This is a genomic window from Pseudomonas sp. GW823-FHT01D03 (assembly GCF_058798255.1).
The window spans coordinates 56,231-171,573 of record NZ_JBXAKK010000001.1; the positions used below are offsets into that span (position 1 = coordinate 56,231).

Below are 115,343 nucleotides of genomic sequence, written 5' to 3' on the forward strand. Positions count from 1 at the left end.
TCTTACCCTTAACTGGATAAAAGAAAATCGACTCAATTTTTGGATCTGACCCAGCCACATCGTATTTATCGACAAGACTTCTATTCTTTTTATTGTCGACCCCAACAACATCCAGAACCAGAGAAACAGGAAATTCCTCGCTCGTCGTCTGCAGGAATGATAATTCACCGCCATTTACGACGTCAGTTCTAAACGGTCCTTGGATTACCGTTCCCTGAAGATAGTCTACATCTTGCGCACTGCTGGAGTTTGCCAGAAGGAAAACAAAAGCAAACATAAATACACGGAGCATAGCAGAACGACCTCTTAGTTAATGTTCATAAGTGCAGCGAGTGCTTGAAACCTACTGTTCCTGTCCGCATATCCATTTTGGCCGCTATTCATTATTTGGGGAAATTGGGAAATTGGGGACAGACCACGTTTTTCGGATACTACTAAAAGGTGGTCTGGCCCTATTTCACTCCAATGGAAATGGGCTCACTTGATTTGGCGTACTTCACAAAACCACCGGACCATTTGCTGGCTTCGTCATAGTAGGTACGGAGTTCGAACTTTACCGGGCTCGATTGGGATAGTTCGAAGCAAAGTGATTCGGTGGTGACTGCGCTTTGAGCGCCTAAAGGAAATAGCGCAAAAACGAGAAAGAAAAGTTTATGCATGCACATCCAAGTCGTCGCTTTCGCGCGAATGCTCTGGCTTGTCCGTTTCAACGTCTGCTCTTGTCCGGTGCCAAAGCCAATTGGCGAGCACGCTCTATCGTCGCGCGAATTAGGCAGGCATCGGACCACTCACCGAAAACAGATTTATGCGATTTCGGGTCGGCCTGGCACTCCGCATCTCGAAATTTCATCCAGGCTCTTTGAGTTTCCCTCAGTGCTTTCTGACCGCTTTCGTCCAGCCGACTCATACGATCCCGATATACAGAGTTCAACAATGCATCCGCGTCAGGAACCATCAGATCAAGAACACCATTTCCCGAGGGAAACCACTCAACGTCCGCCAATGCCTGTTCGCTTTCATTGTTCCAATTATAGAGGCCGTTTTCTTCGATCTTCAGTGTGGCGGATCGCTGATGGTGATTCGTCGGATCACTCTCGCTGACCTCCGAGCGATAAACAATTTCCAAATAGATAGGGTCGGTTGTTCGCTGAGGATCATTCAATAGCGTTTGCCGAACAATGGCCCGTTGCTTTTTGCTCTCAGTGATCTCTATCGAAAAGCACGGATCCGGCCCAGGACGTTCTGCGGACGCCTTCCTCTCCAGGCATTGATTACGAACCGCCATGGAAGGGCTATCCGAACCGCCACCTACATCAACGACTCTGACAAGCAACCGGACTTCCGGATCCTTGGAAAAGTCGGCCTGAAGGATGGTGGCAATCATCGTGCCCTCAGCCATGACCACAGGCGACAGTATTGAAAGTAAAATAATGAGACTGAATCTGAAAATCTGCATTCCTTGGCGTCCGTAAAAAAGTCAGTGACCCGTTCAATTCTGAACGGGTTTGCGACAGAAAATAGAGTCAGAGCCGACAAACGGGCCAGATCTATTTAAGTTCTCAACCAAATTCAAAGCGGTCGAGCACAAAAAATAAATCCGGCTCCTTTACCAGAACAGATCCATTAAAGCCCCGTAGCAAACGTCCCATCAAACAATATAGTTTCCAAGGCCTAGTCATGACCCGTGAGCCTTAACAGAAGGAGAGTAGTCTGCAACTTCTTCTATTACTGCGTTGTAGCACGCTGCCTAACCCGATCAGGAACCTTGGCTTGCTTGCCATTCTCGCTCATGAGATCGGTGTATACCTTATAGTTCTTTCCTGCGGATGCTTTATCACCCGCCTCCCAATAAGCATCTGCGAGATTAAGATAGGCAACTGTCCGCTTCGGATTTTCTGAAATAACTTTTTTCAAGAGCCAAATTGCGTCGGTATTGAAGCCTGCTTGCTGCCAAAAAAATGCTACGTCATTGAAAACTTGTTGGCTGGCAGAAGAGTAACCATACTCACCAATGTAGCGTTCAATAAAATCACGTTTCGGAAAGCCAGAAAATCTTGCTTTATCCTTATAAAGGCGCGACGTGGCGTTTTTGAACTCGACCAAAAGTTCTTCTTTTATATTTTTCTCAACACCAGAGACCATTTCTATCTTACTCAGACATTCACCGCTTTCACATTTCTGCGCTTCATCATGTTCAAGCACTGAATAGCAATATGGTTGTGGTTGCCCCGCAGAGCCAGGACCTTTCTGTAGATACACCAGACTTTCACCACTTGCATTAATTGGTTGGCAATAAGGAACCACACCGAAAGCGTCAGGTACTCCGGATTTATTCTTGATAATATCCACGCCACTTACGATCTTGCTCGCATCAAGTATTTGCACTTTTCCGTCAGCACTCAAAATCCAGAAGGTGTTTTCCTGAGAGCTACAGTCACATTCACAGCTCAATATATAACTCTGGCTCCTGATATCAAACTTCGCCTTTGGAACGCCATCAGAACCACAGAAGTTCTCAGAAATAGCCACTGAGCAAATATTGGTATCAGGATCGCATGCCAGCTTTTTCCCTTCGCTCCACGCTGGAGACGAAAAAAAAATCAAAATAATAAACCAGCGAAATTTAAAGCTCACAGATGTCGCCCTCTACGATTATTCCGTAATTGCCATTTTCTCGCGTGGCAGTATTGCCACTCATTGTAGCGGTATACTTTTGCCCCTGAATGATTCCCATCCGGCGACTGAAGGCATCGGCCCTATACGCCTCTGAGGCTTTTTCCGCTCGTTTTTTACAGACAAAAATCAGTAGCTCTTTTTGGGTAGTAATATTAGCACTAGGGAACTCGGTTCTAATAAGCTGCTCCGCCTTCGCGAGATGATTTTGCTGAACACACAAGTCGTATAGCGCACAGTAAGTACGCAGTTGAATTTTCACCATCAGATTCGGTGCCAATTCGCGCATCAACTTGATACAAGACATCACATTCTCATTATATTTCGCCGCATGATTCAGCTGAATTTTTTGAAACGCTTCGACCTCGCCAAGCTTCTTGAAAGCCGATTTCCATCCTGCATTGTTGCTGGCGATTACTCCCGTCGCCCAACTCATTTGGGCGGCGGTATTCGCAGAGTTCAACGAATTTATCAGTGTCTGGAAATTCATGTTGGCACCAAAACATCCGTCAAACGTGGCTTGATCTGCTCCACGCATCTCCAGCAGAACTGGCCCTAACGTGCCCTGCCCGAAGTTCCACTGAATAACACCGAAAGACATACCTTGACCATCGAAATTACCGGCCAGTGCCTCATAATCCAACTTGCTCTTTCCTTCGTATCCGGAGGAAACCAATAGTGCGATTTCTTTGGCCTTGTTGAGTGGAATGCAAACGGCCGACAGCGCATTCGCTACAAAGGCAATCGAATGGAAATGCCATATCAAGTCGGTACTGATAGCAGCCTTTTCTTTCAGTTCATCCCAAAACACATAGCTGCTGATCCTTTCTTTCTCATGCTTCAGTGTCTTCGGGGCGTGCTCAAGCTCAGTATCAAGCCGGCTCCATTTTGGAGCATCTGCTTTCGCTTTCCACTCCGTCGGATGATGTGCAACCAGCTTGGACCATTGCGACCGCGTATCAGGGTTTTTCAACGCCTCGGCCAACTCGGCCGGATCCACGTCGCCGCTCTGGTCTTTATCGACCTTCGTGAACAGATCCTGAAAGAACGCAGGCATGTCCTTCGGATCGAGAAACCCGTCCGCTGTCGCATTGGTTTCTTCGACGATCTGAAACCCCAGCTTTTCCCAATCATGCTGAGTGATAATTTGTGCGCCCACTTTCTTGACTAAACCATTGACGGCCTGAGCATTGTCAGTAACGGTCACATCGTAGTAATCGTCGGTACCCACCTTGATGACCGGCGTCTTGTTCAAATCAACTGCATGTTCCTTTTTCAGCACCGTACTGTCTGTCGCAGGTGCTTTTTTCTTCAGATCGCTTCCGGCTGGCAAGTACAGGTATTGCTTGCCGATCTTCAGACCAGCCGTATTCTTGAGGAAGTCTTTTACGTCTGCTTCAGCAGTGAATATCTCGACGTGCACTTGATACTTACTCGCTACACCGCCATCTTCGCCGGTCAGGTTTTCAGTCAATCCCAGGTAGCCAATCGGATCTCCAGCCTTGATTCCAATGCTTGCGGACTCCACAGAGTCAAAGCTGCTCGGGATTACATCCCAAGCAACAAAGTCGTTTTCCACAATTGCCCAGAAGCTGGGAGGAAGGTTTCCACCCCCAGCCAAGCTACCGCTGCTCGTACATTTCGCCATTCGACGAATTGTCCCTGCAACATTGAGGTTCAGTACCTCTTTGCTTTCAAATTCCACCGAACTTTGAGGGTTAAGTTGCAGCGAGCCAATCTTATCACCGGCATTCTGCCCATTTTGGGCAGAGATAGGACCCTGATAAAGATCCAATCTTGTCAACGCGGTTCCTTTCACCTTACCTTGCCAATATTTTGGCTTTAAACGCTCCGGGATCGGGTCTGCCAGCCATATACGTGCGGGTTTGGAGTTTTTGTAGGGTTCTCCGTCTTTCAAGTATGCGAACCAAACCTCTTTGCCAGTCTCGCGAACTTTGTGGCCGCTTTTTTTCACGCTACCTGACAGGATTTTCCCTTTCGCATAGGTAACGATGCCTAGGGCCTTTTGATCCAGTATTTCAAGTTTGGTCCCCGCAACGAGCTTGCCAACGTTCTGAACGCTACTGGATTCAGGGAAATCGTCGTAAGCGTTGAAGTCACTTACCTTCATGGTCACTTGAGGCTTCGGAGTTTCTTCCTCAGTCAGCGGATAACGCTTGAAGGGCAGAAGGTGCATGTACAAGCTGTAGAAATTCAGCTTGTTTTGCTTGCCTTTATTCGGTCCTTCTTCTGGGTTTGGCGCAGATTTGTACTCATGTCGCACCAAACAAAACGAGTTGGAATACTGCAGTTTTTTCTCATTTTCGCCGAACGTAGATTCTAGATAGTCTTCGTTAAGCCGATAGGCCACAACCTCGCCGTCAGCCATGCAGCGGATCGGTTCGTTCAAGATGCATTGAGGGGCACTGGCATTGCTAATGTGAATACCACCATGCCAGAACTTATTACTGCCCAAGAGATAGTGGCCCGATGTTTCTTTTTCTAGTGCTTTATATATTTCGTCGGCGCTCTCGAATTGCTTCCCGTCCGCCTTTCTGAACGGGTATTGAAAACTCATGAGCGGTGATCCTGCCGGAGCCGGGGTCGCTGCAGGCGCCGGAGCAGGAGCAGGCGTCGGTTGCGCACCGGTCCTGTACTCCGCCTTCGGCCGGAGGTACTTGTTCGGCATCGGCCAGTAGCCGCTACCCGCACCGTACTTTGCGGACTTTGGCCCGGTCGAACTCTGCGAGCCGAAAAAATTCCCCTTGACCCGGTTAGCGTCCATGTCCTCAATCACGCCGGTATGGTGCATTCCTGTCCATAGCGCGATATCACCCGGCTGAACGCTGTCGAGGGCAATGAACTCGAAATGCGTGGTGTCTGTCGCAAGTTGACTTGTAGTGCGGTAAGGGATGTCATACCCCGCATCACGGAGCATTAGATTTAGTAAGTGGGAACAATCAATTTCCTTCCGACCATTACCGTCTTCGTCCGCAGATCCGCCCTTACCATAGCCGTATTCGTATCCGCTGTAAGGGTATTTGGCGCGCTGTTCAAGTAGACCCGTGCTCATTGATAGCATCCTGCTTTAAAGGCAATGAATTGAATTATTTGCGGTAATGCCTTGGGTGCTTAGTCGTTCGACGCCTCTAGCACCTGCCTCATTGCCTTTCTTGTCGGCCTCCCGATAACACGCCATCGCCCGAGCCAAATCACTAGGGATGATTGCGCCGGCTTCATAGGCGCCGCCTAGTTGAATCAATGCACTCGGGGAACCGAGCCGGGCAGAGCTTACAAGAGCCCCCAATGACTTTTCTGGATTTACACAGGCTCGCTTCTCTTCGTAATTGCCTTCATCGCAATAGAAGTCAGCAAGGGCAATCCCTGCTTCAGGTACGCTCTTGGCAGCTGACTCCAGTAGTTGAAGGATCTTTACGTTTTCCAACCGTGGAGCTTGACCTGAAAGGCTGATCCCCGCCGCTGCAAAGGCAGCCTCTGCGGAGCCTTGGTCTGCCCCATGTAAATAACTATTCAGAGCAGAAATGTACAATTGACTGGAAGAAGAGGACTCGGTATCGATACCCAGCTGGTTATACATCGCCCCTCTTTTTAGTGCGCGCTCACCCGGTGAAGCCTTTAAGTTCGGGTATTGAGCATCAAGTACAGCCTCAAGCGACCAGTCTTCAGCACGGGTCAATACCCAACAGTCGTTATGTTTGAAAGTGAAGATATTCAGCACTTCACCATTGTGATCGCGAACAACTAAATGGTTCGGCAGTTGGACTTGTATGCTTAACCCGGACTTCGCGATGTTATCGGGAGCAAGCATCACCAACGATTGAAGGTCCAACAACCTCGAATTTCGCCCCACCACTCGCGGCTTTGACTCGGTGGAGACTACCTTTTGCTCGATCACGGGCGAGGCGATAAACGCTTGCTGGACCTCAGGCTTGGACGAGAACTCTTTTACGAAATCTGCGAAGTTGTCACTCGGGCATTGCACGGTGCTCGATTGCGCCGCAAAGGCTCCTGAACACAACCCGAACGCTAGCAGCGCCAGACATTGCAGCTTGAATTGACGCACTCGATTGTTCTTTGTCATCACGAACTCATCACTCAGAAAACACAAAAAAAGCCTTCGGCTTAACCTTCTCAGGCGGCGCATTCAACAACGCCTGATCCATCAAACTCCCCGCCTTATCCTTATCCGCAGCCCCCGGCAGCACCGGCGGTTTAATCCCGATCCCGGTGCCATTCCCCGGCGAGCCCCCGGCGTTGATCTTCACCACCGGCCCAACCACGGTCACACCACCGCCATCGAGCTTGATGAAACTGCCGCCGCCGAGAATCGTCAGCTCCGTCCCCGCCTCGATAACAATCTTGTCCCCAGCCTTAAGGTGAATCTCTTTCCCCACGCTGGTCAGCTGCGCCGTGCCCAGCTTCACATGCTGGTTCTGCCCAACCGTGAGGTGATCATCCAGCTTCGCTTCAACCTTGCGGTCGGAAATAGTCGTGCGGTGTTCTTCAGCCTTGAGTTCGGTGTAAGTGTTCTTCACCACCGTGTCATGACGTTCATTACCGACGCGAATCTTCTGGTCGTGCTCGATGTTTTCGTCCCAATCACGCTGGGCGTGGATGTAGATCTGCTCCGCACCTTTCTTGTCTTCAATGCGCAGTTCGTTATAACCGCCGCCCGGGGAGCTGAGGGTTTTGAAGACGCTGCGGGTTTTGTTGGCCGGCAGTGCGTAAGGCACCGGGTTTTCCTTGTGGTACAGGCAGCCGGTGACGAGGGGTTGGTCGGGGTCGCCTTCGAGGAAGGTGACGAGGACTTCCATGCCGATGCGCGGAATGCTGATCGCACCGTAGCGGTCGCCGGCCCAGGAGCTGGAGACGCGCAGCCAGCAGCTGGTTTTGTCATCGGCCAGGCCTTCGCGGTCCCAGTGGAACTGGACTTTGATGCGGCCGTATTGGTCGCAGTGGATTTCTTCGCCTTTGGGGCCGGTGACCATGGCGGTCTGGCTGCCGAGCACGCGCGGTTTCGGGTGTTCGAGGGCCGGGCGGTAGAACACGTCCCACGGGGTGGCGAGGAAGGTGTTGCGGTAGCCCTGGTGGAAGTCGTCCTTGTTGTCGGTGGTGTCGCTGGTCACGCCTTCTTCGAGGACTTGCGGCTGTTTGCCTTCGTGGAAGATTTCGGTGAGCAGCCACAGGTCGTTCCATTCGCTGCGCGGGTGGTCGGACATGGCCATGAAGTGGCCGCTGACCAGTTTGGTCTGGTCGCCGCGACCTTCGGCCTGGCGGTAGTCGGCGCGATGGCGTTCGAGGGCGCGCTGGCTGAGGAACTTGCCGCGCGCACGGTCGATGAAGCGGCCCGGGTAGTCGTAGTCTTCCAGATCCGGTTCAGTGCTCTCGCCATCCGGTTTGTACGCCGCTTCCATTTGCAGGCGCGGTTTTTCGAAGTCGTAATCGCGGCGCGTGGTGCGGCTGGTGCGGGTTTCCAGGCGCAGTTTGAAACCTTTGATCACCGGTTCTTCGGCGACCATGCCGCTGCCCTGTATGTAGGCGGTCGGCTGGCCGAGGTCGGGGAACACGGTCTGGTCGTCGCCGAACACCAACAGGTGGCCCTTGTCGCTGTGCTGGAAGTGGTAGTGAATACCCTCCTCTTCGCACAGGCGCTGGACGAAGTGCAGATCGGTTTCGTCGTACTGCACGCAGTAGTCGCGATCCGGGCACGGCTGGCTCAGTTGGAAGCTGTAAGCGTTGCCCTTGATCCCGTGTTCGTCGAGGATCAGCGCGATGATTTTCGGCGCCGACATCTGCTGGTAGATGCGTTGGTTGGTGCGGTGATGCAGGTATTGCAGTTGCGGCACCAGCGAGACCTTGTAGCGGGTCAGGCGCTTGCCGGCATCACCCTGGGCGACGCGGTAGATCTGCCCGTGAATGCCTGAGCCCTGTGGATCGAATGCGAGAAACGCCTGCTTGTGCAGGAGTTTTTCCAGGTCCAGATCGGGGTTTTCGCTGACCAGTTCGAGGTCGAAGCGATACGGCTGGCTGATGCCTTCGGTACCGGTGAACGACAGCACTTGCAGGTCGCCCACGTAGTCTTCGACCTTGAGGCTGAAGTGGGTTTCGTTAGCTGGGTTGAACATAAAGCGCTCCCTGTTCGAATGTCGTCCGTTACGCCCGAAGTCGCAACCGTTGCAGCCAGGACGAAGTGGCGCCCAAGGCGTCACGCAATTGGTCGGCAGTGATGGTGCGTTCTGCCGCGTTGAAGCTCAGCGCGGTTCGCAGCGCTGGCCAGCCGTGTTTCGGTAAGTTCGCCGGGGCTCGCAGCTCGCGCTCCAGGTGCTCGTCGCGGGCCTGGGTCGAGGGCAAGCGGCGGAACGGGTGTTTGCCGCTCGCCAGTTCATAGATCACGCAGGCCACGCCGTACACGTCCGCGCTGGCCGACAACGGTTGGCCCTCAAGCAGTTCGGGGGCGGCGTAGCCCGGGGTCCAGGCGTTGAAACGCTCGCGACTCAGGTGCGGCAGGCCGGGCAACACGCCCTCGTCTGCCTGACCGAGACCGAAGTCGAACAGGCGCAGGCCGTCTTCGCTGAGCATGACATTGCTCGGTTTCATGTCACCGTGCAGCACGCCGCGACGGTGGGCGTAGGCCAGCGTATCGAGCAGCGGCAGCGCGATGTCACGCGTTTCTTTCCACGGCAGGCCGAGGGGCCGCTCGCAGAGCAATTTGTCCAGGGTCAGGCCACGCATGTATTCCATGGTGATGAAGGCCCGCTGGCAATCGGTGTCGACTTCAAAGGTGTGTGCACGCACGACGTTGTCGTGGCGCAGGCGTCGGGTCAGGGCGAACTCGCTGTAGAGCAAGGCACTGGCGTCCGGCGATTCGGCAAATTCTTCGCTGAGGATTTTCAGCGCAATGTAAGGGTCGGGATCGCCGAACTGCTCGTGCAGCAGATCTCGCGCCCGGTAGACCGCACCCATGCCGCCCGCCCCGAGCAGACGCTCGAGGTGGTAGCGGCCGGCGAGTACGTCCGGGAGTGCACCGATGCTGGCCTTGGTCGGCGCCAGCAACGGCTCGGCGTTGTTTGCCTTGGCGAAGGCGAAGTAGGTCAGGTTGCTGGCCTGCTCTTCGCTCATCAGCAAGTCATCGACTGAGGATGCGATTTCAGTCATTGGCGGATCACCACGGCAGTCAGGTTGTCCCGGGCGGCGCCACGCAGGGCGCCGTCGAACAGACGTTCCAGCGCCACATGTGGCGCGCTGAGGCTGAGGGCGTTGCCGAGGGCATCGCTGCTCAGTCCTTGGTACAAACCATCGCTGCACAGCAAAAACGCATCGCCCGGATAGACCTCGAGTTCGAGGACATCCAGGGTCAGTGTTTCGGCGGCGCCGACGGCTCGGGTCAACGCCTGAGCCGCCGGGTGCGCTGCCGCCTGTTCGACGCTCATCTGTTGCTCATCGATCAGTTGCTGTTGCAGCGAATGATCCTTGGACAGCTGATACAGCCGCTGCCCGCGCCACATGTAACAACGGCTGTCGCCGGCCCAGATGCAGGCCGCGCGATTGCCCTCCACCAGCAGCGCCACGACGGTGCTGCCCATGATGCTGTCGTGACGCCCGGCGGTGACCGTCAACTCCTGCCCCAAACGCCGATTCAGCCAGTGCAGGCACTGGCGGATGGCTTTGAGGCGCTCGTCGAAGTCCTCGTGTTGCGGCAGTTCAGCCAGGCTGGCGACGATCAACTGGCTGGCGATGTCGCCACCCTGATGACCGCCCATGCCGTCCGCGACCACCCACAGCCCCTGCTGTGGCGAGTCGAGGAAGGCATCTTCGTTGCGCGCCCGCACCTTGCCCGGGTCGGTACGCGCCGCGCTGCGCCAGGGACTGGCCACCAGCATCAGAGCTGCACCGGCATACGGAAGGTGCGCAGCACGCCCATGTCGAACGGGTTCGGCGTGCGCTGGCTGGTCAGCAGGTAGTTGGCGCGCAGGCCACCCACGTCGGCTTTCAGCACCAGCACGTCGCGACCGGTGAGGTACTCGGTCTGCATCAGGTCGAACAGACGGAACAGCGACCATGGGCCGGAGTTCTTCTCGATACCGATCGGGCGCCCGGCCATCTTGTCCATCACCAGGCTGGTGCGACCGTCTTCAGCATCGGTCGGCCACTTGAACGTCATCGGCAGGATCGGACCGTGGCGATATTCCATGGTCTTGTCGCCGAACTTGAACTCGGAACGGCTGACGGCCGGATCGAGGGTGTACGGCTCCAGTTTGAACTGCACGGTCGGCTCGGCCGGGTTGATCGAGAAGAAGCTCTGGCGAATGGTCAGGGCTGCTGCCATCTGGTCGAGATACATCTTCGATACCGGCAGGCTGTGACCGTCGACGCTGCGCATCCGGTAGTTGCCCGGATCACCGCTGACGAACGGACGCATGTAGCTGTCGAAGAAGCGGTCGACGGTACCTTGAGCCCGGAAGAACTCGCGGAAATCGCTGATCGCCACGTCGCTGGTGCTGCTGGCGCTGAACGGATAACGCTTGCTGATGGTCTTGCCATACACGCTGTACAGCTCGTTCTGATAACGGCCGTTCAGGTATTGGTAAGCGTCGTTGAGCACCAGGCGCCACGAGTCTTCGGCCAGCACGTTGAACCACACGCTCAGCGGACGCGGTAGGCGACCCGAGGCCGCACGCAGATTGGTCAGCGCATCACGCTGGCCGCTCATGCGGGTTTTCGCCATTTCGAACGCGGCTTGTTCCGGCGTACTGGAACGGGCCAGACCGGACAGTTGCAGTTGCAGGTCGTTGAGCGCGCTGATGGCCGGGGTCAGGTCAGCGGCCGGGCCGTTGTTGTCATCCAGCAAACGGTGCAGCGGCTCGAAGCGGCGTTGCAGCGACTTCTTCGCGGTGTCCGGCAGGCTTTTCGCCACGGCCATCGCCGAAGCCTTGTCCGCCACGGCAGACGCCAGTTTGCCGACCTTGCCCAGTTTGCCCTTCTGCCCAGCCAGTGCATCGGCGGCGTCACCGGCTTCATCCACCGGATCGGCAGCAGCCGGGAAGCGTGTGTTCTCGCGCACTTCAGTGAGCAATGCCAGCACTGGCGAGTTGGCCGAAGTCAGGCCCGCCAGTTGCTCGGCGCCTTCACCGGCGTCGCTGATCGGCGGCAAGGCCACCTGGCCAACAGCCTCGCTCCAGTAGTTGGCGTAGTCGCGGAAGTACAGTTGCTCCAGCTCGACCATCAGGCGACGCAAGTCCATGTCGCTGATGCCCGCACCTTCGCCCAGCACCCAGTTGTCACGCAGGATGTCAGTGACCAGCGCCGAACCCTGCACCGAGAAATACTGCTGATAACCCTGCTGGGTATAGAACCCCGGGATCACGTATTCGGTGCCGATGAACAGCGAGCCTTGCGGGCCGAGGTGTTGGCTGAAACGGTATTCCGGCAGGTTGCGCGCCTGCTCGCGGAGCATGCGGTAGACCACGGTGGCCAGCGATTCGGCGCGCAGCACCTGACGTGCCTGAGTCACCAGTTGATCGTTCAGCGGGTAGATGAACGGCTGCTTCAGCAGGCGCTCAAGGTGCGTGTTCAGACCGTTCTGCACTGCGGTGTTGCCGGTGTAGCGCTGCGACCAGTCAGTGGCGACCCAGTCCTTGAGCCACGCCGCGTCACGACGGTCTTTCATGTTCAGCATCAGGTACGCACGCAGGCTGTTGAGCAGCTTGTCGCGGTCCTTCATGTTGGCGCGAATCTGCCCTTCGAGCATCGTCGCGACCCGTGGCAGCAACTGCGCTTCGAGCTCATGCTCGTAGGCTTGCTTGACCACCGGGTTGACGTCTTCGCCCTGATACAGACCGCCACGCTCGTGGTACGAGACGTCGCCCTTCTTCGGGAACACCTGAGTCGCGGCGTGGCTTGTATCGAGGGTTTTCAGCACGCCCATCGCATCATCGCGCGGGGTCAGCGCCGAACGCTGCTGAGTCCAGTTCTGCGCCAGTGTGCGCAGGTTTTCCAGACGCTCATAGTTGGCCGAGAAACCACCGGCCCAGAGCATGCCGAACAGCGCCAGTGCCGCCAGTGCGCCAACGTACAGCGCACGCTGGCCCCAATGGATGCGGCTGCGCTCGCGTTTGTCGAGGCCGGCCAGATCCGACTCGGGGAAAATCACCCGACTGAACAGATGATGGATGAAGCGCGAACGGCCACTGCGCAGGGTCGGCAGCACACCGGCATTCATGCCGAGGTTGGCGCCGATTCCGGCGGTGGTTGCGTCCATTTCCTGCGTCAGGTGCGGAGCACTGGTCAGGTAGAAACCACGCAGCAGCGACGCGCGCTGGTAGCGGTTGCCGGTGAACGCCATGTCGACGAACAGACACAGACGCTCGCCGATCTGCCCCAGTTGATGTGGGAAGTCGAGGATGCGGCCACGGCGCTGGGTATCGCGCTCGGAGTGCATGCGCATGATCACCTGATTGTTCAGGCGCCGCAGCAGCTCTTCGAATTCGCCGCGCAGGACTGCGACGTCGGTGCCGACCTGATCCTTGCGGAAACTGGTACCCAGCACCTGATCGCTTTCTTCGCGGGTCAGTTGATCGAAGAACTCGTCGAAACCGAGCAGCTTGTCCGCCTTGCTCAGCACCAGATACACCGGCACGTCGACGTGCAGTTTCTGATAGACGTCTTGCAGGCGACCGCGCACCTGGCGCGCCAGGGTGTCGATGTCCTGCTCGCTGCCACCGATCAGGGATTCCACCGGAATGGTCACCAGCACACCGTTCAACGGACGCCCGCGACGACGCTTGCGCAGCAGTTCGAGCAAGGTGGTCCAGGCACTGCCGTCGACTTCTGCGTCCGGCTGGGTGGTGTAGCGCCCGGCGGTGTCGATCAGCACACCGTGATCGGCGAAGTACCAGTCGCAATGACGGGTGCCGAGGGTGTCACGGGTCAGCTTGCGGTCGATCTTGTTGATCGGGAATTCCAGCCCGGAGAAGTCCAGCAGACTGGTCTTGCCGGAAGCCTGCGGACCGATCAGCAGGTACCACGGCAAGTCGTTGCGCCAGCGTTCGCTGCGGCCGCGATACAGGCTCGAAGTCTTCAGGGTTTTCAGCGCGTCCTTGAAGCGCGCCTTCAACTCTTTCTGCTCTTCTTCGATCAGTTCGTCGCGACGGATGCGATCCTGACCGTCCTCGGTTTCTTCGATGGCTTTCTTGCGGATGCCCGCGCGCCAGCTGACGAAGACCATGGTCAGGCCCCAGATCAGGAACAGCACGCTGATGGTCAGCAGACGCGAGGTCGCGCTTTCCCAGAACTTGTAGTCATCCACCGCCAACAACGGGCCGACGAACCACACCAGCAATGCCACGAACAGCACCAGCAGCAGGGTCCAGACCCAGGTCTGGCGCAGGAAGGCGCCGACTTTCTTGAAAAAATTTTTCATCACACGTCCCTGTTACGGCTGCGACTGCGGTTGAACCGCGGCCGGATCAAGCGGCTGATAAGGTTGCAGAACGGTGTCGCGCTGTTCGCCCAGGACCCAGGCGAAGCCCGAATACATCACCACCAGGCAGACCAACGTGAACAGCACCACCATCCACGCCGGCACGATGCGCACCAGGTTGCGGCGCTGATCGTTGAGGCCTTCCCAGTGCGGCGACAACTCGCGCGGCACGTCGCCACGCAACTGACGGATCTGCCGGTACAGGGCGTCGCGGATGCCTTCGAGTTCGAGCATGCCGCGTGCTTGTACGCGGTACTTGCCCTCGAAGCCGAGGGACAGGCACAGGTACATCAGCTCAAGCATCGGCAGGTGCTTGACCGGGTTCTTCGACAACCGATCAAGCAGCTGGAAGAACTTCTCGCCACCGAAGGTTTCGTTGTGGAAGCTGCTGAGCAGGCTCATCTGCGACCACTCGCTTTCGTTGCCCCACGGCGTGGTCACCACAGCTTCGTCGACCACGGTGCAGAGCACGTAACGGGCAGCCATCACCTGGCTGCTTTCGGCGCCGTTGTGCAACGCGCGCACTTCAAACAGCTTGAGCCCGGCGGTCAGGCGCTCGTTGAGCGCGTAGAGGTCTTCGCGGGTTTCGCTGTGCTTGAGGCGCACCACTTCCGAGAGCAGTTCGGACGACGCCGCCACCAGCGAATTCAGGCTGATGTTGAACGCTTCCGCAGGACGCAGGCGCGCGGCGTAGATCATCCGCTCTTCCAGTTGCTCGAAACGCGGCGGCGCGGCGAAGTCGGTCAGCGGACTGGCTGCCGGTCCGTGGCCCTGACGATCGAGCAGGACGGTTTTGTCGTCCTGGTTGTAATCCGTTTCCTTGATCATGGCGGTCAGTTCCTGATGGCCCAGAATTTCAGTTCAAGCTCGGCGAATTCGCCGGACACGTGGAACGCGAAGCCGCCGGAGCGCTCGAGTTGCGCCAGGTCTTCGGAACTGAGTTCGAGGATGAAGTAGGTTTTGTTCGAGTGGAACGCGATCTGCCGCGGGGCCACCGGCAACGGTTTGACCTTGATCCCCGGCAGGTGCAGGTTGACCAGTTGGCGGATGCGTTCCACCGGGCCGACCTTGAGGTGCGCCGGCAAGCGGTGGCGCAGTTCTTCGGAGTCGCAGTTGGCACTTGCCGCCAGCACGAACGACGCCGAGCCGAGCAGTTTGTGGTCGTGCAACGGCGACACGATGATGCCGTACTGACGCGCTTGCAGGATCAGCTCGATGGCGTGCTGTTCGAGCACCATCGACAGCACCTGACGAATCGCTTCCATCAGTTTGCGGAAGCTCGCGCCCTGATCGGCGTGGGAATAGCGGCTGTCCAGACGCGGGCGCTTGCTGTCGCTGGAGAAGGTCGCCAGATCGCCGAGCATGGTCAGCAGCGTGCGGTACAACTCTTCCGGGTGCACCTGCTCCAGACCGAGGTAGTGGCGCAGCAGCAGTTCGGTACGGTTGATCAGTTGCAGCATCATGAAGTCGCCGACTTCCGCACCGCCGACCTTGCCGTTGGAGCGAATCCGCTCGGCAATCGTGTCGCCACGGTGGTTGAGCATGCTGATGACTTCTTTGAGGCACGACAGCAGATAGCTGGACGCATGGGCCTGGATGTAGGTCGGCACGAAATCCGGGTCGAGGCTGATCACGCCGTCCGGCGTGGTGTCGAGCACGTCGCAGATCTTCAACTTCACGTAGGCCTGATCGCTCTGCTGCTCGCCGAGCAACAGTTTGAAATCCGGGCGACCACAGCTGACCTGACTGGCGGAATCGTCGCCGGCGTTGGAGTCGGCCACTTCGGCGTCGTACGCGGTGTAACGCGCGAGCACGTCGGACTGCTCCGGGCGGCGCGCTTCGATGTGGTTACCGGTGACCAACGGCAGCGCCAGGTAAATCGGCGTGTTACCGGTGTTCGGCGGCACGTCCAGCGCCAGCGGCTCGGTGTTGCCACCGAGTTCGAACAGGCTGCCGTCCGGCAGGATCCCCGAGGCGGCACTGATCACCAGTTTGCCCATGTTGAGGAACTGCAGGTCGATCTCCAGATTGAGGAAACCCCAGGTGTAGCCACCCAGCAACTGGGTGCGGGTTTTCATCTGGTGATCGTAGTAGCGATCGTTGTGCTGGAAGTGCTGCGGCCGCAGCAACATGCCTTCCTGCCAAATGACTTTATGGGTATTCATGTTCAGTCATCCGCCTTGGCGAGCGCTTCATGGGTGTTGCGGATCCCGGCCTGATCGAGGGTCAGATCGGCCTCGGTCAGCTCCAGCGGGGTGACCTGAACGGTGTAGCGCCACTTGGTTTCCGGCAGATCGCGGTACGCAGCGAGGACGCCGACGTAGCGGCTGCCCTCCTCCACGCTGAGTTTCATTTCCACGGTTTCACCCGGGCGCAGTTCGAGTTCTTCGCTGGCCACCAGATCCGGGTTGAGGGATTCCTTGGCGCGCTCGTAGAGGCTGAAGAAATCAGCGTTCTCGAAGGTCACCGGGTGCTTGAGTTCGAACAGGCGCACCACGATCGGCGAAGGACGGCCGTTGAGGTCCGGGTTGAGCTGATCGCTGCCGGTCAGCTTCAGGTTGATCTTGGTCACTTTCGAGTACGGCGACAGCGACGAGCAACCGGCGAGCAGCACCAGCACGGTGAGCGCAGTCAGCGTCTTGAAAAAAGCGGTCGAGCGGCGAGACATGCGCATCATCCTTGGTGGTCGGTGTGGAGGGTGGAGATCAGGCGGATCTGTTCTTCGTAGGCCTGGGCGAAATCGCGGGCCAGCAGACGCTCGCTCCAGTCATCGTCCTGACGCAGGGCCTGGTGGTAGCGGCCGAACGCTCTCCAGCGCCCGCCCGAGGTGGCGATCAACGGCTTGTTGTCGCGCTCGAAACGCAGGGTCAGTTGTTCCGGCGAGAAGTGCTCCAGGGTGCCGCGAACGGCGGCGCGGCTGGCGGTCAGCAAAGCCACCTGATGCGCCTGCAGATCGCGGAACGCTCGGGAAATCGCCTGCTCGGCCGGGAGATGACCGGGCTTGTGCGGCTGCAACAGAATCTCCAGCGCTTCGCTCGGATCGACGGCGAATTTCAGCGGGTTCTTGTTGGTGCCTTGCACGGTGGTCTGGGCCAGACGCAGTTCGTTCTTCAGCTCCGAACGGGTGCGCAGGCTCTGCTGCAAACCGCCGATGCTCTGCCGCAACAGGCGTGCGGCATTCAGCGCCAAGGCTTCGCGGGCGTCGTGATCCAGACCTTTGACATCCACGCCCAGCGCCGCGCCGAAATGCTCCCAGAAACCCTCGCTCTGACGCTCGACGACCTTCGGGGCCGGAGCAGGCTCGGGCTCAACCGGGGCAATCAGCTCCGGCACCATCAGGCTTTCCATGTCGATACGCGCATAGTCGGCGCGCTGACGGGAATCCTCGGGCTTGGCGGTCGGGGCCAACAGTTCGTCGATTTCCGAATAGACGCGCTCTTGCTGTTCGATCGCATTCAACGGATCGAGGTCGAGGAAGGCGTCGTCCGGAATGATGCTGCCGGCGGCACGCGGACGGCCGACTTCACCGTCGAAGGTCGCCGGGTCACGCACCAGCCGCGCACGAATCTCGAAGTCACCGAGCACGTAGGTGCTGCCGTGCTCGATACGCACCGGTTCGCCCTTGTGCAGGCGTGCGCCGCTGTCGCCGTCCTGGACCCCGTTGCTGCTGGTGTCGGTGAGGAAAAACGTGCCTTCGCGGTAGCTGACAATCGCGTGGTGATTGGACAGATGCCGCTTGCGGTCAGGAATGATCCAGTCGCAGTCCTCGCCCCGCCCGATTACGCCGCCGGCCTGTTTGAAGGTCTTCTGGCACAACTCGGTGGGCACGAACTGCTTGGTGTTCAGCATTTCGAAAACCAGTTCCATGTTTGATGCTCCTTGCGGTCACTTGCCGCGATTGACCGCTTGCGGGTCACCCAACGGGCGATAGTCGTTGTCGTTGAATTTGTAATTGCCGCTACAGCCGCCAAGGCCGCATAGAACGACGAGGGTCAGCAGGACAGCGTTCCAGTGACGAACAGACATCAGAGGGTCTCCAGGGGTAGACAAAGCACAAAGCGCCGACCCTTGCGGGCGGCGCTGAAATTAATTCTTTGGGTAGTCTCGAAGGCTCTACATCGGGGCCTTCGAGCCATCACAAGGGATATACCGATCCTCTGTGGCGAGGGAGCTTGCTCCCGCCGGGCTGCGAAGCGGCCCCGAAACCAGACGCTGCGCTGCATCAGGGAAACCGGGCTCTGCGGGTTGCGACTGCTGCGCAGCCGAGCGGGAGCAAGCTCCCTCGCCACTGGTAATCTGCAAGCCCCAAGCAAATCATTGGCCACAGGAATACGGCTCGACGCAGCGATCAATTTCAGGTCAGCCATCGAAGTCACCCAAATTGATATTCAACCGCCCGAGGCGGTACAGCAGCGTGCGGCGCGGCAGACCCAGTTCGCGGGCGGCTAGGGTCTGGTTGCCGTCGTTCTTGCGCAGGCAGTCGAGCAACAACGTGCGTTCGACTTTTTCCAGGCGTTCGCGCAGATTCAGGCCGGTGTGGTCTTCGGGCATCGGTTCCATGCGCAGGGAGAAATGCTCGGCCAGCAATTCGCCGCCCTCGCACAACAGCACCGCGCGTTCGACCAGTGCCTTGAGTTCGCGCACGTTGCCGGGGAAGGTGTAACCGGACAGGTGTTCCAGCGCCGCGCTCGACCAGCGCACCGGATCACGCTGCAAATACGCGCAGGTCTTCTCGGCAAAGTGCTGAGCCAGTTCGAGGATGTCGCCTTCGCGCTGACGCAGGGCCGGCAGCTCGATCGGGAACTGCGCGAGGCGGTAATACAAGTCCTCGCGGAATTTGCCTTCGCTGACCAGCGTCGACAGATCGCGGTGCGTCGCGGCGATGATGCGCACATCGATCTTGTGCGTGTCGTTGGAGCCCAGCGGACGAATCTCGCCCTCCTGCAACACCCGCAGAATCTTCGCTTGCAGCGACAGCGGCATGTCGCCGATCTCGTCGAGCAACAGCGTGCCGCCGTTGGCCGCATCGAACAGTCCCGCGCGGTCACGGTCAGCGCCGGTGAACGCGCCTTTGCGATAGCCGAACAGCTCGCTTTCCAGCAGGTTTTCCGGGACGGCCGCGCAGTTCTGCACGATGAACGCCTGAGAGCGGCGCGGGCCGCAATCGTGAATCGCCCGGGCCACAACTTCCTTGCCGGTGCCGGTCTCGCCGCGAAGCAGCACGGTGTACGGGCTGTGCAGGACTTTACTGATCAACGAGTGGGTCTGGCGCATGGCGGCGCTTTTGCCGATCAGGCCATAGCCGTTAATGCTCGGCACACTGCGCGCCACCGTAGCCGATTCGGCCGGCGGCTGGCGCAGACGCTGCAGCAAGTGCAACTGACCGAGCACGAACGAGCCGAGCTGGCCGAGCGAATCGGCAAAACCCTGCAGATCGACGTGACGGCGACTGGCGCACAGCAGCAGGCCTTCAACCGCTTTCTGCTGATTGACCAGTGGCACGCACAGCAGCGATTGCCAGGCACCGGTGGTGGCCGGCAGAAAGCTGGTTTCGTGCAGGCTGGCACCCAGATCGTCGAGGCACACCACGCGGTTCTGGCACAGGGCAAACTGCAGCAGCTGCTCACCGTTGTAGTCCGCCGGCAGGCTGGTGGCGGCGCGCGGTTGCAGCGCGCCGTCGAGGCATTCGGCGTTCATCCCCAGGCAAGTGTGGGTGGCGTCGAGCAGGTACAGCTGCGTCAGTTCGCAACCGCTCAGTTCGGCCAGTCCACGCACGAAGTCACCCAGCAGCGCAGCACCGTCCGCCGCGCGCGACAGGCTGGCGAACTGCGCCAGCAAGGCTTCGGCATAGACCAGTGGCTGCGGCACTTGAGTGAACATCACACCCACCTCAGGCGAACTCGCACGTCACGCTGGCGTTGCCGTCGAGCGTGGCATGCACACGTTTGAGGCTTTCACCGGTGGCCATCGCATCGAGCAAGCGGTCGGCCACCAGCGGCAGCACGTGCTGATCGAGCAAATGGTCGATCAGGCGCGCGCCGCTTTCGCTTTGCGTGCAGCGCTCGGACAGATGATCGACGAGGTTCTGGCACCAGCTGAAATCCAGCTGACGACGGTTGAGACGCTCGCCCAGACGACCAAGTTTGATCTCGATCAGCTCGCGCAGCACCGGGCCGCCCACCGGGTAGTACGGCACCACTTTCATCCGCGCCAGCAGCGCCGGTTTGAAGTGTTTGCTCAGCACCGGGCGAATGGTCTCTTCGAGCAGCTCGGCGGTCGGGCGGGCGCCGTCTTCGCAGAGGTCGCTGATCTTGTCGCTACCGAGGTTCGAGGTCATCAGGATCAAGGTGTTGCGGAAGTCGATCTCGCGACCTTCGCCGTCGTTGGCCACGCCCTTGTCGAAGATCTGGTAGAACAGGTTAAGCACGTCCGGATCAGCCTTTTCGACTTCATCGAGCAGCACCACCGAGTACGGCTTCTGGCGCACCGCTTCGGTGAGCATGCCGCCCTCGCCATAACCGACGTAGCCCGGTGGCGCACCGATCAGACGCGAGACGGTGTGCTTCTCCTGGAATTCGGACATGTTGATGGTGGTGATGAAACGGTCGCCGCCGTACAGCAGGTCAGCCAGAGCCAGTGCGGTTTCGGTCTTGCCGACGCCGCTCGGGCCGACCAGCAGGAACACGCCGACCGGTGCGTCAGGCTTGTTCAGGCCGGCGGCAGTGGCGCGCATCGAGCGATCCAGTGCGTGCACGGCTTGTTCCTGACCACGGATGCGCGTGCGCAGATCGGTGGCGAAACTGGCGACCTTGGCGTTGTGCTCGCGGGCCAGTTGCGCCAGCGGCACGCCGGTCCAGGCGCTGATCACTTCGGCCACCAGACGCGGGCAGACTTCGAAGCTGACCAGACGCTCTTTGACTTGAGCAGCGGTCAGAGCGCTGTGGGTCTGGTGCAGTTCGGCTTCCAGCGCTTCAACGCTCTGGCCTTCCTCGACCTCGGCGGCGATGGTTTCGATCACCGTGCCTTCGGCGTCTTCTTCAACGCTGACGGTCGGCTCTACGGCAGCAGCTTCACGGGCCTTGGCCAGTTGCTGACGCAGTTCCAGCAGGCGCTCGGCCAACTGCTTCTGTTCGGTCCACAGACTTTCCAGCGCGACCATTTCGCTTTCGGCTTCGTCGAGCCGCGCTTCCAGCGCATCCAGCGCTTCGTGGTCGATCAGCAGACCGGCTTCGGCATCGCGGCGCAGAGCCTGACGTTGACGGCCACCTTCGGCCAGTTCGCCACGCAGGCGTTCGAGGCTTTCCGGGGCAGCGGCGAGGCTGATGCGCACGCGGGCACATGCAGTGTCGAGGACGTCGACGGCTTTGTCCGGCAACTGGCGACCGGCCAGATAGCGCGCGGACAATTCCGCCGCCGAGACCACCGCGTCATCCCGCAGGTAGATGCCGTGGCTCTTCTCGTAGACCTGCGCCAGACCACGGAGAATTGTCACCGCTTCGCTGACCGTCGGTTCGTGCAACTGTACCGGTTGGAAACGACGGGCCAGCGCCGGGTCTTTCTCGAAGTATTTCTTGTACTCAGCCCAAGTGGTCGCAGCGATGGTGCGCAGTTCACCGCGAGCCAGCGCCGGTTTCAGCAGGTTGGCCGCGTCGGAACCGCCGGCGTTGCCGCCCGCGCCGATCAGGGTGTGGGCTTCGTCGATGAACAGGATGATCGGTTTCGGCGAGGCTTTGACTTCGTCGATCACACCTTTGAGGCGACGCTCGAATTCACCTTTGACGCTGGCGCCAGCCTGCAGCAGGCCCATGTCCAGCGACAGCAGCTCGACGCCCTTGAGCACCTGCGGCACTTCACCGGCAGCGATGCGCGAGGCCAGACCTTCAACGATGGCGGTCTTACCCACGCCAGCCTCGCCGACCACGATCGGGTTGTTCTTGCGGCGACGGGCGAGGATGTCGACCATCTGCCGAATCGCGCCATCGCGGCACAGCACCGGGTCGAGTTTGCCGTCGCGGGCCTGCTGGGTCAGGTTGTGAGTGAAGCGCTGCAGCAGCGATTCGCCTTGAGCGGCCGGCTTGCCGTTAGCGGCCGGTTGCTCCTGTTGCGACAGGGCAAATTCTTTCAGGCGATCGATGTTCAATTTGGCGAGCAGCGGCTGGTAACGGCTGCCGGCATAGCGCATCGGGTTGCGCAGCAGCGCAAGGATCAGCGCGGCATCTTCGACCTGGGTCTGGCCCAGTTCGAGGTTGGCCACCAGCAGCGCGTCTTGCAGCCACTGCACCAGTTCCGGGGCGAACACCGGGTTGCGCGAGGCGCTGTGTTCAACGCGAGATTGCAGTGCGGCGCTCAGTTCACCGGCGTCGACATCCGCATCCTGCAGCGCGCGCGACAGCAAGCCGTTCGGACGCTCCAGCAGACCCAGCAGCAGGTCTTCAACAAGGATCTTGCTGCCGCCACGGGCCACGCAACGTTCGGCCGAACGTTCCAGGTCACGACGGGTTTCGGCGTCCAGCGCCTGGATGAGTTGTTGCAGGTCTACGTTGATCATGGCTCACGTCCTTAATGAATTTTGCTGCCCAGGGTGACCACGCCGTCTGCTTTTTCGCAGCCCAGCCAACTGGTCCACCCCAGGCGACAGTCGTTCTTCTCACCAATGCGCAGTTCGCGGATTTCTTCCGGGCGCAGCACCAGGCGAATGTCGTAATCGAGCGGGTCACGCAAGGTGAACCGCACCAGCGCGCACAGCGGCTGGTAACCGAAACCGATCGGCAGGAATTCGTGGAATCGCTCCCAGTCGAGTTCGGTGATGTGAATGCGGAATTTGCCGCTGCGGTCGCGCACCCGCTCGCCCAGCACCAGGTCTTCACCGAGCAGGCTGTTGGCGCGACCGAGGCGGTTGCGCTGCTCGTCGAGAATCTCCACGCGACGCTCGATGCACTGCTCGATGACCAGGTCTTCGTGCTTGAAGTAGTAACGCAGCACGGCTTCGATCAGCGCCGCCGAGTGCGCGCGCAAGCTGAGCAAACCGAGGTATGGCAGCAGGCGTTTCCAGTTCAGTTCCTTGGCCTTGCGGATCTCGTCGCCACCCAGACCGATCAGCGCGAACAGCTGCGAGGAGAACGGGTCGATCGCGCCGCTCTGGAAACTGGCGCGATAACGGTACTTGCGCCAGATCGGCAGCATCAGCCGTTGCAAGCGATGGTGGAACAGGTCGAGGAAGTTGCGCGTCGGGTTGCCGTCCTCGCTGTCGCCCAGCGCTTGTTCGCCATAGAACGCCGGCAGCGGCGAACCGGAGCCGACCAGCCCGATCAGGTTGAAACGCATGCGCGCGCGCATCTGCCCGTGCTCTTCGAAAAACTCCACGCGATCAACGTCGCTGCGCGGAAAGCCCAGGCTCGGGTTGGCCTGAAACTCCACCTGATCGTACAGATCGTCTTCGCTCAGGTACGGGTGCGCCTCGCGCAGCCGGTCGATCACCAGCAGCACGGCCTGAAACAGCGAGTACTCGCGTATTACCTTGGTCAGCCCGCTTAAAGCAGGGGCTGCAGGCCCATACGTGGTGTCCATTGGTACACCTCTCCCTGTGTGCTTTTTACCCGCAGCTCGTGGTACGAATTGAGACTGGCGTAAAGCGCGAAAAACTCGTTAAGAACCGAGGCGAAAACGAACAGGTCGCCTTCGCCGATATACCCTTCCGGGTCGATGGTCAGTTCGGTGCGCAGACCGCGCACCGGCAAGCCACGGTGCAGCCGGTCGACGTGGTGGTGCTTGATGTGCTTGAGGCCGCCGAGCAGGCGTTTGCTGACCTTCTCCGCGTGCTGGTCGTAGTAGCGCGGCAGGTCGTAGGTTTCGAGAATCACCTTCAACGCGTTGACGTCGGCCAGCGACAGATAGTTGAGCGACATGTTGCTGATCAGCTTCCACAGGAAGTCACGGTTCAGCGGCGGCGCAAAGCTCGACGTGGCCGGGGTGATGTTGCGGAAACTGAGGAACTCCGGGGTCTCTTCACAGGCCATGCAGATGTCGCCGAGCTTGAGCTTGCGCGGCAGGTTCTGGTTGGTGCAGATCAGCTCGATCGACAGGGTTTCGTGGGCTTCGGTGTGGCGGATGCCGAAGCTCAGGTAGGTGTCGAGGCCGTCATGCAGCAACGACGAACGCTGGCGGATGCTGTAATGCGGACGGCTGTTGGGCACGTCGAAACTCGGGTCGTGCTCGAACGATTCGAACGGCACGTACTCCTGATAACCGAGGCCGCCGGGCTTCCAGCCGGTGACGGTTTCCACCGAGAACACGCCGCAGTTTTCCAGATCGTATTCCGCCGGCAGCAGCAGGTATTCGTCCTGTTTGCCGTCGAGGCGGATCGGCAGGGCGTCGTGCGCGAACAGGTTGGCAATCGGCGTGCAGAACAGCTTCACGTTATCCAGGGTCGGACGCATGCGCATGATCCCGCTCTTGCGGATATCGAAACGCAACTCCAGACCGCGCATCTGCTTGAGGGTGTCTTCCGGCAGCGCCTTGAGGATGTCCAGACCGTTGACGTCGACGAACAGGAACTTGTCCTGAAAGGCGAAGTACTCCTGCAGGTAGCGATAGCCGCGGAAGGTGTTCAGCGGATATGGGATCAACGCTTCTTCTTCGGCAAAGCCCACTGGCTTGACCCGGTCACCCGGAATCTTGAACGCCATCGGCTTGCCCGCCACGCCATCGATCGGCTTGCCGGCACCGTCGAGCGGGATCAGTTCGATGCCTTCCAGGTTGCGCAGCAGGCTCAGATACAGCATCTGGCTGATGTAGCGCTCGCCGGCAAAGTGCAGGCGCAGCTTGCTCAGTTCCAGCTCACCGAGGTGACCGTCGGCGCTCATCTCCAAACGCAGACTGAGCAGCGAACCGTCGCCCTTCACCGAGTAGTTCAGCGCCGCCAGATCCAGCGGCAAGACTTCAGTCGGATAGCAGGTGCGGAAGCGGCAACGCACGTCTTCGATCGGTTTGCTTTCGATCGGCGTATCGCGCTCGACCACCAGCGCCGGCCCGGAACGCTTCAGTGGATCAAACTGCAAAATGCTGAACGCCGGCAACGGACGCATGTAGTTCGGCCACAGCAGTTGCATCAGCGAATGGCTGAGCTCCGGCAGCTCGTCATCGAGCTTCTGCCGCAGCCGCCCGGTGAGGAACGCAAAACCTTCCAGCAACCGCTCCACATCCGGATCCCGCCCAGCCTGGCCCAGAAACGGCGCCAACGCCGGACTACGCTCGGCGAAACGGCGACCGAGTTGGCGCAGTGCGGTGAGTTCGCTTTGGTAGTAGTGGTTAAAGGACACGGGTTACCTGCCTGGTAGTGGAACTCATGGAATAACTGTCCTGCGGATTACGCTTGATGTCCGACCTGATCATTGGATTGCACCTGCAGGCTGGCTTGGCTGAATGCGACCTGCGATGTTTCGCAAAGCCCAACGCAACTCGATGACTTGAGTGGTGAGGATCGCCAGCAACGTGACGCTGCCTTGAGCTACGCCGTAAAACAGGGCTCTTAACGGGTTGTCGGGTAGCATCCAAAGCAGGATGAAGCCCACCATCAGAAAAAGGATGGCCAGCTTGGCGACCAGACCTGGAATCAGCGCAACGATCAGGTTGACGCCCAGAAAAATGTAAAACAGTGCGTAAGTCGCAATGCCGATGGCGACACCACGGCTGGTGAATCCGCCGTTAAAAAGCCTGTAAGCATGCACAACCGCGTCATTCAAAAATGCATAAGCCACGCATCCAAGGGCGTGGATTAATAAGCATAGGGCGAGACGAACGTAGCTGTTCATACTGCTATCAATTTTCCAGAATTTCGTAGGGTGTATTACTGATGAAAATATTCAGCCAATTTTCTTCCCATTGCGGCATGGAGATTATAAAAGCCTTATCTTTCTTTTCGAAGGCAATCCAAGTAATTCCAACCTCAGCATCATCTTCGAATGTGCGCATATCCAATGACTGTGTATCATACAACGGAGTTCGATATACCTTTCCTGGCTCTTTTGAGTCGATAACTCTTAAATACGCCATACCGCCAAGCATAAAGATCCTGCCAACACGCACATTCTCAATTGTGTAGCGGCCCGAGGGGCTAGCTGTAGTTGTACTTGCAGGATACCCGAGCATTGCATTTACGCAATAAACGAGCAATGCAATCAATACCAAGAGCAAACTGATAGGCACCAGCCATTTCTTTTTAAGCGTAGTCATTTTTTCGCCACACCCACTTCGACAGCGATTGTATATGAGCAAAAAATGCGCATCATTTATTCCAAACATTAATAACTGTCACGGGGACATTCTGATATTGGATATCGGACAAAACCTGGAAATCACCGCCTTTTTTAAATTCCGTTCGATATTTTACAAAATGAGAATTCGTAATATAGAAATAACGCGAGTTTTCTATTTCCCGAAACATCGCCTGAGAATCTTCTGCACTGATATAGGGGTTTGAAGCGATGTCTGACTTCATCTGCGCCGCACCGGCATTTGCAGTGGCCGCATAGGCCGGGTTGGCTATACCATCGAAGTTCCAGAACCCCAATGGCTGACTGAAATTGTCATCCGGTGCGTCATTGAAGTCATAGGCGTCCTCAGCGTAAAACCCAATTCGCTCTACAAACAGTTGAATGCTGTCTACGGAAATAACCAGCCTCCCTTCTGGAAATACGCGGACGTTAAAGTTTGCCAGTGCAGCTCGCAATTCATCAGTCTTCTCTATCAGACCAAATTTAACTGCTCGATTATTACTGTATCCAAACTCCTCAACCTTCCTGGCGCTCGCAAACTTAAAGGGATAGACACCCGGCGCCGAGCCAAGATACTTATCTTTAATCTTCTTTCTTATATTATTGCGGCCTGCAGGATTATCCCAAGCGGACTTAAGCTCCTCAATGACAGCTTTCGCAGGCTCAAACTTTTCCAACCAGGCCATTTTTACGATGGTGTCATTAACGTAGGCGATGTCAGCAAGAGCAATATGGTCTTTGACCTCTTTACTCATCGCACCATCGGCAGTTGGCCATGGCTTGCCATCAAACCAATGGCGCATCAGCTTCGCAGCAACTGGCCACTTCATCTTATCCATCGCATCAGGTATATCTGTGATTTTGAATTGACGGACAGCTGCAGACTTACCAGTTTGGTTACTGGCCGGCGTCAGACTTGATGCTATTTTCGTATCCGCCATAACAAAATCCTTTTATCCAATTACGACTTCAGATTGCTGTTCAATAATCAACTCATAGGACTCCGCTACAGAGGACGAAATTTTTTGCGTCTTCCCGTCGGCTCCCGTGACGCCACTGATAACTTTCCCCGAGGCTGTTTTGAAACTGTATGCCACTCCCGCCAGTGGCTTCCCGGAGTCCTGACAATTGATGACGTAGTGCTCATTAAACGGCCATTTGATCTCCACCGGTAACGGCGGCACAAACGGCGCCGGGGAATGCGAGTTGCCGATAATCACCGTGCCAGAACCGGCGGTGACCTTATTGCCATGAGAACCAACCGAATCAACCGTGGCGGCAGGTTTGCCATTGATCAAAACCGTGGTCGCCAGATCGCCAACCAACGCACCACCACACGCCGAGGCATCGCCTTGGCGGGCGGCCGCGAGGCCGTCGAAGAACACGTCGCCGGAACCGGCGGCGATCGGGTTGGTACCGTGGCCAGGAAGTGGGCAAGCGGTGGGGTCGGATACGCGTGCTGCGGGTTTGCCAGACATCGGGAATCTCCTTAGGTGACCTTCACTTGACCGCTGCCATCCAGGCGCGCGGAAAAACTGACCTGACGCTTGAAACCCTCGACTTCCAGCAGGCCTTCGATGCTGAAGGCCAGCCGTAGCTGGTCGTGGTCACGCGGCAGGGAAATGACACGCACGTTGCTCAGGCGCGGCTCGTAGGCTTCGATGAAGTTTTCGATGGCCAGACGGGCCTGACTCAGGGAGTCGTGCAGGCTCAGACGCATGTCATTGAGATCGGGCAACCCGTAGTCGGCCAGCGTTTGCACGCTGCCGGCCCGGGTGCTTAGCATTTTGGCCAGATGGGCAGCCACTGACGCCATGGCACAAGCCTCGAGGCTGTTGCCCTTGCGTAGTTGCGCGTCGCCGTTGAGGCGCTCGAACAGGCTGCCGTATCCGTCCATGAGTCGCTCTTACTCTTTGTCCAGCTTGCCAACCAGCGACAGGGTGAAATCGGCACCCATGTACTTGAAGTGTGGACGCACGTTCAAGCTCACGCGGTACCAGCCCGGCTCGCCTTCAACGTCGCTGACGATCACTTGCGCAGCGCGCAGCGGACGACGGCCACGCACTTCGGCGCTCGGGTTTTCCTGGTCGGCCACGTACTGGCGGATCCACTTGTTCAGTTCCAGCTCGAGGTCGGTACGCTCTTTCCACGAACCGAGTTGCTCGCGCTGCAGCACTTTCAGGTAGTGAGCCAGGCGGTTGACGATCATCATGTACGGCAGTTGGGTGCCGAGCTTGTAGTTCAGCTCTGCAGCCTTGCCTTCTGCGCTGATGCCGAAGAACTTCGGCTTCTGCACCGAGCTGGCGGAGAAGAACGCCGCGTTGTCGGAGCCTTTGCGCATGGTCAGGGAGATGAAGCCTTCCTCTGCCAGTTCGTATTCACGACGGTCGGAAACCAGAACCTCGGTCGGGATCTTGGTTTCGATTTCGCCCATGCTTTCGAAGTGGTGCAGCGGCAGATCTTCAACCGCGCCACCGCTCTGTGGGCCGATGATGTTCGGGCACCAGCGGAATTTGGCGAAGCTGTCGGTCAGCTTGGTGCCGAACGCGAACGCGGTGTTGCCCCACAGGTAGTGCTCGTGGCTGTTGGCAACGGTTTCCTTGTACACGAACGATTTGACCGGGTTTTCTTCCGGATCGTACGGGTTACGCAGCAGGAAACGCGGCACGGTCAGGCCGACGTAGCGGGAGTCTTCCGAAGTACGGAAGCTCTGCCATTTGGCGAATTGCGGGCCTTCGAAGTGGTCTTTCAGATCCTTCAGATCCGGCAGGCCGGTGAAGCTTTCCAGACCGAAGAATTTCGGGCCGGCGGCGGCGATGAACGGCGCGTGGGACATGCAGGAAACGCTGGCCACGTACTGCATCAGTTTCACGTCCGGCGAGCTCGGGGACATGAAGTAGTTGGCGATGATCGCGCCCACCGGCTGACCACCGAACTGGCCGTATTCAGCGGTGTAGATGTGCTTGTACAGGCCCGACTGCATGACTTCCGGCGAATCTTCGAAATCGTCCAGCAGGTCTTCTTTGGAGACGTTGAGGATTTCGATCTTGATGTTTTCGCGGAAGTTGGTGCGGTCGACCAGCAACTGCAGGCCACGCCACGACGATTCCAGAGCCTGGAAGTCCGGGTGGTGCAGGATCTCGTCCATCTGACGGCTGAGCTTGGCATCGATCTCGGCGATCATGCGGTCAACCATGGCTTTCTTGACCGGTTCACCGTTGTTCTGCGGCTTGAGCAGTTCTTCGATGAACGCCGACACGCCACGCTTGGCGATGTCATAGGCTTCGTCGTCCGGAGTCAGACGGGTTTCGGCGATGATGCTGTCGAGAATGCTGTACTCGCCGCTTTCGGCGCTCTTCTCTTGTGCTGCGCTAGTGCTCATTGTGTTGGCTTCCTTGGCTGGAGTCTCAGGCGTCCGGGGCTGCGGCGTTCAGGCCCAGCTCACCGAGTACGCGACCGCGGGATTCGTCGTCGGCGAGCACGCCTTCGATCGCTTTACGGAACGCAGGTGCGTTACCCAGCGGGCCTTTGAGGGCCACCAGCGCATCGCGCAGTTCCATCAGTTTTTTCAGCTCAGGCACTTGCTCGACCAGGCTGGCCGGGTTGAAGTCCTTCATCGAATTGACGCGCAGTTGCACAGCCAGCTCGTCGGCCTCGCCATCTTCCTGCAGACGGTTCGGCACGCTCAGCGTCAGACCCAGCTCTTGCTTGGCCAACACTTCGTCGAAGGTCATCTTGTCGATGCTGATCGGCTTGCGATCTTCGATTTTGCGATCGTCCTTGCGGTGGGTGTAGTCACCGATTGCCAGCAGCTTCAGCGGCAGTTCAATCTCTTCCTGAGCACCGCCGGTGGCGGGTTTGAAGGTGACGTTGATGCGTTCCTTGGGGGCTACCGAGCCTTCTTTGGCCATGGCTTTTCTCCTTGCGGTTGTGGCCCTGGGGCCTATTCGAGTACCACTTCGAGGTCGAGGTGGCACAGCCTGCGATAAATCTCTTCCTTGCGTTCACGTACGGCATGGTTCTGCGGCAACAGCTCGCAGCAGCTATGCAGTAAATGCAGCACTTCCAATGCAAGATCGGGCTCCCAGGCGTGCAGGCCTGAGTCCTGTAATGTCTGATCGAGGGTTTCGAGCTGGTTCTTGGCCAGTTCGTACTTCTTGGCCATGAAGCACAGCCGGGCAAGAGCGAACTGCCAGAAGAACCGCTCGCGTCCACCGTGAGCCGATTGCAGCCCTTGCTTGAGCGTCTGCACGGCAGGCTTCAGGCCTTCCTTGCGCAGCAGCGGCAACACTTCCTGCAGGGCCTTTTCCCAGGCGGGCTGGGTTTCGACGTCGTCGGTTTCGACCTTGCGCGGCGCACTGGCGCTCTGCAGGTGCGGCATGACATTGCCGGCGATCCACGCCCGGGTGGACGGATCGGCAAACGGCGCGCCGTCATGGAAACGACATTCGATGATGCCGGGCAGGCGCTGAACCAAAAGCGCGAAGTGGATTTCCACTTCGCGCATTGCCATCTCGGCGTTGAGGTTCTGGAGACATTCCCAGACCATCCTCTGGCCATCGAACCAGAACGGCGCCTTCGCCAGGCTCGCCTCCAGTTCCACCAGCAGGTCGGCGTATTTGCCCTGATCGAAGCGATCCTGATACTGCTTGAGTTTGTCCACCGGCAGGCCGCGCAGCACGGTGATCTGCTCGGCGTTGCGCTCGGGCACCGCGTCGATCGGCAGCCACAGCAAAGTGCGATTCAGACGCAAAGCGCGCAGGTCGGTGGCTTTCTGTTTGAGCCACCAGGCACATAACGGACGCGCGCTTTCCTGCTGGGCGCGCAGGGCCTTGTAAGCGTCTTTTTCGTTATCGATCGGCGCGCCGGGGGCCATTAGCTGGCTAGCGGCCTGTTTGACCTGCGCCACCGCTGCGCCCACCACACCGGGGGCCGGCTGATTGTCGGCGGCACGCTGGATCATGGTTTTCAGGCGACGCGAGAGCGGCAGCAGCAGCGGTGCGTCATCGCCCAGGTGCTCGGTGCATGCGGCATCGAGGCCGGCCAGATGCTCGGACAGTTGCCGGAACATCGGCAGCTGTTCCTTGATCGCGATGTTTTCAGTGAGCACCTGCTCCAGGCGCGGCACCAGCCAGCCGATGGCGGCAGCGCGGGTGCGCGGTTTGAGCGGGTGAACGTCGGCCCAGTGATTTTCCGACAGATGGTGCAGCAGACCGAGGCCGGCCAGCAGCCCGGGGAAGGATTCACGCTGGTACAGCGACCAGGTCAGCCAGGCGCCGACACGCAAATCCTTGGATTGGGTACGCAGCAGATTTTCGCTGTTTTCACGGATTTTCAGCCAGTCGATCTGCCCGCTTTCGTGCATCGACGAGGCTTTGGCCAGCTCGCTTTCCAGCGCCTCGAATTCGCTCGAAAAACGAACGTCTTCGCCCGCGAAATTCTCTTTGGAAACAGAGACTTTTGCGAGTTCGAGGTAATGGGCGGAAAGTTTGCTTGAGTAGGACATCCATGGCCTTTAATTAGGATTACAGTCATGCGCCTATTGGAGTTGCCGCGGCGCGGGACAGTATCGAAGAGCAGTGAAGCGACTCATCCAATTGAGATGTGCTCTTTCAAGTGGGCGCATCGTAATCACTATGATGGCCACTAGCAAGCATCTGGTTAAACAACAAGACGAAGTGTTCATTGGGCTGTGTAGGAGATCGCCCTATATGTGGCAGGGGAATCCCTGATGGCGAATTATATTGCCCGCATTTGCTCTGCCCCCACAGAACCCTTGATCCAGAGCGGCCCGATCCAGCCTTTGCGAATCGCTTCGAACATCCGTCCCAGTACACGGCGGCCAGCATGACAACTCTGGAAAAAAATAGAAGTAGGATTCTTCCGAAAACCCGCTGGATTTTACAAACAATTCACTGGCGACAACGCTCAACAACAAAAGTGCCATCAATTTGATGGCAATTCATTTTTCTGAAACTTTATTCATCTCGTGAATGCTGTACTTCGGTGCCAACTCAATAATTATCGAAGTGCGATCCAACAGTCATTTCCACCACTTCCGCAACACTTCCACGCCGAAAATACTCTGACAAATGTCAGGGATAATTCTTACATCGTTTTATTTCCCACGTTACCCGCTTGCCTTGGTAAATTCTTTTCGCCCGGCAATGTCAACCAGGCCGACTGACTGTTGAGCCACGGTCCGAAGCCTGCATCTAATTCGGCTCCTGAACCCGGAGCCGCCAAGGAGCTTTACCTCATGGAATTGAAACCCCTGTTGTTCGCAGCACTCATGTGGCTACCCGTCACTCAGGCCTCTGCAGATACCCCGTCACTGGACGGTCATTACTATCTGACCGGTGCAATGGAAATGGGCGCCGAATTGCTGCTGCGCAAGGACGGCACGTTTGACGCAGACGTGGCATATGGCAGCGCTGACGGGTTTGCCAAGGGCACCTGGCGGGTGGAAAACAACACCGTGACGCTGAAGAGCGAAACCAAACCGGCGTCGAACAGCGATTTGTCCGGCCTGTTCCAGGATCTGCAACTGGCGATCGAACCGAACTGCCTGGCCGTGGATTTCGGCAACGGCAAGGCCTGCTTCCGGCGTTAACAAGCCGATTTTCAACCACAAAAAATGGGCACCCGACCGCAATCGGTGTGCCCATTTTTTATTGCAGTTCTCCCCGCTACTCAGGGAGTTCGCCGCAATTTAAGGATTGACGCTGTCTTTCAACGACTTGCCTGGCTTGAATGCCACGGTGTTGCTGGCCTTGATTTTCACCGGCTCACCGGTTTGCGGGTTCTTGCCGGTGCGGGCGCCGCGGTGGCGTTGCAGGAAGGTGCCGAAGCCCACCAGCGTGACGCTGTCCTTGCGGTGCAGAGCGCCGGTGATTTCTTCGAGGACGGCGTTGAGAACGCGGTTGGCCTGTTCTTTGGTCAGATCCGCTTTTTCAGCGATTGCAGCGGCGAGTTCTGGTTTACGCATTAGTGAAGCCCCTTTGACGGTTTTTTGTTGTTATGTCCGTGCTGTTCTCGTTGGAACAGCGCCCAAGGCGCCGCAGGCTCTACTCTGCGGCAGACGGGAGTGAGAATGGCACGCGGATACCGGCGGCGCCAGTCTCCCCGCGACCTTTGTAGGGGCAAAAGCGGGGTGATTCCGACAGAACGACCGGTATTTACGCCAGCAGGGGCGGAAGCTGTTTGTTCAGAGCGAGTTTTTCCATCACTGCCGCGCCAGTCAGGGCATATCCGAGCAACTGACCATCGGCGCTGTGACACAGGGCTTTGATGTCGGCGCCCTGCCCTTCGACGGTCCAGACGCCTTCGCTACCCCGTGGTGGTGGCGAAACGACCAACGGGCACACCGGGGTTTTCACCGTGATCGGCATCGCGCCGTAGCTCACGGCCGTCGGATTGCCGGCCAGGGTTTGTGCCAGTGCACGCGCACAGCTCATGAGGGGCATCACGTACAACAGATTCAGCCCATCGACCTCGGCGCAGTCGCCCAGGGCGTAGATATTAGCGTGGGACGTTTTCAAATAACGGTCGACGACAACGCCGCGATTGACCTGCACCCCGGCCGCCGCCGCCAGATCGATGCGTGGGCGCAGGCCGATGGCCGAGACCACCACATCGCAGGCAATCACCTGACCGTCGGACAGATGCGCTTCCAGACCGTCCGCGACTTTTTGCAGGCGGGTCAGCACCGGACCGAGATGGAAACGCGCGCCCAGGCTTTCCAGCCCGGCCTGCACGGCCGCCGCCGCAGCCGGGTGCAGCAGCATCGGCATCACTTGCTCGCACGGCGCCACCAGTTGCACCTCGTAGCCGCCGAGGATCAGGTCGTTGGCGAATTCACAGCCGATCAGCCCGGCGCCTAGCAGCAATACGCGGCGCTTGCCCGCAGCGGCTGCACGAAAGCGCGCGTAATCTTCGAGATCGTTGATCGGGAACACCAGATCAGCACCGTCACCTTCGATCGGCACTCGCACGGTTTCCGCACCCCAGGCGAGGATCAGATCGCGGTAGTACACCGCTTCTTCGCCGATCCACAGGCGCTTGTGGCCGGCGTCGATGCCGCTGATGCGCGTGTGGGTGCGCACTTCGGCCTTCAACTGCTCGGCCATGGCGCCGGGTTCGGCCATGCTCAGGCCATCGGCGTCCTTGTTCTTGCCGAAACCGGTGGAGAGCATCGGCTTGGAGTAAGAGCGCCCGTCATCGGCGGTAATCAGCAGCAGCGGGGTTTCGCCATCGAGTTTGCGAAACTCGCGGGCCAGGTTGTAACCCGCAAGCCCGGTGCCGACGATTACGACAGGTGCGTTCATGCCTTACTCCTTGGTTTTTCTCAGTTGATTTCGATCATTTCGAAGTCCATCTTGCCGACGCCGCAGTCCGGGCACAGCCAGTCTTCCGGCACGTCCTGCCACAGGGTGCCCGGCGCGATGCCGTCATCCGGCCAACCGTCAGCTTCGTTGTAGATCAGGCCGCAGACGATGCATTGCCACTTTTTCATTCAGGTACTTCCTCAATTCAGGCTTTTGTCGGCGCGGACGGTCGATGGTGGTTGCGCTGCCGTCCGGCTCAGGGCGTTTTGTACTGAGGGTGCCGGGCAGATGCAAGCCTGTTCGGCGCAACGGCGACCCCGATCAATCAAATTCGCAGCACGGCATGTTAAGCTCGCCGCCTCATTTGCGGCCAATAATGACTCATTGTGCAACATTCAAATGCCTGCCCGACCCCGCTCTGGCTGACTCAAAGCCGACTGACGTCCCTTCCCGATTCGTTGACCCTGAACTGGTTGTTCGACGAAGGCTCGCTGACCCGCCGCCTGACCCGGCTGTCGAATGACGGCTTCAGCGTCACACCGTTGTTCGAAGGCTGGGACACTCTGCGCAGTGACGAATGCGCGGCGCTGGATCTGGCCGAAGGCAGCGAAGGCTGGGTGCGCGAGGTGTATCTGCGCGGTCACGGCGAGGCCTGGGTGTTCGCCCGTAGCGTGGCCTCCCGCGCTGCCCTGCAAGGCGACGGTCTGCACATGGACGAACTGGGCAGCCGCTCGCTGGGCGAACTGCTGTTTTGCGACCAGGCCTTCCAGCGTCGCGCCCTCGAAGTTTGTCACTACCCTGAACAATGGTTGCCGCCAGACGTGAAAGCGCCCGAGCTGTGGGGCCGACGTTCGCGTTTCGACCGTGGCGCACTGAGCGTATTGGTCGCGGAAATCTTCCTGCCAAGCCTGTGGATTGCCGCCCGCGCCCATCCGGAGATCTGCTGATGTATCAGAGCCTGCTCAAGTCCCTGAACCGCTTGAATCCACGCGCCTGGGATTTCATTCAGCTGACGCGCATGGACAAGCCGATCGGTATTTACCTGCTGCTGTGGCCGACGCTGTGGGCTTTGTGGATTGCCGGCAAGGGCTCGCCGTCGCTGGCCAATATCGTGATTTTCGTGCTCGGCGTAGTGCTGACCCGCGCCGGTGGTTGCGTGATCAACGACTGGGCGGATCGCAAGGTCGACGGCCACGTCAAACGCACCGCGCAACGACCGCTGGCCAGCGGCAAGATCAGTTCGAAAGAGGCGCTGGTGTTCTTCGCGCTGCTGATGGGCGTGAGTTTCCTGCTGGTGCTGTGCACCAATGCGCCGACCATCTGGCTGTCGCTGGGCGGTCTGGCGCTGGCCTTCACCTACCCGTTCATGAAGCGCTACACCTATTACCCGCAAGTGGTGCTGGGCGCGGCGTTTTCGTGGGGCATGCCGATGGCGTTCACCGCCGAGACCGGCGAGTTGCCGGCGGCGGCGTGGCTGCTGTGGATCGCCAATCTGCTGTGGACGGTGGGTTACGACACCTATTACGCGATGACCGATCGTGACGACGACTTGAAGATCGGCGTGAAATCCACGGCGATTCTGTTTGGCGAGGCGGATCGGGTGATCATCCTGACGTTGCAGGCGCTGTCATTGGGCTGCCTGTTGCTGGCCGGGTCGAAGTTCGAGCTGGGCGTGTGGTTCCATCTCGGTCTGCTGGCGGCCGCTGGATGCTACGCGTGGGAATTCTGGTACACCCGTGATCGCGACCGAATGCGTTGCTTCAAGGCGTTTCTGCACAACCACTGGGCGGGGTTGGCGATTTTTGTCGGGATAGTGCTGGATTATGCAATGCGCTGAAGATTAGAACCTGTGGGAGCGGGCTTGCTCGCGAAGGCATCGTGTCAGTCACCATCATTGTCTACTGACACACCGCTTTCGCGAGCAAGCCCGCTCCCACAGGTGACTTGCGTTTACTTGGCCTTGGCGACTTTCCAGGCACCGTCCATTTTGCCGTCACCGGTCATTTCACCGGCCTTCTTGTCCATCACGAAGGTGTACAGCGGCATGCCTTGGTAGGCCCATTGCATCGTGCCGTCGTCGCGTTTGATGACAGTCCAGTCACCCATCGACTTGTCACCCGCGGTCGCCATCAACGGCGGCCAGTTCGTTGCGCATTTGTCGTTGCACATCGACTTGCCGCCCGAGTCCTTGGCGAAGGTATACAGGGTCATGCCCTTGTGGTCGGTGTACATGCCGTCCTTCTCCATCGCAGGATCAGCAGCCAGCGCAAATCCAGGCAGAGTCAGGGCCGCAGCCATCAGCAGTGCTTTCAAAGAAGCAGTCATTTGAGTCATGGAAACCTTCTTTTGTGGTTGTCAGGATTCGGACTTAGAGCTTAGTCCAGGATCACGCCAACCGCCGGGCGACTAAAATACTGTCACACGACTGCAATAATTCCGTTATCTAATGCGGCGCAAGACAGTTAAATGACAAGAGGATTAAGGCATGGTTGGCAGGAGCATTCTGATCGTCGACGACGAAGCGCCCATTCGCGAAATGATCGCCGTTGCGTTGGAAATGGCCGGCTATGACTGCCTCGAGGCGGAGAACTCGCAGCAGGCACACGCCATCATTGTTGACCGCAAACCGGACCTGATCCTGCTCGACTGGATGCTGCCTGGCACCTCCGGCATCGAACTGGCCCGCCGTCTCAAGCGCGACGAGCTGACCGGGGACATCCCGATCATCATGCTCACCGCCAAGGGCGAAGAGGACAACAAGATCCAGGGTCTTGAAGTCGGCGCCGACGACTACATCACCAAACCGTTTTCCCCACGCGAACTGGTCGCACGCCTCAAGGCTGTGCTGCGCCGCGCCGGCCCGACCGATGGCGAAGCGCCGATCGAAGTCGGCGGCCTGCTGCTCGACCCGATCAGCCACCGCGTAACCATCGACGGCCGTCCGGCCGAGATGGGCCCGACCGAATACCGTCTGCTGCAATTCTTCATGACCCACCAGGAACGCGCCTACACTCGCGGGCAGTTGCTGGATCAGGTCTGGGGCGGCAACGTCTATGTTGAAGAGCGCACCGTCGACGTGCACATCCGACGCCTGCGCAAGGCCCTCGGCGATGCCTACGAAAATCTGGTACAAACCGTGCGCGGCACCGGCTACCGGTTTTCCACCAAGGCCTGATCCGACCGCCAGACTCGCTGACAAGGACCGTAATTTCCGTGAATCAAAACTGGCATGGCACCCTGATTCGCCACATGCTGTTGCTGGTCACAGCGTGTCTGGTGATTGGCCTGATCACCGGCTACTACGGCTGGAGCCTCGCTGCCGGCCTGGGTATTTACCTGGCCTGGACGCTCAAGCAACTGCTGCGTCTGCACGAATGGCTGCGCCTGCACCAACCCGATGAAGCACCGCCCGACGGTTATGGCCTGTGGGGCGAGGTGTTCGACAGCATCTACCACCTGCAACGTCGCGACCAACGGGTACGCGGGCGCCTGCAAGCGGTGATCGACCGGGTGCAGGAGTCCACCGCTGCGCTGAAAGACGCGGTGATCATGCTCGACAGCGACGGCAACCTGGAATGGTGGAACCGCGCCGCCGAAACCCTGCTCGGCCTCAAGACCCCGCAGGACAGCGGCCAACCGGTGACCAACCTGGTACGCCATCCGCGCTTCAAGGAGTACTTCGAGCAGGACAGCTACGCCGAACCGCTGGAAATCCCCTCGCCGACCAATGATCGGGTGCGCATTCAGCTGTATCTGACCCGCTACGGCAACAACGAGCACTTGATGCTGGTGCGCGACGTCACGCGCATCCATCAACTGGAACAGATGCGCAAAGACTTCATCGCCAACGTCTCCCACGAACTGCGCACGCCGCTGACGGTGATCTGCGGCTACCTGGAAACCCTGCTCGACAACGTCGAGGAGGTGAACCCGCGCTGGAGCCGCGCGCTGCAGCAGATGCAGCAACAGGGCGGGCGCATGCAGACGCTGCTCAATGACCTGCTGCTGCTGGCGAAGCTGGAAGCCACCGACTACCCGTCAGATAACCAGCCGGTGCAGATCGATACCCTGCTGCAATCGATCAAGAGCGACGCCCAGCAGTTGTCCGGGCAGAAAAACCAGAAAATCACCCTCGAAGCCGACGGCAAAATCCTGCTCAAGGGCAGCGAGGCCGAACTGCGCAGCGCGTTCTCCAACCTGGTGTTCAACGCGGTGAAATACACCCCGGCCGAAGGCAACATCCGCATTCGCTGGTGGGGCGACGAGCAAGGCGCGCACCTGAGCGTGCAGGATTCCGGGATCGGCATCGACAGCAAGCACCTGCCGCGCCTGACCGAACGCTTCTACCGCGTAGACTCCAGCCGCAACTCCAACACCGGCGGCACTGGCCTGGGTCTGGCAATCGTCAAGCATGTGTTGCTGCGCCATCGCGCGCGCATGGAGATCAGCAGCGTGCCCGGTCACGGCAGCACATTCACCTGTCATTTCGCTCCGGCGCAAGTGGCCAGCGCACGGGCGATCAGCACCGCTGAGTAATGTCGCACTAGGCAATCGCCAGGTCAGCCGCTACATTGGCTGACTTGTGCCTGCCCTTCAGGCGCGACTTTTCTCTCTTTTGAATCACACGGAACCCGCAAAACTCCATCATGGACCCTTCCCCTGGCTTGTCCCTCGCTACGATTTTCGCCGATTTCGGCATGATTCTTTTCGCTCTGATCCTGGTTTTGCTCAACGGCTTCTTCGTTGCGGCAGAATTCGCCATGGTCAAACTGCGCTCGACCCGGGTCGAGGCCATCGCCGACAAGAACGGCTGGCGCGGGCATATTCTGCGCACCGTACACAGTCAGCTCGATGCGTACCTCTCGGCGTGTCAGCTCGGTATCACCCTCGCCTCCCTCGGTCTGGGCTGGGTCGGTGAGCCGGCGTTCGCGCACCTTCTCGAGCCGCTGCTGAGCGCGGTCGGCGTGCAGTCGCCGGAAGTGGTCAAAGGCATTTCGTTCTTTACCGCGTTCTTCATCATTTCCTACCTGCACATTGTGGTTGGCGAGCTGGCGCCCAAGTCGTGGGCGATCCGCAAACCGGAGCTGCTGTCGCTGTGGACGGCGGTGCCGCTGTACCTGTTCTACTGGGCGATGTACCCGGCGATCTACCTGCTCAACGCCAGCGCCAACGCGATTCTGCGGATCGCCGGCCAAGGCGAGCCCGGCCCGCACCACGAACACCATTACAGCCGCGAAGAACTGAAACTGATCCTGCACTCCAGCCGTGGTCAGGACCCGAGCGACCAAGGCATGCGCGTGCTGGCCTCGGCAGTGGAGATGGGCGAGCTGGAAGTGGTCGACTGGGCCAACTCCCGCGAAGACCTGATCACCCTCGAATTCAACGCACCGCTGAAAGAAATCCTGGCGATGTTCCGTCGCCACAAGTTCAGCCGTTATCCGGTGTACGACAGCGAGCGCCAGGAGTTCGTCGGCCTGCTGCACATCAAGGACCTGCTGCTGGAACTGGCGGCGCTGGATCACATTCCCGAGTCGTTCAACCTGGCTGAGCTGACCCGCCCGCTGGAGCGCGTATCGCGGCACATGCCGCTGTCGCAGCTGCTGGAGCAGTTCCGCAAGGGCGGCTCGCACTTCGCCGTGGTTGAAGAGGCCGACGGCAATATCATCGGCTACCTGACCATGGAAGACGTGCTGGAAGTGCTGGTCGGCGACATCCAGGACGAACACCGCAAGGCCGAACGCGGAATCCTCGCGTATCAGCCGGGCAAGCTGCTGGTGCGTGGTGATACACCGCTGTTCAAGGTTGAACGCCTGCTCGGCATCGACCTGGATCACATCGAAGCCGAAACCCTCGCCGGCCTGGTCTACGAGACCCTGAAACGGGTACCGGAGGAGGAAGAGGTGCTGGAAGTCGAAGGCCTGCGGATCATCATCAAGAAGATGAAAGGGCCGAAGATTGTGCTGGCGAAGGTGTTGATGCTGGATTGATCGCGATTGCAGGACAGCTTTTGTGGCGAGGGAGCTTGCTCCCGCTCGGCTGCGCAGCAGTCGCAGAGCCGTGTGCAGGTTGTATCTGATCGAACGCGGTTTCAGGGTTTTGGGGCCGCTTCGCAGCCCAGCGGGAGCAAGCTCCCTCGCCACAGTTGAGTTCCACTGGATCTATTGTTTGCCCAACGCAAAGTTGGGCAACGCCCCCAGCGGCTGGTTGAACTGATACGGAATCGACACCAGCCCCTGCCCCGTATTGCGCTGCACCACAAAGTGCAGGTGCGGGCCGCTGCTGTTGCCGGTATTGCCCGACAGTGCCAGCGGGCTGCCGACCTTCACCCGCTGCCCCTCGCGCACGCTCACCGAACCTTGCTTGAGGTGCAGATACACGCCCATCGTGCCGTCGTCATGCAGCACCCGGACGAAGTTGCCGGACGCATCATTGCCGCGCCCGCTCTGTGAGTTTTCGGTTTTCACCACGACCCCGGCCCGTGCGGCAATGATCGGCGTGCCGACCGGCATGGCGATGTCCATCGCATACCGGTTCTTCGGCCCATAGTGGCTGTACTGCCCGTTTGCGCCCTGACTCAGACGGAACGGCCCGCCCCGCCAGGGCAGTGGATAGCGATAGCTCTGCGCAGCGCCTGCGGGATCGCCGAGCGAATACTGGAATTGCGGTGAATACACCAGCGGCTGACCACGGCTGATTGCCGTCAGCAGCGCCAACCGCGTATTGCTGCGCGCCGGCAGCACCCGGCGAATCGTCTGCGCCGGCGCACCACGCACATTGCTCAGGCCGGTAAACGCCAGCGCAATTTCGACCGGCGCATACAGATCGTTGCGTACGAACACCACGTCGGTGCCCTTCTGCTTCTTGATATCGAGATACACCTGGCGCTCAAGGTGTTCGACCATGCGGTCCTGAAATACGAACACCTGTGAGCCTTTGCTCGGCCGGTCGCTGTACGACACCACGCCGTTGGCATCGGTGGATTTGTAGATGGTCATGGCCACAGTCGAGGTGGAGGCCAGGAAAAGACCACAGAAAAACAGCAGGCGCGCGAGCATGGGCAAAAGTCTGTCGAAAGAAGGCCTGGAAATGAGCCTAGCAGGTGAAGCAGACCAGGCTAGTCGACAGATGTTTCAAATTGGGCGGTCTGGGAAATCGATGTCGTAAGTGATGGCCCCTTCGCGAGCAAGCCCGCTCCCACCTTTGAAATGCATTCCAAGGTGGGAGCGGGCTTGCTCGCGAAAGCGGTGTATCAGGCGACGAGGATCAAGCGCCCGGAACGAAGTGCTTCTGCGCCGTGCCGCGGGCGATCAGGCGGGAGATGTAGTCGAGCTTCTGCGCATCCTGGTCGACGAAACGGAAAGTCAGTTGCAGCCAGTCGCTGTCGGCTTTCTGCTCGTGAGCAACGATGGCGTGCAGGTAGCCGTTGAGGCGGGCGATTTCGGCGTTGTCGCCCTGCTCCAGGTCGAGCACGGCGCTGTCGAGGATCTGCGGCAGGGTGTCGGTGCGTTTCACCACCAACAGCGCTTCCTTGATGCTCAGGGCCTTGATCACGCATTGCTGGGTGCCGCTCGGCAGTCGCAACTGACCCTGACCACGGCCACCGGCCGGTGCTTTCGAGGCAGCCGGGGCCTGGACCGGCGGGCTGTTGAGCAAACCACGCGACGGCGCAGCAGCAGGCGCCGGAGCAGCAGCGGCTGGCTTGGCGAACGGATTGACCGCAGCGGCGGCCGGCGCGCCACCGACCACGGCAGGCTTGCCGCCGGTCAGCGCACTCAGGGAGTCATTGCCGAACGCCGAATTCATCTTGGTCGGTGCGCTGTTCATCAAGGTGTCGAGCTTGCCAACCTTGTTCAGCGCCTGTTTGACCTTGGTGAGCAGTTGCTCGTTGGTGAACGGCTTGCTGACGTAGCCGGAAACGCCGGCCTGGATCGCCTGCACCACGTTTTCCTTGTCGCCACGGCTGGTGACCATGACGAATGGCATGGTCTTGAGATTGTCCTGCTCGCGGCACCAGGTCAGCAGTTCGAGGCCGGACATTTCCGGCATTTCCCAGTCGCACAGCACCAGGTCGAACGCTTCCCTGGCCAGCATGGCCTGAGCCTTTTTACCGTTGACGGCGTCCTCGGTGCGGATCCCCGGGAAGTAATTACGCAGGCACTTTTTCACCAGGTCGCGAATGAACGAAGCGTCGTCCACGACCAACACACTGATCTTGCTCATCCAACACCCCTATAAAAATCCCGGCAAGCATACCGCTTTTACTGATGGCACATTGCCAACAATCTTCAGTCACGCCGGGACTTTTCGTTCGCGGGTGCTGCTTTTTAATTCGATTTCCTGATACAGGCGCCCTAAACAAAAACGCCCGGCCAAAGGGCCGGGCGCTTTTCTCAGGCAATCTTACTTATCGTCAGCATTGCCCGGAACATTAGCGGTTTCGCCGCTTGTGCCTTCAACTTCTTCTTTCATGCGTTTGAGGCCCAGGTGACGCACGTCGGTTCCGCGCACCAGGTAGATCACCAGTTCCGAGATGTTACGTGCGTGGTCGCCGATCCGCTCCAGCGAACGCAGCACCCAGATGATGCTCAGAACCCGCGAGATAGAGCGCGGGTCTTCCATCATGTAGGTCGCCAGCTCACGCAGGGCGGTCTTGTATTCGCGGTCGATGACCTTGTCATACTGCGCCACCGACAGCGCCAGATCGGCATCGAAGCGGGCAAACGCGTCCAGCGCATCGCGAACCATGTTGCGCACTTGGTCGCCGATGTGTCGCACTTCGACGTAACCGCGCGGCGCTTCACCTTCTTCGCACAGCTGGATAGCACGACGAGCGATCTTGGTCGCTTCGTCGCCAATGCGCTCCAGGTCGATCACCGACTTGGAGATGCTGATGATCAGCCGCAGGTCAGACGCCGCCGGCTGACGACGGGCGAGAATGCGCAGGCATTCTTCGTCGATGTTGCGTTCCATCTGGTTGATCTGGTCATCGATCTCGCGCACCTGCTGGGCCAGACCGGAATCGGCCTCGATCAGCGCGGTGACCGCGTCGTTGACCTGCTTCTCGACCAGCCCGCCCATGGCCAGGAGGTGGCTGCGCACTTCCTCAAGCTCGGCGTTGAACTGCGCGGAGATGTGGTGGGTAAGGCCTTCTTTACTAATCATGGTGGCGTCCTTGGAGCGTCCGGTAAGGTGCGGTGGGCCGCAGCGTCAATTCTGTGAATAACCCGCAACTGTCAGCCATAACGACCGGTGATGTAGTCTTCGGTCTGCTTCTTCGCCGGATTGGTGAACAGGGTGTCGGTGTCGCCGAATTCCACCAGTTTGCCCATGTACATGAACGCCGTGTAGTCGGAAACCCGCGCGGCCTGCTGCATGTTGTGGGTCACGATGACGATGGTGAACTTGGATTTCAGCTCGTAGATCAGCTCTTCGACTTTCAGGGTCGAGATCGGGTCGAGGGCCGAGCACGGTTCGTCGAGCAGCAACACTTCCGGTTCAACGGCGATGGTGCGGGCAATCACCAGACGCTGCTGCTGACCACCGGACAGACCGAGTGCCGAGTCGTGCAGACGGTCTTTGACTTCGTCCCACAGTGCCGCGCCTTTCAACGCCCACTCGACGGCTTCGTCGAGAATGCGCTTCTTGTTGATGCCCTGGATGCGCAGGCCGTAGACCACGTTTTCGTAAATGGTCTTGGGGAACGGGTTGGGCTTCTGGAACACCATGCCGACGCGACGACGCAGTTCGGCAACGTCTTCGCCTTTGCGATAGATGTTGTTGCCATACAGGTTGATCGCGCCTTCGACGCGGCAGCCGTCAACCAGATCGTTCATGCGGTTGAAGGTACGCAGCAGCGTGGACTTGCCGCAGCCGGACGGGCCGATGAAGGCCGTCACGCGCTGTTTCGGGATGTTCAGGCTGACGTCGTACAGCGCTTGTTTATCGCCGTAGAACAGGTTCAGGCCCGGGACTTCAATGGCCACGGTTTCCTGCTCGAGGCTCAGGCTCTGCTTGTCGCGACCCAGGGCGGACATATTGATGCCGTGGGTATGGGTTTCGTGCTGCATGGGAGGCTCCCTGTGCTGACAAATTCGGTTCGGTTAGCCGCTTGGTGCGGCTGTACTCAATCTAGGGTGGGAGCGGGCTTGCTCGCGAAGAGGTCGGCACATTCAACATCAATGTCGCCTGACCCACCGCCTTCGCGAGCAAGCCCGCTCCCACAGGAATATCAACTGTCCAAAGCTTTGTATTTTTCGCGCAGGTGGTTACGAATCCACACGGCCGACAGGTTCAATGTGGCGATCACCAGCACCAGCAACAGCGCCGTGGCGTACACCAGCGGACGTGCCGCTTCGACGTTCGGGCTCTGGAAGCCGACGTCATAGATGTGGAAGCCCAGGTGCATGATTTTCTGATCCAGGTGCAGGTACGGATAGTTGCCATCCACCGGCAGCGACGGCGCCAGTTTCACCACACCTACCAGCATCAGCGGCGCCACTTCACCGGCGGCGCGGGCCACGGCGAGGATCATGCCGGTCATCATGGCCGGGCTGGCCATCGGGATCACGATCTTCCACAAGGTTTCAGCCTTGGTCGCGCCAAGGGCCAACGAGCCTTCGCGTATGGTGCGCGGGATACGCGCCAGACCTTCTTCAGTGGCCACGATCACCACCGGCACCGCCAGCAGCGCCAGGGTCAGCGATGCCCAGAGCAGACCCGGTGTACCGAAGGTTGGCGCCGGCAGTGCTTCGGGGAAGAACAAGCGGTCGACCGAACCACCCAACACGTACACAAAGAAGCCCAGACCAAACACGCCGTAAACGATCGCCGGAACGCCCGCCAGGTTGTTCACCGCGATACGGATGATCCGCGTCAGGGTGTTCTGCTTGGCGTATTCACGCAGGTACACCGCCGCCAGTACGCCGAACGGGGTGACGATCATCGCCATGATCAGGGTCATCATCACGGTGCCGAAAATCGCCGGGAAGATCCCGCCTTCGGTGTTGGCTTCACGCGGATCGTCGGAGAGGAATTCCCAGATCTTGCTGAAGTAGAAACCGATCTTGGTGAAGGTGCTCATGGCGTTCGGCTGGTAGGCGTGAACCACTTTGCCCAGACCGATTTCGATCTCTTTGCCGTTGGCATCACGAGCGGTCAGCGCATCGCGGTTGAACTGCGCATGCAGGTCGGCCAGACGTGCTTCGATGTCCTGATAACGGGCGTTCAGTTCGGCACGCTCGGATTCCATGTCCGCTTGTGCGGTGGCGTCGAGTTTGCCTTCCAGTTCCAGCTTGCGACCGTGCAGACGGATGCGTTCCAGCCCCGCGTTGATCGCGCCGATATCGACTTTTTCCAGCGACTTGAGCTGCGCGGCGAGGCCGTTCACGCGGTCGATCCGCGCTTGCAGCTCAGGCCATGCGGCTTCGCCTTCGGCGATGACCTTGCCGTCCTGTTTGACGTTGACCAGGTAGCCGTAGAAGTTGCCCCACTCGCGACGCTCGATCGCCATCAGTTCCGGCGGCGTGGTCTGGTTGGTCAGCCACTCGCCAACCACCCAGGTGAAGTCGTTGCCGTTCAGGTCACGGTTGCCGACCTTGATCAGCTCGCGGGTCATGAATTCCGGACCTTGGTCCGGCACTGGCAAACCAGCGCTTTTCAGGCGGGCACGGGGCACTTCTTCTTTCTGTACCACTTCGCCGACCACAAGGTGCTGGGCCTGGCCCGGCACGTCGTAGCTGGCGTGGATCAGGTCCGCCGGCCAGAAATGACCCAGACCGCGCACGGCAATCACCGCCAGCAGGCCAATGGTCATGATGACCGCGATGGACACCGCGCCACCGCTGATCCAGACGCCCGGGGCGCCGCTCTTGAACCATCCTTTCAGGGAGTTCTGTTTCACAGACTTCTACCTTTGCTTAAAGCGACGAGTATTTCTTGCGCAGACGCTGACGAATCAGTTCTGCCAGGGTGTTCATGACGAAGGTGAACATCAGCAGCACCAGCGCCGAGAGGAACAGCACGCGGTAGTGGCTGCCGCCGACTTCCGACTCCGGCATTTCCACCGCGACGTTGGCAGCCAGGGTGCGCAGGCCTTCGAACAGGTTCATTTCCATGACCGGGGTGTTACCGGTGGCCATCAGCACGATCATGGTTTCGCCGACCGCACGGCCCATGCCGATCATCAGCGCCGAGAAAATGCCCGGGCTGGCGGTGAGGATCACCACACGAGTCATGGTCTGCCACGGCGTGGCACCGAGCGCCAGCGAACCGAGGGTCAGGCCACGCGGCACGCTGAACACGGCATCTTCGGCAATCGAGTAGATGTTCGGGATCACCGCAAAACCCATGGCCAGACCGACTACCAGAGCGTTGCGCTGGTCGTAGGTGATGCCCAGGTCGTGGGAGATCCACATGCGCATGTCACCGCCGAAGAACCAGTTCTCCATGAACGGACTCATGTACAGCGACAACCAGCCTACAAACAGAATCACCGGAATCAGCAGCGCACTTTCCCAGCCGTCCGGGACTTTCAGGCGGATCGACTCAGGCAGACGGCTGAAGGTGAAACCGGCAACCAGAATGCCGATCGGCAGCAGCATCAGCAGGCTGAAGATGCCCGGCAGATGCCCTTCCACATAGGGGGCGAGGAACAGACCGGCGAAGAAACCGAGGATCACCGTCGGCATCGCTTCCATCAGTTCGATCACCGGCTTGACCTTGCGGCGCATGCCCGGGGCCATGAAGTACGCGGTGTAGATCGCCGCAGCGACGGCCAGTGGCGCGGCCAGCAGCATGGCGTAGAACGCCGCTTTCAGGGTGCCGAAGGTCAGTGGCGAGAGGCTCAGTTTCGGTTCGAAATCGGTATTGGCGGCGGTCGATTGCCAGACGTATTTAGGCTCGTCGTAGTTCTCGTACCAGACCTTGCTCCACAACGCGCTCCACGACACTTCCGGGTGCGGGTTGTCGAGCAGCAGCGGTTGCAGCTTGCCGCCGGCCTCGACGATCACCCGGTTGGCACGCGGCGACAGACCGAACAGGCCCTGGCCTTCGGCTACCGGCTCGACCAGCAGGGTGCGGTGCGCGGTGCTGTGGAACACGCCGAGCTTGCCGCTGGCATCGAGGGCCACGAAGCCCTTGCGACGCTCTTCGGCGGTAATTTCAACAATCGGCGTGGTGCCCATCTGGAAGGTACGGATCTGCTTCAGGCGCAGCTCGCCATCGGTATCGCGAGCCATGAACCACTGGGCCAGACCACCCTTGGAATCACCGATGATCAGCGAGATGCCGCCCACCAGTTGCGTGCTCGCGGTGACTTCGGCGTCGGCGTTTTCCAGCAGTTTGTAGCGACCGTTGAGGCTCTTGTCGCGCAAGCTGAACACATCGGCCTGGGCACGCCCGTTGACCACATACAGCCATTGCTGGCGCGGGTCGACGAAGATGTTTTTCACCGGCTCAGTCATCTGCGGCAGCTCGATACGCTTCTGCTCGTTGGTGACTTCACCGGTCATCATGTTTTCTTCGCTGGTCAGCGCCAGCACATTGAGCTGCGAACCGGTCGAACCCACCAGCATCAGCGTCGAATCGGTCGCGTTGAGGCTGACGTGCTCCAGTGCCCCGCCGCTCTCGTTCACCGCGATCGGCGCTTCGCCATACGGGTATTCGATGGCCGGGGTGATGGTTTTCTTGCCATCGGGGTAGCTGACTTTATAGGTGTGACGGAACACCAGCGCCTGGCCGTTGGACAGGCCCACCGCCACCAGCGGATGACCTGGCTGATCTTCACCAATGGAAGTTACGGTAGCGCCGGCAGGCACCGGCAGATCGACGCGCTTCAGTTCAGCGCCACTGTCGATGTCAAAGAACAACGCCTGGCCCTTGTCGGAAACGCGCATCGCCACCTGATTCTGCTCTTCGAGCGAAATCATCAGCGGCTTGCCGGCGTCCTGCATCCAGGCTGGGGTAATGGCATCTTTCGCGGTCAGGCTGGCACCCTGGAACAACGGTGCAACGACGTAGGCGAGGAAGAAGAAGATCAGGGTGATGGCTGCCAGCACCGCCAGACCGCCAACGAGGACGTACCAACGGGTGAAGCGATCCTTGAGCGCGCGAATGCGGCGCTTGCGTTGCAGCTCAGGCGTATTGAAATCAATGCGCTTGGGAGGATTAGTAGTCATTTGGGAATTGGCCAGATCATTCATGCGCTCACCCTAGCGATCCTGTATGACAGAAAGATGACAGTGCAGTGACGCAGCAAATCCACCGCCAGCGGGATACTGGAGGAGGATCGAAAAATTCGAGGGTTGTGTGGGAGCGGGCTTGCTCGCGAAAGCGGTGATTCAGTCAATGAAGATGCTGAATCTGAAGGCCTCTTCGCGAGCAAGCCCGCTCCCACACCGGAGTCCGAAGGTGTTTATTTCGGACTCAATTTGTTACTTCTTTACGACTGCAGCGCCTTCTTGCAAGCCCAGATCAGCCAGTGCTTTGGCAGCGACTTTGGCTGGCAACGGGATGTAACCGTCCTTGACTACGACTTCCTGGCCCTGTTTGGACAGAACCAGTTTCACGAACTCGGCTTCCAGCGGGGCCAGAGGCTTGTTCGGGGCTTTGTTGACGTAAACGTAGAGGAAGCGCGACAGCGGGTACTTGCCGTTCAGGGCGTTTTCTTCGGTGTCTTCGATGAAGTCCGTACTGCCTTTCTTGGCCAGAGGTACGGTCTTCACGCTAGCGGTTTTGTAGCCGATGCCCGAGTAACCGATGCCGTTCAGCGAGGAGCTGATCGACTGCACGACCGAAGCCGAGCCTGGTTGTTCGTTGACGTTTGGCTTGTAGTCACCTTTGCACAGGGCTTCTTCTTTGAAGTAGCCGTAGGTGCCGGATACCGAGTTACGACCGAACAGCTGAACCGGCTTGTTGGCCAGGTCGCCGGTTACGCCCAGCTCACCCCAGGTTTTCACGTCGGCTTTGGCGCCGCACAGACGGGTCGACGAGAAGATCGCGTCAACCTGTTCCATGGTCAGGTGCTGAATCGGGTTGTCCTTGTGCACGAACACCGCCAGGGCGTCCACGGCAACCGGGATAGCGGTTGGCTTGTAGCCGTACTTCTGCTCGAAGGCCGCCAGTTCGGTGTCCTTCATCTTGCGGCTCATCGGGCCCAGGTTGGAGGTACCTTCAGTCAGCGCAGGTGGCGCGGTGGCGGAGCCAGCGGCCTGAATCTGGATGTTTACGTTCGGGTATTCTTTCTTGTAGTTCTCAGCCCACAGGGTCATGAGGTTAGCCAGGGTATCGGAGCCGACGCTGGACAGGTTGCCCGACACACCAGTGGTTTTGGTGTAGCTCGGGATAGCAGGGTCAACAGCGGCAACCGCGTTGGCAGTCGCAACGCCAGCAGCGACAAAAGTCATTGCCGCCATCAAACGCTTCAGTTTCATGCCTTACTCCTAGCAGATAGGGTGTGTTAAGTCGGGGCCAAGTATCAGCAGGCCGTGTGAACACTCTATGGCTGAAATATGACAATTGGATGAAAGGCCAGCATCGAGGTTTTACTGGATGATTCGTGGTGCGCCCCTTCGCGAGCAAGCCCGCTCCCACAGTTTGAAATGCATTCCAAATGTGGGAGCGGGCTTGCTCGCGAAGGGGCCGGTACTACTGGAGGAAATTCCGGATCAGCGCCCCTTGTTCCAGAGCCACGCGCCAACAAGAATCCCCATCGTGCACAGCACCGCCACATAGTAAGCCGGGCCCATCGCGCTTTCTTTCAGCAGAAGGCTGACCACCATCGGCGTCAGGCCACCGAAGATCGCGTACGCCACGTTGTACGAGAACGACAGCCCGCTGAAGCGCACCACCGGCGGGAACGCCTTGACCATCACGTATGGGACCGCACCGATGGTGCCGACCAGCAAGCCGGTCAGCGCATACAGCGGGAACAACCAGTTCGGATGATCGGCGAGGCTGTGATAGAAGGTCCAGGAGCTGATCAGCAAGCCCAGGCAACCGAAGACAAACACCCGGCCGGCGCCGAGCCGGTCGGCCAGGGCGCCGGAGATGATGCAGCCAAAGCTCAGAAACACGATGGCCAGGCTGTTCGATTGCAGCGCCACCGTTGGCGAGAAGTGATAGACCGTCTGCAGCACGGTCGGGGTCATCAGAATCAACACGACGATCCCGGCGGACAGCAGCCAGGTCAGCAGCATCGAGATCGCAATCGCCCCGCGATGGTCACGCAGTACCGCGCGCAGCGGCACTTCTTCGGCCAAGGCCTTGCGCAGTTGCAGCTCGGCGAACACCGGGGTTTCGTGCAGCCAGCGGCGCAGATACACCGAGAACAGACCGAACACGCCGCCGAGCAGGAATGGAATGCGCCAGGCGTAATCCGCGACTTCCCCCGGCGTATAAATGCTGTTGATTGCCGTGGCGACCAGCGAGCCGAGCAGGATGCCGGCGGTCAACCCGCTGGTCAGCGTCCCGCAGGCGTAGCCGATGTGCTTTTGCGGTACGTGTTCGGAAACGAAGACCCACGCCCCCGGCACTTCCCCGCCAATCGCCGCGCCTTGGATCACTCGCATCAGCAACAGCAGGATCGGCGCCCACATACCGATCTGCGCGTAGGTCGGCAGCAGCCCCATGATCAGGGTCGGCACGGCCATCATGAAAATGCTCAGGGTGAACATCTTCTTGCGTCCCAGCAGGTCGCCGAAGTGCGCCATGACGATGCCGCCCAGCGGCCGCGCGAGGTAACCGGCGGCGAAAATGCCGAAAGTCTGCATCAGGCGCAGCCACTCGGGCATGTCGGCCGGGAAGAACAGCTTGCCGACCACGGTGGCGAAGAACACGAAGATGATGAAATCGTAAAACTCCAGCGCACCGCCCAAGGCCGATAGCGACAGAGTCTTGTAGTCATTGCGGGTCAGGGGGCGTGCAGGTTGCTCGGGCTGCGCGAGGCTCGAAGGCGCTGTGGTCATGGCAAGGGCTTCTCTTATAGGCGGATCTACCGCCACAACAACGCTGGCTGTGGCTTGGGCAGGTTCGGCACCATAGCAAATTGTTCGAAAAAGCACATAGAGGCGCGTATTTGCCGGTCAAAATCAGAACCCGATGGTCGTCGCGGAGTCTACCGACCGATATACTCGCAACCTTGCTCCGGTTTGTAGGGGGTTGCTGTGCGAAAACGTCGTTGGTCCGGCCTTTGAACGGGATCAGCCGGTTTCGCAGAGTTTCCCCTTTAGACGCCTATGGAAAACGTGACGAACGCAGTATGTTCGGTGCTGAATCGTTTTTCCTGAAGACGGCTACCACCAGCAATACCAACGAAGAGTCACGGGTCAGAGGCACCCCCGGCATGATAGAGCTCGAACAAGAAGATCCGATCCCGCAAGGCGACCTGGCCCTGCAAATTACCGCACTCCCCCGCGAAACCAACGGCTTTGGCGATATTTTCGGCGGCTGGCTGGTGGCGCAGATGGACCTGGCGGGTACCGCAATGGCCAGCCGCGTGGCCGGTGGCCGTGTGGCAACCGTGGCCATCGACCGCATGGCCTTCCTGGTGCCGGTCGCGGTGGGCGCGCAATTGTCCTTTTATACCCAGACCCTGGAAATCGGCCGCAGCTCGATCCAGATGATGGTCGAGGTGTGGAGCGACGATCCGCTGTCCAGCGAGTGGCGTAAAGTGACCGAAGCGGTATTCGTCTTCGTCGCCATCGACGGCAGCGGTCGTACTCGCTCGGTGCCACCGCGCGCGCGTTAAACATCGCCGCGGTTTTGCGGTCGATAGTCGTCCCAAGTGTCTGATCGAGAGTTGCCCCATGAACACGCCCAACGTTGAAGCCGTGAAACTGGATGAACTGAACTGCTGGCGCATCCGCCACGGTCAGGCCGAAGTGCTGGTGGCCCAGCAAGGCGCGCACATCCTCAGTTACCAGATCGACGGCCAGCCGCCGATCATCTGGCTCAACGACAAGGCCGAGTTCAAGACCGGCAAGAGCATCCGCGCCGGTGTGCCGGTGTGCTGGCCGTGGTTCGGCAAGTTCGAACGCAATCCGCAGAGCGTGCAGGCCATGTACACCGGTGAGCAACCGGCACCCGCGCACGGTCTGGTGCGGGCGATGGATTGGGAGCTGGGCGGCATCGAATCAGAGGCCGATGGCGTCAAGGTGGAATTCAGGCTGCCCTACCCCGAAGGTGGCCTGCCGGGCTGGCCGCATCAGGTCGACCTGACCCTGACCCTGCATTTGTCCGAACAACTGAGCTTCAGCCTGACCAGCCATAACCGTGGCAGTGACACCGTCAGCCTGAGTCAGGCGCTACACACTTATTTCGCCGTCAGTGATGTGCGCAATGTGCACGTTGATGGCGTGGCCGGCTTGAAGTACATCGAAACGCTGGATGAGTGGAAAACCCACAGCCAGCAAGGTGAGTTGCATTTCGCCGGGGAAACTGACCGCATCTATCTCGATGCGCCGCCACAACTGAGTATCGTCGACCCGACCTGGGAACGACGCATCGTGCTGACCGCTACCGGTTCGCGCACGGCAGTGATCTGGAACCCGTGGATCGACCGCGCGGCAGTGCTGGCCGACATGGACAACGATGGCTGGCAGCGCATGCTGTGCATCGAGACGGCGAATGTGATGGATGATGTGGTGACTTTGGCGCCGGGCGCTAGCCACACCATGGGCGTTAGTGTCGCCAGCAAGCCGCTCTAACAAACACCGCAAAACAAACTGTGGGAGGGGGCTCGCTCCCGAAAGCGGTGTGTCAGATACATTAATTTGACTGACACACCGCTTTCGGGAGCAAGCCCCCTCCCACATTTGTTATGTGCAGGTCTTAGAGATCCGATTCCTGCACCACCCGCACTTTGTCCGCCTGCAGCGCATACGCCGCGTCAGCCAGATCATTGCTGACCTTCTCGATCTTCAGCGTGCCGGTCACCCACAGCGGCGTGTAGATATCGTCAAGTTTCAAACCTTTGGGATAACGCACCAGCACCAGTTGATTCGGTGGCGGTGGCGGCACGTGGATGCAGGCGCCCGGATACGGCACGAGGAAGAACAGCGTGCTGCGGCCCTTGGCGTCGGATTCCAGCGGCACCGGGTAGCCACCGATGCGGATGTGCTTGTCGTTCATCGACGCCACGGTCTTGGTCGAATACATCACCGCCGGCAGGCCCTTGGCCTGTTTCATCCCGCCCTTCTCGGTGAAGGTGCCAGTAGCTTCCGGGGAGTTGTGGTCGATTTCGGGCATCGCCTCGAGGGCTTTCTGGTCCGATTTGGGCATCAGTTCCAGCCAGTCGGTTTCCGGCAGTTCGCCGGCGTGGGCCAGACCGCTGCCCAGCAAAAGAAGAGTCAACAGAAGACGGCGCATGAAGGAGCTCGGTATAGAAAGGAAGGAACAATAAATCGCCGAGCATTCTAGCCCTCCCGGCCACTTTGGCAGAGAGGGCTTTGTCGCTTTGGATCAGTTCTTTTTGATCAGGCCGTAGATCACCAGCAGTACGATCGCGCCGACCAGTGCGCCGATGAAGCCTGCGCCCTGACCTGCCTGATAGATGCCCAGGGCTTGGCCGCCGTAGGTGGCTGCCAGCGAACCGCCGATACCGAGCAGGATGGTCATGATCCAGCCCATGCTGTCATCGCCCGGTTTCAGGAAGCGTGCCAGCAGGCCGACGATCAAGCCGATAAAGATGGTTCCGATAATTCCCATGGCATTTCCCTCTGACGCTGAATAGTAGATATGCCAAAGCCTAGCCAGACTTTGGCATCCTGCCATCAGAGAACGGCGAGCCCTGAATGGTTCCGCCGCTGCCAGATGAAACTGTCGTTACTCGGCGATCAACGCTTCGACCTTGACGATCTGCGCCTGCAGCGTGGCCATGTCGGCGCAGCGCAGGTTGGCGTGACCGACCTTGCGCCCGGCCTTGAAGGCTTTGCCGTAGTGATGCAGATGGCAGTCTTCGATGGCGATGACTTTCTCGACCGGCGGAACCACGCCGATGAAGTTGAGCATGGCGCTCTCGCCGACTTTGGCGGTCGAACCCAGCGGCAGTCCGGCAACGGCGCGCAGGTGGTTTTCGAACTGACTGCACTCGGCGCCTTCGGTGGTCCAGTGCCCGGAGTTGTGCACACGCGGGGCGATTTCGTTGGCCTTGAGGCCACCGTCGACTTCAAAGAACTCGAACGCCATCACACCGACGTAGTCCAGTTGCTTGAGCACACGGCTGGAGTAATCTTCAGCCAACGCTTGCAGCGGGTGATCGGTGCTCGCCACCGACAGCTTGAGGATGCCGCTGTCGTGGGTGTTGTGCACCAACGGGTAGAACTTCGTTTCGCCATCACGGGCACGCACGGCAATCAGCGAAACTTCGCCGGTGAACGGCACGAAGCCCTCCAGCAGGCAGGCAACGCTGCCCAGCTCGGCGAACGTACCGACCACGTCTTCCGGCTTGCGCAGGACTTTCTGGCCCTTGCCGTCGTAACCCAGGGTGCGGGTTTTCAGCACTGCCGGCAGACCGATGGACGCCACGGCGGCATCCAGGTCGGCTTGCGATTGAATGTCGGCGAAGGCCGGGGTCGGGATGCCCAGGTCCTTGAACATGCTCTTCTCGAACCAGCGGTCGCGAGCGATGCGCAGGGCTTCAGCGCTCGGATAGACCGGAACGAATTGCGAGAGGAACGCCACGGTTTCCGCCGGAACGCTTTCGAACTCGAAGGTCACCAGATCGACCTCATCGGCCAGTTGGCGCAGGTGATCCTGATCGCCGTAATCGGCCCGCAGGTGTTCGCCCAGCGCGGCGGCGCAAGCGTCCGGCGCAGGGTCGAGAAAAGCGAAGTTCATGCCCAGCGGAGTACCCGCCAGGGCCAACATGCGACCCAACTGGCCGCCACCGATTACACCGATCTTCATCTCAACAACCTCAGGCAATACGTGGGTCTGGATTGTCCAGGACGCTGTCTGTCTGCTCGGCACGGAAGGTTTTCAGTACCGCGTGGAACTGTGGATGCTTGGCGCCGAGAATGCTCGCCGAGAGCAGCGCGGCGTTGATCGCGCCGGCCTTGCCGATGGCCAGGGTGGCGACCGGAATGCCCGCTGGCATCTGCACGATCGACAACAGCGAATCGACGCCCGAGAGCATCGACGACTGCACCGGAACGCCCAGTACCGGCAGGTGGGTCTTGGCCGCACACATGCCTGGCAGGTGGGCTGCGCCACCGGCACCGGCGATGATCACCTCGATGCCACGGCCCTCAGCCTCTTCGGCGTACTGGAACAGCAGATCCGGGGTGCGGTGGGCAGAAACCACCTTGACCTCGTACGGGATGCCGAGCTTTTCCAGCATATCGGCGGTGTGGCTAAGGGTGGACCAATCGGACTTGGAGCCCATGATCACGCCAACCAGTGCACTCATCGTCGCGCCTCTTCTCTCTGGGCGCCCGCAGGCGCGTCAAAAACAACAAGCCACGCAGGATTGCGTGGCTTGATTGTACGAAAAATGGCCGGACGTACCGGCCGAAGGCCGCGCAGTATACCGCAAAGAAAGCAATAAACAGCCCCCGAAACGACCATCCGTCAAATCAGCGAAAGGCCCGGTTTTATTGACTTGAAGGTCAGCCGACAAACACCACAAATCCCCCCTGTGGGAGCGGGCTTGCTCGCGAAGGCGTCAGGTCAGATACATGGATCTCGACTGACACACCGTATTCGCGAGCAAGCCCGCTCCCACAATTGGATCCGCGATGGGTCAGGAATTTTGTGCGGCGCCGCCTTCAAGCTTGCGCCACAACAGCCGCACGTTGGCTTTACGCACCAATGCGCAGCGATACAGACGAATCTCCAGCGGCACGTGCCATTGCGGGCCACCGCAGACGACGAGCTCGCCACGAGCCAGCTCGGCACGTACGCTCAGTTGCGGTACCCAGGCAATCCCCAGGCCTTCCAGCGCCATGCTCTTCAAGCTGTCAGCCATCGCGGTTTCGTAAATAGTGGTAAAGCGCAGCTGACGCTGGCGCAATAATCCATTCACCGAACGCCCGAGAAACGCCCCGGCGCTGTACGCCAGCAGCGGTACGCTGGCGTCGCCCTCCAGATCGAACAGCGGCTTGCCCTCGGCATCCGCCGCGCACACCGGCAGCATTTCGGTCTGGCCCAGGTGCAGCGACGGGAAGATTTCCGGGTCCATCTGCATCGCCGCGTCCGGATCGTAGAACGCCAGCATCAGGTCGCAGCCGCCTTCGCGCAACGCATGCACCGCGTCGCCGACGTTGGTTGCCACCAATCGCGTGGCGATGTTCAGCCCTTCGTTGCGCAGTTGCGCAATCCAGCGCGGGAAGAAGCCCAGCGCCAAAGAGTGGGCGGCGGCGACTTGCATCACTTCGCCCTGCCCGCCTTCCAGGTGATGCAGGTGGCGCAGCACTTCGCCGAGCTGTTCGACCACGGTGCGCGCGGTCACCAGAAACAGCTGCCCCGCTGCCGTCAGTTCGATCGGCGTGCGCGAGCGGTTGACCAGCGTCAGCCCAAGCGCCGCTTCCAGGCTGCGGATCCGTCGACTGAACGCCGGCTGGGTCACGAAGCGCCGTTCGGCTGCCTGCGAGAAGCTGCGGGTGGCGGCCAGAGCACTGAAGTCCTCAAGCCATTTGCTTTCCAGATTCATCACGCCCTCCCGGGAACGCACCAAAACAGGTCACACGTCTGCCGCGCACGCGGCGTCACACGGGCATTATGCCGAATGTGCATAGGCCAGTGTTTAACAGCATTGGCCCAAAAAATCCCACAAGCCTAGCATTCGCAGCGTTCCGGCACAGACCGGGTCCATATCGAGATGATTTCTATCATGTCCTCCGCTGCATCTTTCCGCACAGAAAACGACCTGCTTGGCGCCCTCGAAGTACCGGCTCAAGCGTATTACGGCATCCAGACCCTGCGAGCGGTGAACAACTTCCGTCTCTCCGGCGTTCCGATTTCGCATTACCCGAAACTGGTTGTCGGTCTGGCGATGGTCAAACAGGCCGCCGCTGACGCCAACCGTGAGTTGGGTCATCTGAGCGAAGCCAAGCACGCTGCCATCAGCGAAGCCTGTGCCCGATTGATCCGCGGTGATTTCCACGAAGAGTTCGTGGTCGACATGATTCAAGGTGGCGCCGGTACTTCCACCAACATGAACGCCAACGAAGTGATCGCCAACATTGCGCTCGAAGCAATGGGTCACCAGAAAGGCGAGTACCAGTACCTGCACCCGAACGACGACGTCAACATGGCGCAGTCGACCAACGACGCCTACCCGACCGCGATCCGTCTGGGTCTGCTGCTGGGTCACGACGCGCTGCTGGCCAGCCTTGACAGCCTGATTCAGGCATTCGCGGCCAAAGGTGAAGAATTCAACCACGTGCTGAAGATGGGTCGTACCCAGCTGCAAGACGCCGTACCGATGACCCTGGGTCAAGAATTCCGTGCGTTCGCCACCACCATGGGCGAAGACCTGGCCCGTCTGAAGACGCTGGCCCCGGAACTGCTGACTGAAGTGAACCTGGGCGGCACCGCGATCGGTACCGGCATCAACGCCGACCCGCGTTATCAAGCGCTGGCAGTACAGCGTCTGGCGCTGATCAGCGGTCAACCGCTGGTGCCGGCCGCCGACCTGATCGAAGCCACCTCCGACATGGGCGCCTTCGTGCTGTTCTCCGGCATGCTCAAGCGCACCGCGGTCAAGCTGTCGAAGATCTGCAACGACCTGCGCCTGCTGTCCAGCGGCCCACGCACCGGCATCAACGAGATCAACCTGCCAGCGCGTCAGCCAGGCAGTTCGATCATGCCAGGCAAGGTCAACCCGGTAATTCCGGAAGCCGTTAATCAGGTGGCCTTCCAGGTCATCGGTAACGATCTGGCGCTGACCATGGCAGCCGAAGGCGGCCAACTGCAGTTGAACGTGATGGAGCCGCTGATCGCGTTCAAGATCCTCGACTCGATCCGTCTGCTGCAACGCGCCATGGACATGCTGCGCGAGCACTGCATCGTCGGCATCACCGCCAACGAAGCCCGCTGCCGCGAACTGGTCGAACACTCGATCGGTCTGGTCACCGCGCTGAACCCGTACATCGGCTACAAAAACGCCACCCGCATCGCCCGTATTGCTCTTGAAAGCGGCCGCGGCGTGCTGGAACTGGTGCGCGAAGAAGGTCTGCTCGACGAAGCCATGCTCGCCGACATCCTGCGCCCGGAAAACATGATTGCCCCGCGTCTGGTTCCGCTCAAAGCCTGAGCCGACGCGTAATTTGTAGCACCGCTCACCAGGTCGAGGGACTAGACACCTCTCACCTTTTGAGGGCTTGGGGATCAGTCCCCAAGCCCTTTTTTTTAACTTTCTGATCCTGAGACCCGTATGTCTGGGGACTGCTTCATGTGGGAGCGGGCTTGCTCGCGAAGGCGTCGTGTCAGTCGACCAGAATGAACCTGACACACCGCATTCGCGAGCAAGCCCGCTCCCACAAAAGAGCAGTTCCCGCACAAGCCCGGCGCCGGTAACGCCGGGTGTTTCAACGCTTCGTTTCGTCGCTTGCACCACGAGCGTGCAGACGGGCGCCGCACTGATCGGTATAGTGCCGCCCCTCTTCGCGTGAGCGGTCGTCGGTAACGAGGCCATAACCCATGCGAAACCCGAACTAATAACAAACCCGCGAAATGGATCCGGGACGAAACCTTCGCCTCACCTGTCGTGCCGCGCGCAAACCGGTGTAACGCGATGTTTCTGAACATCCAGCATTTGCTTACACAAAAAACAGCGAGGAAAAATCCATGCTCGAAGTCATCAACGACTTCCTCTCAGGGAAAGTACTGATCGTGCTCATTGTCGGGCTCGGTAGCTACTTCACGATTCGCTCGCGTTTCGTTCAATTGCGGCACTTCTTCCACATGTTCGCGGTATTCCGCGACAGCCTGAAAAGCAGCGGCGGCCAACTCAGCTCGTTCCAGGCCCTGATGCTCAGCCTCGCCGGCCGCGTCGGTGCAGGCAACATCGCCGGTGTCGGCATCGCCGTGACCCTCGGTGGTCCGGGTGCGGTGTTCTGGATGTGGGTGACCGCACTGGTCGGCATGTCCAGCAGCTTCTTCGAATGCACCCTGGCTCAGGTCTACAAGCGCGCCGATGGCGACGGCCTGTACCGTGGCGGCCCGGCCTACTACATCCAGCACGGCCTGAAGTTGAAAGGCATGGCAGTGGTCTTCTCGGTCCTGCTGCTGGTCACCTACGGCTTCGCCTTCATCGGCCTGCAGTCCTACACCGTGACCCACTCGCTACAGAACGCCTTCGCCTTCGACCCAAGCCACACCGGGATCGTCCTGGCGGTGCTGCTGGCCATCACCTTCATCGGCGGCATCAAGCGCATCGCTGCAGTGTCCGACCTGCTGGTACCGGTCAAGACCCTGGCCTACATCGGCGTGACCCTGTACGTGATCGGCACCCAGATCGAACACGTGCCAGCCATGCTGGAAACCATCTTCAAGAGCGCCTTCGGCCTCGACCCGGCCTTCGGCGGCCTGCTCGGCAGCGCCATCGTCATGGGCGTGAAGCGTGGCGTGTTCGCCAACGAAGCGGGCCTGGGCAGTGCGCCGAACGTCGCCGCCGTGGCCTCGGTGAAACACCCGGGCGCTCAGGGTGTGGTTCAGGCCTTCAGCGTGTTCCTCGACACTTTCGTGATCTGCACCTGCACCGCGCTGCTGATCCTGTTGTCGGGCTTCTACACCCCGGGCTTCGAAGGTGACGGCATCGTCCTGACCCAGAACTCGCTGGCCGCCGTGGTCGGTGACTGGGGTCGCATCTTCGTCAGCGTTGCGCTGTCGCTGTTCGTCTTCACCTGCATCCTCTACAACTACTACTTGGGCGAAAACAGCCTGCAGTTCCTCAGCCGCAACCGCGCCTTGCTGATGGTGTTCCGCGGTCTGGTCCTGGCGCTGGTGGTATGGGGTTCGATGCAGGATCTGTCGACCGTGTTCGCCTTCGCCGACATCACCATGACCTGCCTGGCCTTCGTCAACCTGATGGCCCTGGCCATGCTGTTCAAGGTCGGCATGCGCGTGATGCGCGACTACGACGAGCAGCGCCGCGCCGGCATCAAGCAGCCGGTATTCGACTCCAGCAAATTTGCCGATCTGGATCTGGACCTGAAGGCCTGGCCGACCGAGGCGCCAGCCGCCGACAAGACCGCAGTCGAGCCGCAAGGCGTTCCTGCAGCGCAACGCTGACAGGTGAATGACGGGCGCATCCCCTGCGCCCGTCAGTTATTGTGATGCAATAACTTGTAGGAGCGAGCCTGCTCGCGATAGCTGTCTTTCAGCCAACATCAATGTTGAATGATGAACCGCTATCGCGAGCAGGCTCACTCCTACAATGTCATCTCTTGTGGAGACCCTCAGATGATTGCCAATTCCTTTCCCGCCGCCCAACACGTCATGGTGCTCTACACCGGTGGCACCATCGGCATGCAGGCCAGTGCCAATGGCCTTGCCCCGGCCTCCGGTTTCGAAGCGCGGATGCGCGAGTACCTGCACAGCCAGCCCGAACTGGTGGTGCCACAGTGGCGCTTTCGGGAAATGTCGCCGCTGATCGACAGCGCCAACATGACCCCGGCCTACTGGCAGCAACTGCGTGAAGCGGTAGTCGATGCCGTGGACGTGCAAGGCTGCGACAGCGTGCTGATCCTGCACGGCACCGACACCCTCGCCTACAGCGCCGCGGCGATGAGCTTTCAGTTGCTCGGCCTGCATGCCCGTGTGTGTTTCACCGGCTCGATGCTGCCGGCCGGCGTCACCGACAGCGATGCCTGGGAAAACCTCGGCGGCGCACTGGTTGCCTTGGGCCAGGGTCTGGCGCCGGGCGTGCACCTGTACTTCCACGGCGAGCTGCTGGCGCCGACGCGCTGCGCGAAAGTGCGCAGCTTCGGCCGGCATCCGTTCAAGCGCCTCGAACGTCAGGGCGGCGGAGTGAAAGCACCGTCGATTCCAGCCGCGTTGAACTACAGCCAGGCAAAACAACTGGTCAACGTCGCGGTACTGCCGCTGTTCCCCGGCATCGGCGCCGGGATTGTCGACGGTCTGCTGGCCAGCGGCATTCAGGGGCTGGTACTGGAATGCTACGGCAGCGGCACCGGGCCGAGCGACGATAGCGAATTTCTCGCCAGCCTTGGCCGCGCGCGGGACAACGGTGTGGTGGTGGTTGCGGTCACGCAGTGCCATGAAGGCGGGGTCGAGCTGGACGTTTACGAGGCCGGCAGCCGGTTGCGTGGTGTTGGCGTGTTGTCCGGCGGCGGCATGACCCGCGAAGCAGCGTTCGGCAAGCTGCACGGCTTGCTCGGTGCGGGTCTGGACAACGCCGAAGTACGACGCCTGATCGAACTCGACCTGTGTGGCGAGCTGCGCTGAGCCGTGTCCGGCGCCGGAATAATCCGGCGCCCCCTACATATCTACCACCAACGCTGCAACGTGCCCCCTAGCATGGAGCGACCCCGAGGCTTGTCCTCGGGAACGCCTCCATACCAGAACGCAGGGACGCACCATGAGTTCAGCAATCACACGCTCCACCCGGCCGCCTGCCGCCGGCCACCATCCTACCGAAGCCCTGATCACTCAACTGAGTGTCGGCCCCGACTTACGCGACGTGGCCGCCGTGCTGCTGCGCGAGCACTTGCGTAAGCTGTATCCCGCACTTGATCTGGAGCCGAGCATTACCATGATCGGCACGCCGCAATGGTCCATCGTCGACGAGCAGATCGTTGCCGGAAATCCGACCTACCAGGCCTTGACCGAAATTCTCGCCGCCCAGGTCGTGCAGGGCACGCCGACGCTGTATATCGAAGGTGAACACTTTCTGACGCAACAACCGATCAGCGAGCCGGCCGTCCACTTACCGGTACGGGTCGACGAAATCGCCAGCCTGCTCAACCTGCTGGCACCGGTCATGCTCACCGCGTTTCAGGAGCAACAGCTGGCGTACTGGAACAGCGCCGACGACAGCACCGGCCCGCGCTGGCATGCGCTGTCGGACACCCTGCGCGAGATCTGGAACGTCGATCAGGTACAAGGCTGGAGCGAGAGCGATTGCGCCATGGCCCGCACGCTGTATCGCAATGCGGATCTGCCCAGCAGGAAAATCGATGATCCCTACCAAAGCAGCGCCTGCCTGATCGCCATTGACCTGGTCGATGACGATACCGTGAAGCACTTGAACGAAGTATCGATGGCGGTGCTGATCGGCACACAGCAGGGAAAAACGGTGATCCTCGCCCACTCGCTGCTCAAGGGTTATCAGAAGTTCGACTCTCTTGATGAACTGGGCAAATCCTTGCCTGAGCATGTCAGCAACCTCCAGCCATACCAGCAACTGAAATGGCGCTTACTGGAACCCTCGGGCAGCATCTTCGATTATCAGGCGTGCGCACTGGTCTCGATTCAGATCGATGTGATCGGCGCGCTGGATTTTTCTCCTGCCACACCTGCGCCACTCGACAAGCCATTGTCCACGGCCACCCCGCAAGTCGACGCAACGGTGAAAAAGCCCGGCCCGCCATTGAGCTGGTTCCAGGATGCCCTGCCTGACTGGCTCAGTGCTGCGTCACTGCCGGATCTGAACAACTATTCCCGGCACTTGAAGGATCTGGCTGCGCTGCACAGCCAGAACAACGGCAAATCCTATCTGGATGGCATCCTGCCAATCAGCGAATACGCGCTGAGTGAAATGAACGCCTTGCATGCCGAGACCCTTCGCGAGCACGCCGATGCGCAGCGTACCGATCTGGAAACAGCCCTTGAGTCGATCCAGTTGCGGGTCAAAAGTCCGGTGATCTGGGGCACCTTTACTGTTCCGGGAAAAATCGAGACCTACAATTTCAGCGTCACCGATCTGGCCTTGCAGAATCTGATTGCAGTACCGGTAGGCAACAAGACCCTGCACTCCACCCGTGGCAAGCCATTTCCCACATGGCTGACCGTAAGCTATCTGGAAGACCTGGTAACCCGCGCGAATATCGGTACGACCTATCCGGCGCTGATCAAGAGCCAGTTGGTCGACACCACGCCTGCATCCGCCGGGCGCCAGGCACTGTTCACTCAGCACCTGCGCATCCAGTTGCCGCTGCTGGCCCTGCAATTGAAAATTCGCGGCAAGGCCGGTGTCGACGCGCGCGGTTACCGCTATGTCGTCGCAGTGCTGGACCCCGACAGCACCCATCGCAGGGTCGAGGACCAGACCATCGTCATGCGGCCTCTGGCTTTCGTTCCTCGACGCAGAGCAGACGGCAGCCATGACGAAGTCGCCAACATGTTCGTGATCGGACCTGAAGACCCGAGCGCCGGGCCGTGCCTGCTGTATCGGCCGATGCTCGACCAGCCGTTGACCCAATACCCTTCCCCCAGCAACTTGCTGTACGCCATTCAGCAATCCGCCAGCCTGCGTGACTCGGTGCTCGCCTGGCTCCCGGACAGCGTGCGCAGCGACTACGCCAATTATGTGTTTCCAAGCACGTTGCCCTCGCCCTGGGCCGTCACCGAGTTTCTGGTGGATGCGGAAAAAATGACCATCATGAGCGGGCCGATCAGCCTCGGTAGAAAGACCGTGGAGGGCGATCTGCCAGACGCTCTGTACAAAGCCAACGCGTCGGCGCTGGTCGAGCTGGCCGACCGCCAGTCGGTGTCAAATGCGGAAAGTCGCTGGGCCAGTTTCAAACGGGCCGGATGGACCCTGTTCAATGCCGTCTTGCCGTTCCTCGGACGCACGGTGGGTGTCGCGACGTGGATCTGGCAGGTGATGGAGCAACTGCAAGCCCTGAAGGAAGCCCGGGAGCAGGATGACTCCTCAGCGCAATGGTCAGCGTTCACCGAGGTTCTGCTCAATCTGGGGATGGCGATCACGTTGCACATCGCAGGACGCTCCCGACCACGACTGGCCCATGAGACAGCGGCAAGCGAAACACCGAAAAGCCCTGACCCCACGACCACTGAAATTACCGTGCAGCAACTGGAAAAAAGTGCTCCCCATGAAACCGCTGACCTGCAGCAGACCCTGAATATCAGCGGCGCCGCGAACCGCACGCCTGCAAGTCTGGGCACCGTGCTGTCGCACTTCAAAACCCTTCGCCCGCAACGTCTGGGTAGCGCCAACACCACGCCAGGGCTCTATCGCAATCTCTACAGCTACAACAGCAAATGGTACGCCCCGGTGGGCCATGACTGGTTCGAGGTCGCGGTGGACGAAAACGGCACCGTCATGATCATCGATCCGCAGGATCCAACCCATACCGGCCCAGCCCTGATCGGCAATCTGCGTGGCGAATGGTTCGTTGATACCCGACTGCGCCTGCGCGGTGGCGGCTCAACCGGCCTGACACAACTGGCTGAAGCACAGCGCCGCATCGAAGCGGAAAAACTGCGCACCCGCCTGACCGCCTTCGAAAGCCGTAAAGCGGCAGCGCAAGGCGAGCTGGAACAGGTCCGCCAGGCAATGAACGCTGCCACCGCTCAGACCGCTGCGGCCCACCGCCAGCTCTTTCTACAGTCTCTGGACAGGCAACGCGTCGCTTATGCCCAGGCGTTGAGCGATCTCAAGGCGTTGCATGTATTCTCGCCAACGGCTGACTACCAACAGAGATCCCTGAGCTACCTGAAGGCGCAGCTCGAACTCATCCATGCAGGGATTCGCGAAGCGCTGACCCTGTTCACGCCGACATTGCGCAGCGTACTCAATCATCTCGAAGAACAGGCTGAACAGCCCCAGAACCGGCATATTGCCGAAACGCGGCAGATGCTTGAGCTCAATCTGGACATGATCACGCGTCTGGAGCAGATCCAGGCACAACTGGTGCAACTCAAAGAGTTCGAGAGAGACGGCTTGCGCTTGATTCAACTGACCCGCAAGGCACTCCCGGCGTACTCGATCGAGGATCTCAAGGCACTGCAGGTGACACTGGCGCGCAATGTCTGCCTGCCCGAACACTCGGTAGCGACCGCCGCGGATGCCTGGCTCAGTCTCGACCAGATTGTCGATACCGCCGATATCGCCGTTCAGGCACTGCGCGACACCCTCGAGGAGCGCAGCGTTTCCCGGCTCGACGAACGCATCGACTGCCTCAACGATCTGATCGAACAATTCAACGTACTCGACGAGCGCCTGGCAGACTTCAAGTCCGCGTTCGCTGACAGTGTGCAAGAGGCACCGCTGACAAACCTTCGCCAACAGCTCGAGCAATTCAACCGCAGCGCCCGCCACAACCTGGTGCTGTTGCTCGAAGAGCGCGACACCCTGCGCAGCCGCCCGGCGCTCCCCGTGCAACCGCCAAGGCCGAAAAAGAAGTTCATCCGCACCCGCTACAACGGCGTGCTGATCGGCGAGCCGCGCCTGACGGCACAGGGCCTGGAAACCGACCTGGTCGACATCAAGTCACCGCTCACGGACAAGGTCATCTCGACCTTTCATCAAAAAACTCCCGGGGTGTGGGTCGAACGTATCAGCACTGCCTTGCCGACGCCGACGCCAGCGCTCGAAACCAGCCTGAACAAGGGGCAGGACCTGCTCGACGGCCTGCCGGCGTTCACCCTGCGCATGAACGAACTCATGAAGCAGGCCGGACGCTCGGCGGTCGGTATCGAGTACCTGTTTCACCAGCACGCCCTGCAACTGGAACACGTCAGCGCGGCCATTGAACAGGCTCTGACCGACAGTAACGCCACCGAAAGCGGTCAACGTTCGGCTGCGGTGCTGAACAAGGCACTGAGCGATGCAGTCGACAGCCTTTATCAGCAGGCCAAAAGCGCCATGTCGGGGATGACCAGGGCACAGTCACCCACACCATCGGGTGTCGCCTGGCTCCAGGCCAACGACACCATCCGTATTGCAAAAACTGTCAGTCGACGCCGCCTCAAGGGCGGCAAGGCGCTCTACCTGGACGAATACAGCATCACTGATCAGACCACGCGCAAGGTGCTGTGGTACGCGCACTTTCTGTACTCCACCTCATGGGTGCCGGACAAAGCCTTTCTCTCTGCACGTCTGAAAACCCCGCAGGAGCGGCAACTGGGATCCGATGCCGACAGCACTCGCGGGTTGAGCCGGAACGAACGGCTGGCGTACTACCGCAGCATGATCGGCGTGGAGCAGGCCCGACAGCTGTTTTTCAGCGCGAGCTAAGGCATACACCGAGGACCGTGCACGACGTCACTCCTGCCTGTGGGCGTCGTGCACGGCACGCTACTTGCTGCCTCTTTTGCCAAAAACCAGCGGATGCCGCCTCATGCTCCACTCCCACCTCACGACGCTCAATGCCGTCTCTCTGGTGCTCAACACCTTCAAGACCGAAGGCCTGTCGAGCGAAGCGCTGCTGGCCGGCAGCGGCATCAGTGCGGCGGATCTCGCCCGTGCCGACACACGCATCACCACCAATCAGGAAATGCAGGTCTGCGCCAATGCGGTCGCGCTCAAGCATGACATCGGCCTGGAACTGGGCCGGCGGATGCACGTTTCCTGCTACGGCATCCTCGGTTACGCCCTGCTCACCAGTGCCACCTTAGGTGACGCTTTGCGCCTGGCGATACGCTATCCGGCGCTGCTGGGAACACTTTTCGAACTGAGTCTGGAAGACGATGACGAGCGAGTCTGGTTTGTCGCTGCCGATTACCGCGAGAGCCCGGAAATGGCGGTGTTCAACGCGGAATTCTGCCTGGTGTCATTGAAGGTCATCTGCGATGACCTGCTCGGGCATCCGCTGCCATTGCTGGCGACACGCTTTGAACATGCCGCGCCGGATTACCGCGACAGCTACGCCGAACACTTCGCCAGCCCGCTGCAATTCGCCGCCAAAGACAACGCCTTCGCCTTCGACCGGCGCTGGCTCGATCAGCCGTTGCCATTGGCCGACAGCATCACCCACCAGGCCATGGCCGAACGCTGCCGCAAACAGAACATCGAGTTCACCGGACGCCAGGCGTGGCTGGGGCGAATTCGCCAGTTGCTCAGTGCCCAGCTCAATGCAGCACCGGGGCTGGAGGGACTGGCCCAGCAGATGAAGTGCTCGCCGCGCACCTTGCGCCGCCATCTCAAGGACATGGGCAGCAGCTATCAGGAACTGCTCGACGAACTGCGCTTCGAGCGCGCCAAGCAGATGCTGTGTGAGGATCAGTTGCCGATCTACCGCATCGCCGAAACCCTGGGCTTCAGCGAGACCGCGAGTTTCCGCCATGCGTTCGTGCGCTGGAGCGGTGTTGCGCCGAGCCAGTTTCGCCCTCATTGATGTTCCAATGTGGGAGCGGGCTTGCTCGCGAATGCGCAGTGTCAATCGCGATCAATTTATCTGACATACCGTATTCGCGAGCAAGCCCGCTCCCACCGGGACGCATTGCATGCCTGAATCGAAGCTAGGCTGTACTGAAAAGAGGGGCGAATTGCGGTCAGAGTTTTTGGCCATATCGATCCCCTTTTGGCCTTTCCTGCCGTTCTCCGATTCGTCGCGCGCCGCAACACTGGGAGCAACCGAATCAGCCCTCTGTGGAGAACAACAAATGCTGACGATCTACTCGGACGATCACCACCTGCACCACGGCCGCTGCGAACTCATCGACGGCCAGCTCAAGCCGTGTTTCGAAATGCCGTCGCGTGCCGACCACGTGCTGCAACGGGTACAGCACCAGAACCTCGGCCCGGTAGAAGCGCCAAAGGATTTTGGCCTCGAACCGATCGCGCGCATCCACAGCCGCGATTACCTCGACTTCTTCAAAGGTGCGTGGGCACGCTGGACCGAATTCAACACCGACGGCGACCTGCTGCCCTACACCTGGCCCGCCCGCACTCTGCGGCAAATCAAACCGGCCAGCCTGCACGGCCAGCTCGGTTACTACAGCTTCGACGGCGGCGCCCCCATCACCGCCGGCACCTGGCAAGCAGCCTACAGCGCAGCGCAAGTGGCGCTGACTGCGCAGGCGGAAATCCAGCGCGGCGCGCACAGTGCCTTCGCCCTGTGCCGTCCACCGGGACACCACGCCGCCAGCGACTTGATGGGCGGTTATTGCTACCTCAACAACGCCGCCATCGCCGCTCAGGCATTCCTCGATGCCGGCCACAGGAAAGTCGCGATCCTCGACGTCGACTATCACCACGGCAACGGCACCCAGTCGATTTTCTACGAGCGCAGCGACGTGCTGTTCACCTCGATCCACGGCCACCCGGAAGCCGAGTTTCCATTCTTCCTCGGCTACGAGGATGAACGCGGTGAAGGCACGGGTGAAGGCTTCAATTTCAACTATCCGCTGCCGGCCGGTTCCGGCTGGGATGTGTGGAGTGCGGCGCTGGAACAGGCCTGCAAAGAGATCGACAGCTACGGCGCCGACGTCATCGTCGTGTCGCTGGGCGTCGACACCTTCAAGGACGATCCGATCTCGCAGTTCAAGCTCGACAGTCCGGATTACCTGGCTATGGGCAAACGCATCGCCGCCCTCGGCAAACCGACGCTGTTCGTCATGGAGGGTGGTTACGCGGTGGAGGAAATCGGCATCAACGCGGTAAACGTGCTCGAAGGGTTCGAACAATGAACCGACTCAAGCACTGCATTGCGCCAGCCCTGTGCGCCGCGCTGCTCAGCGTCGGCGTCCACGCTGAAGAACGCACCCTGCGCGTCTACAACTGGTTCGACTACATCACGCCCAAGGCGCTGGAAGACTTCAAGGCGCAGAACACCCAGACCAGACTGGTCTACGACATCTTCGACACCAACGAAGCGCTGGAAGCCAAGCTGCTGACCGGCAACTCCGGCTATGACGTGGTGGTGCCGTCCAACGTGTTCCTCGCCAAGCAAATCGAGGCCGGGGTGTTCCAGCCGCTGGATCGCAGCAAGCTGCCGAACTGGAATCACCTCGATCCGAAACTGATGAAGCTGATCGAAGCCAACGACCCGGGCAACAAATTTGCCGTACCGTACATGTACGGCACGATCCTGATCGGCTTCAATCCGGCCAAGGTCAAGGCAGCGTTGGGGGATAACGCGCCGGTGGACAGCTGGGACCTGATCTTCAAGGAGGAGAACATCAGCAAGCTCAAGCAGTGCGGCGTCGCCCTGCTCGACTCGCCGTCGGAGATTCTGCCGCTGGCCCTGCAGCACCTGGGCCTGGACCCCAACAGCAAAAATCCGGCGGACTATGCCAAGGCCGAAGCGCTGCTGATGAAGATCCGGCCGTACGTGACCTACTTCCATTCGTCCAAGTACATGGCCGACATCGCCAACGGTGACATCTGCGTCGCGGTCGGTTATTCCGGCAGCTTCTCGCAAGCGGCCAATCGCGCCAAAGAGGCGAAGAACGGCGTGGTGGTCGACATGCGCCTGCCCAAGGAAGGCGCACCGATCTGGTTCGACATGCTCGCCATTCCCAAGGGCGCGAAGAACACCGAGGACGCCTACACCTTCATCAACTACCTGCTGCAACCGGCGGTGATCGCGCCGGTCAGCGACTTCGTCGGGTATCCGAACCCGAACAAGGACGCCACCCAACTGGTCGATCCGGCGATCCGCAACAACCCCAACCTGTACCCGACCGATGCGGCAATGGGCACGCTCTACACCCTGCAACCACTGCCGCGGGATGCCGAGCGGGCACGCACCCGGGCCTGGACCAAGATCAAGTCCGGAACCTGAGCCGACGCTGACGACAAGACCCGCCGCCGTGCGGGTCTTTTTTTGTCTGCGATATCTATCTACCACCCTCGGCGCTCAGCCCGTCACTACCTTGCAACGCATCGCCCACCGCCTCTTTCGCGGTGCCTGCTGTTCTGACCAAGGATGTGACCATGCCAGAAACCCTCAACTCTCCCGCCGACCACAAGCTGCCGGACGATCAAGACGCCCTGCTTACCCAACTGGTCGCCGGCCCCTCAATCAGGGAAGTCGCCACCCGCGCCCTGCAACCGGCACTGAAGACGCTATACCCCAAGTTACAGATCGACCCGCGACTGGCAATGGTGGTGACACCTGGCTGGACCTTGCGTGACCAGCGTGTCGTCCCCGGGCCGCGACACTTCGAATCGCTGACCGATGCGCTGGTGCGTCATGGCGTCGCCAACAAGCCAGTGATCTACCTGGATGGCGAGCACTACCTCACTTTGCATCCTGCGCACGAGACGCCGGTACAACTGCCCGTCAACATCGAGGCCATCGCCAGACTCCTCAATGAACTGGCGCCGCTGCTGTTTGTTGCCTTCGAGGAACAACAGGTCGATTACTGGAACCAGTTCACCCGCGCCTCCGCCCCGCGCTGGCAGGGATTGTCCAGGTCCCTGCGCGAACTGTGGAACGTCGGGACGAACCCGGCGTGGGACGACGACCAGCGCGCCATGGCTCAGAGTCTTTTCGACCATCCGCAAAAAACTAGCCGCAGTACCGATGATCGCTATCAGTCCCGCGCCTGCCTGATCGATCTGGACACCACGCGCGATGGCACTTCCACTCACCTGCACGTCCTCGATATGGCCGTACTGATCGGCACGCTCGGCAGCCGCACGCTGATTCTCACCCACACCATCACTCGTGGTTTCCAGGCCTTCGATACCCTGCAGGAACTGGGTGCCTCACTGCAGACCCAGACGGAGGGACCGCCGCCTGCAACCTTGCAATGGCGGCTGATCGAACCTGACGGCAACTACTTCGATCATCTGGCGTGCAATCTGATCGCCCTGCAGGCCGACGCGATTGGCGAGCTGGCAAACGAACCGGCGACAACCAATCTGACGCCCCACGTCAGCCGCACGACCAACGAACTCGACCCCACGGACAAGCAGTCGTCTTCACGCTTCAACCTGGTCGAGCAAGCGTTGCCAGAGTGGATGGTCGACGCCTCGCCCAGCGACCTGACCGCCTACAGCCGTCATCTGATGGATCTGGCGCAGGTGCAAAGTCAGAACGCCGAGCAGTCCTTTGACGACGGCATCAAACCGATTCGCGAGTTCGCGCTGGAGCAACTGGAGGCGGCCCTGCTCAAGGAGCATCCCGAGGCCACTGAACTGAATCTGGCCGAGATTCGCATCGTGGTCGACAGCGTGGTGGTGTGGGGCAGTTTCACACCGTTGCTGGAGCCCGAACGCAGCACCTTCAGCCTGGTCGATCTGGCGCTGCAGAATCTGATTGCCTTGCCGCTCGGCAACAAGACCGTGAGCAGTATCGGCAGCACTGCGGTGCCGGCATGGATGACGGCTGATTATCTGGAAAGATTGATCGTCAGTGTCGACATCGGCCAGACCTATCCCGCGCTGATCAGGCAAAAACTGCGCGATGACCCGCTGGAAAGCCTGCGACGGCAGAACCTGTTCACCAGCCGGCTGCGTGTCGAATTGCCGTTACTGGCGTTGCAGCAGAAGATTCGCGCACAGGGCGGTGTCGACGAGGCGGGCTATCGCTATGTCGCGGCCGTGGTTCAATTGCTGGACGACAATCGCCGGGTGGACGGTCAGGAGATCGTCATTCGACCGCTGGCCTTCAATCCCGCGTGGCGCCCGGGGGCGACCACCGATGAAGTGGCCAACATGTTCGTGATCGGCCCCCGACAGATGGACAAGGGACCCTGCCTGCTGTACCGGCCCCTGTCCGATCATGCCTTGCTCCAGTACCCGTCGCCGGCCAACCTGGTGTACGCCATCAAGCATTCACCGACATTGCGTCAGTCGGTCCTCGCCTGGTTGCCGGACAGTGCGCGCGCCAACTATGCCAATTACGTATTCAGCGATGATCGACCCTCGGTATGGTCGCTCTCACAACTGCTCGCCGATCCCCTGACTTCCTTGCAGATGAGCGGCACGCTGACCTTGGGAACAGCAGTCATCGCTACCAATTACCTGGCTTTTCTGTTCAAGGCCAACGTCAGTGCAATGGTCGAACTGGCGAATCGGCAATCGGTGTCCAATAGCGAAAGTCGCTGGGAGAGCTTCAAGCATGCGAGCTGGATGATCCTCAGCGCCGCACTGCCGTTTTTCGGTCGAACCGTCGGTACCGCCGCCTGGATCTGGCAGGTGCTGGACGATCTGCAACAAACCTTCGATGCCGCTGCCACAGGCGACACCGGGCAGCAGAAAACCGCGATGACCGATCTGTTGCTGACCCTGGCCATAGTGCTCGCCCATCACGCCAGCACCCGTAACGCGACGCCTCGGGACATCACTGAAAAGACGCCGGTGACCGTCGAGACCGAGCCCAAGGAGCCGGTGCCACCAACGCCGGTGAACATCGTGCAACGCCCTGATGTGATCGGTGAATATCCGGCGCAACACCAGACTTCGCTGATGACCGACACCGCCCTGAGCCTGACCCAAACCCTGGATCGCTTTGCCGTTACGCGCCCCGATGCACTCACCCCGCTCGCCAGCGACGCCGGCCGTTATCGTCACCTCTATCGACATGCCAGCGGATACTACGCACCGGTGGGTGAGCGCTGGTTCGAAGTGGCGGTCGCCGACACCGGTGAGGTATCGATCATCAATTCGCAGCGACAGCCCGGACGTGAGGGGCCGGGGTTGATCCGCAATCGGCGGGGCGAGTGGTTCGTCGACACTCGCCTGCGTCTGCGCGGCGGTGGTCTGTCGAGTCGGCGCAAGGCCAAACGACGGGAAAACAATGAACGCATCGCCGAACTCAAGAAACAACTGACCGAGTTCGATAACACGCGCGAGCAGGCCCGCACAGAGCTGACAGCCGCTCACACCGCCATGACTGCGGCCGGCGACGACACTCTGGTGGCGCAGCAGACCACGTTTCTTGCAGCACTCGAACGCCGCACCGAGGAATACGCGGCGCCCATCGACCAGCTGAAATCGTTGAACCTGCTCGAGACCGTGCCCCATTTCCGCACCGCCATGACCGAGATGCTCGGTACCCAGTTGTTCTTCAACCAGACATGGCTCGCTCAACGTGATCCTCTCTTCGCCAGAACCCTCAAGGAAACCCTGGTGCTGCTTGAGGCCGAAGAAACGGCGGCAGGCACCGGTGACCCTGTCACCTACCGCAGAATGTACGATTTGACCGAGGGCATGATCAGCAAGATCGAGTTTGCCCAGTCACGTTTCCAGGAGTTGAGCCGACTGGGCAAACGTGCCGCTGAAGTCGCCAATACCTATCGCGCAAAGCTGCCTGTGTTCAGTCTCAATGATCTCAAGGCACTTCAGGTGTCGCTGGCTCGCGACATCTGCCTGAAAGAGCAGGCTTCGCCAGCGCTGACTCAGGCGCAAGGCGATCTGGTACGCCTGCTCGACACAACCAACCTGGTGATTCAGACCTCACAGGAACTGCTGCTCGACCACACCAGCCTGGGGGCCAACGAGCGGATCGAAGGCCTCAACGGCATGCTCGAACAGTATGCCGCCATCGATCAGTCGTTCGAGGATTTCGCCCTCAACCACAAGGATGTGCTGCTCGACGAGCCCTTCAGCCGTACGCGTAAACGAATCAACGAGTTCCAGCGCCAGACCGAAGAGCACTTGGCGCAGTTGCTCCTCGAACACCGGCCGGTGGAGCCTCGGCCCGGTCCTTCAAGGCCAGCGCCAGCCTCACGTAAACGGATTATCAAAACCCGCTTCAAGGGCACAGTGGTCGGCGAGTTGCGTTCCTCGGCGCCAGGGCAACCAGTCCTGCTGGACGTGAAAGCGCCCATGACCGGGAACGTCATCGCCACCTTTCACGAGAAAACGCCCGGCGTCTGGGTCGAACGTATTCAGCCCGGACGGCGCCGCCCGCCAGCTGCGGCGCCGGACCTCGCCACCCAGATCAGCCAGGGCCAGACGCTGCTCGATGGCGTGGAAAGCTTCATCCGGCAAACCGAAGCCCATGCCAAAAAACCTGGTCGGATTCCGGTCGAGATCGAAGAGCAGTTCCAGCGCAAGGCCGAACAGCTCGACGAAAGCGCGAAAAGCCTTGAACAGGCCCGGCTGCGGGCGAACAGCACCGAGGAGCCGCCAGCTCTGATCGCCCAATTGAACCAGGCGGGTGAACGCCTGTACGCCGAGGGCTACCGGATACGGGTCGAGATGACCAAGCAACAACCGCCAACCGCTGCCCGGGTCGAATGGTTATTGCACAAGGATGAGATCGACATTGTGTCTGGCGGTGCCCGGCGTCGCCTCAAAGGCCCGCGCAGGGATTATCTGCAGGAGTACGAAATTCGCGAGCGGCGCACCGGCAAGGCGTTGTGGTACGCGCACTTCCATTACAACAGCCTCGATGCGCCGGCCGACGCCTTCACCGCCGCCCATTTGAAACTGCAGGAGCAACGACGGATGGCCGGCGCCTTCGACCTGGACTCGGCCACCAGCAGTCCGCAAATCATCGCTATCTATCGCAGCGCGATCGGCCCGCAGCTGGCGCGTTCGCTGTTTTTCTCATAAGCCCCAAACGTCAAAAAGGACAATGACAATGACTGAGCATTCAGCGAACACCGAAACCCATGCATTGCTGCAAAAGAGCCAGATCGTCCATCAGACCAGTCGCGGTCCCACGGTCGATGAAGTCGCCAGCGCAGTGCTGCGCCAGGCGCTCGAAGCGCTGTATCCACAACAAGATATCGATCCCGAGCAGGCCATGATCGGCACGCCACAATGGCAATGGCTGAACGCTGAGCGGGTGGCCTTGCCGACCCGATTTGAATCACTGACAGAGGCACTCATCCGGCAATTTTTCAACGGCTCCAGCGCCAACTATCTCGAGGGTGAACACTTTCTGACCTTGAACCACCGAGCCACGCCAGTGGTGCATATGGATGTCGATATCGAGGCCATTGCCGATCTGCTCAACGATTATTCGCCTCTGTTGTTTGTCGCCTTCGCCGAGCGACAGCTGGATTACTGGAACAGCACCCGACGCCAATTGCCGCGCTGGCAAGAACTCTCCGATGCCCTGCGCGACGCCCTGAACGTCCATAACGCCGAGGGCTGGGACGATGAGCAGTGTCTGGTCGCCCGGGCGGTGTCGCGACGCCCGGACAAACAGGAGCGCCAGCGTCACGACAAAACACTGTCGGACATTCGCGTGTGCCTGATCGACATCGACTCCGTCAATACTCAAGGCAATACCGGTCACCTGATTCTGGGCGGCGCCGCGGTGATTTTCGGCCGCTATGGCCTGCGCGATCTGGTCATGATGTACACCGTGGAAGACGGTTACGAGACATTCGACTCTTTGCAGCAACTGGGTGAATCACTGCCGCAGCGTATCGAACTGTTACCGGCCGGAGAGAGTCTGCAGTGGCAGTTGTTCGAGCCCGAAGGCAATTTTTTCGACCACATGGCCTGGGTCCTGATTGCCAACCAGCTCGATGCCATCCGGGCAATCACCCGACAAAGTCTCGACGAGGAGACCGAGGACGGCACCTCCCTTCTGCCCCTGATCGAGCAAGCCAGCGAACCGCAGAAAAACACCCTCATCGACCTCGATGATTCGATACCCGACTGGCTGCTCGAAGCTTCGGCTGCCGAGCTCGATCAATACAGCCAATCGATCAATGCGCTGGGCCAGTTGTACCGGCAGGCAGACAAGGCGCTGTTGCCAATCCCGCCGATCGATACGTATGCGCACAATTGCATGCGTGAGGCGATCATTGCCGATCAGCCATCGGCGGCCGGGCTGCCTTTGGACAAATTGCAAATCCGCATCACCAACAGCTTCGAATCGGGAGGCGTGACACTGCCCGATCCGCATGACACCCATATCGAAACCCTGGGCGAGTACGCCTTGCAAAACCGCACGCCGTATCTGGCGACGCTGCAATTCGACCCGCCACAAGCGCTGCCGCAGTGGCTGACTGTCGCCTACCTGACGAAGATGGCAAACAAGATCGACATGGGTGAGGTCTACCCCGGATTGATCAGGGACAGACTGATCAACGATCCGCTGCAGGCCCCCCTGCAGCAGCGCTTTTACATCCGCCAGTTGCACGCAGTGTTGCCGCTGATTGCACTGGAATCCAAGCTGCGACGCCTCGGCGGCGTAGATGAGCAAGGTTATCGCTGCGTTCAGGAGTGGCTCAAACCGACACCGGGTCATCCACACACTGTGGTCATTCGCCCGCTGACGTTTATCCATGCCGGGGAGACTGCTGGCGATGTTGTCACCAACATGTTCATCATTGCCCCGCGCCTGCCTGGAGCCGGGCCATGCCTGCTGTATCGTCCGTTGCTTGAGCAGCCATTGCTGCAATTCCCTTCAACGCAAAACCTGCTGTACGCCATCCATCAGCCAGGCGAATTGAGGGATTCGGTGCTGGCGTGGCTGGCGGATTCGCAAACCAGTTTCAAATATGCCCAATACACCTTCCCCATCGGTCTGCCCAGTCCGTGGCTGGGCGCGCAATTGCTCGCCGAACCCTGGACCAGCGTCAAGTGGGCCGGGCCGGTCGGGCTTGCCTCCACGGCACTGACTGGCGAGGTGTTCCCGGTGCTGTTCAAAACCCATGCACTGGCGATGGCCGAACTCGCTGACCGACAGTCGTTGTCCAATGCGCAACGCCGCTGGGCCTTGCTGCGAGACAGTGGGTGGGCGTTGTTCAACGTTGCCGCGAACTTTCTCTGCGGCCCGGCAGGCGCGGCGATCTGGGTCTGGCAAAGCATCAGCGAAATCGATCAGGTCGTGGACGCCCACAATCGTGGCGATACCCACGCGCAGTGGAGCGCCGTCGCCGATATGTTGCTGAACTTGGGCATGATCCTGGCCCATCATGCGGCCACACAACGCACAACCGGCCCCCGCACAGCGTTGCGCAGCGAAGGCGTAAGCGAAATCGAAAGCGAAGGACTGCCCCGGATCCAGGCCCCCCCTGTACAAACGCCTGTCCCACCCACGGTTACACACGTCACCGCGCTGTTGAGTGACCAGCTCCCGGCCAGCCATTACTCCTCGCTTGAAGCCTACGGCTCGGTGCCCCGGCGCTCGCCCGGTGCCTTGGCAACGTTTCTGAATACTCTGGCCGTGCCGGCTCCCGACCTCACGACAGCCGCCGTGGAAACCCTGCTGCGCGGCAAGGCGACCCTGTATCGCCTTGCTACCAGCACCTATGCGCAGGCGGGCGATCGCTGGTTCCGCGTGATTGAAAACGATGACCAGCAGGTGCAAATCGTTGATCCGCAGACACCGTCAAAAACCGGTCCGCTGCTGATTCACAACCAGCAAGGCCAATGGTTCGTGGATACCCGACTGCGTCTGCGCGGTGGCGCCGGCGGCACCAGCCTGCAAAGTCAGCTCAAGGCCCAGCGCAAGGAAAAGGAAATCCAGCGGAACCAGCTCGGGGCGGCTCTGGAAGCATTCAGAAATCAGGAAGCCGTCGGCAACGCAGCTCTGGAGCAAGCCCAGTCAGCCATGCTTGGCGCCTCCGGAGAAGCCCACCAAGAGGCGACCCGGCGTTACCTTGAGCAGGTCGAAAAGCTGATCGGGGATTACGACGAGGCCTTGAAAATACTTGGCCAATGGCGCCTCAAAGGGGGGAGCGACGGCTATTTCGTCGAATTGCAGCGCATGACCACTTTGCTGCAAAAAAACCTCAGCCTCTGGTTCGTTCTCAAACGCAACGCATACGCGGTATTGACCCGTAAATTGGCTCGGCACACGGTCATCGATACACCGGCGGCGCTGCAAAGTTACAACGAGGAACTGCACCAGGCTCTGGCGTTGAGCCAGGACATGATCGCCCGCCTGCAGCTGTCCCGTACCTCCTTGGAAATTCTCGACACCATCGGCAGCGCAGGCATGACCACCGCACAACGCTTGCGCCAACTGCTCCCGGCGTTTAACCAGTGGGATTTGAAGTCCAATGCCATCGGCATGTCTCACGAGTTGTGCATGCAGGAAACTGCCACCGAAGCGGCGCGGGAAGCCACCGGTTGGCTGATAATCGAAGCCGCCACCGCCACACATCGCCACGCCGCCCTGATCAGGAAACCCGACAACGGCGACAGCACTGCGCTGCGCATTGATCGTCTGAGCCGACTGATTGATGTCTATGTCGATGCCGATCAGCGTCTGGGGGACTTGCCAGGCGAATACCCGGGCATGGTGGTCGCGGCAGAACTGGCGCGGCTAAGGAGCCTGCTCGGCGAATTCAGACAACTGGCGCAGGAGCAACTGAGCGAACTGCTGCCGGAAACCGGAGCAAGCAGCACGCCGGTCACACCAGGCCCCTCTGTCGCAGGACCGTCCCGGCCGGTTGCCAAGGTCACCAAGAGCCGGCCTCGTGACCCTGCACCCACCAAACCTGCAGCCGCCAGCGAATCGCCTCTGGAGGAAATGCTTCCCGTCAGACCTACCGCCTCCCCGACGACGCACGTGGGCGACATCGAGTTCATTGCCGATGCCCTGACCCAGAATGAGCGAGTGCAGGCGTTCATTGACCGAACCCGTCGTGACGCTCTGAGGCCCAACCGTATACCGGCAGACATGCAGGATCTGTTCGATCAGCAGGCGCGGCGACTGGAACAGATTGCGGTCAGCGTCGAACAGGCGCAGGCACGCATTGTCGCCTCCGGCGGCACGCGGTTGCCGGTGGGCAATTTGAGTGCGGAACTCAACAGTGCGGCGATCCGGTTACGCGCTCAAGGCATCGCCGTGCGCGCCAGTCTGCTCAAGGACCGACAACCTCGACAAGCCTATTTGCAATGGTTGCTGGACAATCATCAGGTCCGGATCGTCAGGAACACCAAAGGCCGGATCAAGACCAAAAAGCGCCAGGATTACTTTCAGGAGTATCAGATACTCGACAGCACCCAGCATGATCAGCCGTTATGGCTCGCGCATTTTCACTACGACTCGCCCGAAGCCGCGCCGGAACAATTCACCGCGGCGCACCTGAAAATCGCCGATGCGCATTTGAAGACCCTCAGCGCAGAACGTCGACAGGCCCTGACTGCTCTGACACCCATCGACTATGTGCTGCGCCGGATTGGCGATCCGAGCCTGTTCCTGCAGCTCGAAACATAACCGTGATACCACCGTCGGGCGCATCGATCTGCGCCCGCTTCAGAGGGTGTGCCACACGGTTCGCAAACGCTCGAGCGCCGCTTCGATTGCGCGCTCAGGCACCGCGGCAAAGCCCAGCACCAGTCCGGCGCGCTGGTCGACCGGGGTCGTGGAGTCAGGCAGCCAATAACTGCTCAGACCATTGATCTCGACGTCTGCGCTGCGCGCCAGTTCGATCAGTTGGCTTTCACGCGCCACACTGGCAACCGGCACGGTCAGGTGCAGCCCGGCGGCAACGCCGGGCAACTGGCCGACGCCCGGAATATTCTGCGGCCAGCCGCCGAGCAAGACATTGCGTCGGCTCAGCGCCGCGCGGCGCATGCGTCGGATGTGCCGCTGGAAATGCCCGGCGGCCATGAACTCGGCCATCACCGCCTGGGTACTGACTTCGGAATGACGCACATCCACCGCACGCCTTCGGGCAAAAGCCTCCACCAGCCCCGGCGGCAGCACCAGATACCCCAGGCGCAACGCCGGGAACGCGACCTTGCCGAACGTGCCGACATACAGCACTCGCCCCTGTCGATCGAGGGCGGCCAAAGGCGCCAGCGGAGCGCCGCTGTAGCGATACTCGCCATCGTAATCATCCTCGACGATCCAGCCCTGCGTGCGCTCGGCCCAGGCCAGCAATTCGAGGCGACGGGCCAGACTCATCACCACCCCCGTGGGGTACTGGTGGGAGGGCGTGACATAGGTGAGGCGGCAATCGGTCAGTCCCGCCAGTTGCTGGCAGTCGATACCCTCACTGTCCACCGCCACCCCGTGCAACCGGGCACCGGCCACAGCGAAGGCATGACCGGCCGCTCGATACCCGGGATTTTCAATCGCTACGCCGTCGCCTGGCTCTACCAGCAACTGTGCACAAAGGCTTATGCCCTGCTGTGCGCCACTGGTGATCACAATTTGCTCAGCCGTGCACTGCATGCCCCGGGAGCTGCGCAAATAGGCCGCGATCATCCCGCGCAACCGTGCATCGCCCGCCGGGTCGCCGTAACACAGCTGCTGCAAATCCGGCTTGCGCCAGAAAGCCGCATTCAGCTTGGCCCAGACGTCAAACGGGAACAGATCGAAGGCTGGAACGCCGACCCGAAAAGCACGCGGCGGACCACTAGGCGGCAGGGACAGATGATTGTTTTCAACCCGCTTCAACGCGTCGCTGTGGATAACTTTACTGGATGGAACCACAGGTAAATCCAGCCAATTTGTGGATAAGGTTGTGGGTAAGCCTGTTGAAAACCCTGTGGATACTTTTGTGGATAGTTTTTTCTTGGGCAATGCGCTTTGCGGCAATTGCGCCACATACGTGCCGTCCCCGACGCGGCCTTCGATGAAGCCTTCGGCGTACAACTGATCGTAGGCGCGCACCACGCTGTTGCGGGAAATCGCCAATGCCGCCGCCAGATCACGGCTGGCCGGCAGCCGCGTGCCACTGGCCAGCCGCCCGTCCAGCACCCGCAGACGTATCGCCTGATAGAGCTGGCGGCTCAAACCCTGGCGGCGGTCGAGCTCGATACCGGCCGGATTGAACGGCATGGACAGCATGGGCGATTCGGGCATGACAATGGACCTATGAAATTGGTCTTCAATGGCTCTTACAACAGACCAATAGCCTGCCTAGGATGCAGGCATTCGCCAAGGAAAATCTCTCCATGTACACGCCCCGCGCCTTTGCCATCGACGAACTGTCGCAACTGCACGAACTGATCCTCGCCACCCGTCTCGCGATTCTGGTGAGTCATGGTGAAAACGGTCTGCAGGCCAGCCATGTGCCAGTGCTGCTGCACCGCGAACAGGGCGAGAACGGCACGCTGTACGGGCACTTGGCCAAAGCCAATCCGCAGTGGAAAGACCTGCGTGACGGCGCTGAAGCGATGCTGATTTTTGCCGGCCCCGACGCCTACGTCAGCCCGGGGTTTTACCCGAGCAAGGCCGAGCACGGCAAAGTCGTGCCGACCTGGAACTACGTCGCCGTGCACGCCTATGGCCACGCCGAAACCTTCAGCGACGGCGGGCGCCTGCTCGACATCGTCAGTACCCTGACCGATCGCCATGAAGCCGGTCGCGCGCAACCGTGGAAGGTCGACGACGCACCGGCCGACTATATCGACGGCATGCTCAAGGCCATCGTCGGTTTCGCCATTCCCATCGACCGCCTCGAAGGCAAGCGCAAGCTCAGCCAGAACCGCAGCGCCGAAGACATTGCCGGCGTGCGCGAAGGCCTGGCTGCCAGCCCCGACATTGCGGACCGAACCCTCGCCCACTTGATGCGTTAAGGAAATCAGCATGAGTCAGATCCAGATCCGCCCGGTGACTGCCGGTGATCACGCCGCCTGGTTGCCGTTGTGGCAGGCTTACCTGCGCTTCTACAACAGCGAGTTGCCGGACGCCGTCACGCACAGCACCTGGCAGCGTTTCCTCGACCCGAGCGAACCGACCCACGCCGCTCTCGCCTGGGCCGACGGTAAAGCAGTGGGCATGGTGCATTTCATCTATCACCGCTCCAATTGGAGCATCGAAAACTCCTGCTACCTGCAGGATCTGCTGGTGGCGCCGGAGACCCGTGGCACCGGCGTCGGTCGCTTGCTGATCGAACACGTCTACGCCACCGCCAGGGCCGACGGTTGCTGCAAAGTGCATTGGTTGACCCACGAAACCAATGCCACCGCGATCCAGCTCTACGAGCGCATCGCCGAGCGCCCGGGATTCATCCAGTTTCGCAAAGCCATTTAAGGAGCCGCGTACATGACCACTTCACTTGCCGACTGGAAAGGCGTCCCCGCCCCCACCGCGACCTTGCTCGAAGGCCGCTTCATCCGTCTGGAACGCCTCGACCCGGCGCGCCACGCCGATGATCTGTTCAACGCCCTCGAAGGCCCCGGCGCCGACCCGAAGCTGTGGGATTACTTACCGTATGGGCCGTTCCCGCAACGCAGCGTTTTCAATGACTGGCTGAACAACCATGCGGCCAGCAGCGATCCGTATTTCTTCAGCGTGATCGACCGCGTCACGGGCCAGGTGCAAGGCATTCTGAGCCTGATGTCGATCGTCCCGGCGCAGGGGCGCATCGAGATCGGCCACGTCACCTTCGGTGCGCCAATGCAACGTTCACCGAAGAGTACCGAAGCGGTTTACCTGTTGGCCAAATACGCCTTCGAACAGGGCTATCGTCGCCTGGAATGGAAGTGCAACAACGGCAACGCCCGCTCCAAATACGCCGCCGAACGTCTGGGTTTCAGCTTCGAAGGCGTGTTTCGCCAGCACATGGTGGTCAAGGGCCAGAACCGCGATACCGCGTGGTATTCGATTGTGGATTCGGAGTGGCCGGCGATTGCGGCAGGTTTCGAGCGGTGGCTGTCCGATGAAAATCAGATGCCCGACGGGCAGGTGAAAGGCTTGATTGAATGCCGTAGTTAAATCTTCAAAGCAAAGATCGCAGCCTTCGGCAGCTCCTATGGGTGAACGTCAATCCCATGTAGGAGCTGCCGAAGGCTGCGATCTTTTGATCTGTTGTTTACCCCAGTTTCTGCGCCAGCACGGCAATGTGTTCCGGCCCGATCCCGCAGCAACCGCCCAAATGGCTGGCACCACGCTGCTGCCAGTCCTGCGCCCAATGCAGATACCCCGGCGGATCCAGATCGTCGCGCAGCGGATCGAGGCCGTCGTTGGCCGTCGCCTCTTTCGGTTGCGGTGGAAACGCATTGGCATACGCGCCGATGTGAATCTGCACACCCAAACGCTCAAAGGTATCGCGCGCCGCATCAATCGCCGCGCCGATCACTTCCGGCTGGCTGCAATTGAACAGCAGCGTCTCCACGCCCAACTCCGCCGCCACCGCCGCAGCTTCGGCCACTGGCTCACCGGAACGCAGACGCGGCACCTCGTCGGTGTCTTCATCCTTCAAAGTAAACGACAGCCAGAACGGTTTGCCGTCCTGCGGCAGACTGGCGCGAATGGAGCGCGCCTCGATGATCGAGCTCTGGGTTTCCGCCAGCCACAGGTCGACATGTGGTGCCAGGCCGGTCACCAGTGGCGTCAGCAATTCGTTCACCCGCGTCGCTTCGAACAGGTCCGGGCGATAGGAGCCGAACAGCGGCGGCAACGAACCAGCCACTCGCACCGCTTTGCCCGAGGCCTGCACCGCACGCTGCGCCAGCTCTCCAGCCAACGCCGCCAGTGCCTGACCTTCAGCGGCAAACCGCGCCTCGCCAATATGAAACGGCACGACCGCATAACTGTTGCTGGTGATCACATTGGCGCCGCTGGCGATGTAGGCAGCGTGCACCGCTTCGACCGCCTGCGGCGCCTCGATCAGGGCCAGCGCCGACCACTCGGGCTGCCGAAACGGCGCCCCGGCGCGTTGCAACTCACGGCCCATGCCGCCATCGAGAATTACCGTGCTTGCTGTGCCCATATGCTTTTCGCTCATATGCTTATGAAAATTACTCACTACCAGAGTAGTTCTTATAACTATTTAATACGCACCATCCGGTTAATAACAACCCCTTTTTTTCAGGTGTCGACTGTGAAACTTCAACCGCTACTGGCCTTGGGCCTGACGATTCTGGCCGCGTCCACTCAAGCCTTCGGCGGCGCCACACTTGATCGCGTCGAACAGAAAAAACAACTGGTCGGCGTGCTGATGGAAAGCTACCCACCCTTCTCGTTCCTCAATGAGCAGAATCAGCTCGACGGCTTCGACGTCGAAGTCGCCAAAGCCGTCGCGGACAAGCTGGGGGTCAAGCTGCGCCTCGAAACGCCATCCTGGGACGTGATCGCTGCCGGCCGCTGGAGCGGACGCTATGACATCTGCATCTGCTCCATGACCCCGAGCAAGGCCCGCGCCGAAGTGTTCGATTTCCCGGTCGAGTACTACGCCTCGCCCGCCGTAATCGTGGTCAACGCCAAGGACGATCGCATCCACGGTGCCAAAGACTTGAGCGGCAAGAAAGTCGGCCTGACCAGCGCCAGCAGCTACGAAAGCTATCTGAACAAGAATCTGGTCATCGAAGGCGCCGAAGACACGCACCTTGAGTACCCGTTCGAGGATGTGCAGATCGCCCCGTACGATACCGACAACGTCGCCTTCCAGGATCTGGGTCTGGGCGCCGGTGTGCGCCTGGACGCCATCCTCACCAACCTGGTGACCGCGCAGCCGCGCCTGAATCAGGACCAGCGTTTCAAACTGGCGGGCGCGCCGCTGTACTCGGAACCGAACTCAGTGGCCATCGAAAAGGGTGATGCCGAGTGGGACGCTAAAGTGCGCGAGGTGTTTGCGCAACTCAAACAGGACGGCACGCTGAGCAAGCTGTCGCAGAAATGGATCGGCGCCGACATCAGCCAATGACTGCCTTCCCGACACCTCCACAGCCGCCGCAACCGGTGGCTGAATCGCGCCTGCAACGGCTGCTCGGTTTCCGCACGCGCCTGTACCTGACCTGGGCGGCGATGTTCAGCCTGTTTGCCGGTTTTTTCCTCAGCTTCGATCTGAAGCTCTCGATCATCCTCGACAAGCTGCCGAATCTGCTCGGCGTGCACCTGGCGCCAAACGGCTTTCTGCAGGGTGCGGCACTGACCCTGTTTCTCTGCGCCTGCGCGATCGTGGCTTCGTCCTTGCTGGGCTTCGTCACCGCTCTGGCGCGCCTGTCGAAAAGCGCCGTGGCGTTCGGGATCGCCAGTTTCTACACCTCGTTCTTTCGCGGCACGCCGCTGCTGATCCAGATCCTGCTGATCTACCTCGGCCTGCCGCAACTGGGCGTGGTGCCCGGTGCAGTGGTGGCCGGGATCATTGCCCTGTCCCTCAACTACGGCGCGTACCTCAGCGAGATTTTCCGCGCCGGCATCCTCGGCGTGCCCTATGGCCAGCGTGAAGCTTCGCTGGCGCTGGGCATGCGCGAGAGCGTGATCTTCTGGCGCATCACCCTGCCCCAGGCGATGCGCACGATCATCCCGCCGACCACCAACCAGTTCATCTCGATGCTCAAGGATTCGTCACTGATCTCGGTGATGGGCGTCTGGGAAGTGATGTTTCTGGCGCAGTCCTACGGACGCTCGAGCTACCGCTACATCGAGATGCTGACCACAGCGGCGATCATTTACTGGCTGATGTCGATTGGGCTGGAGTTGATTCAGGCGCGCATGGAGCGGCATTACGGCAAGGCTTATGTGCGGCGTAGCTAGGTTAATCAGCACCTTGCGCCAGCGTCGGGTTTTAATTGAGCTCTCGTCGGATCCGCACCACGCCCATTTTCAGTCCAAATGGGCGAAACACCGCATTCAACGATTTCAACGTCTGATTGCCCTCGCCATGCTCGATATGCACCAGCGTGCGAACCGATATTTTGCACATCCTGGCAAACTGGGTTTGATGCAGACCGGTCACTTCCACGCGTAGACGACGAACCGCTTCACCGATTTCCAGTGTCCCTTGGGCCAGCGCCTCTTGAATGTTTTCGATGAGCACCGTGCGCTCGGCTACCGTCATGCTCATTTCAGATCCCACTCTTTCAAACGTTGCTCCAGATTTTTCAGATGGATTCCCGGGTGGTTCATCGTTCTGTCGGGCAAACCGCTCGCCGTCAATATGTCGGGGAGCGCCGCCAGACGCTGGGCATCTTCACGCAAGCGTTCGAAAGGATCTGATGCGTCGGTCAAGCCTGCCAAAGGGTCTTTGGGATCGGTGATATCAGCCAATGCGCGGCACACTCCCCGCCAATCGACCTCTCCCGCCCTCTCCAGACCTTTTGGCCATTTGGTTGTCCGGGTCACACCCTCGTCATCCATGACCATCGGGGCCAAGTCATAAATCGGCGCCAGACGAAACGAGCTTTCCTGGCGAATTATCGCGGTGTTACGACCATGGTTATCCGAGTTACCGAGGATCTTGTTGATCAGATCCCGACGTAAGTAATCCGTCACAAGTTCGGGGATCTGACTGGCCTGTCCTGCTTTTCGCCAGAGCCCGGCGAGCATGCGGATGACATCCATATGGTTCATTGCACTTCCCGGCGCCGTTACTTCAGCCAGCGAGTAAATCGACTCGACAGCAAAACGACTGACTTCACCGTTCGTTACCTCTCGATCAAAGCGCTGCATCCACAAGCTCGGCTTACTCGCCTCTTCTAATGCCAAATCTTCTACCGCGATCGTTTCAATGCCGAGTTTCTGAAGCGCCTTGTAGTAATGGAACTCGCTGCGCAGGATATCTTGATCGACCAGACTTCCTTTGTTTCTGGCAAATTTTATAAACCAATGCTGCCTGACCTCTTGATCGCCCAATACCGCATCGGGGTACAAAAGGCCGGCCTTGTTTTCAGCCAACAATAGCTTCGGTGCTTCACCGCCTGCCCCTGTAGCCCCACCAATTGCCGCGCCTTGCTCATAGGCATATTCCAGAAAGCGACTGTCGCGGTGAACAACATCCTCACGCTTGAATCCGATGGGCTCACGCTCATCGACAGCCTCGGCCGACTCTTTTATGCGCATATTGCCAATGGGGGCTGGAGTGCTCTGGCCGAGCAGATACAGATCGGCACCGATATGCGCCGGTTTCTCCTGCCCCAGACGCGCAAGTAGAAATCTTTTGGCCGCCCCTGCGGGGGCAATGTCATAGACAAATGCGGGCGTACTGGAGCGTCGCCCTTCCCAATCCAATGGATACAACGCACTGACGGCCTTGGAAAACGGAGAGCCTATGGCTTCAACATTTTCGACAAGGTATGGCGTCTCGTAGCCGAAACTGCAGCGACTTTCGAACCCCTTTTCAGGATTGTCGAACCTTAGAATCATTGCGTCGTGCCATTTTCCAGCACTGAATATCTGTAATGTCAGGTCGTACATGTCTCAACACCTGCATTTAATTGCATTTAAACAGGGGATTCATTGCCCGTAGATGCAATATAGTGCATTTCGACGGATGATGGAGCGTTGCAATACGCAACAAAATGCAGATACGACTGAGCTTAAGGTCATCTGAGCGCAAAATAATGCAGGTCATCCTCCGACTTCATTCTGTATGAACCCCTCGATATACGGACGGCCCGCTAATAGCAAAAGGCCCCCCATCCATGCCTTTCTCGCCCTGCAGCGGCGAGATTGGCAGCAACAGTCGCTACCACGGGTTGATCGGCAGTGGCAGATGAGTTTCTGATCATTACAAGCGGCTAATGGCAATTCAATTTGTAGGAAAAGACAACGCGACGGCACGACGTAATCCGCCAATTTTTGTCGAGCCGCTCTTTTCCGCAGATCAAACAGACGCAGCCCGCAGCACCGAGCGATCCGGCTGACATCGGTGCCTGCCGGCTCCGACTTAGAGTTTTGCCTCCTTCCACGAGAGGCTGAACTCGATGCCCGTTCAATTCCACTTTCGACCAAAACACCTGACACTAGCCATTGCTTTAGCCATGGGATGTGTCGATCTGTCCATGGCTCAGGACGCACCGCCCGACACTCAAGGCATCTCTCCCGCCTCCCCTGAAGCATTCAAATCAGCGATCAACGCTTTCGCTAATCATCCGGAAACCGTCCAGCTGAAGGTCAGCAAAGCCTATCCGGCACAGGAAGGTGTGGCGCTCGCGCTCGATGCGCGCAATGACCTTGTCACCGTGCAATCTCGAGGCAGTTTTGCCGGCCTGGTCGACGCTGGCGGGGGCGACAACCTGTTGCAACTCGACGCGAACAGGAAAGGAGTGCTGGGTGAAACCCGTAACTTCAGTGGGCTGGAGGTCAGACGCGGGAGCTGGACCCGTAGCGGACCGGGTGATTTCAGCCTCGGTGTACTGGTTCATCCAAAGGCATTGCTGGTCAATGAAGGGCAAATTCTGGGTACGGCAGTGACCGAGGGCATCTTGATCAACAAAGGGGCGATCAATGGCGGCGCCACTGTCGTGTCTGGCGGCGACCTGACCAACCAGGGCCTGATTGACGGCATGCTGGAGGTTCAGGAAAACGCCCATATAGCCGGGAATGGTGCGGTTAATCATTTGAACGTGCACGGACGCATGACCGTCGACGATGTCTACGGCGCACCCAAGATCGCGGGAGATCTGCGCCTGGCACGTTCTGCCGTACTGGCCTATGCCGTGGATGCTTCCGGCAACAGTCAGACGGTGGTCGTGAAAGGAACCGCTCATTTGGGTGACGCCACCCTGAAACTCGTCACCACTGGCGACTATCCGCAAAGCAGTCAGCACACCATTCTGCAAGCGGGAAAGATTGAGGGGCAGTTTGGCACCGTTGAAAACGATCTGGCCTTCATGATCCCGACGCTGCACTACGAAGCACAACGAGTGGGCTTGCTCTATGCCCGTAACGATGTGCCGCTCGAAAACCTTGCGACCACGCAAAATAGTCAGGCGCTCGCCCAGAGCATTGACGAGACACCCTCCCCATCTCAGCAACCTCAGCAACCTCAGCAACCTCAGCAACCTCAGCAACCTCAGCAACCTCAGCAACCTCAGCAACCTGAAGAGCCTGAGCCCTCCGGCGAGTCTGCGATAGCCCTTGGCTCATCCGCTGCTACCAACCAGGCGGTCACATCCCTGCTGGGTGCCAGCAACGCAACGGCCAGCGTGGCCCTTGAACAACTTGCCGCTGGCAGCAACGCCAACCTTGCCAAAGCCACCCTGAACAGCGTCAACCCGATCAGCGCCAGCATGCTCTCGGCGATGCATCAACTGGGGGGCAACGCAGGTGCAAAAAGCCTGGGTAGTGAGCCGCGCCCGGCTGCTGATGGTGCCGGTTCCGGGCGTGTCTGGCTGCAAGCTCTGGGACATGGCGGCAAGGTCGATCGTGATTACGACAGTGCCCTCAAACACTCCACCCACGGCTTGGTCCTGGGGGCCGACTGGCAATTCGACGAACAGTGGCATGTCGGCCTGATGGGGGCGAAAGCGCAAACCCGGCTCGATGCCCAACAGTTTGACGGCGATCTCGACAGCTGGCACCTCGGCGCCTACGCGCTGCGTCAGGACGGCCCGTTCGCCCTGCGTCTGGGGGCCTCGTACGGCAATCATGACGGCAGTGGCAAACGTCACGTTGCCTTCAATGGTTTCAGTGATCGCCTAAAGAGCAGCTATGACGCCAGCACCCAGCAGGTGTTTGCCGAAGTCGGCTACGACCTGGGGCGTGGCAACGTCAGCTTCGAACCGTTCGCCAGCGTCGGCTATCAACGCTACCAGCGTGATGGTTACACCGAGAAAGGTGGCGATGCGGCGCTCAAGGTTCAGGGGCAAACCCGGGCGAACCCGAGCAGCACCGTCGGCCTGCGCCTGGCCAAAACCAGTCACCTGGCCAACGGCATGCAGTTGACACCGCGTCTCAGCGCCAGCGTGAAACACACCTATGGCGAGCTCGATAACGAAACGCGCCAGCAACTGGTCAAGGGTGGCAAAAGCTTTGAAGTCGCCGGGGCCGAGATGGATCGCAACAGCTTCACGCTGGACGCCGGTCTTGATCTGACCCTGTCCGCCAGTAACACTCTGGGCATCGGCCTCACCGGCGAGACCGGAAGCGACAGCCGCAGTTACGGCGTGACGGGCCAGTGGCGTATGGCGTTCTGACACAACTCTACGTGTAAAAGCTGCCGCAGGCTCGGGCCTGCGGCAGCTCCTACAGAGAACGGCATATTGCAGGCGAAAAAAAAGGGGAGCACATGCCCCCCCGAGGTTTAAAGCGTTGAATCGCGGCAGTTATCTCAGCCTTCGATCTCGATCAGGATTTCACCCGGATTCACCCGGTCACCCTTGGCCACATGAATGGCGGTGACCTTGCCGGCAATCGCTGCCTGGACTTCGGTTTCCATCTTCATCGCTTCGGTGATCAGCACCGACTGGCCAGCCTTGACGGTGTCGCCCTCCTTGACCAGCACATCGACAATGTTGCCCGGCATGGTGGTACTGACGTGGCCAGGTGCCGACGCTTGTTTGCGTTTGCTGCTGCCACCACCGACGAATTCGTTGAGCGGTTCGAACACCACTTCTTCCGGCATGCCGTCGATGGACAGGTAGAAGTGACGCTTGCCTTCGGCCTTCACGCCGACACCGGTGATGTCGACGCGGTAGGTTTCGCCGTGGACGTCGATGACAAACTCGGTCGGTACGCCTTCGCCACCGGCCTTCGCCACACCGCCGGCCTCAGGGATCGGCAACAGCACTTCCGGAACCAGGGTGCCGGCGGCACGCTCTTCAAGGAACTTGCGGCCGATGTCCGGGAACATGGCGAAGGTCAGCACGTCTTCTTCGGACTTGGCCAGCGCACCGATGTCGGCACGCAGCTTGGTCATTTCCGGCTTGAGCAGATCGGCCGGGCGTACGTCGATCACCTCTTCACTGCCGATGGCCTGACGACGCAGTTTTTCATTAACCACGCCCGGCGCCTTGCCGTAGCCGCCTTGCAGATACAGCTTCACTTCATTGGTGATGGTCTTGTAACGCTCGCCGGCCAGCACGTTGAAGAACGCCTGGGTGCCTACGATCTGCGAAGTCGGAGTCACCAGCGGCGGGAAACCGAGGTCTTCCCGTACACGCGGGATTTCCGCCAATACTTCGCCCATGCGGTTCAACGCGCCCTGCTCTTTCAACTGGTTGGCGAGGTTGGAGATCATCCCGCCGGGTACCTGGTTGACTTGCACACGGGTGTCGACGGCGGTGAACTCGCTTTCGAACTGATGGTACTTCTTACGCACGGCATAGAAGTACAGACCGATTTCCTGCAGCAGTTCCAGGTTCAGACCGGTGTCGTACTCGGTGCCCTTGAGCGCAGCGACCATTGACTCGGTGCCCGGATGGCTAGTGCCCGAGGCGAAACTGGAGATCGCGGTGTCGATGTGGTCGGCGCCGTTTTCGATGGCTTTCAATTGGCACATCGCCGCCAGACCGGCCGTGTCATGCGAATGGATGAACACCGGCAGCGACTGCTCGGCTTTCAACGCACGAACCAGTTCACCGGTGGCGTACGGGGTGAGCAGACCGGCCATGTCCTTGATCGCTACCGAGTCGCAACCCATGGCTTCCATCTGCTTGGCCTGCGCCACGAACGCGTCGATGGTGTGCACCGGGCTGGTGGTGTAAGCGATGGTGCCTTGTGCGTGCTTACCCGCAGCCTTCACTGCTTCGATGGCCACGCGCAGGTTACGCACGTCGTTCATCGCGTCGAAGATGCGGAACACGTCGATGCCGTTGACCGCTGCCTTGGCGACGAAGGCTTTGACCACGTCGTCGCTGTAGTGGCGATAGCCGAGCAGGTTCTGCCCGCGCAGGAGCATTTGCAGGCGGGTGTTAGGCAGCGCGGCACGCAGTTGGCGCAGACGCTCCCACGGGTCTTCTTTCAGAAAGCGCACGCAGGCGTCGAACGTCGCACCGCCCCAGCACTCCAGCGACCAGTAGCCGACTTTGTCGAGCTTGTCGCAGATCGGCAGCATGTCTTCGGTGCGCATGCGGGTGGCGAGCAGCGATTGGTGAGCGTCGCGCAGGATGGTATCGGTGACAAAAATCTTCTTGGACATTGTTGTATTCCTCACAGGCCTGCGTGGGCGGCGATGGCGGCGGCGATGGCCAGGGCCAGCTCTTCGGGTTTGCGCTTGATCGAGTAGTTGGTCAGTTCCGGGTGGCTTTCCACGAAGCTGGTATTGAACTGGCCGCTACGGAATTCCGGGTTGCGCAGGATTTCCTGGTAGTACGCGGCGGTGGTTTTCACGCCTTGCAGACGCATGTCGTCGAGGGCGCGCAGGCCACGGTCCATCGCCTCTTCCCAGGTCAACGCCCAGACCACCAGTTTCAGGCACATCGAGTCGTAGAACGGCGGAATGGTGTAGCCGGTGTAGATCGCCGTGTCGGTGCGCACGCCCGGGCCGCCAGGGGCGTAGTAACGAGTGATCTTGCCGAAGCTCGGCAGGAAGTTGTTTTTCGGGTCTTCGGCGTTGATGCGGAACTGCAACGCAAAACCACGGTGCTGAATGTCTTCCTGCTTCACCGACAGCGGCAGGCCGGAGGCGATGCGGATCTGTTCGCGGACGATATCGATCCCGGTGATTTCTTCGGTGATGGTGTGCTCCACCTGCACCCGGGTGTTCATCTCCATGAAGTACACCTCGCCCTCGGCGAGCAGGAACTCCACGGTGCCGGCGTTCTCGTAGCCCACAGCCTTGGCCGCACGCACCGACAGGTCGCCGATGTAGGCGCGCTGTTCCGGGGTCAGTTGCGGGCTCGGGGCGATTTCGATCAGCTTCTGGTTGCGGCGCTGAATCGAGCAGTCACGCTCGAACAGGTGCACCACGTTGCCGAAGCTGTCGCCGAGGATCTGCGCTTCGATGTGCTTGGGATTGACGATGCATTTTTCCAGGAAAACTTCCGCCGAACCGAACGCCTTGGTCGCTTCGGAAATCACCCGAGGGAAATTCTGTTCGAGTTCTTCGCGGCTGTTGCAGCGACGGATGCCGCGACCGCCACCACCGGAGGTGGCCTTGAGCATCACCGGATAACCGATGCGGTCGCCCTCGGTCAGGGCTTCTTCGATACCCGACACGTTGCCTTCGGTGCCCGGGGTGACCGGCACGCCGGCCTTGATCATGCTGCGCCGGGCTTCGGTCTTGTCGCCCATGCGGCGAATGACTTCTGCCGACGGGCCGATGAATTTGATTCCGCGTTCGGCGCAGATGTCTGCCAGCTCAGCGTTTTCCGAAAGGAAGCCGTAACCGGGATGCAAGGCATCGCAACCGGTTTCCACCGCCAGGTTCACCAGCTTGCGCGGGTTGAGGTAGCCGGCCAGTGGCTCGGCACCGATGCTGTGGGCTTCGTCCGCGCGCTTCACATGCAAGGCATGCCGGTCGGCGTCGGAAAAAATCGCAACCGAGCGAATGCCCATCTCGGCGCAGGCCCGCACGATTCGTACGGCAATCTCACCACGGTTGGCGATCAGGATCTTTTTTATCACTTGGAAATTCCCTTGAGCCGGTGGCACCACGACCTGCTAGACCCAGGTCGACGCGTGACCAAATGTTTCAATCTGGTCGCGCCCCCACACTAGCCCTCGCAAGGGATTAACAAAAATGAATAAAAATTGGGTCAGGCATAAGTAAAGACTTATAGTTAAACCATCAGCCTGCCGTCAGAGCCTATAAGAAATGCGTAAGTCCTTGATGCGTATGACATTACGCCAATTGCAGATCTTCAACGAAGTGTGTGATTTACGCTCCTACAGCCGCGCCGCCGATGAAATGTCTCTGACACAACCGGCCGTCAGCCTACAGATTCGTCAGCTTGAAGAGCTGATCGGCCAGCCATTATTCGATTACGTCGGCAAAAAACTCTACATGACCGAGGCTGCCGAAGCCCTGCAGCGCGCCAGCCGGGATATTTTCGGCCGACTGGAAAACCTCGATATGCAGTTGTCGGACATGCAGGGTTCGCTGCAGGGCCAGTTGAAACTGGCCGTGGAATCCAGCGCCAAATACTTCGTGCCGCACCTGTTCGCCGCGTTCAAGCGCCAGCATCCGGAAGTGAACCTGCAATTGACCGTGGTCAACCGCGGTCAGGTGATCCGCCGCCTCTCGGACAACCGCGATGATCTGGTGATCATGTCGATGGTGCCGCAGGACATGGGCCTGGAATTTCTACCGTTCCTGAACAATCCGATTGTCGCCGTGGCGCGCCCGGATCATCCGCTGGCGCACATGGGGCCGCTACGCTTGCAGGATCTCGAGCCTTACACGCTGCTGATCCGCGAACCGGGTTCGGGCACACGACTGGCCTGCGAAGAGTATTTCAAAGAGAAGCGCGTGCACTTCACCCAGACGCAGGAAGTGGCCTCGGCCGAAGCCCAACGTGAATGCGTGGTGGCGGGTCTGGGCCTGGCGCTGTTGACGCGCCACGCCCTGAACCTGGAGCTGGCGACCGGCGGCCTGGTCGAGCTGCCGGTCGAAGAGTTGCCGCTGTTTCGCAGCTGGTGTCTGGTGCAAGCCAAAGCCAAACGGCTGTCACCGGTAGCGCACGCCTTCTTGGCGTTTATCCGCAGCGAGCGGGTGCAGATCAGCGCGCTGGTTGAACGCTTCGACGGGAAGCTGCGGGCGCTGCCTGCCAGTGATTAAGTTCGAGTTCCTCGGGAAAACCACCGATTTCAGCCTGAAGCTGACGGAGTTCGAAGCGATCTTCGATCGCGCGACGGAATTCCATGCGACGCTGGTCTTCCTGCTGACGACGGGTTTTCGCGGCGCTGTTGCGTTCTTCGTAAGGCTGAGCCATTTCGAGTCTCCCAAGGCGTTTACGGGAGTTTCACGATAGGCGGGAGGGATGACGGTTTGGCTGCGCGGGGATGACAGTGCGATGAAAGTTTTGAAAAGTGCGGTGCTATTGAGGACGCTTTCGCGAGCAAGCCCGCTCCCACATTTGATCTCGGTATGACGCAAAATCTGTGGTTACCAGAGATCCCCTGTGGGAGCGGGCTTGCTCGCGAATAAGGTCTGAACGACCTTGCTTTAATCGTCCAGCGCTTTCACGGCCTTGGGGGATAGCCGCAAGCTGCGCAGACTGCGCTTCACGCTCTTGAGGTGGTTGACCAGGCTCGGCCCGCGCGCCATCGCCACGCCCATCGCCAGCACGTCGATCACCACCAGATGGGCGATACGCGAGGTCAGTGGCGTATAAATCTCGGTGTCTTCGTGCACATCGATCGCCAGGTTGACGGTCGACAGCTCAGCCAGCGGCGTCTGGCTCGGGCACAAGGTAATCAGTGAAGCGCCGCTCTCGCGAACGAGGTTGGCGGTGATCAGCAGATCCTTGGAGCGCCCGGACTGGGAAATGCAGATCGCCACATCGGTCGGCTTCAACGTCACCGCCGACATCGCCTGCATGTGCGGGTCGGAATATGCTGCCGCCGTCAGCAGCAAACGGAAGAACTTGTGCTGCGCATCCGCCGCCACCGCGCCCGACGCGCCAAAGCCGTAGAACTCGACACGCTGCGCCTGAGACATCAGCGTCACCGCGCGCTGCAATTCCACCGGATCAAGCTTCTCGCGAACCTCCATCAGGGTGTGCAACGTGGTGTCGAAAATTTTCAGGCTGTAGTCGGCGACCGAGTCGTCTTCATGGATCGCGAACTGACCGAAACTGGCACCGGCGGCCAGGCTTTGCGCCAGTTTCAGCTTGAGATCCTGAAACCCGGAGCAGCCGATGGCCCGGCAGAAACGCACAATGGTCGGCTCGCTGATGCCAACGCTGTGGGCCAGGTCGGCCATGGAACTGTGCATCACGGCCGCAGGGTCAAGCAGCACGTGGTCGGCGACCTTGAGCTCCGACTTGCGTAACAGGTGACGTGACTGGGCGATGTGTTGCAGCAGATTCAAGGGGCTGGACTCTTCTTATGGGCAAGGATGTAGCACGCTTGTAGTTATACTACATGAATTGGCTTTTTGCCTGCTCAATGCGTAACTCCATGTCCCTATATCAGGCACGATGGAGTGCATGTAGCCCTTAAAGCGGATTTCCCTGTTCGCGCAAAAGCCCGGCCAGACGCTCAGCCTCTACAGGGCGACTGATCAGATACCCCTGAACTTCGTCGCAGCGCTCAGCACGTAAAAATTCCAGCTGCTCTTGCCGCTCGACTCCTTCGGCCACCACTTTCAACGACAGCCCGTGAGCCATGGCGATGATCGCCCGGGTAATCGCCGCATCCTCACTGCCCTGCCCCAGCCCGCGAATGAACGCCTGATCGATCTTCACGTAATCCACCGGAATCCGTTTGAGATAGCTCAGCGACGAATAGCCGGTGCCGAAGTCATCGATCGCCAGCTTCACTCCCAAATCGCGCAACTGCTGGAAGGTCGCGATGATGTGTTCGACGCTGTCGAGCAGTTGACTCTCGGTGAGTTCGAGTTCGAGGTAGTGCGGGGCCAGACCGGTTTCTTCCAGCACCTGGCGCACCAGACTGACCAGTTTGCCCTGACGCAGTTGATGCACCGACAGGTTCACCGATACCCGAATCGGCTCCAGCCCCTGACGCTGCCACTCGCACGCCTGCCAGCAGGCCTGGCGCAGTACAAATTCGCCGATCGGGCCGATCAGTCCGGTTTCCTCGGCCAGACCGATAAAGTCCCCCGGCGGTACCCGACCCATGCCTGGGTGATCCCAGCGCACCAGCGCTTCCGCCGCATTCAGGCGCCCGGTCTGCAGGCACAGCTTCGGTTGGTAAAACACCTTGAGCTGCTTGTCTTCGATGGCTTTGCGCAGCTGGTTTTCCAGTTGCAGGCGCTCAAGGGTACTGGCCTGCAGGCTGTCGGTGTAGAACTGGAAATTGTTGCCGCCCAGATGCTTGGCGTGTTGCATGGCCATGTTCGACTGACTGACCAGCGCCGAGATTTCCCGGGCGTTGTCCGGCAGCATGCTGATGCCCATCGAGGCGCTGACCACCAGTTCATGCCCTTCGACCGTCAACGGCAGGCGCAGCTTGCTCGACAGCCGCGTCGCGACCCGCGCCAGGCTCGACAGGTTGCCGTAGGCATCGAACAGTACGGCAAACTCGTCACCGGACAGTCGGGCGATGGTGTCGGCCTCTGGCAACGCATTGACTAAGCGACGGGCCATTTTCTGCAGCAACTGATCCGCCACCTCATGGCCGAGGCTGTCGTTGAGCAATTTGAAGCGATCCAGATTGATGTGCAGCAGCGCCAAACTGCGGCGCCCGCCCTGACGCACGCGCTGATGGGCTTCGTGCAGGCGTTCGCGGAACAGCGAGCGGTTGGCCAGCCCGGTCAGTTCATCGTAGTGCGTCAGAAAGCGCATGCGCTCCTCGGATTCGCGCCGCGCCGACAGATCAGCGAAGAAGCCGACGATATGGCTGACATTTCCCCGACTGTCGCGCACCGCGTTGAGTTGCAGCCACTGCGGGTACAGCTCGCCGTTCTTGCGGGTTTCCACCAATTCACCCTGCCAACTGCCGTGCTGCTCCAGCGCGTGGCGGATTGCAACGTAATGCCGCCGCGCATCACGACTGCACGGCAGCTCGACGACGTTGCGCCCGAGCATGTCTTCAATGTCATAACCGGTGACGCGGCTGAACGCCTGATTGATCGCGATCAAGGCGTAGTTCGGATCAAGAATGACGATGCCTTCGCTGGCCGCTTCGAACACCGTGGCCGCCAGTCGCTGCTGTTCTTCGAGGCTTTTACTCACGCTGATGTCGCGCCGGGTACCGACCATGCGGATCACCCGCCCACTGTCACTGCGCTCCACGGCGCGCCCGCGATCCTCGATCCACACCCAATGGCCGTCGCCGTGACGCACGCGGTATTCGATCTGATAGTCCTCGGTGCGCCCTTTCAGGTGCTCGATCAGCGCCTGCTTGAGCCCGGGCACATCTTCAGGGTGCAAACGTGGCTTGAGGTCACGCAGGATCGCCGTGACATATTCAGGCGCGAGGCCGAACAGCTCCTGAATCTGCGTGTGGTGGACCTCGTCGGTCTGCAGGTTCCAGTCCCACAGCCCCAGCTCACTGGCCTTCAACGCCAGGGCCAGCCGGGCTTCGCTTTTGCTCAGCGCCTGATTGGCCACGTCCAGCTCGCGGCTACGCTGGGCCACACGATCTTCCAGCTCGATCTGCGCCTCACGCAATTGGCCCTCGGCACAGCGCCGCTGTTCGATCTCCTTGGCCAGTGCCTGATTGAGCTGCTCGCTGCGGTTCTGCGCTTGCTGCAGGTGTTCGATCAGGTGCTGATTTTGAAAGCGTCGCAGCAAGCCGCGATCAATCAGCCGATTGACCTGCCAGGCGACCACGCTTAGCGAACCGAGCAGAATCAGCCCGAGCCAGCCCCAACCGCGCGCCTGCTCATCACCGCCCCAGAACAGGTAGCCGATCGCCGGCAGCAGGCACGGCAAGGTAAAGGACAGAAACGCCGGCAGGCTGACGGCATAGGCAACGCTGGCCGATAACGTCGCGGCACCGATCAGGCCGAACACCCAGGCTTGCTGCATGAAGTTGTCGGCGGGCACCAGGGCGATGCCGGCACCGGCCAGGGTCAGACCGGTCATGGTCGAGCCGAGCAGGAACATGCGGAACCAGATCGGCTGGGCCTGGCGGTCAGGGATCGCCGAATCGAACGCCGCGACCTGAATCACCCGCAGCGCCACCAGCGACAACAACCAGACCAGCCAGATGCTGACCACGAAATAGCGCTGCGGGCTCCAGAGCAAAGCGGCGCAGACCAGACCATTGAGCAACATGAACATCGTCGGCAGCAGCGAGCCCTGATACAGCAGGCGCGTGCGTTCGACCGCCATTTCGGTGGCGTAATGCTTGCGGATGACCCGGGGTTCCACAGAGGGGCCCGACAGGTCTGAGCTGAGGGTCTTGTGCAATGTTGTTGTTCTTATAAGAGCGAGCATGGGCCCGAAACGTGGACGGAGCATACACAAGCCAACCCCGTTGCCAAACTGCCCCAGATCATAATTTGCCGGAAACTTTCCGCCGTCCGATCACCGGCAAAACCCGCAGAGTGAGGCGGGCCGAAGCCTGCAGGCAGTGACCGACCGGTCGTCATCGGCGGCACTTTCATCGGCTAATGCAAAGCTCGGTTTGCCCGGGCCTGCGGCGCACCCTAGAATGCCCCGATGCGCGATGATCTCTCCCTTCTGCTGAACTCCCTCAACGATGCCCAACGCCAGGCCGTAGCAGCCCCCGTTGGCCGTCAGTTGGTCCTGGCCGGTGCCGGTTCCGGTAAAACCCGAGTGCTGGTGCACCGTATCGCCTGGTTGATCCAGGTCGAAAATGCCTCGCCTCACTCAATCCTTTCGGTGACCTTCACCAATAAGGCCGCTGCCGAGATGCGTCATCGCATCGAGCAGTTGCTGGGTATCAACCCGGCCGGCATGTGGGTCGGCACCTTCCACGGCCTGGCGCACCGCCTGTTGCGGGCGCACTGGCAGGAAGCCGGGTTGAGCCAGACGTTCCAGATTCTCGACAGCGACGACCAGCAGCGACTGGTCAAGCGGGTGATCCGCGAGCTCGGGCTCGACGAGCAACGCTGGCCGGCCCGTCAGGCCCAGTGGTTCATCAACGGGCAGAAAGACGAAGGTCTGCGTCCGCAACACATTCAGGCCAGCGGCGACTTGTACCTGGCGACCATGCGCGGCATTTACGAAGCTTACGAGGCTGCCTGCCAGCGCGCCGGCGTCATCGACTTCTCCGAACTGCTGCTGCGCGCCCTCGACCTGTGGCGCGATCACCCGGGTCTGCTGGCGCACTATCAGAAGCGCTTCCGCCACATCCTCGTCGACGAGTTCCAGGACACCAACGCCGTGCAGTACGCCTGGTTGCGCCTGCTCGGCAAGGGCGGCGACAGCCTGATGGTGGTCGGCGACGACGACCAGTCGATCTACGGCTGGCGCGGGGCGAAAATCGAGAACATTCATCAGTACTCCTCCGACTTCCCGGATTCGGTGACCATTCGTCTGGAGCAGAACTACCGCTCCACCGCCGGCATCCTCAAGGCGGCCAACGCCCTGATCGCCAACAATACCGGACGTCTCGGCAAAGAGCTGTGGACCGACGGCGGCGACGGCGAAGCGATCAATCTGTACGCCGCGTTCAACGAACATGACGAAGCACGCTACGTTGTCGAAACCATCGAAAGCGCGCTGAAAACCGGCCTGGCCCGGAGCGATATCGCGATTCTCTACCGCTCCAACGCCCAATCGCGCGTTCTCGAAGAAGCCTTGCTCCGTGAGCGCATTCCGTACCGCATCTATGGCGGCCAGCGCTTCTTCGAGCGCGCGGAAATCAAGAACGCCATGGCTTACCTGCGCTTGCTCGAAGGCCGTGGCAACGACGCCGCGCTGGAGCGGGTGATCAACGTCCCGGCCCGTGGCATTGGCGAGAAAACCGTCGAAGCGATCCGCGACCATGCTCGCCACAGCGATGTGTCGATGTGGGAAGCGATGCGCCAACTGGTCGCCAATAAAGGTCTGACCGGTCGTGCAGCGGGTGCCTTGGGTGCGTTTATCGAGCTGATCGAAAACCTTGCCGCCAAGTGCATGGAGATGCCACTGCACTTGATGACGCAGACCGTCATCGAGCAATCGGGGCTGATTGCCTATCACGAAGCGGAAAAAGGCGAGAAAGGCCAGGCCCGGGTGGAAAACCTTGAGGAACTGGTCAGCGCCGCGCGCAACTTCGAAACCACCGAAGAAGACGAAGAGCTGACGCCACTGGCGGCATTCCTCGGCCACGCGTCGCTGGAAGCCGGCGACACTCAAGCCGACGAGCACGAAGACAGCATTCAGCTGATGACCTTGCACAGCGCCAAAGGCCTGGAATTCCCTTACGTGTTCCTGGTGGGCATGGAAGAAGGCCTGTTCCCGCACAAGATGAGCCTGGAAGAACCGGGTCGTCTGGAAGAAGAACGCCGCCTCGCCTACGTCGGCATCACCCGAGCCATGCAGAATCTGGTGATGACCTATGCTGAAACCCGGCGCCTGTACGGCAGCGAAACCTACAACAAGGTCTCGCGTTTCGTCCGTGAAGTGCCGAAAGGTCTGATTCAGGAAGTGCGCCTGTCGAACAGCGTCAGCCGACCGTTCGGCGGCAACCAGTCGATGAGCGGCAGCAACCTGTTCAGCGGCAGTGAGATTCCGGAGACCGGCTTCAGCCTCGGTCAGGCCGTGCGCCACTCGATCTTCGGTGACGGTGTAATCCTCAACTTCGAGGGTTCAGGCGCGCAGGCGCGGGTGCAGGTGAACTTCAGCGAAGGCAGCAAGTGGCTGATGCTGGGGTACGCCAAGCTGGAAGCAATTTAACGCAGGACCAATGTGGGAGCGGGCTTGCTCGCGAAGGCGTGTTGTCAGTCGGCATAAATGTCACTGAAGTACCGCATTCGCGAGCAAGCCCGCTCCCACAGGATTTGTGTCGGCTTGTTTCCCGCTGAACCTATCGCATTTTCCTACAGACAAAAGTACATGGCCTTATTGCTTCGACGGAGCTGAACGTAACCTGTCAGGCAAAAGCCCGAAACACTCTCTCGCTAGCCAGTAACACTTCAGCTGTGCAACATGGCGCGCGTGTCTCCACAAACGGGAATTCCCTTTATGAAACGTTTTCTTAGCATCGCCATGGCGTTGTGCATCGGCCTGACGATGAGCCTCGACGCCAACGCCAAGCGCTTTGGTGGTGGCAAAAGTGCCGGCGCTGCGCCGACGCACCAGACCAGCCAGATGGCTCCTTCTTCCCCAGGCATGGGCGGCGCCGCAGCGACCGCTGGTGCAGCCGGCGCTGCCGGTGCCGCGGCCAAGGCCGGTGGCGCTTCGAAATGGCTCGGCCCTCTGGCCGGTATCGCCGCCGGTGGCCTGCTCGCTTCCATGTTCATGGGCGGCGGCTTCCAGGGCATGCAGATCTTCGACATCCTGATCATGGCCGTGATCGCGTTCGTGATCTTCCGCTTCATCGCCGCCCGTCGACGCAAGCAGCAGGAGCATCTGGCTCCGGCCGGCGCGCCGATGCAGCGTGAAGCATTCGAACAGAAGCCTGCTGCCATGGGTTCGATCTTCGGTGGTTCGGCCGCGCCAGTTGCCGCTCGTCCGGTGATCAACGCACCGGCCTGGTTCAACGAGCAGAACTTCCTTGCTGCCGCTCGTAGCCACTTCCAGTCGCTGCAGCAGCACTGGGACGCCAACGAAATGGACAAGATCGCCGAGTTCGTAACCCCGCAGATGCTCGACTTCCTCAAGCGTGAGCGTGCGGATCTGGGCGAAGGCTTCCAGTCGACCTACATCGACAATCTGCAGGTACAACTGGACGGCGTGGATGATCGTGCCGACAAGACCATCGCCACCCTGACCTTCAGCGGTGTGTCGAAGACCTCGCGTTTCGACCAGGGCGAAGTGTTCAGCGAAAGCTGGAACATGGAACGTCCACAGGGCGAGAACCAGCCTTGGCTGGTGGCCGGTATCCGCCAGAACGGCTGATCCCTCTGCGCTACGCATGCAGTAATAAAAACCCCAGCCTCGGCTGGGGTTTTCTATTTCGCGGTTGCATCTATAGCGAGCTACTGTATAAACCGGCCCATATAAACCGCGCCATTCAAGTAAGAGGATCCCGGACGTGGAAGAAATCATCGAACAACTGCGCGAAGCCAACGAACCCGTACCGGTTCCACTGGAGTTGCCTGACGAAGACTTGCTGGTCGAAATCGAAGAACAACTGTTCATCGACATTCCGTTTGTCTTCAAAGAGTTTTTGCTGACCGTCAGCGATGTGGTCTACGGCAGCCTCGAACCGGTAACCGTTACCGATCCACAATCCCACACCTACTTGCCGGATGTTGCCGCCAATGCCTGGGACGTCGGTGTGGATCGCAGTCTGATCCCGATCTGTCAGGACGGCGACGATTACTACTGTGTCGAAGAAGATGGCACCGTGGTGCTGTGGCAGGCGGAAGAAGAGCTGCTGGCCGAAGAAACCTGGGAATCCGTGTGGCACTGGGCGCGGGACGTCTGGCTGGAAAGCTGATTCGCCAGACGCCCCGGCCGGTCAGTGCCCCGACGATTCCTTGTGATTGTCGAGGGTTTCCAGCAGGGCCACCTGCATCCGCGTGTGCACGCGGATGAACCAGCGCCAGAGCAGCGCCGCCACGGCGGCCGCGACTACAGCGACCAGCACCAGCAACTTGTTGGTCGGCAGAATACTGGCCGACAAGGCTGCCAGCAGCAGGAAAATCACCAGCAGCGAAAGAATCGGGATCACTTCGGAGATCACCCGCCGTACTCGCTGCGTGTGCCGCCCGGCCATCTCCGGCTTCACGCCCATCTCCGCCAGCAGCATCGACAGCGCCTTGAGCTTGCGATACGCGGCGATCAGGAACGGCAGCGACAGCAGCAGTGCCCCGCCCCAGATCAATGCCTTCTGCCAGCTCGGATCAGCGATCCAGTCCTGCATCCACACTGACAGCCGCCCGGCAAAGAACGCACCACTGAAGAAGATCGCGATCACCAGCGCCAGATTGACCCCGACCTGCAACAGAATCCGTCGGATCATCGCCGCCAGCATCGCGCCCTCGCCTTGCGGCTGAATGCTGCGCAGCCATTCGCCATACATGCCGAACACCCGACCCAGACGCTTGGGCACCGCCGCCGAGAGCTTGATCGACAGCGGATCGGCCGCGCGGATCAGGTACGGCGTCAGCAGCGTGGTGATCACCGACACCGCCACCGCAACGGGATAAAGGAAGTTGCTGGTGACCTGCAGCGTCATCCCGAGCGCAGCGATGATGAAGGAAAATTCGCCAATCTGTGACAGCCCCATCCCGACACGCAGTGAGGTGCGTCCGTCATTGCCAGCGATAAAGGCGCCGAGGCCACAAGACAACATCTTGCCGAGCACCACAGCCACGGTGATTACCGCGATCGGCCAGGCATATTGCAGCAGGATCATCGGATCCAGCATCAGGCCGATGGCGACGAAGAAGATTGCACTGAACAGGTCACGAACCGGCTCGATCAGGCGTTCGATCTTCAGCAACTGCCGCGACTCGGCCATGATCGCGCCGATCAGGAAGGCGCCGAGCACCATGCTGTATTCGAGCTTGACCACCAGCAGGCAGAAACCGAAGCACAGACCGAGCACGGTAATCAGCAGCATCTCGTTGCTTTCGAATTTGGCGACATACGCCAATAGACGCGGCACAAGGAGAATGCCCACCACCAGGGCGACGATCATGAACAGCGAGAGCTTGCCGACCGTGGAAAACACTTCGCCCGAGCTGACCGTGCCGCTGACCGCGATGCTCGACAGCAGGGCAATAATGCCAATGCCGAGGATGTCCTCGACGATCAGTACGCCGAAGATCAGCTGCGCGAAGCGCTCGTTCTTCATCTTCAGGTCGTTGAGCGCCTTGACGATGATGGTGGTTGAGGAGATGGCGAGGATCGCACCGAGGAACAGCGAGTCCATGGTGTTCCAGTCGAACCAGCGGCCGATTTCATAGCCGATCCAGATCATCAGGACGATTTCGAGGAACGCCGCGATAAACGCCGTGGCCCCGACCTTGAACAACTTGCGCAGACTGAATTCCAGGCCGAGACAGAACATCAGGAAGATCACCCCCAGTTCGGCGAGGGTCTTGATGGTTTCTTCGTCGTGGATCAGGCCGAACGGCGGTGTGTGCGGGCCAATGATGAAACCGGCGACGATGTAGCCGAGCACCACCGGCTGCTTGAAACGGTGAAACAGCACGGTGACCACACCTGCGACCAACATGATCACTGCCAGGTCCTGAATAAAGCTGATGGCATGCATGGTGTGGGCTCCTTGTATGACGTGACCCGCCGTCAGACTTCAGATAGGTCTGAGCGAGTTGAGTAAAAATCCGCTTTTCGTGTAGGAATTGCCCTTGGGCAGGGCCTTTTGCAGGTTAACACCGCGACTTCCGGCTGGAAGGCGGTGCAATATAAGGAAACAGATCGGCGCCGGCGTGACGGCAGCCAGTCGTCTGGCGTCCCGATAACGGTGCTTTTGAAAAAGCCACCAGGCACCCGCAGAGGTGCGTCCAGCCATCCAGCCTTGATCCGTGAGAACGTTATGGAACCCGGAAACGCCCAACTGTCGATGACGGTATTGATGACCCCCGACATGGCCAACTTCTCTGGCAATGTCCACGGCGGTACCCTGCTCAAATACCTCGACGAAGTGGCCTACGCCTGCGCGAGCCGCTATGCCGGCCGCTACGTGGTAACGCTGTCGGTGGATCAGGTGATTTTCCGCGAGCCGATCCATGTCGGCGAACTGGTGACCTTCCTCGCGTCGGTCAACTACACCGGCAACACCTCGATGGAAGTCGGTATCAAAGTGGTGACCGAGAACATCCGCGAGCGCTCGGTGCGCCACACCAACAGCTGCTTCTTCACCATGGTCGCGGTGGATGATCAGCGCAAACCGGCCCCCGTGCCGCCGCTGCAACCGCAGAACAGTGAAGACAAGCGTCGTTATATGCAGGCCCAGCAGCGTCGGCAGATTCGTCAGGAGTTGGAAAAGCGTTATCAGGAGATCAAGGGCGACGCCTGACCTTTGAAATGATGTTGCTTTACAGATCGCCTTCGCGAGCAAGCCCGCTCCCACATTGAATCGCAGTCCTCCCATGGGAATGCAGTCGAACGTGGGAGCGGGCTTGCTCGCGAATGGAGGTAATGCGGTCTTACAGGCTGATCGCCGTTGCCTCGAACTTCACCCGCGGATGCGCGATCCGGTCCTGCGCCCGCACCAGTTGTAGCTCATAACTGGCGCAGGCCTGGGTTTCCAGCAGCACTTCATGCACCGCCGCGGCGGTGAATTCAAACGCCGCTACCAGACTGTCGCCGAGCAGCACCCGCGCCAGGAACAAACCGGACGTCAGATCGCCCACGCCCACCGGCTGACGCGGAAACGCCAGCAGCGGACGGCGCAGGTGCCAGCTTTCATCAGCGGTCACCAACAACATCTCGAAACCATCCGCCGGCTTGCCCGGATAATCCAGATGCTTGACCAACACCGCTTTCGGCCCGCGCGCGAGCAACGCCCGAGCCATAGCCAGGCAGTCGAACAGCGACTGCGGCTTGCGCCCGGAGAAGCTGTCCAGCTCCAGTTGGTTCGGGCACATGATGTCCGCCACGGCTGCTGCTTCTTCCAGCAGGAAATCGCTGACCTCGGCCGGTACACTGCAGCCCTTCTCCGGATGGCCCATCACCGGGTCGCACAGGTACAACGCCTTTGGATTGACCGATTTGATGCGTTCGACGCCACTGAGAATCGCCCGGCCCTGCGCCGCGCTGCCCAGATAACCGGAAAGCACGGCGTCGCAGTTACCCAGTTCGCCGATGGCGGCGATGCCTTCGACCAGTTCAGGAATCTGGTGCGGCGCCAGCACTTCACCGGCCCATTTCCCGTACTGGGTGTGATTGGAAAACTGCACGGTGTTGAGCGGCCAGACATTCACCCCGACTCGCTGCATCGGAAACACGGCGGCGCTGTTGCCGGCGTGGCCGAAGACCACATGGGACTGGATGGCGAGCAGATGAGGCGTACGTTTCATTCGGGTCATTCCGTAAAACGATTGAAATTCAAGCCGCGCAGTATGCGACGAAACACAGCCTGTACGACAGACCGGCGACGCAGTTAAGCTGAGCTTATCTTTTGGAGTTTCCTGTTGATGCTGACCCTCGAAAACATCTTCGTGCTGATGCTGTTCGCCGCTGCCGGCGCATGGTTATGGCACAACCACGGCTTGCGCGAGCGGGCGCTGGAGCGGGTCAAGCAGCATTGCCTCAACGTCGGCGTCGAACTGCTGGACGGTAACGTCGCGTTGAAAAAAATCGGTCTGATCAAGGATGCGAGCGGACGGCGGCGCCTGGCCCGGGTCTATAACTTCGAGTTCACCGTGACCGGCGAAACCCGGCACAACGGCACCATCACCCAGTTTGGTGCGCACAGTGCGCAGATCGAGCTGGCGCCCTACCCGGCGCCGTTCGACGACACGCCGCCGGTGGTCGAGGTCACTCGTCCGCGGGCCGAAGTGATCGAACTGAGCCAGTGGCGTCAGGAACACACCAAGTGGAAGCCTTGAGCTAACCCGCCGGCACCCGGCATTGCGCCATGCCTGACTGCAACTCATCGATACGTTGCGCATCGGCAAAGATCAGTTCTATACGTGAATCCCGCCGCCACTCGCTGGGTTGCCAATCCAGTTCAGTGTTATCCACGGCATTGGCCGACACCCAACCCTGTGCGCTGTGGATAACCAGTTTGGCCCGCCGCCAATCCAGGCTCCTCAGCCATTGGTTCAGACGTTGCGTATCGAACGTCTGTCCCGGGTGCCAACGCCAGCCGATGCTCCAACCACCCTCCTGTGCCTGACTCAGGCAGATCGGCACGGCCGGATCGTTCCAGATCGCTGGAATCGGTCCCGCCCCCTGCGGTACGACGAGGTTATCCACACACGCCATTGCTTGCGCCGCCACACCCGGCAACTCGCGTAAAGGTAGTTGCGCCTGCTGCGTCCAGATCAGTTTGACTGCCGGCAAACGCTCGGCGATGGTCTGCCGCGCGGCCTCTTCCAGACTTTCTGCCTTGTTCAGCAACAGCAGACCAGCGCTGGCCAAAGCGTCCTGCTGAGCGGGCGGCAACGCTTTCCCGGCGGCCAGCGCCTGGGCATCCAGCACTAACACACAGGGCTGCAGCGCCAGCACACCCAACCACGGCGCTTCGCTTAACTGCTTGAGCAACTGCGCCGGATGGCCCAGCCCGGACGGCTCAATGAACAGCCGATCCGGCCTGGCCTTGCGCAGCAAACGGCCGAGGCCGATTTGAAACGGCAAACCATTCACGCAACACAGACACCCTCCGGCGACTTCCCCCAGTGCGATACCATCGGCGTCGCGGGTCAGCAACGCAGCATCGAGGCCGATCTGACCGAACTCGTTGATCAGCACCGCCCAGCGCTCGCCGTCCGGCCGTTGGGCCATGAGCTGGCGAATCAGGCTGGTCTTGCCAGCGCCCAAAGGGCCGGCGATGACATGGGTAGGAATGTTCTGCAACATGACTGGGAGTTTTCTGAGGGGATTGGACATGCGTTGGATGGGATGGTCGTTGCTGTTGATGCTGCTGTCGAGCGAAGCATGGGCCCAGGCTTGCGTGGTGCACAGCCAGGGTGAGCGGCTCGACGTTAAAGTCTGCCAGCAGAACCGCAATATTCCCGAGAAGCTGTTCAGCGACGGCTTCTGCCAACCGACCCTGGCCGGTCAGAAAGTCGAGGTGCAGTACGTCGATCAATGCCCGAGCGGCGCGTTCGGCGTGTGCAGCAACGCGCAAGTCGCCAATATGCCCTATCGCCAGGATATCCACTATTACGGCGTCGCCTCCGACGCGGCGTATTTGCAGCCGTACTGCGAAGGCCAGAGCCAGGGCAAGTGGCTCAAGCCTTGAGCCGTCAGCCGAGCCAGTCGAGGGTCAACAGCAGTCGTCGCTCACCCGGCGCCGGTTGCGGGGAGCGATGAATCAGGCCGAAGCCTTCGTTGCCGTGCCACTTCTCGCCTTTCAATAGCGCCACATCACCACGCTTGAGTTGCTGGATTTGGCTCATGCCGTGTGGCTCGGCGTTGGCCTGGCCCAACTGCTCGCGATCCATCACGCCCTCTTTGAGCCATTGACTGCCAATCCCGGCATAGGTGGTGATCAAGCGCACCGGCACATGATCGACATGGAAGCGCGGGCACATGGCCTTGTCCAACATCCGAAGGCGCAGGCCGATACGCCGTGCCCCCAATAGACAGGCGAAGGCACTCACCAGCCATTGCAGGTCAGCGATGAAGCCATCGTAGCCTTGCAGATCACGGAACCCGGCGGCCAATCCTTGCAGATCAGGGTCGGCGTCCTCATTCGGCAATTCGATGCACAGCGCTTCCGCCAAAGGCTCGTTGAGCGACAGCAGCAACTCTGCGAAATCGGCGATGTGCAGCGGCAGTTGACGCTGCCAGACCGCGAGATTGACGTCGTCTTCGAGGATCCGCGCCAGCGTTTTCGGCGTCGCCCCCTGATGCTGATGGCACGCCCGGTTCTGCTGCAGTTTGAGCGCAAGCATCAGGCGGCCTCTTCGTGCCAAGGGCCGAACGGGTCCGGCAGTCTGCGCCAACCGTCTACGCCATCGGCCATTTCTTCGTCAGTCAGCAGGCAGGCATCGAGCTCCGACTTGAGCTGTACGAAGTCGATGTTCTGGCCAATGAATACCAGCTCCTGACGACAATCTCCGACGCTCGGCGTCCAGTTTTCCATGATTGCTGCAGTACTTTCCTGATCCTGCGGCCATTGATTTTTCGGCACGAAACGCCACCAGCGACCCGCGAAACCATGGCGCATCAAACCGCCGGCCTGCGACCAACTGCCTGCGTCGCAGGGTTTGCTCGCGAGCCAGAAGAAGCCTTTGGAGCGCAGCAGTTTGCCGTTCGGCCATGGGCGATCGATGAAGTCGAAAAAGCGCTGCGGATGGAACGGGCGGCGTGCGCGGTAGGCCGTCGAGTCGATGCCGTATTCCATGGTTTCGGGCACGTGCTCACCGCGCAATTCCTGCAACCAGCCCGGGGCCTGAGCGGCTTTCTCGAAATCGAAACGCCCGGTGTTGAGGATTTTCTCCAGCGGCACCTCGCCCATCACCATCGGGATGATCTCCGCCTCGGCGTTGAGGCGCTTGAGGATTGCCATCAGCTCCTCGCGCTCTTGGCGACTGATGAGGTCGATCTTGCTGATCAGCAGTACGTCGGCGAACTCGATTTGTTCGATCAGCAGATCGGTGATCGAGCGTTCATCTTCATCGCCCAGGGTTTCGCCGCGGGACGCGAGGCTCTCGGCAGCCTGATAGTCGAGAAGGAAATTCACGCCGTCGACTACCGTGACCATGGTGTCGAGCCGCGCGACGTCGGCGAGGCTCCGACCGTGTTCATCGCGGAAGGTAAACGTTTCGGCGACCGGTAGCGGCTCGGAAATGCCGGTGGATTCGATGAGCAGGTAATCGAATCTTCCTTCGCGGGCGAGTTTGCTGACTTCTTCGAGCAGGTCCTCGCGTAACGTACAGCAAATACAACCGTTGCTCATCTCCACCAGTTTTTCTTCCGCACGGTTAAGGCTGACATCGCGTTGGACTTCGCTGCCATCAATGTTGATCTCGCTCATATCGTTAACGATGACAGCAACGCGCAAGCCTTCTCGATTACGTAGTACGTAATTCAAAAGTGTACTTTTTCCGGCGCCGAGAAAGCCCGAAAGAACGGTCACTGGAAGCTGGCGTGACATTGGATAATCCTCATCAGATGGTGGCCGATGTGCGCTTTTGCCTGTTTTGGCGTAGCGCACCGCGTTCTAGAGCTTCAAAACAGCGATATGGCAGAAGCAGACGCTTGAAATCGGCGAGCTCAGGCTCAATTCAATTTTATGTTATAGTATAACAATATAAATAAGCCAGTCCTGCTCTTGTCCGAAACGCTAAAGAGCAAGAAGCTGTACGCAATCCGCCCATCGGGAACCGCAATGAAAGATGCCCTGAAATGCTCGCTGCTGAGTCTCGCGTTGCTGTCGGGCGCCAACGCCTGGGGGCAAATTCCCGCGCTCGCCAACTGCACACGCAGCGCGAATCTGCTGGCCTGCATTGATGCAGATGGCAATGCCTACAGCGTGAACACCGTGGGCAACACGATTTACCTGCGTGGCTTTGAAAAAGACGGCAAGCGCTATTGGGCACAGACCAACAGTCGCTTCGGCCAACTGACGTTTTTCACCGGGATCGCCTCTGACGGGGAAGCCTGGGTTGGTTACACCCGTCGCGTCGGCTGGACGACGATCAACCGCTTTTCCAGCTCTGGCGGCATTAGTGCCAAATTCACCTGCAGTCGGATCACCGGCTGCTAAACCCGCGCTTTTTGCTCCCCCTGCTGCCAGGCGATGTAGCTGTCGACCGGTGGATTCTTCTGAAAGTAACGCTGCAGCCCTTCGAACAAACCATCCGCCACGGCTTGCTGATGTCGAGGCGTGACCAGTCGCTGGCTGTCGCGGGCGTTGGAAATGAAGCCGGTTTCCACCAGAATCGACGGCACGTCCGGCGACTTCAGCACGGCAAACCCTGCCTGTTCCACGCGCTTTTGATGCAGTGTGGTAATGCCTGCCAGACTGCCGAGAACGGTACTGCCGAGTTGCAAACTGGCAGCGATGGTAGCGTTCATCGACATGTCGAGGATCACACCGGCGAGCATCGGATCCTTGTCCTTGAGATTGAGCAGACTGGTCGCACCCAGCAGATCCGCGCCGTTCTCCCGCTGTGCCATGAAGCGTGCAGTCGCTGACGTCGCACCACCTTCGGACAAGCAATACACAGAGGCTCCCGACGCCGTCAGACGCGGTGCCGCGTCGGCGTGCACCGAGATAAACATGTCGGCCTTGTGCTGGCGAGCTATGTCCACACGCTTGCGAAGCGGCACGAAGAAGTCGTCATTGCGCACCAGTTTGACGTCGAAGCCTTTCTCCTTTTTCAGGCGTTTGGCGAGCAATTGCGCGATGGAGAGCACAACATCCTTTTCCCGCTCACCCTTGGCGCCGACTGCACCTGGGTCTTTTCCGCCGTGCCCGGGATCAACGACAACGACGATGTCGCGCTTGGGGTGAGCCTGATTCGAAGGTGTTTCACGTGGAACCATTGCCGGTTTAGATGCCGGTTTGGCGTTTACCAGATCCAGCACCAAACGGTGTCCCTGGCCATCTTGAGGCGCCAAAAGAAAGCTGTTCAATAACACTGGATGGTTCAGATCAAGAACGATCCGTGTGTCACCCTGACCAAAGTGCCCTGATCGAATGGCACGAATCGCGGTATCAGCCAGCGCCAATTGACTGAAATCGCCACTCAAACTTGCCCCGGAAAGGTCGATGATCAAACGCTCTGGAGCGCTCAGCGAAAAGGTTTTGTAGCGTACCGGACCGCTGAGGTCGAACACCAATCTCAGTTTGTCATCCGAACGCCAGAGGCGCGCATTGCGAATTTGCGTAGCCGAAACAGTGAAGGGAAAAGCCAAAGACGTGCTGGCCAGAAGTAGGTTGAGCAGATGACGTCGGTGCATATGAAAACCCGTTCATGAAAAAGGCATCGTGATTTGAATTGTTATAATGTAACATTCAATTCAATCAACACGATGGTTCCGAACATGAATTCGCTGACACTTCCGGATATCGCCACGCAAGCCGCTCGGCAAGCACTGCCACTCGAGTGGGTGGGAATGCGCGGCATTGCGTTACCCGTTTTGCTGGAGGGCCAACGCCTGAATGCGAAGGCTGATGCGGGCGTCAGTCTCGACGATGGCGAAGCGCGTGGCATCCACATGTCACGTCTGTATTTGGCACTGGCAGCACTGGAGCGGCGCAACCTCTCACCTGCCAGGTTGCGCGACATGCTCGAGGAATTTCTGGTCAGCCATGACGGCTTATCCAACAGCGCCTATCTGAATATTCACTGCGAAGTGTTGCTGAAAAGGCCCGCGTTAGTCAGCCCTCTGGCTGGTTGGAAGAGCTACCCAGTGAGCATTTCTGCGAGCCTGAAAAACCACGTGTTCCACGTGGAACTGAAAATAGAAGTGCCCTACTCCTCAACTTGCCCCTGCTCAGCAGCGTTGGCGCGGCAGTTGATTCAGCAGCAATTCATCGATGATTTCGCCAATAAGCCACTGCAACATGCCGAAGTTTTGGCCTGGCTAGGATCAAGCCAAGGCATTGTCGCCACCCCGCACAGCCAACGCAGCACCGCGCAATTGCATATGCATCTCGACGGGTTCCTCGATGAGCTACCGCTGAGCGCAATCATCAATGACGCCGAAGCGGCGCTCGGCACCGCCGTACAAACCGCTGTGAAACGCGCCGACGAACAAGCCTTCGCTCTGGCCAATGGACAGAACCTGATGTTCTGCGAAGACGCCGCGCGACGACTTAATCTGGCCCTGCGTCGCTCTCCCGGCGTCAGTGGCTTCCACCTGCGAGTGATCCACGCCGAAAGCCTGCACGCCCACGACGCTGTCGCTGAAAGCCAGTGGCACCGAGAACTCGCATGATCCGTTGCCACACCCTGAATTGGGGCGCACCCGGCCAACCACTGACTTCGCCACTGACCCTCTCGCTGGAACACGGCAGCCTCAGCGCCATCATCGGCGCCAACGGCTGCGGTAAAAGCAGCCTGCTGAAAGTCATCGCCGGATTGCAGAAGCCGTTATCGGGAACAATCGCACTGGGTGTTCCACGCCAGGGCGGTCTGGCGTTCCTGCCGCAACAGCAGCACCTTGATCGACAGTTCCCCATCAGCCTCGAAGAACTGGTGGCTGCGGGTTTCTGGGGCCGGCGATTGTCGACACAATTGCGCGCACAACGACTCGCCAACGCACTGGAAAACTGGCATTTGAGCGGACTGGAAAAACGCTCGCTGATGGCACTCTCCGGTGGCGAGTTGCAACGCGCCCTGCTCGCCCGCTTGAGTCTGACCGACGCCCCATTGCTGCTGCTCGATGAACCCCACGCCGCACTCGATGAACTGGGCCAGCAGTTACTCTGGCAACACATTCATGCTTGGCATGCCCAAGGGCGAACAATGCTGATGGTCTGCCATGACCTCGTCGCCGTCCGCCAACACATCCCGCAGACACTGCTGATCAAAAACCGCGAATGCGTGTTCGGCCCCAGTGCCGATCTGATCCAGCAAACACCCAATATGCAGGTGGCCTGATGCTCACTGTCGCCCACCTCTGGCACCCGTTCAGCGAGTTCGTGTTCATGCGCCGAGCGCTGCTCGGCGGATTGGTATTGGCCTGTAGCACAGCGCCGCTCGGGGTGTTTCTGATCCTGCGGCGCATGAGCCTCATCGGTGACGCCGTCGCCCACGGCATCCTCCCCGGTGCAGCGCTGGGCTTCTGGTTCGCTGGTCTGAGCCTTCCCGCATTGACCTTCGGTGGTCTGGGTGCCGGTTTGGGCATGGCCGGACTAGCCGCCTGGATTACCCGTCGCACTGGCCTGCGCGAAGACGCCAGTCTCGCAGCGATCTACCCGATCTCACTCGCCAGTGGCGTGCTGATTCTCGGCATCGCCGGCAAGCGTCTCGACTTGCTGCACTTGTTGTTCGGCTCGGCGCTAGCCGTCGACGGCCCGACCCTCAACGGCATGTTATGGGTCTCGGCCCTCAGCCTGATCGCCTTGGCAGTCATCTACAAACCGCTGCTGCTCGACACCCTCGACCCGTTATTCCTGCAAACCGTCAGCCGCCTCGGCCCTCTCGCCCACGGCGTGTTCCTGACCTTGGTGGTGCTCAATCTGGTGATCGGTTTCCAGGCCATCGGCGCCTTGATGGTCGTCGGCCTGATGATGCTGCCCGCCGCCGCATCACGATTTTGGAGTCGTCGTCTGCCGAGCCTGATTGCCATCTCGGCGCTGATCGGCTGCCTCTCGGTGTGGTGCGGATTGTTGATCTCGTTCTACTACTCACTGCCCAGCGGCCCGGCGATCGTGCTGGTCGCCGGCATTGGTTATCTGCTGTCCGTGGTGTTCGGACCGGTACACGGTTTGCTACGCCGCCCGCCTTTGCTCACATCCCAATGAGGTGTTTCCCGATGCGCGCTCTACTCGTGTTGTTCAGCCTGATGCTGTCGATGTCGTTGTCGGCGGCGGAAAAATTGCCGGTGGTCACCAGCTTCAGCATCCTCGCCGACATGGTTCACCAGGTGGGTGGCGAGCATGTCCAGATCACCAACATGGTCGGCCCGGACGCCGACGCGCACACCTATGAACCGACACCGGACGACGCGAAAGCGCTGCTCAAAGCCAAACTGATCATCAAGAACGGCCTCGGTTTCGAGCCTTGGCTCGATCGCCTGGTGACCAGCACCGAGACCAAATCCCCCGTCATCAGCGCCAGTCATGGCGTGATACCACGCTCGCTGGAGGAAGACGGCGAGACCATTCCCGACCCGCACGCCTGGCACAACCTGGCAAACACCGAGCTGTACATCGCCAACATCACCAAGGCGCTGATCGCCGCCGATCCGGCGAACAAGGCCGATTACCA

93 protein-coding genes (2 of these 93 running past the window's edge) are annotated in these 115,343 nt (G+C 59.9%); 35 read left to right on the top strand and 58 right to left on the bottom strand.

Features of this window, described 5'->3' with window-relative positions:
* The 26 genes from AC1RBR_RS00285 to tssA all read right to left on the bottom strand — a co-directional run.
* On the bottom strand, nt 1–292 hold the 5' portion of the coding sequence (locus AC1RBR_RS00285) for a hypothetical protein (protein ID WP_492562438.1). 245 nt of this gene lie to the left of the window's left edge; the window shows 292 of its 537 coding nt (coding positions 1–292); its start codon is at nt 290–292; its stop codon lies off the left edge, out of view.
* Between the two features lie 414 nt (nt 293–706).
* Nucleotides 707–1,456 carry a lysozyme inhibitor LprI family protein gene (locus AC1RBR_RS00290; protein ID WP_443535289.1) on the bottom strand — a complete coding sequence of 250 codons (750 nt, stop codon included), beginning with the start codon at nt 1,454–1,456 and terminating at the stop codon, nt 707–709.
* A 269-nt stretch (nt 1,457–1,725) separates the two neighbouring features.
* Nucleotides 1,726–2,634, bottom strand: a complete 909-nt coding sequence (locus AC1RBR_RS00295) for a tetratricopeptide repeat protein (protein ID WP_492562441.1) — start codon at nt 2,632–2,634, stop codon at nt 1,726–1,728.
* On the bottom strand, nt 2,624–5,746 hold the full coding sequence (locus AC1RBR_RS00300; RefSeq protein WP_492562443.1) for a hypothetical protein: 3,123 nt from the start codon (nt 5,744–5,746) through the stop codon (nt 2,624–2,626). The genes AC1RBR_RS00295 and AC1RBR_RS00300 overlap by 11 nt, the downstream gene beginning before the upstream one ends.
* 15 nt (nt 5,747–5,761) lie before the next feature.
* Nucleotides 5,762–6,775, bottom strand: coding sequence for an SEL1-like repeat protein (locus tag AC1RBR_RS00305; RefSeq protein WP_492562444.1), 1,014 nt, complete (start codon nt 6,773–6,775; stop codon nt 5,762–5,764).
* A 10-nt stretch (nt 6,776–6,785) separates the two neighbouring features.
* Nucleotides 6,786–8,819: a type VI secretion system Vgr family protein gene (locus AC1RBR_RS00310; protein WP_492562445.1), complete on the bottom strand. Its 2,034-nt coding sequence runs from the start codon at nt 8,817–8,819 to the stop codon at nt 6,786–6,788.
* Between the two features lie 28 nt (nt 8,820–8,847).
* Nucleotides 8,848–9,849, bottom strand: a complete 1,002-nt coding sequence (locus tag AC1RBR_RS00315; protein ID WP_492562447.1) for a serine/threonine-protein kinase — start codon at nt 9,847–9,849, stop codon at nt 8,848–8,850.
* A complete protein-coding gene (locus AC1RBR_RS00320; protein ID WP_481396096.1) occupies nt 9,846–10,574 on the bottom strand; it encodes a PP2C family protein-serine/threonine phosphatase in 729 nt (242 codons plus the stop codon). The genes AC1RBR_RS00315 and AC1RBR_RS00320 overlap by 4 nt, the downstream gene beginning before the upstream one ends.
* On the bottom strand, nt 10,574–14,113 hold the full coding sequence (gene tssM, locus AC1RBR_RS00325) for a type VI secretion system membrane subunit TssM (protein WP_492562449.1): 3,540 nt from the start codon (nt 14,111–14,113) through the stop codon (nt 10,574–10,576). Before tssM ends, AC1RBR_RS00320 begins: the two co-directional genes overlap by 1 nt.
* Before the next feature lie 12 nt (nt 14,114–14,125).
* On the bottom strand, nt 14,126–15,001 hold the full coding sequence (gene icmH, locus AC1RBR_RS00330) for a type IVB secretion system protein IcmH/DotU (protein WP_003229559.1): 876 nt from the start codon (nt 14,999–15,001) through the stop codon (nt 14,126–14,128).
* Nucleotides 15,002–15,006: 5 nt separating this feature from the next.
* On the bottom strand, nt 15,007–16,338 hold the full coding sequence (tssK, locus tag AC1RBR_RS00335) for a type VI secretion system baseplate subunit TssK (protein ID WP_007962327.1): 1,332 nt from the start codon (nt 16,336–16,338) through the stop codon (nt 15,007–15,009).
* A gap of 2 nt (nt 16,339–16,340) precedes the next feature.
* Entirely contained in the window at nt 16,341–16,841 is a 501-nt protein-coding gene (gene tssJ / locus AC1RBR_RS00340; protein WP_007962325.1) for a type VI secretion system lipoprotein TssJ, read from the bottom strand.
* Between the two features lie 5 nt (nt 16,842–16,846).
* Entirely contained in the window at nt 16,847–18,040 is a 1,194-nt protein-coding gene (tagH, locus tag AC1RBR_RS00345; protein ID WP_003229565.1) for a type VI secretion system-associated FHA domain protein TagH, read from the bottom strand.
* A gap of 18 nt (nt 18,041–18,058) precedes the next feature.
* The gene (locus tag AC1RBR_RS00350; RefSeq protein WP_095137719.1) at nt 18,059–18,199 is read right to left on the bottom strand and encodes a type VI secretion protein; all 141 of its coding nucleotides are present in this window, start codon (nt 18,197–18,199) and stop codon (nt 18,059–18,061) included.
* 333 nt (nt 18,200–18,532) lie between these two features.
* Nucleotides 18,533–20,053: a sigma-54 interaction domain-containing protein gene (locus tag AC1RBR_RS00355; RefSeq protein WP_492562451.1), complete on the bottom strand. Its 1,521-nt coding sequence runs from the start codon at nt 20,051–20,053 to the stop codon at nt 18,533–18,535.
* Nucleotides 20,054–20,063: 10 nt separating this feature from the next.
* Nucleotides 20,064–22,721: a type VI secretion system ATPase TssH gene (gene tssH / locus AC1RBR_RS00360; protein WP_095137721.1), complete on the bottom strand. Its 2,658-nt coding sequence runs from the start codon at nt 22,719–22,721 to the stop codon at nt 20,064–20,066.
* An 11-nt stretch (nt 22,722–22,732) separates the two neighbouring features.
* Complete coding sequence (gene tssG, locus AC1RBR_RS00365; protein WP_041071592.1) at nt 22,733–23,740, bottom strand: type VI secretion system baseplate subunit TssG; 1,008 nt, start codon at nt 23,738–23,740, stop codon at nt 22,733–22,735.
* Entirely contained in the window at nt 23,704–25,491 is a 1,788-nt protein-coding gene (gene tssF, locus AC1RBR_RS00370) for a type VI secretion system baseplate subunit TssF (RefSeq protein WP_007962320.1), read from the bottom strand. Before tssF ends, tssG begins: the two co-directional genes overlap by 37 nt.
* Before the next feature lie 69 nt (nt 25,492–25,560).
* Nucleotides 25,561–25,983 carry a hypothetical protein gene (locus tag AC1RBR_RS00375; protein ID WP_492562453.1) on the bottom strand — a complete coding sequence of 141 codons (423 nt, stop codon included), beginning with the start codon at nt 25,981–25,983 and terminating at the stop codon, nt 25,561–25,563.
* 7 nt (nt 25,984–25,990) lie between these two features.
* On the bottom strand, nt 25,991–26,404 hold the full coding sequence (locus AC1RBR_RS00380) for a hypothetical protein (RefSeq protein ID WP_492562454.1): 414 nt from the start codon (nt 26,402–26,404) through the stop codon (nt 25,991–25,993).
* A gap of 52 nt (nt 26,405–26,456) precedes the next feature.
* Entirely contained in the window at nt 26,457–27,386 is a 930-nt protein-coding gene (locus AC1RBR_RS00385) for a DUF6402 family protein (RefSeq protein WP_492562456.1), read from the bottom strand.
* Between the two features lie 12 nt (nt 27,387–27,398).
* Nucleotides 27,399–27,923 carry a PAAR domain-containing protein gene (locus AC1RBR_RS00390; protein ID WP_204894004.1) on the bottom strand — a complete coding sequence of 175 codons (525 nt, stop codon included), beginning with the start codon at nt 27,921–27,923 and terminating at the stop codon, nt 27,399–27,401.
* An 11-nt stretch (nt 27,924–27,934) separates the two neighbouring features.
* Entirely contained in the window at nt 27,935–28,342 is a 408-nt protein-coding gene (gene tssE / locus AC1RBR_RS00395) for a type VI secretion system baseplate subunit TssE (RefSeq protein ID WP_007920274.1), read from the bottom strand.
* Nucleotides 28,343–28,351: 9 nt separating this feature from the next.
* On the bottom strand, nt 28,352–29,827 hold the full coding sequence (tssC, locus tag AC1RBR_RS00400) for a type VI secretion system contractile sheath large subunit (RefSeq protein ID WP_003229584.1): 1,476 nt from the start codon (nt 29,825–29,827) through the stop codon (nt 28,352–28,354).
* A gap of 25 nt (nt 29,828–29,852) precedes the next feature.
* A complete protein-coding gene (tssB, locus tag AC1RBR_RS00405) occupies nt 29,853–30,356 on the bottom strand; it encodes a type VI secretion system contractile sheath small subunit (protein ID WP_003229587.1) in 504 nt (167 codons plus the stop codon).
* 32 nt (nt 30,357–30,388) lie between these two features.
* Nucleotides 30,389–31,951, bottom strand: coding sequence for a type VI secretion system protein TssA (gene tssA, locus AC1RBR_RS00410; protein WP_047596841.1), 1,563 nt, complete (start codon nt 31,949–31,951; stop codon nt 30,389–30,391).
* Nucleotides 31,952–32,704: 753 nt separating this feature from the next.
* Between tssA and AC1RBR_RS00415 the strand changes: the two genes are divergently transcribed.
* Nucleotides 32,705–33,058: a hypothetical protein gene (locus AC1RBR_RS00415; protein WP_492562458.1), complete on the top strand. Its 354-nt coding sequence runs from the start codon at nt 32,705–32,707 to the stop codon at nt 33,056–33,058.
* Between the two features lie 99 nt (nt 33,059–33,157).
* Here the strand turns inward: AC1RBR_RS00415 and AC1RBR_RS00420 are convergent, their stop codons facing one another.
* The 3 genes from AC1RBR_RS00420 to AC1RBR_RS00430 all read right to left on the bottom strand — a co-directional run bounded on the left by AC1RBR_RS00420 (nt 33,158) and on the right by AC1RBR_RS00430 (nt 34,960).
* Nucleotides 33,158–33,433 (bottom strand): HU family DNA-binding protein, encoded by a 276-nt coding sequence (locus AC1RBR_RS00420; RefSeq protein WP_003213368.1) that lies wholly within the window; start codon nt 33,431–33,433, stop codon nt 33,158–33,160.
* Between the two features lie 190 nt (nt 33,434–33,623).
* Nucleotides 33,624–34,772, bottom strand: coding sequence for an NAD(P)/FAD-dependent oxidoreductase (locus tag AC1RBR_RS00425; RefSeq protein WP_492562460.1), 1,149 nt, complete (start codon nt 34,770–34,772; stop codon nt 33,624–33,626).
* A 20-nt stretch (nt 34,773–34,792) separates the two neighbouring features.
* Nucleotides 34,793–34,960, bottom strand: a complete 168-nt coding sequence (locus AC1RBR_RS00430) for a rubredoxin (protein WP_003437744.1) — start codon at nt 34,958–34,960, stop codon at nt 34,793–34,795.
* 198 nt (nt 34,961–35,158) lie between these two features.
* Here AC1RBR_RS00430 and AC1RBR_RS00435 point away from each other — a divergent pair, with 198 nt between their 5' ends.
* Together AC1RBR_RS00435 and ubiA are read left to right on the top strand one after the other, a co-directional pair.
* The gene (locus AC1RBR_RS00435) at nt 35,159–35,719 is read left to right on the top strand and encodes a chorismate lyase (protein ID WP_204894001.1); all 561 of its coding nucleotides are present in this window, start codon (nt 35,159–35,161) and stop codon (nt 35,717–35,719) included.
* Nucleotides 35,719–36,609, top strand: a complete 891-nt coding sequence (gene ubiA, locus AC1RBR_RS00440) for a 4-hydroxybenzoate octaprenyltransferase (protein ID WP_492562465.1) — start codon at nt 35,719–35,721, stop codon at nt 36,607–36,609. The genes AC1RBR_RS00435 and ubiA overlap by 1 nt, the downstream gene beginning before the upstream one ends.
* Before the next feature lie 113 nt (nt 36,610–36,722).
* On the opposite strand, the gene AC1RBR_RS00445 is transcribed toward ubiA, so the two are convergent.
* Nucleotides 36,723–37,106, bottom strand: a complete 384-nt coding sequence (locus tag AC1RBR_RS00445) for a COG4315 family predicted lipoprotein (RefSeq protein ID WP_492562467.1) — start codon at nt 37,104–37,106, stop codon at nt 36,723–36,725.
* Between the two features lie 151 nt (nt 37,107–37,257).
* On the opposite strand from AC1RBR_RS00445, the gene phoB reads away from it, so the two are divergent.
* From phoB to AC1RBR_RS00460, 3 genes are all read left to right on the top strand, one after another.
* Entirely contained in the window at nt 37,258–37,947 is a 690-nt protein-coding gene (phoB, locus tag AC1RBR_RS00450; RefSeq protein WP_003229608.1) for a phosphate regulon transcriptional regulator PhoB, read from the top strand.
* A gap of 74 nt (nt 37,948–38,021) precedes the next feature.
* Entirely contained in the window at nt 38,022–39,308 is a 1,287-nt protein-coding gene (phoR, locus tag AC1RBR_RS00455) for a phosphate regulon sensor histidine kinase PhoR (RefSeq protein ID WP_208101382.1), read from the top strand.
* A 110-nt stretch (nt 39,309–39,418) separates the two neighbouring features.
* Nucleotides 39,419–40,759: a hemolysin family protein gene (locus AC1RBR_RS00460; RefSeq protein ID WP_007962298.1), complete on the top strand. Its 1,341-nt coding sequence runs from the start codon at nt 39,419–39,421 to the stop codon at nt 40,757–40,759.
* Between the two features lie 171 nt (nt 40,760–40,930).
* Here AC1RBR_RS00460 and AC1RBR_RS00465 read toward each other — a convergent pair whose 3' ends face one another.
* The 8 genes from AC1RBR_RS00465 to AC1RBR_RS00500 form a co-directional block, all read right to left on the bottom strand.
* Complete coding sequence (locus AC1RBR_RS00465; RefSeq protein ID WP_095137733.1) at nt 40,931–41,827, bottom strand: peptidoglycan DD-metalloendopeptidase family protein; 897 nt, start codon at nt 41,825–41,827, stop codon at nt 40,931–40,933.
* 208 nt (nt 41,828–42,035) lie between these two features.
* Nucleotides 42,036–42,992, bottom strand: a complete 957-nt coding sequence (locus AC1RBR_RS00470; RefSeq protein WP_095137734.1) for a response regulator — start codon at nt 42,990–42,992, stop codon at nt 42,036–42,038.
* Between the two features lie 180 nt (nt 42,993–43,172).
* On the bottom strand, nt 43,173–43,934 hold the full coding sequence (phoU, locus tag AC1RBR_RS00475) for a phosphate signaling complex protein PhoU (protein ID WP_003229617.1): 762 nt from the start codon (nt 43,932–43,934) through the stop codon (nt 43,173–43,175).
* A gap of 71 nt (nt 43,935–44,005) precedes the next feature.
* The gene (gene pstB, locus AC1RBR_RS00480; RefSeq protein ID WP_414888696.1) at nt 44,006–44,839 is read right to left on the bottom strand and encodes a phosphate ABC transporter ATP-binding protein PstB; all 834 of its coding nucleotides are present in this window, start codon (nt 44,837–44,839) and stop codon (nt 44,006–44,008) included.
* A 161-nt stretch (nt 44,840–45,000) separates the two neighbouring features.
* Nucleotides 45,001–46,671: a phosphate ABC transporter permease PstA gene (gene pstA, locus AC1RBR_RS00485; protein ID WP_095137736.1), complete on the bottom strand. Its 1,671-nt coding sequence runs from the start codon at nt 46,669–46,671 to the stop codon at nt 45,001–45,003.
* A gap of 16 nt (nt 46,672–46,687) precedes the next feature.
* Entirely contained in the window at nt 46,688–48,721 is a 2,034-nt protein-coding gene (locus tag AC1RBR_RS00490; protein ID WP_492567210.1) for an ABC transporter permease subunit, read from the bottom strand.
* A gap of 480 nt (nt 48,722–49,201) precedes the next feature.
* Nucleotides 49,202–50,200 (bottom strand): phosphate ABC transporter substrate-binding protein PstS, encoded by a 999-nt coding sequence (locus tag AC1RBR_RS00495; RefSeq protein ID WP_095137738.1) that lies wholly within the window; start codon nt 50,198–50,200, stop codon nt 49,202–49,204.
* Between the two features lie 234 nt (nt 50,201–50,434).
* Complete coding sequence (locus tag AC1RBR_RS00500; RefSeq protein WP_492562470.1) at nt 50,435–51,733, bottom strand: MFS transporter; 1,299 nt, start codon at nt 51,731–51,733, stop codon at nt 50,435–50,437.
* A 377-nt stretch (nt 51,734–52,110) separates the two neighbouring features.
* Here AC1RBR_RS00500 and AC1RBR_RS00505 point away from each other — a divergent pair, with 377 nt between their 5' ends.
* Both AC1RBR_RS00505 and AC1RBR_RS00510 read left to right on the top strand, forming a co-directional pair.
* Entirely contained in the window at nt 52,111–52,515 is a 405-nt protein-coding gene (locus AC1RBR_RS00505; RefSeq protein ID WP_003229628.1) for an acyl-CoA thioesterase, read from the top strand.
* A 58-nt stretch (nt 52,516–52,573) separates the two neighbouring features.
* Nucleotides 52,574–53,473: a D-hexose-6-phosphate mutarotase gene (locus tag AC1RBR_RS00510; protein ID WP_492562471.1), complete on the top strand. Its 900-nt coding sequence runs from the start codon at nt 52,574–52,576 to the stop codon at nt 53,471–53,473.
* A 124-nt stretch (nt 53,474–53,597) separates the two neighbouring features.
* Here AC1RBR_RS00510 and AC1RBR_RS00515 read toward each other — a convergent pair whose 3' ends face one another.
* The 5 genes from AC1RBR_RS00515 to AC1RBR_RS00535 all read right to left on the bottom strand — a co-directional run bounded on the left by AC1RBR_RS00515 (nt 53,598) and on the right by AC1RBR_RS00535 (nt 57,417).
* Nucleotides 53,598–54,134, bottom strand: coding sequence for a DUF3299 domain-containing protein (locus tag AC1RBR_RS00515; RefSeq protein WP_492562473.1), 537 nt, complete (start codon nt 54,132–54,134; stop codon nt 53,598–53,600).
* Nucleotides 54,135–54,227: 93 nt separating this feature from the next.
* A complete protein-coding gene (locus AC1RBR_RS00520) occupies nt 54,228–54,473 on the bottom strand; it encodes a GlsB/YeaQ/YmgE family stress response membrane protein (protein WP_003229635.1) in 246 nt (81 codons plus the stop codon).
* Between the two features lie 117 nt (nt 54,474–54,590).
* Entirely contained in the window at nt 54,591–55,673 is a 1,083-nt protein-coding gene (locus AC1RBR_RS00525; protein ID WP_047596872.1) for a 5-(carboxyamino)imidazole ribonucleotide synthase, read from the bottom strand.
* Nucleotides 55,674–55,683: 10 nt separating this feature from the next.
* The gene (gene purE / locus AC1RBR_RS00530) at nt 55,684–56,175 is read right to left on the bottom strand and encodes a 5-(carboxyamino)imidazole ribonucleotide mutase (protein WP_003229641.1); all 492 of its coding nucleotides are present in this window, start codon (nt 56,173–56,175) and stop codon (nt 55,684–55,686) included.
* 333 nt (nt 56,176–56,508) lie between these two features.
* Nucleotides 56,509–57,417 (bottom strand): LysR substrate-binding domain-containing protein, encoded by a 909-nt coding sequence (locus AC1RBR_RS00535; RefSeq protein WP_095137742.1) that lies wholly within the window; start codon nt 57,415–57,417, stop codon nt 56,509–56,511.
* A gap of 180 nt (nt 57,418–57,597) precedes the next feature.
* Between AC1RBR_RS00535 and aspA the strand changes: the two genes are divergently transcribed.
* The 9 genes from aspA to AC1RBR_RS00580 all read left to right on the top strand — a co-directional run bounded on the left by aspA (nt 57,598) and on the right by AC1RBR_RS00580 (nt 79,726).
* Nucleotides 57,598–59,022, top strand: a complete 1,425-nt coding sequence (gene aspA, locus AC1RBR_RS00540) for an aspartate ammonia-lyase (RefSeq protein WP_003229645.1) — start codon at nt 57,598–57,600, stop codon at nt 59,020–59,022.
* Between the two features lie 533 nt (nt 59,023–59,555).
* On the top strand, nt 59,556–61,001 hold the full coding sequence (locus tag AC1RBR_RS00545; RefSeq protein WP_095137743.1) for an alanine/glycine:cation symporter family protein: 1,446 nt from the start codon (nt 59,556–59,558) through the stop codon (nt 60,999–61,001).
* Nucleotides 61,002–61,172: 171 nt separating this feature from the next.
* Nucleotides 61,173–62,177, top strand: coding sequence for an asparaginase (locus AC1RBR_RS00550; RefSeq protein ID WP_492562476.1), 1,005 nt, complete (start codon nt 61,173–61,175; stop codon nt 62,175–62,177).
* 133 nt (nt 62,178–62,310) lie between these two features.
* Nucleotides 62,311–66,933, top strand: coding sequence for a hypothetical protein (locus AC1RBR_RS00555; RefSeq protein WP_492562477.1), 4,623 nt, complete (start codon nt 62,311–62,313; stop codon nt 66,931–66,933).
* Between the two features lie 103 nt (nt 66,934–67,036).
* Nucleotides 67,037–68,032: an AraC family transcriptional regulator gene (locus AC1RBR_RS00560; RefSeq protein ID WP_492562478.1), complete on the top strand. Its 996-nt coding sequence runs from the start codon at nt 67,037–67,039 to the stop codon at nt 68,030–68,032.
* 268 nt (nt 68,033–68,300) lie between these two features.
* A complete protein-coding gene (locus tag AC1RBR_RS00565) occupies nt 68,301–69,326 on the top strand; it encodes a histone deacetylase family protein (RefSeq protein ID WP_492562479.1) in 1,026 nt (341 codons plus the stop codon).
* A complete protein-coding gene (locus AC1RBR_RS00570; RefSeq protein WP_095137749.1) occupies nt 69,323–70,423 on the top strand; it encodes a polyamine ABC transporter substrate-binding protein in 1,101 nt (366 codons plus the stop codon). Before AC1RBR_RS00565 ends, AC1RBR_RS00570 begins: the two co-directional genes overlap by 4 nt.
* Before the next feature lie 152 nt (nt 70,424–70,575).
* Complete coding sequence (locus tag AC1RBR_RS00575) at nt 70,576–75,150, top strand: hypothetical protein (protein ID WP_492562480.1); 4,575 nt, start codon at nt 70,576–70,578, stop codon at nt 75,148–75,150.
* Between the two features lie 28 nt (nt 75,151–75,178).
* A complete protein-coding gene (locus tag AC1RBR_RS00580; RefSeq protein WP_492562481.1) occupies nt 75,179–79,726 on the top strand; it encodes a hypothetical protein in 4,548 nt (1,515 codons plus the stop codon).
* 39 nt (nt 79,727–79,765) lie between these two features.
* Here the strand turns inward: AC1RBR_RS00580 and pdxR are convergent, their stop codons facing one another.
* The gene (gene pdxR, locus AC1RBR_RS00585) at nt 79,766–81,322 is read right to left on the bottom strand and encodes a MocR-like pyridoxine biosynthesis transcription factor PdxR (protein ID WP_492562483.1); all 1,557 of its coding nucleotides are present in this window, start codon (nt 81,320–81,322) and stop codon (nt 79,766–79,768) included.
* Between the two features lie 92 nt (nt 81,323–81,414).
* On the opposite strand from pdxR, the gene AC1RBR_RS00590 reads away from it, so the two are divergent.
* The 3 genes from AC1RBR_RS00590 to AC1RBR_RS00600 are packed head-to-tail and all read left to right on the top strand — an operon-like array spanning nt 81,415 to nt 83,179.
* On the top strand, nt 81,415–82,038 hold the full coding sequence (locus tag AC1RBR_RS00590; protein ID WP_492562484.1) for an FMN-binding negative transcriptional regulator: 624 nt from the start codon (nt 81,415–81,417) through the stop codon (nt 82,036–82,038).
* A 10-nt stretch (nt 82,039–82,048) separates the two neighbouring features.
* The gene (locus tag AC1RBR_RS00595; RefSeq protein ID WP_095137754.1) at nt 82,049–82,495 is read left to right on the top strand and encodes a GNAT family N-acetyltransferase; all 447 of its coding nucleotides are present in this window, start codon (nt 82,049–82,051) and stop codon (nt 82,493–82,495) included.
* Nucleotides 82,496–82,507: 12 nt separating this feature from the next.
* Nucleotides 82,508–83,179 carry a GNAT family N-acetyltransferase gene (locus tag AC1RBR_RS00600; RefSeq protein WP_492562486.1) on the top strand — a complete coding sequence of 224 codons (672 nt, stop codon included), beginning with the start codon at nt 82,508–82,510 and terminating at the stop codon, nt 83,177–83,179.
* 97 nt (nt 83,180–83,276) lie between these two features.
* Here AC1RBR_RS00600 and AC1RBR_RS00605 read toward each other — a convergent pair whose 3' ends face one another.
* Nucleotides 83,277–84,176 (bottom strand): homocysteine S-methyltransferase family protein, encoded by a 900-nt coding sequence (locus AC1RBR_RS00605; protein ID WP_492562487.1) that lies wholly within the window; start codon nt 84,174–84,176, stop codon nt 83,277–83,279.
* Between the two features lie 111 nt (nt 84,177–84,287).
* Between AC1RBR_RS00605 and AC1RBR_RS00610 the strand changes: the two genes are divergently transcribed.
* Both AC1RBR_RS00610 and AC1RBR_RS00615 read left to right on the top strand, forming a co-directional pair.
* On the top strand, nt 84,288–85,109 hold the full coding sequence (locus AC1RBR_RS00610) for an ABC transporter substrate-binding protein (RefSeq protein WP_443535360.1): 822 nt from the start codon (nt 84,288–84,290) through the stop codon (nt 85,107–85,109).
* On the top strand, nt 85,106–85,942 hold the full coding sequence (locus AC1RBR_RS00615; RefSeq protein WP_027610349.1) for an amino acid ABC transporter permease: 837 nt from the start codon (nt 85,106–85,108) through the stop codon (nt 85,940–85,942). Before AC1RBR_RS00610 ends, AC1RBR_RS00615 begins: the two co-directional genes overlap by 4 nt.
* Nucleotides 85,943–85,973: 31 nt before the next feature.
* Here the strand turns inward: AC1RBR_RS00615 and AC1RBR_RS00620 are convergent, their stop codons facing one another.
* Together AC1RBR_RS00620 and AC1RBR_RS00625 are read right to left on the bottom strand one after the other, a co-directional pair.
* Nucleotides 85,974–86,252: a helix-turn-helix domain-containing protein gene (locus AC1RBR_RS00620; RefSeq protein WP_492562491.1), complete on the bottom strand. Its 279-nt coding sequence runs from the start codon at nt 86,250–86,252 to the stop codon at nt 85,974–85,976.
* Nucleotides 86,249–87,601: a HipA domain-containing protein gene (locus AC1RBR_RS00625; protein WP_492562492.1), complete on the bottom strand. Its 1,353-nt coding sequence runs from the start codon at nt 87,599–87,601 to the stop codon at nt 86,249–86,251. Before AC1RBR_RS00625 ends, AC1RBR_RS00620 begins: the two co-directional genes overlap by 4 nt.
* A gap of 509 nt (nt 87,602–88,110) precedes the next feature.
* Between AC1RBR_RS00625 and AC1RBR_RS00630 the strand changes: the two genes are divergently transcribed.
* Nucleotides 88,111–90,324 carry an autotransporter outer membrane beta-barrel domain-containing protein gene (locus AC1RBR_RS00630; RefSeq protein ID WP_492562493.1) on the top strand — a complete coding sequence of 738 codons (2,214 nt, stop codon included), beginning with the start codon at nt 88,111–88,113 and terminating at the stop codon, nt 90,322–90,324.
* 134 nt (nt 90,325–90,458) lie between these two features.
* Here AC1RBR_RS00630 and oadA read toward each other — a convergent pair whose 3' ends face one another.
* Together oadA and AC1RBR_RS00640 are read right to left on the bottom strand one after the other, a co-directional pair.
* Nucleotides 90,459–92,267, bottom strand: coding sequence for a sodium-extruding oxaloacetate decarboxylase subunit alpha (gene oadA, locus AC1RBR_RS00635; protein WP_095137762.1), 1,809 nt, complete (start codon nt 92,265–92,267; stop codon nt 90,459–90,461).
* Between the two features lie 11 nt (nt 92,268–92,278).
* The gene (locus tag AC1RBR_RS00640) at nt 92,279–93,694 is read right to left on the bottom strand and encodes an acetyl-CoA carboxylase biotin carboxylase subunit (RefSeq protein ID WP_027610345.1); all 1,416 of its coding nucleotides are present in this window, start codon (nt 93,692–93,694) and stop codon (nt 92,279–92,281) included.
* Nucleotides 93,695–93,884: 190 nt separating this feature from the next.
* Here AC1RBR_RS00640 and AC1RBR_RS00645 point away from each other — a divergent pair, with 190 nt between their 5' ends.
* Nucleotides 93,885–94,847 carry a LysR family transcriptional regulator gene (locus AC1RBR_RS00645; RefSeq protein WP_097089426.1) on the top strand — a complete coding sequence of 321 codons (963 nt, stop codon included), beginning with the start codon at nt 93,885–93,887 and terminating at the stop codon, nt 94,845–94,847.
* Here the strand turns inward: AC1RBR_RS00645 and AC1RBR_RS00650 are convergent.
* The 3 genes from AC1RBR_RS00650 to AC1RBR_RS00660 all read right to left on the bottom strand — a co-directional run bounded on the left by AC1RBR_RS00650 (nt 94,789) and on the right by AC1RBR_RS00660 (nt 99,159).
* Complete coding sequence (locus tag AC1RBR_RS00650) at nt 94,789–95,001, bottom strand: PA3496 family putative envelope integrity protein (RefSeq protein WP_095137820.1); 213 nt, start codon at nt 94,999–95,001, stop codon at nt 94,789–94,791. The two genes, AC1RBR_RS00645 and AC1RBR_RS00650, sit on opposite strands and share 59 nt — an antisense overlap.
* 233 nt (nt 95,002–95,234) lie before the next feature.
* Entirely contained in the window at nt 95,235–96,101 is an 867-nt protein-coding gene (gene hexR, locus AC1RBR_RS00655; protein WP_007962240.1) for a transcriptional regulator HexR, read from the bottom strand.
* A gap of 127 nt (nt 96,102–96,228) precedes the next feature.
* A complete protein-coding gene (locus AC1RBR_RS00660) occupies nt 96,229–99,159 on the bottom strand; it encodes a putative bifunctional diguanylate cyclase/phosphodiesterase (RefSeq protein ID WP_492562495.1) in 2,931 nt (976 codons plus the stop codon).
* Nucleotides 99,160–99,360: 201 nt separating this feature from the next.
* Between AC1RBR_RS00660 and uvrD the strand changes: the two genes are divergently transcribed.
* From uvrD to AC1RBR_RS00675, 3 genes are all read left to right on the top strand, one after another.
* Entirely contained in the window at nt 99,361–101,544 is a 2,184-nt protein-coding gene (gene uvrD, locus AC1RBR_RS00665; protein ID WP_095137765.1) for a DNA helicase II, read from the top strand.
* A gap of 288 nt (nt 101,545–101,832) precedes the next feature.
* On the top strand, nt 101,833–102,708 hold the full coding sequence (locus tag AC1RBR_RS00670; RefSeq protein ID WP_492562496.1) for a Tim44 domain-containing protein: 876 nt from the start codon (nt 101,833–101,835) through the stop codon (nt 102,706–102,708).
* Nucleotides 102,709–102,844: 136 nt separating this feature from the next.
* Complete coding sequence (locus tag AC1RBR_RS00675; RefSeq protein ID WP_095137767.1) at nt 102,845–103,252, top strand: SMI1/KNR4 family protein; 408 nt, start codon at nt 102,845–102,847, stop codon at nt 103,250–103,252.
* Between the two features lie 21 nt (nt 103,253–103,273).
* Here the strand turns inward: AC1RBR_RS00675 and AC1RBR_RS00680 are convergent, their stop codons facing one another.
* Entirely contained in the window at nt 103,274–105,037 is a 1,764-nt protein-coding gene (locus AC1RBR_RS00680) for a cation:proton antiporter (protein ID WP_007960872.1), read from the bottom strand.
* 282 nt (nt 105,038–105,319) lie between these two features.
* Here AC1RBR_RS00680 and AC1RBR_RS00685 point away from each other — a divergent pair, with 282 nt between their 5' ends.
* Nucleotides 105,320–105,802 carry an acyl-CoA thioesterase gene (locus AC1RBR_RS00685; RefSeq protein ID WP_041073853.1) on the top strand — a complete coding sequence of 161 codons (483 nt, stop codon included), beginning with the start codon at nt 105,320–105,322 and terminating at the stop codon, nt 105,800–105,802.
* Nucleotides 105,803–105,932: 130 nt separating this feature from the next.
* Here AC1RBR_RS00685 and pdxY read toward each other — a convergent pair whose 3' ends face one another.
* The gene (gene pdxY, locus AC1RBR_RS00690) at nt 105,933–106,805 is read right to left on the bottom strand and encodes a pyridoxal kinase PdxY (RefSeq protein ID WP_492562498.1); all 873 of its coding nucleotides are present in this window, start codon (nt 106,803–106,805) and stop codon (nt 105,933–105,935) included.
* 117 nt (nt 106,806–106,922) lie between these two features.
* On the opposite strand from pdxY, the gene AC1RBR_RS00695 reads away from it, so the two are divergent.
* A complete protein-coding gene (locus AC1RBR_RS00695) occupies nt 106,923–107,336 on the top strand; it encodes a DUF3301 domain-containing protein (protein WP_166495178.1) in 414 nt (137 codons plus the stop codon).
* Nucleotide 107,337: 1 nt separating this feature from the next.
* Here the strand turns inward: AC1RBR_RS00695 and AC1RBR_RS00700 are convergent, their stop codons facing one another.
* A complete protein-coding gene (locus tag AC1RBR_RS00700) occupies nt 107,338–108,309 on the bottom strand; it encodes a CobW family GTP-binding protein (RefSeq protein WP_492562500.1) in 972 nt (323 codons plus the stop codon).
* A gap of 28 nt (nt 108,310–108,337) precedes the next feature.
* On the opposite strand from AC1RBR_RS00700, the gene AC1RBR_RS00705 reads away from it, so the two are divergent.
* On the top strand, nt 108,338–108,694 hold the full coding sequence (locus tag AC1RBR_RS00705; RefSeq protein WP_096795431.1) for an NADH:ubiquinone oxidoreductase: 357 nt from the start codon (nt 108,338–108,340) through the stop codon (nt 108,692–108,694).
* A 4-nt stretch (nt 108,695–108,698) separates the two neighbouring features.
* Here the strand turns inward: AC1RBR_RS00705 and AC1RBR_RS00710 are convergent, their stop codons facing one another.
* The gene (locus tag AC1RBR_RS00710) at nt 108,699–109,349 is read right to left on the bottom strand and encodes a DUF1826 domain-containing protein (protein ID WP_492562503.1); all 651 of its coding nucleotides are present in this window, start codon (nt 109,347–109,349) and stop codon (nt 108,699–108,701) included.
* Nucleotides 109,349–110,554 carry a zinc metallochaperone GTPase ZigA gene (gene zigA / locus AC1RBR_RS00715; protein WP_492562505.1) on the bottom strand — a complete coding sequence of 402 codons (1,206 nt, stop codon included), beginning with the start codon at nt 110,552–110,554 and terminating at the stop codon, nt 109,349–109,351. The genes AC1RBR_RS00710 and zigA overlap by 1 nt, the downstream gene beginning before the upstream one ends.
* 234 nt (nt 110,555–110,788) lie before the next feature.
* Between zigA and AC1RBR_RS00720 the strand changes: the two genes are divergently transcribed.
* Nucleotides 110,789–111,166, top strand: coding sequence for a glutamine synthetase (locus AC1RBR_RS00720; RefSeq protein WP_492562506.1), 378 nt, complete (start codon nt 110,789–110,791; stop codon nt 111,164–111,166).
* On the opposite strand, the gene AC1RBR_RS00725 is transcribed toward AC1RBR_RS00720, so the two are convergent.
* Nucleotides 111,163–112,365 carry an N-acetylmuramoyl-L-alanine amidase gene (locus AC1RBR_RS00725; RefSeq protein ID WP_492562508.1) on the bottom strand — a complete coding sequence of 401 codons (1,203 nt, stop codon included), beginning with the start codon at nt 112,363–112,365 and terminating at the stop codon, nt 111,163–111,165. The two genes, AC1RBR_RS00720 and AC1RBR_RS00725, sit on opposite strands and share 4 nt — an antisense overlap.
* Before the next feature lie 84 nt (nt 112,366–112,449).
* Here AC1RBR_RS00725 and folE2 point away from each other — a divergent pair, with 84 nt between their 5' ends.
* The 4 genes in view from folE2 to AC1RBR_RS00745 are tightly spaced (at most 11 nt apart) and all read left to right on the top strand, a layout consistent with a single transcriptional unit that may run on beyond the window.
* Nucleotides 112,450–113,346, top strand: coding sequence for a GTP cyclohydrolase FolE2 (gene folE2, locus AC1RBR_RS00730; protein WP_492562510.1), 897 nt, complete (start codon nt 112,450–112,452; stop codon nt 113,344–113,346).
* On the top strand, nt 113,343–114,011 hold the full coding sequence (locus AC1RBR_RS00735) for a metal ABC transporter ATP-binding protein (RefSeq protein ID WP_492562512.1): 669 nt from the start codon (nt 113,343–113,345) through the stop codon (nt 114,009–114,011). Before folE2 ends, AC1RBR_RS00735 begins: the two co-directional genes overlap by 4 nt.
* Nucleotides 114,011–114,877 carry a metal ABC transporter permease gene (locus AC1RBR_RS00740; protein ID WP_492562513.1) on the top strand — a complete coding sequence of 289 codons (867 nt, stop codon included), beginning with the start codon at nt 114,011–114,013 and terminating at the stop codon, nt 114,875–114,877. The genes AC1RBR_RS00735 and AC1RBR_RS00740 overlap by 1 nt, the downstream gene beginning before the upstream one ends.
* A gap of 11 nt (nt 114,878–114,888) precedes the next feature.
* A protein-coding gene (locus AC1RBR_RS00745) for a metal ABC transporter substrate-binding protein (RefSeq protein ID WP_492562514.1) crosses the window boundary here: on the top strand, nt 114,889–115,343 show its 5' portion. The gene runs 421 nt beyond the window's last position; only the first 455 of its 876 coding nucleotides appear in the window; its start codon is at nt 114,889–114,891; its stop codon lies off the right edge, out of view.

Coding starts and splice junctions, on each gene's coding strand:
- AC1RBR_RS00500 (WP_492562470.1), bottom strand. CDS start 51,733: ATGACCACAGCGCCTTCGAGCCTCGCGCAGCCCGAGCAACCTGCACGC.
- AC1RBR_RS00505 (WP_003229628.1), top strand. CDS start 52,111: ATGATAGAGCTCGAACAAGAAGATCCGATCCCGCAAGGCGACCTGGCC.
- AC1RBR_RS00550 (WP_492562476.1), top strand. CDS start 61,173: ATGATTGCCAATTCCTTTCCCGCCGCCCAACACGTCATGGTGCTCTAC.
- AC1RBR_RS00685 (WP_041073853.1), top strand. CDS start 105,320: ATGGAACCCGGAAACGCCCAACTGTCGATGACGGTATTGATGACCCCC.
- tssA (WP_047596841.1), bottom strand. CDS start 31,951: ATGTCCTACTCAAGCAAACTTTCCGCCCATTACCTCGAACTCGCAAAA.
- tssG (WP_041071592.1), bottom strand. CDS start 23,740: ATGGACACCACGTATGGGCCTGCAGCCCCTGCTTTAAGCGGGCTGACC.
- pdxR (WP_492562483.1), bottom strand. CDS start 81,322: ATGCCCGAATCGCCCATGCTGTCCATGCCGTTCAATCCGGCCGGTATC.
- AC1RBR_RS00575 (WP_492562480.1), top strand. CDS start 70,576: ATGCCAGAAACCCTCAACTCTCCCGCCGACCACAAGCTGCCGGACGAT.
- AC1RBR_RS00545 (WP_095137743.1), top strand. CDS start 59,556: ATGCTCGAAGTCATCAACGACTTCCTCTCAGGGAAAGTACTGATCGTG.
- icmH (WP_003229559.1), bottom strand. CDS start 15,001: ATGATCAAGGAAACGGATTACAACCAGGACGACAAAACCGTCCTGCTC.
- tssJ (WP_007962325.1), bottom strand. CDS start 16,841: ATGTCTCGCCGCTCGACCGCTTTTTTCAAGACGCTGACTGCGCTCACC.
- AC1RBR_RS00320 (WP_481396096.1), bottom strand. CDS start 10,574: ATGCTGGTGGCCAGTCCCTGGCGCAGCGCGGCGCGTACCGACCCGGGC.
- AC1RBR_RS00495 (WP_095137738.1), bottom strand. CDS start 50,200: ATGAAACTGAAGCGTTTGATGGCGGCAATGACTTTTGTCGCTGCTGGC.
- AC1RBR_RS00720 (WP_492562506.1), top strand. CDS start 110,789: ATGAAAGATGCCCTGAAATGCTCGCTGCTGAGTCTCGCGTTGCTGTCG.
- AC1RBR_RS00490 (WP_492567210.1), bottom strand. CDS start 48,721: ATGCAGGACGCCGGCAAGCCGCTGATGATTTCGCTCGAAGAGCAGAAT.
- AC1RBR_RS00580 (WP_492562481.1), top strand. CDS start 75,179: ATGACTGAGCATTCAGCGAACACCGAAACCCATGCATTGCTGCAAAAG.
- AC1RBR_RS00695 (WP_166495178.1), top strand. CDS start 106,923: ATGCTGACCCTCGAAAACATCTTCGTGCTGATGCTGTTCGCCGCTGCC.
- AC1RBR_RS00670 (WP_492562496.1), top strand. CDS start 101,833: ATGAAACGTTTTCTTAGCATCGCCATGGCGTTGTGCATCGGCCTGACG.
- folE2 (WP_492562510.1), top strand. CDS start 112,450: ATGAATTCGCTGACACTTCCGGATATCGCCACGCAAGCCGCTCGGCAA.
- tssC (WP_003229584.1), bottom strand. CDS start 29,827: ATGAGCACTAGCGCAGCACAAGAGAAGAGCGCCGAAAGCGGCGAGTAC.
- AC1RBR_RS00565 (WP_492562479.1), top strand. CDS start 68,301: ATGCTGACGATCTACTCGGACGATCACCACCTGCACCACGGCCGCTGC.
- AC1RBR_RS00460 (WP_007962298.1), top strand. CDS start 39,419: ATGGACCCTTCCCCTGGCTTGTCCCTCGCTACGATTTTCGCCGATTTC.
- ubiA (WP_492562465.1), top strand. CDS start 35,719: ATGTATCAGAGCCTGCTCAAGTCCCTGAACCGCTTGAATCCACGCGCC.
- phoR (WP_208101382.1), top strand. CDS start 38,022: ATGCTGTTGCTGGTCACAGCGTGTCTGGTGATTGGCCTGATCACCGGC.
- purE (WP_003229641.1), bottom strand. CDS start 56,175: ATGAGTGCACTGGTTGGCGTGATCATGGGCTCCAAGTCCGATTGGTCC.
- AC1RBR_RS00305 (WP_492562444.1), bottom strand. CDS start 6,775: ATGACAAAGAACAATCGAGTGCGTCAATTCAAGCTGCAATGTCTGGCG.
- AC1RBR_RS00420 (WP_003213368.1), bottom strand. CDS start 33,433: ATGCGTAAACCAGAACTCGCCGCTGCAATCGCTGAAAAAGCGGATCTG.
- AC1RBR_RS00645 (WP_097089426.1), top strand. CDS start 93,885: ATGCGTAAGTCCTTGATGCGTATGACATTACGCCAATTGCAGATCTTC.
- AC1RBR_RS00355 (WP_492562451.1), bottom strand. CDS start 20,053: ATGTTCACTCAAGTGCCGCAGCCACTGGTCTATGCCGAAGCCTTGCTG.
- AC1RBR_RS00555 (WP_492562477.1), top strand. CDS start 62,311: ATGAGTTCAGCAATCACACGCTCCACCCGGCCGCCTGCCGCCGGCCAC.
- AC1RBR_RS00605 (WP_492562487.1), bottom strand. CDS start 84,176: ATGGGCACAGCAAGCACGGTAATTCTCGATGGCGGCATGGGCCGTGAG.
- AC1RBR_RS00710 (WP_492562503.1), bottom strand. CDS start 109,349: ATGCTTGCGCTCAAACTGCAGCAGAACCGGGCGTGCCATCAGCATCAG.
- tssE (WP_007920274.1), bottom strand. CDS start 28,342: ATGGACGGATACGGCAGCCTGTTCGAGCGCCTCAACGGCGACGCGCAA.
- AC1RBR_RS00515 (WP_492562473.1), bottom strand. CDS start 54,134: ATGCGCCGTCTTCTGTTGACTCTTCTTTTGCTGGGCAGCGGTCTGGCC.
- AC1RBR_RS00415 (WP_492562458.1), top strand. CDS start 32,705: ATGGAATTGAAACCCCTGTTGTTCGCAGCACTCATGTGGCTACCCGTC.
- AC1RBR_RS00510 (WP_492562471.1), top strand. CDS start 52,574: ATGAACACGCCCAACGTTGAAGCCGTGAAACTGGATGAACTGAACTGC.
- AC1RBR_RS00430 (WP_003437744.1), bottom strand. CDS start 34,960: ATGAAAAAGTGGCAATGCATCGTCTGCGGCCTGATCTACAACGAAGCT.
- AC1RBR_RS00525 (WP_047596872.1), bottom strand. CDS start 55,673: ATGAAGATCGGTGTAATCGGTGGCGGCCAGTTGGGTCGCATGTTGGCC.
- AC1RBR_RS00660 (WP_492562495.1), bottom strand. CDS start 99,159: ATGCTCCGTCCACGTTTCGGGCCCATGCTCGCTCTTATAAGAACAACA.
- AC1RBR_RS00650 (WP_095137820.1), bottom strand. CDS start 95,001: ATGGCTCAGCCTTACGAAGAACGCAACAGCGCCGCGAAAACCCGTCGT.
- AC1RBR_RS00445 (WP_492562467.1), bottom strand. CDS start 37,106: ATGACTCAAATGACTGCTTCTTTGAAAGCACTGCTGATGGCTGCGGCC.
- AC1RBR_RS00595 (WP_095137754.1), top strand. CDS start 82,049: ATGAGTCAGATCCAGATCCGCCCGGTGACTGCCGGTGATCACGCCGCC.
- AC1RBR_RS00725 (WP_492562508.1), bottom strand. CDS start 112,365: ATGCACCGACGTCATCTGCTCAACCTACTTCTGGCCAGCACGTCTTTG.
- AC1RBR_RS00380 (WP_492562454.1), bottom strand. CDS start 26,404: ATGACTACGCTTAAAAAGAAATGGCTGGTGCCTATCAGTTTGCTCTTG.
- AC1RBR_RS00390 (WP_204894004.1), bottom strand. CDS start 27,923: ATGTCTGGCAAACCCGCAGCACGCGTATCCGACCCCACCGCTTGCCCA.
- AC1RBR_RS00425 (WP_492562460.1), bottom strand. CDS start 34,772: ATGAACGCACCTGTCGTAATCGTCGGCACCGGGCTTGCGGGTTACAAC.
- AC1RBR_RS00700 (WP_492562500.1), bottom strand. CDS start 108,309: ATGTTGCAGAACATTCCTACCCATGTCATCGCCGGCCCTTTGGGCGCT.
- AC1RBR_RS00620 (WP_492562491.1), bottom strand. CDS start 86,252: ATGAGCATGACGGTAGCCGAGCGCACGGTGCTCATCGAAAACATTCAA.
- AC1RBR_RS00680 (WP_007960872.1), bottom strand. CDS start 105,037: ATGCATGCCATCAGCTTTATTCAGGACCTGGCAGTGATCATGTTGGTC.
- AC1RBR_RS00740 (WP_492562513.1), top strand. CDS start 114,011: ATGCTCACTGTCGCCCACCTCTGGCACCCGTTCAGCGAGTTCGTGTTC.
- oadA (WP_095137762.1), bottom strand. CDS start 92,267: ATGTCCAAGAAGATTTTTGTCACCGATACCATCCTGCGCGACGCTCAC.
- AC1RBR_RS00520 (WP_003229635.1), bottom strand. CDS start 54,473: ATGGGAATTATCGGAACCATCTTTATCGGCTTGATCGTCGGCCTGCTG.
- uvrD (WP_095137765.1), top strand. CDS start 99,361: ATGCGCGATGATCTCTCCCTTCTGCTGAACTCCCTCAACGATGCCCAA.
- AC1RBR_RS00735 (WP_492562512.1), top strand. CDS start 113,343: ATGATCCGTTGCCACACCCTGAATTGGGGCGCACCCGGCCAACCACTG.
- tssH (WP_095137721.1), bottom strand. CDS start 22,721: ATGATCAACGTAGACCTGCAACAACTCATCCAGGCGCTGGACGCCGAA.
- AC1RBR_RS00590 (WP_492562484.1), top strand. CDS start 81,415: ATGTACACGCCCCGCGCCTTTGCCATCGACGAACTGTCGCAACTGCAC.
- AC1RBR_RS00630 (WP_492562493.1), top strand. CDS start 88,111: ATGCCCGTTCAATTCCACTTTCGACCAAAACACCTGACACTAGCCATT.
- AC1RBR_RS00570 (WP_095137749.1), top strand. CDS start 69,323: ATGAACCGACTCAAGCACTGCATTGCGCCAGCCCTGTGCGCCGCGCTG.
- phoB (WP_003229608.1), top strand. CDS start 37,258: ATGGTTGGCAGGAGCATTCTGATCGTCGACGACGAAGCGCCCATTCGC.
- phoU (WP_003229617.1), bottom strand. CDS start 43,934: ATGATTAGTAAAGAAGGCCTTACCCACCACATCTCCGCGCAGTTCAAC.
- AC1RBR_RS00315 (WP_492562447.1), bottom strand. CDS start 9,849: ATGACTGAAATCGCATCCTCAGTCGATGACTTGCTGATGAGCGAAGAG.
- AC1RBR_RS00350 (WP_095137719.1), bottom strand. CDS start 18,199: ATGTCTGTTCGTCACTGGAACGCTGTCCTGCTGACCCTCGTCGTTCTA.
- AC1RBR_RS00560 (WP_492562478.1), top strand. CDS start 67,037: ATGCTCCACTCCCACCTCACGACGCTCAATGCCGTCTCTCTGGTGCTC.
- tagH (WP_003229565.1), bottom strand. CDS start 18,040: ATGGAACTGGTTTTCGAAATGCTGAACACCAAGCAGTTCGTGCCCACC.
- AC1RBR_RS00705 (WP_096795431.1), top strand. CDS start 108,338: ATGCGTTGGATGGGATGGTCGTTGCTGTTGATGCTGCTGTCGAGCGAA.
- tssM (WP_492562449.1), bottom strand. CDS start 14,113: ATGAAAAATTTTTTCAAGAAAGTCGGCGCCTTCCTGCGCCAGACCTGG.
- tssB (WP_003229587.1), bottom strand. CDS start 30,356: ATGGCCAAAGAAGGCTCGGTAGCCCCCAAGGAACGCATCAACGTCACC.
- AC1RBR_RS00385 (WP_492562456.1), bottom strand. CDS start 27,386: ATGGCGGATACGAAAATAGCATCAAGTCTGACGCCGGCCAGTAACCAA.
- AC1RBR_RS00310 (WP_492562445.1), bottom strand. CDS start 8,819: ATGTTCAACCCAGCTAACGAAACCCACTTCAGCCTCAAGGTCGAAGAC.
- AC1RBR_RS00375 (WP_492562453.1), bottom strand. CDS start 25,983: ATGAACAGCTACGTTCGTCTCGCCCTATGCTTATTAATCCACGCCCTT.
- AC1RBR_RS00625 (WP_492562492.1), bottom strand. CDS start 87,601: ATGTACGACCTGACATTACAGATATTCAGTGCTGGAAAATGGCACGAC.
- aspA (WP_003229645.1), top strand. CDS start 57,598: ATGTCCTCCGCTGCATCTTTCCGCACAGAAAACGACCTGCTTGGCGCC.
- pdxY (WP_492562498.1), bottom strand. CDS start 106,805: ATGAAACGTACGCCTCATCTGCTCGCCATCCAGTCCCATGTGGTCTTC.
- AC1RBR_RS00600 (WP_492562486.1), top strand. CDS start 82,508: ATGACCACTTCACTTGCCGACTGGAAAGGCGTCCCCGCCCCCACCGCG.
- AC1RBR_RS00465 (WP_095137733.1), bottom strand. CDS start 41,827: ATGCTCGCGCGCCTGCTGTTTTTCTGTGGTCTTTTCCTGGCCTCCACC.
- AC1RBR_RS00290 (WP_443535289.1), bottom strand. CDS start 1,456: ATGCAGATTTTCAGATTCAGTCTCATTATTTTACTTTCAATACTGTCG.
- zigA (WP_492562505.1), bottom strand. CDS start 110,554: ATGTCACGCCAGCTTCCAGTGACCGTTCTTTCGGGCTTTCTCGGCGCC.
- AC1RBR_RS00470 (WP_095137734.1), bottom strand. CDS start 42,992: ATGAGCAAGATCAGTGTGTTGGTCGTGGACGACGCTTCGTTCATTCGC.
- tssK (WP_007962327.1), bottom strand. CDS start 16,338: ATGAATACCCATAAAGTCATTTGGCAGGAAGGCATGTTGCTGCGGCCG.
- AC1RBR_RS00615 (WP_027610349.1), top strand. CDS start 85,106: ATGACTGCCTTCCCGACACCTCCACAGCCGCCGCAACCGGTGGCTGAA.
- AC1RBR_RS00300 (WP_492562443.1), bottom strand. CDS start 5,746: ATGAGCACGGGTCTACTTGAACAGCGCGCCAAATACCCTTACAGCGGA.
- pstB (WP_414888696.1), bottom strand. CDS start 44,839: ATGCAGCACGAAACCCATACCCACGGCATCAATATGTCCGCCCTGGGT.
- AC1RBR_RS00535 (WP_095137742.1), bottom strand. CDS start 57,417: ATGAATCTGGAAAGCAAATGGCTTGAGGACTTCAGTGCTCTGGCCGCC.